The sequence below is a fragment of the Streptomyces sp. NPDC093085 genome, from assembly GCF_040683935.1.
Lineage (GTDB): Bacteria > Actinomycetota > Actinomycetes > Streptomycetales > Streptomycetaceae > Streptomyces.
On sequence record NZ_JBFBFB010000002.1, the window covers coordinates 345376 to 455090 of the forward strand.

The 109715-nt window shown below is 71.5% G+C and carries 120 protein-coding genes, 1 tRNA gene, 3 pseudogenes and 3 riboswitches (2 of these 127 only partly in view); of the genes and pseudogenes, 83 read left to right on the top strand and 41 right to left on the bottom strand.

All coding sequences use genetic code 11. The features are described 5' to 3' along the window. Positions 1–112, top strand: the final stretch of a protein-coding gene (locus AB0O07_RS08145; RefSeq protein WP_365628834.1) for a hypothetical protein. It extends 1301 nt beyond the left edge of the window; only the last 112 of its 1413 coding nucleotides appear in the window; its start codon lies off the left edge, out of view; the stop codon is at positions 110–112. Positions 113–141: 29 nt separating this feature from the next. Further along, positions 142–1071: a cobalamin-binding protein gene (locus tag AB0O07_RS08150; RefSeq protein WP_365628836.1), complete on the top strand. Its 930-nt coding sequence runs from the start codon at positions 142–144 to the stop codon at positions 1069–1071. 9 nt (positions 1072–1080) lie between these two features. Here AB0O07_RS08150 and AB0O07_RS08155 read toward each other — a convergent pair whose 3' ends face one another. The 3 genes from AB0O07_RS08155 to AB0O07_RS08165 all read right to left on the bottom strand — a co-directional run bounded on the left by AB0O07_RS08155 (position 1081) and on the right by AB0O07_RS08165 (position 3010). Beyond that, complete coding sequence (locus tag AB0O07_RS08155) at positions 1081–1599, bottom strand: DUF4430 domain-containing protein (RefSeq protein WP_365628839.1); 519 nt, start codon at positions 1597–1599, stop codon at positions 1081–1083. 138 nt (positions 1600–1737) lie between these two features. After that, positions 1738–1808, bottom strand: a riboswitch (cobalamin riboswitch). Positions 1809–1899: 91 nt separating this feature from the next. Then, positions 1900–2607 (bottom strand): (2Fe-2S)-binding protein, encoded by a 708-nt coding sequence (locus AB0O07_RS08160; protein WP_365628842.1) that lies wholly within the window; start codon positions 2605–2607, stop codon positions 1900–1902. 25 nt (positions 2608–2632) lie between these two features. After that, positions 2633–3010 (bottom strand): (2Fe-2S) ferredoxin domain-containing protein, encoded by a 378-nt coding sequence (locus AB0O07_RS08165; protein ID WP_365628845.1) that lies wholly within the window; start codon positions 3008–3010, stop codon positions 2633–2635. A 64-nt stretch (positions 3011–3074) separates the two neighbouring features. After that, a riboswitch (cobalamin riboswitch) is annotated at positions 3075–3199 on the bottom strand. A gap of 86 nt (positions 3200–3285) precedes the next feature. Further along, a riboswitch (cobalamin riboswitch) is annotated at positions 3286–3451 on the top strand. A gap of 29 nt (positions 3452–3480) precedes the next feature. Here AB0O07_RS08165 and AB0O07_RS08170 point away from each other — a divergent pair. From AB0O07_RS08170 to AB0O07_RS08185, 4 genes are all read left to right on the top strand, one after another. Beyond that, positions 3481–4506, top strand: a complete 1026-nt coding sequence (locus AB0O07_RS08170; RefSeq protein ID WP_365628848.1) for an ABC transporter substrate-binding protein — start codon at positions 3481–3483, stop codon at positions 4504–4506. 92 nt (positions 4507–4598) lie between these two features. Next, the gene (locus AB0O07_RS08175; RefSeq protein ID WP_365628850.1) at positions 4599–5624 is read left to right on the top strand and encodes an iron ABC transporter permease; all 1026 of its coding nucleotides are present in this window, start codon (positions 4599–4601) and stop codon (positions 5622–5624) included. Further along, positions 5621–6397, top strand: a complete 777-nt coding sequence (locus AB0O07_RS08180) for an ABC transporter ATP-binding protein (protein ID WP_365628853.1) — start codon at positions 5621–5623, stop codon at positions 6395–6397. Before AB0O07_RS08175 ends, AB0O07_RS08180 begins: the two co-directional genes overlap by 4 nt. A 349-nt stretch (positions 6398–6746) precedes the next feature. Beyond that, on the top strand, positions 6747–7682 hold the full coding sequence (locus AB0O07_RS08185; protein ID WP_365628856.1) for a DUF5655 domain-containing protein: 936 nt from the start codon (positions 6747–6749) through the stop codon (positions 7680–7682). A 97-nt stretch (positions 7683–7779) separates the two neighbouring features. Here AB0O07_RS08185 and AB0O07_RS08190 read toward each other — a convergent pair whose 3' ends face one another. After that, positions 7780–8526, bottom strand: coding sequence for a site-specific DNA-methyltransferase (locus tag AB0O07_RS08190; protein WP_365628859.1), 747 nt, complete (start codon positions 8524–8526; stop codon positions 7780–7782). Positions 8527–9093: 567 nt separating this feature from the next. Between AB0O07_RS08190 and AB0O07_RS08195 the strand changes: the two genes are divergently transcribed. The 28 genes and pseudogenes from AB0O07_RS08195 to AB0O07_RS08330 all read left to right on the top strand — a co-directional run bounded on the left by AB0O07_RS08195 (position 9094) and on the right by AB0O07_RS08330 (position 34586). Continuing rightward, entirely contained in the window at positions 9094–10239 is a 1146-nt protein-coding gene (locus AB0O07_RS08195; RefSeq protein WP_365628862.1) for a C40 family peptidase, read from the top strand. 88 nt (positions 10240–10327) lie between these two features. After that, on the top strand, positions 10328–10636 hold the full coding sequence (locus AB0O07_RS08200; RefSeq protein ID WP_365628865.1) for a DUF6112 family protein: 309 nt from the start codon (positions 10328–10330) through the stop codon (positions 10634–10636). After that, a complete protein-coding gene (locus tag AB0O07_RS08205) occupies positions 10636–11325 on the top strand; it encodes a hypothetical protein (protein WP_365628868.1) in 690 nt (229 codons plus the stop codon). The genes AB0O07_RS08200 and AB0O07_RS08205 overlap by 1 nt, the downstream gene beginning before the upstream one ends. Before the next feature lie 28 nt (positions 11326–11353). After that, positions 11354–12742: an ATP-binding protein gene (locus AB0O07_RS08210; RefSeq protein ID WP_365628871.1), complete on the top strand. Its 1389-nt coding sequence runs from the start codon at positions 11354–11356 to the stop codon at positions 12740–12742. 140 nt (positions 12743–12882) lie between these two features. Continuing rightward, positions 12883–14355, top strand: a complete 1473-nt coding sequence (locus AB0O07_RS08215; RefSeq protein WP_365628874.1) for an SCO6880 family protein — start codon at positions 12883–12885, stop codon at positions 14353–14355. A 34-nt stretch (positions 14356–14389) separates the two neighbouring features. Next, a complete protein-coding gene (locus tag AB0O07_RS08220; protein WP_365628877.1) occupies positions 14390–14842 on the top strand; it encodes a DUF6238 family protein in 453 nt (150 codons plus the stop codon). A gap of 26 nt (positions 14843–14868) precedes the next feature. Next, a complete protein-coding gene (locus tag AB0O07_RS08225) occupies positions 14869–16374 on the top strand; it encodes an ATP-binding protein (RefSeq protein WP_365628880.1) in 1506 nt (501 codons plus the stop codon). A gap of 171 nt (positions 16375–16545) precedes the next feature. Beyond that, positions 16546–16878 (top strand): hypothetical protein, encoded by a 333-nt coding sequence (locus tag AB0O07_RS08230; protein ID WP_365628883.1) that lies wholly within the window; start codon positions 16546–16548, stop codon positions 16876–16878. Between the two features lie 271 nt (positions 16879–17149). Then, complete coding sequence (locus tag AB0O07_RS08235; protein WP_365628886.1) at positions 17150–17728, top strand: hypothetical protein; 579 nt, start codon at positions 17150–17152, stop codon at positions 17726–17728. Positions 17729–17825: 97 nt separating this feature from the next. Next, positions 17826–18596: a hypothetical protein gene (locus AB0O07_RS08240; RefSeq protein ID WP_365628889.1), complete on the top strand. Its 771-nt coding sequence runs from the start codon at positions 17826–17828 to the stop codon at positions 18594–18596. 52 nt (positions 18597–18648) lie between these two features. Further along, complete coding sequence (locus tag AB0O07_RS08245) at positions 18649–18870, top strand: hypothetical protein (protein WP_365630267.1); 222 nt, start codon at positions 18649–18651, stop codon at positions 18868–18870. Between the two features lie 193 nt (positions 18871–19063). After that, entirely contained in the window at positions 19064–20206 is a 1143-nt protein-coding gene (locus AB0O07_RS08250) for an AAA family ATPase (RefSeq protein WP_365630270.1), read from the top strand. After that, positions 20203–21993 (top strand): hypothetical protein, encoded by a 1791-nt coding sequence (locus AB0O07_RS08255; RefSeq protein ID WP_365628892.1) that lies wholly within the window; start codon positions 20203–20205, stop codon positions 21991–21993. The genes AB0O07_RS08250 and AB0O07_RS08255 overlap by 4 nt, the downstream gene beginning before the upstream one ends. Before the next feature lie 129 nt (positions 21994–22122). Then, positions 22123–22401: a hypothetical protein gene (locus AB0O07_RS08260; protein ID WP_365628894.1), complete on the top strand. Its 279-nt coding sequence runs from the start codon at positions 22123–22125 to the stop codon at positions 22399–22401. 117 nt (positions 22402–22518) lie between these two features. Further along, on the top strand, positions 22519–23796 hold the full coding sequence (locus AB0O07_RS08265; RefSeq protein ID WP_365628897.1) for a hypothetical protein: 1278 nt from the start codon (positions 22519–22521) through the stop codon (positions 23794–23796). 108 nt (positions 23797–23904) lie between these two features. Next, positions 23905–25693, top strand: a pseudogene (locus AB0O07_RS08270) (TraM recognition domain-containing protein). After that, a complete protein-coding gene (locus AB0O07_RS08275) occupies positions 25690–26613 on the top strand; it encodes a hypothetical protein (protein WP_365628899.1) in 924 nt (307 codons plus the stop codon). The pseudogene AB0O07_RS08270 and the gene AB0O07_RS08275 overlap by 4 nt, the downstream one beginning before the upstream one ends. A gap of 35 nt (positions 26614–26648) precedes the next feature. Then, positions 26649–26897: a hypothetical protein gene (locus tag AB0O07_RS08280; RefSeq protein WP_365628902.1), complete on the top strand. Its 249-nt coding sequence runs from the start codon at positions 26649–26651 to the stop codon at positions 26895–26897. After that, complete coding sequence (locus AB0O07_RS08285; RefSeq protein WP_365628905.1) at positions 26894–28069, top strand: DnaB-like helicase N-terminal domain-containing protein; 1176 nt, start codon at positions 26894–26896, stop codon at positions 28067–28069. The genes AB0O07_RS08280 and AB0O07_RS08285 overlap by 4 nt, the downstream gene beginning before the upstream one ends. 45 nt (positions 28070–28114) lie before the next feature. Further along, positions 28115–28354: pseudogene (locus AB0O07_RS08290) on the top strand (hypothetical protein); the annotation flags it as partial. Positions 28355–28472: 118 nt separating this feature from the next. Then, positions 28473–29372, top strand: coding sequence for a DNA cytosine methyltransferase (locus tag AB0O07_RS08295; RefSeq protein WP_365630273.1), 900 nt, complete (start codon positions 28473–28475; stop codon positions 29370–29372). A 93-nt stretch (positions 29373–29465) separates the two neighbouring features. After that, on the top strand, positions 29466–30068 hold the full coding sequence (locus AB0O07_RS08300) for a DUF4913 domain-containing protein (protein WP_365628908.1): 603 nt from the start codon (positions 29466–29468) through the stop codon (positions 30066–30068). Further along, on the top strand, positions 30065–30940 hold the full coding sequence (locus AB0O07_RS08305) for a glycosyl hydrolase (protein ID WP_365628911.1): 876 nt from the start codon (positions 30065–30067) through the stop codon (positions 30938–30940). Before AB0O07_RS08300 ends, AB0O07_RS08305 begins: the two co-directional genes overlap by 4 nt. Then, positions 30937–31413 carry a hypothetical protein gene (locus tag AB0O07_RS08310; RefSeq protein WP_365628914.1) on the top strand — a complete coding sequence of 159 codons (477 nt, stop codon included), beginning with the start codon at positions 30937–30939 and terminating at the stop codon, positions 31411–31413. Before AB0O07_RS08305 ends, AB0O07_RS08310 begins: the two co-directional genes overlap by 4 nt. After that, positions 31410–32078: a hypothetical protein gene (locus tag AB0O07_RS08315; RefSeq protein WP_365628916.1), complete on the top strand. Its 669-nt coding sequence runs from the start codon at positions 31410–31412 to the stop codon at positions 32076–32078. Before AB0O07_RS08310 ends, AB0O07_RS08315 begins: the two co-directional genes overlap by 4 nt. A gap of 106 nt (positions 32079–32184) precedes the next feature. Then, positions 32185–32727, top strand: a complete 543-nt coding sequence (locus AB0O07_RS08320) for a hypothetical protein (RefSeq protein WP_365628919.1) — start codon at positions 32185–32187, stop codon at positions 32725–32727. A 56-nt stretch (positions 32728–32783) separates the two neighbouring features. Further along, complete coding sequence (locus AB0O07_RS08325; protein ID WP_365628923.1) at positions 32784–33626, top strand: winged helix-turn-helix transcriptional regulator; 843 nt, start codon at positions 32784–32786, stop codon at positions 33624–33626. Between the two features lie 471 nt (positions 33627–34097). Further along, a complete protein-coding gene (locus AB0O07_RS08330; RefSeq protein WP_365628926.1) occupies positions 34098–34586 on the top strand; it encodes a hypothetical protein in 489 nt (162 codons plus the stop codon). 3 nt (positions 34587–34589) lie between these two features. Here AB0O07_RS08330 and AB0O07_RS08335 read toward each other — a convergent pair whose 3' ends face one another. After that, positions 34590–34856, bottom strand: a complete 267-nt coding sequence (locus AB0O07_RS08335; RefSeq protein WP_365628929.1) for a hypothetical protein — start codon at positions 34854–34856, stop codon at positions 34590–34592. Between the two features lie 221 nt (positions 34857–35077). Between AB0O07_RS08335 and AB0O07_RS08340 the strand changes: the two genes are divergently transcribed. The 7 genes from AB0O07_RS08340 to AB0O07_RS08370 all read left to right on the top strand — a co-directional run bounded on the left by AB0O07_RS08340 (position 35078) and on the right by AB0O07_RS08370 (position 37340). Beyond that, positions 35078–35425, top strand: coding sequence for a DUF317 domain-containing protein (locus AB0O07_RS08340; RefSeq protein WP_365628932.1), 348 nt, complete (start codon positions 35078–35080; stop codon positions 35423–35425). Between the two features lie 31 nt (positions 35426–35456). Beyond that, the gene (locus AB0O07_RS08345; RefSeq protein WP_365628935.1) at positions 35457–35717 is read left to right on the top strand and encodes a hypothetical protein; all 261 of its coding nucleotides are present in this window, start codon (positions 35457–35459) and stop codon (positions 35715–35717) included. Between the two features lie 53 nt (positions 35718–35770). Next, positions 35771–35983 carry a hypothetical protein gene (locus tag AB0O07_RS08350; protein WP_365628938.1) on the top strand — a complete coding sequence of 71 codons (213 nt, stop codon included), beginning with the start codon at positions 35771–35773 and terminating at the stop codon, positions 35981–35983. A gap of 91 nt (positions 35984–36074) precedes the next feature. Further along, the gene (locus tag AB0O07_RS08355) at positions 36075–36404 is read left to right on the top strand and encodes an esterase (RefSeq protein WP_365628941.1); all 330 of its coding nucleotides are present in this window, start codon (positions 36075–36077) and stop codon (positions 36402–36404) included. 103 nt (positions 36405–36507) lie between these two features. Beyond that, the gene (locus tag AB0O07_RS08360; RefSeq protein ID WP_365628944.1) at positions 36508–36750 is read left to right on the top strand and encodes a MarR family transcriptional regulator; all 243 of its coding nucleotides are present in this window, start codon (positions 36508–36510) and stop codon (positions 36748–36750) included. 8 nt (positions 36751–36758) lie between these two features. After that, positions 36759–37088, top strand: coding sequence for a hypothetical protein (locus tag AB0O07_RS08365; RefSeq protein WP_365628947.1), 330 nt, complete (start codon positions 36759–36761; stop codon positions 37086–37088). A 21-nt stretch (positions 37089–37109) separates the two neighbouring features. Further along, positions 37110–37340 carry a hypothetical protein gene (locus tag AB0O07_RS08370; RefSeq protein WP_365628950.1) on the top strand — a complete coding sequence of 77 codons (231 nt, stop codon included), beginning with the start codon at positions 37110–37112 and terminating at the stop codon, positions 37338–37340. Positions 37341–37401: 61 nt separating this feature from the next. Here AB0O07_RS08370 and AB0O07_RS08375 read toward each other — a convergent pair whose 3' ends face one another. From AB0O07_RS08375 to AB0O07_RS08420, 10 genes are all read right to left on the bottom strand, one after another. Continuing rightward, complete coding sequence (locus tag AB0O07_RS08375; protein WP_365628953.1) at positions 37402–38580, bottom strand: DUF6236 family protein; 1179 nt, start codon at positions 38578–38580, stop codon at positions 37402–37404. A gap of 214 nt (positions 38581–38794) precedes the next feature. Beyond that, the gene (locus tag AB0O07_RS08380; RefSeq protein ID WP_365628956.1) at positions 38795–39199 is read right to left on the bottom strand and encodes a hypothetical protein; all 405 of its coding nucleotides are present in this window, start codon (positions 39197–39199) and stop codon (positions 38795–38797) included. Between the two features lie 110 nt (positions 39200–39309). Continuing rightward, the gene (locus tag AB0O07_RS08385) at positions 39310–41079 is read right to left on the bottom strand and encodes a relaxase/mobilization nuclease domain-containing protein (RefSeq protein WP_365628959.1); all 1770 of its coding nucleotides are present in this window, start codon (positions 41077–41079) and stop codon (positions 39310–39312) included. Beyond that, the gene (mobC, locus tag AB0O07_RS08390; RefSeq protein ID WP_365628962.1) at positions 41079–41675 is read right to left on the bottom strand and encodes a plasmid mobilization relaxosome protein MobC; all 597 of its coding nucleotides are present in this window, start codon (positions 41673–41675) and stop codon (positions 41079–41081) included. Before mobC ends, AB0O07_RS08385 begins: the two co-directional genes overlap by 1 nt. 70 nt (positions 41676–41745) lie before the next feature. Next, a complete protein-coding gene (locus AB0O07_RS08395) occupies positions 41746–41970 on the bottom strand; it encodes a hypothetical protein (RefSeq protein ID WP_365628965.1) in 225 nt (74 codons plus the stop codon). A gap of 102 nt (positions 41971–42072) precedes the next feature. Next, complete coding sequence (locus AB0O07_RS08400; RefSeq protein ID WP_365628968.1) at positions 42073–43110, bottom strand: DUF2637 domain-containing protein; 1038 nt, start codon at positions 43108–43110, stop codon at positions 42073–42075. Next, positions 43107–43673 (bottom strand): WhiB family transcriptional regulator, encoded by a 567-nt coding sequence (locus AB0O07_RS08405; protein WP_365628971.1) that lies wholly within the window; start codon positions 43671–43673, stop codon positions 43107–43109. The genes AB0O07_RS08400 and AB0O07_RS08405 overlap by 4 nt, the downstream gene beginning before the upstream one ends. A gap of 119 nt (positions 43674–43792) precedes the next feature. Then, a complete protein-coding gene (locus AB0O07_RS08410) occupies positions 43793–44497 on the bottom strand; it encodes an ATP-binding protein (RefSeq protein WP_365628974.1) in 705 nt (234 codons plus the stop codon). Then, positions 44497–45504, bottom strand: a complete 1008-nt coding sequence (locus AB0O07_RS08415; RefSeq protein ID WP_365628977.1) for a hypothetical protein — start codon at positions 45502–45504, stop codon at positions 44497–44499. Before AB0O07_RS08415 ends, AB0O07_RS08410 begins: the two co-directional genes overlap by 1 nt. A 1-nt stretch (position 45505) precedes the next feature. Then, a complete protein-coding gene (locus AB0O07_RS08420; RefSeq protein ID WP_365628980.1) occupies positions 45506–45832 on the bottom strand; it encodes a transcriptional regulator in 327 nt (108 codons plus the stop codon). 516 nt (positions 45833–46348) lie between these two features. Here AB0O07_RS08420 and AB0O07_RS08425 point away from each other — a divergent pair. From AB0O07_RS08425 to AB0O07_RS08440, 4 genes are all read left to right on the top strand, one after another. Further along, positions 46349–46837 (top strand): helix-turn-helix domain-containing protein, encoded by a 489-nt coding sequence (locus AB0O07_RS08425; protein WP_365628983.1) that lies wholly within the window; start codon positions 46349–46351, stop codon positions 46835–46837. Positions 46838–46910: 73 nt separating this feature from the next. Further along, the gene (locus tag AB0O07_RS08430) at positions 46911–47426 is read left to right on the top strand and encodes a hypothetical protein (RefSeq protein WP_365628986.1); all 516 of its coding nucleotides are present in this window, start codon (positions 46911–46913) and stop codon (positions 47424–47426) included. Beyond that, positions 47423–48544 carry an MAB_1171c family putative transporter gene (locus AB0O07_RS08435; protein ID WP_365628988.1) on the top strand — a complete coding sequence of 374 codons (1122 nt, stop codon included), beginning with the start codon at positions 47423–47425 and terminating at the stop codon, positions 48542–48544. Before AB0O07_RS08430 ends, AB0O07_RS08435 begins: the two co-directional genes overlap by 4 nt. Positions 48545–48554: 10 nt before the next feature. Next, positions 48555–49745, top strand: coding sequence for an amidohydrolase family protein (locus AB0O07_RS08440; protein ID WP_365628991.1), 1191 nt, complete (start codon positions 48555–48557; stop codon positions 49743–49745). 119 nt (positions 49746–49864) lie between these two features. Here AB0O07_RS08440 and AB0O07_RS08445 read toward each other — a convergent pair whose 3' ends face one another. Both AB0O07_RS08445 and AB0O07_RS08450 read right to left on the bottom strand, forming a co-directional pair. Next, the gene (locus AB0O07_RS08445; protein WP_365628994.1) at positions 49865–50110 is read right to left on the bottom strand and encodes a DUF397 domain-containing protein; all 246 of its coding nucleotides are present in this window, start codon (positions 50108–50110) and stop codon (positions 49865–49867) included. Continuing rightward, complete coding sequence (locus AB0O07_RS08450; protein WP_365628997.1) at positions 50107–50931, bottom strand: helix-turn-helix transcriptional regulator; 825 nt, start codon at positions 50929–50931, stop codon at positions 50107–50109. The genes AB0O07_RS08445 and AB0O07_RS08450 overlap by 4 nt, the downstream gene beginning before the upstream one ends. A gap of 368 nt (positions 50932–51299) precedes the next feature. On the opposite strand from AB0O07_RS08450, the gene AB0O07_RS08455 reads away from it, so the two are divergent. The 4 genes from AB0O07_RS08455 to AB0O07_RS08470 all read left to right on the top strand — a co-directional run bounded on the left by AB0O07_RS08455 (position 51300) and on the right by AB0O07_RS08470 (position 53304). Then, on the top strand, positions 51300–51749 hold the full coding sequence (locus AB0O07_RS08455) for an ATP-binding protein (RefSeq protein WP_365629000.1): 450 nt from the start codon (positions 51300–51302) through the stop codon (positions 51747–51749). Then, positions 51746–52264, top strand: coding sequence for a DUF6415 family natural product biosynthesis protein (locus AB0O07_RS08460; RefSeq protein ID WP_365629003.1), 519 nt, complete (start codon positions 51746–51748; stop codon positions 52262–52264). Before AB0O07_RS08455 ends, AB0O07_RS08460 begins: the two co-directional genes overlap by 4 nt. After that, a complete protein-coding gene (locus tag AB0O07_RS08465) occupies positions 52261–52680 on the top strand; it encodes a hypothetical protein (RefSeq protein ID WP_365629006.1) in 420 nt (139 codons plus the stop codon). The genes AB0O07_RS08460 and AB0O07_RS08465 overlap by 4 nt, the downstream gene beginning before the upstream one ends. Positions 52681–52767: 87 nt before the next feature. Further along, positions 52768–53304: a hypothetical protein gene (locus AB0O07_RS08470; protein ID WP_365629009.1), complete on the top strand. Its 537-nt coding sequence runs from the start codon at positions 52768–52770 to the stop codon at positions 53302–53304. A 158-nt stretch (positions 53305–53462) separates the two neighbouring features. Here AB0O07_RS08470 and AB0O07_RS08475 read toward each other — a convergent pair whose 3' ends face one another. Then, on the bottom strand, positions 53463–54812 hold the full coding sequence (locus AB0O07_RS08475; RefSeq protein WP_365629012.1) for a tetratricopeptide repeat protein: 1350 nt from the start codon (positions 54810–54812) through the stop codon (positions 53463–53465). Positions 54813–55257: 445 nt separating this feature from the next. On the opposite strand from AB0O07_RS08475, the gene AB0O07_RS08480 reads away from it, so the two are divergent. The 11 genes from AB0O07_RS08480 to AB0O07_RS08530 all read left to right on the top strand — a co-directional run bounded on the left by AB0O07_RS08480 (position 55258) and on the right by AB0O07_RS08530 (position 64570). Further along, entirely contained in the window at positions 55258–55899 is a 642-nt protein-coding gene (locus AB0O07_RS08480) for an rRNA adenine N-6-methyltransferase family protein (protein WP_365629015.1), read from the top strand. Next, positions 55899–57086, top strand: coding sequence for a metallophosphoesterase (locus AB0O07_RS08485; protein ID WP_365629018.1), 1188 nt, complete (start codon positions 55899–55901; stop codon positions 57084–57086). Before AB0O07_RS08480 ends, AB0O07_RS08485 begins: the two co-directional genes overlap by 1 nt. Then, entirely contained in the window at positions 57086–57907 is an 822-nt protein-coding gene (locus AB0O07_RS08490; protein WP_365629021.1) for a TauD/TfdA family dioxygenase, read from the top strand. The genes AB0O07_RS08485 and AB0O07_RS08490 overlap by 1 nt, the downstream gene beginning before the upstream one ends. Beyond that, the gene (locus AB0O07_RS08495; protein WP_365629024.1) at positions 57904–58449 is read left to right on the top strand and encodes a deoxycytidine deaminase; all 546 of its coding nucleotides are present in this window, start codon (positions 57904–57906) and stop codon (positions 58447–58449) included. The genes AB0O07_RS08490 and AB0O07_RS08495 overlap by 4 nt, the downstream gene beginning before the upstream one ends. Then, on the top strand, positions 58446–58970 hold the full coding sequence (locus tag AB0O07_RS08500) for a dCTP deaminase (protein ID WP_365629027.1): 525 nt from the start codon (positions 58446–58448) through the stop codon (positions 58968–58970). The genes AB0O07_RS08495 and AB0O07_RS08500 overlap by 4 nt, the downstream gene beginning before the upstream one ends. Positions 58971–58974: 4 nt before the next feature. Beyond that, the gene (locus tag AB0O07_RS08505; protein ID WP_365629030.1) at positions 58975–59688 is read left to right on the top strand and encodes a PIG-L deacetylase family protein; all 714 of its coding nucleotides are present in this window, start codon (positions 58975–58977) and stop codon (positions 59686–59688) included. 3 nt (positions 59689–59691) lie between these two features. Then, positions 59692–60426: a WbqC family protein gene (locus AB0O07_RS08510; RefSeq protein ID WP_365629033.1), complete on the top strand. Its 735-nt coding sequence runs from the start codon at positions 59692–59694 to the stop codon at positions 60424–60426. Next, entirely contained in the window at positions 60423–61532 is a 1110-nt protein-coding gene (locus tag AB0O07_RS08515; protein ID WP_365629036.1) for a glycosyltransferase family 4 protein, read from the top strand. The genes AB0O07_RS08510 and AB0O07_RS08515 overlap by 4 nt, the downstream gene beginning before the upstream one ends. Continuing rightward, entirely contained in the window at positions 61525–63180 is a 1656-nt protein-coding gene (locus AB0O07_RS08520; protein WP_365629039.1) for an aminoacyl--tRNA ligase-related protein, read from the top strand. The genes AB0O07_RS08515 and AB0O07_RS08520 overlap by 8 nt, the downstream gene beginning before the upstream one ends. Before the next feature lie 172 nt (positions 63181–63352). Next, a tRNA-Thr gene (locus AB0O07_RS08525) sits at positions 63353–63427 on the top strand. Positions 63428–63460: 33 nt separating this feature from the next. Then, positions 63461–64570, top strand: coding sequence for a UDP-N-acetylglucosamine--N-acetylmuramyl-(pentapeptide) pyrophosphoryl-undecaprenol N-acetylglucosamine transferase (locus AB0O07_RS08530; RefSeq protein ID WP_365629042.1), 1110 nt, complete (start codon positions 63461–63463; stop codon positions 64568–64570). A 4-nt stretch (positions 64571–64574) separates the two neighbouring features. On the opposite strand, the gene AB0O07_RS08535 is transcribed toward AB0O07_RS08530, so the two are convergent. Continuing rightward, positions 64575–64961, bottom strand: a complete 387-nt coding sequence (locus tag AB0O07_RS08535) for an HIT domain-containing protein (RefSeq protein WP_365629045.1) — start codon at positions 64959–64961, stop codon at positions 64575–64577. A 561-nt stretch (positions 64962–65522) separates the two neighbouring features. Between AB0O07_RS08535 and dhaK the strand changes: the two genes are divergently transcribed. The 4 genes from dhaK to AB0O07_RS08555 all read left to right on the top strand — a co-directional run bounded on the left by dhaK (position 65523) and on the right by AB0O07_RS08555 (position 69407). Continuing rightward, positions 65523–66515 (top strand): dihydroxyacetone kinase subunit DhaK, encoded by a 993-nt coding sequence (dhaK, locus tag AB0O07_RS08540; protein WP_365629048.1) that lies wholly within the window; start codon positions 65523–65525, stop codon positions 66513–66515. A 97-nt stretch (positions 66516–66612) separates the two neighbouring features. Further along, positions 66613–67293, top strand: coding sequence for a dihydroxyacetone kinase subunit DhaL (gene dhaL, locus AB0O07_RS08545; RefSeq protein WP_365629051.1), 681 nt, complete (start codon positions 66613–66615; stop codon positions 67291–67293). Positions 67294–67304: 11 nt separating this feature from the next. Then, entirely contained in the window at positions 67305–67712 is a 408-nt protein-coding gene (locus tag AB0O07_RS08550; protein ID WP_365630276.1) for a PTS fructose transporter subunit IIA, read from the top strand. A gap of 201 nt (positions 67713–67913) precedes the next feature. After that, the gene (locus tag AB0O07_RS08555) at positions 67914–69407 is read left to right on the top strand and encodes an FAD-dependent monooxygenase (protein ID WP_365629054.1); all 1494 of its coding nucleotides are present in this window, start codon (positions 67914–67916) and stop codon (positions 69405–69407) included. Positions 69408–69451: 44 nt separating this feature from the next. Here the strand turns inward: AB0O07_RS08555 and AB0O07_RS08560 are convergent, their stop codons facing one another. The 5 genes from AB0O07_RS08560 to AB0O07_RS08580 all read right to left on the bottom strand — a co-directional run bounded on the left by AB0O07_RS08560 (position 69452) and on the right by AB0O07_RS08580 (position 73644). Beyond that, positions 69452–70420, bottom strand: a complete 969-nt coding sequence (locus AB0O07_RS08560) for a M56 family metallopeptidase (RefSeq protein WP_365629057.1) — start codon at positions 70418–70420, stop codon at positions 69452–69454. A 6-nt stretch (positions 70421–70426) separates the two neighbouring features. Continuing rightward, positions 70427–70825 (bottom strand): BlaI/MecI/CopY family transcriptional regulator, encoded by a 399-nt coding sequence (locus AB0O07_RS08565; protein ID WP_365629060.1) that lies wholly within the window; start codon positions 70823–70825, stop codon positions 70427–70429. A gap of 330 nt (positions 70826–71155) precedes the next feature. Next, positions 71156–72469: a cation:proton antiporter gene (locus tag AB0O07_RS08570; protein WP_365629063.1), complete on the bottom strand. Its 1314-nt coding sequence runs from the start codon at positions 72467–72469 to the stop codon at positions 71156–71158. A 7-nt stretch (positions 72470–72476) separates the two neighbouring features. Next, a complete protein-coding gene (locus AB0O07_RS08575; protein WP_365629066.1) occupies positions 72477–72962 on the bottom strand; it encodes a TrkA C-terminal domain-containing protein in 486 nt (161 codons plus the stop codon). Between the two features lie 385 nt (positions 72963–73347). Continuing rightward, a complete protein-coding gene (locus AB0O07_RS08580; protein ID WP_365629069.1) occupies positions 73348–73644 on the bottom strand; it encodes a DUF3040 domain-containing protein in 297 nt (98 codons plus the stop codon). Positions 73645–73842: 198 nt separating this feature from the next. Between AB0O07_RS08580 and AB0O07_RS08585 the strand changes: the two genes are divergently transcribed. From AB0O07_RS08585 to AB0O07_RS08605, 5 genes are all read left to right on the top strand, one after another. Further along, positions 73843–74865: a sensor histidine kinase gene (locus AB0O07_RS08585; protein ID WP_365629072.1), complete on the top strand. Its 1023-nt coding sequence runs from the start codon at positions 73843–73845 to the stop codon at positions 74863–74865. A 2-nt stretch (positions 74866–74867) separates the two neighbouring features. Next, a complete protein-coding gene (locus tag AB0O07_RS08590) occupies positions 74868–75527 on the top strand; it encodes a response regulator transcription factor (RefSeq protein ID WP_365629075.1) in 660 nt (219 codons plus the stop codon). Between the two features lie 208 nt (positions 75528–75735). Next, on the top strand, positions 75736–76623 hold the full coding sequence (locus AB0O07_RS08595) for an ABC transporter substrate-binding protein (RefSeq protein WP_365629078.1): 888 nt from the start codon (positions 75736–75738) through the stop codon (positions 76621–76623). Positions 76624–77239: 616 nt separating this feature from the next. Continuing rightward, positions 77240–77734 (top strand): NUDIX domain-containing protein, encoded by a 495-nt coding sequence (locus AB0O07_RS08600; protein ID WP_365629081.1) that lies wholly within the window; start codon positions 77240–77242, stop codon positions 77732–77734. Between the two features lie 172 nt (positions 77735–77906). Then, positions 77907–78752: a glycoside hydrolase family 75 protein gene (locus tag AB0O07_RS08605; RefSeq protein ID WP_365629084.1), complete on the top strand. Its 846-nt coding sequence runs from the start codon at positions 77907–77909 to the stop codon at positions 78750–78752. A 104-nt stretch (positions 78753–78856) separates the two neighbouring features. On the opposite strand, the gene AB0O07_RS08610 is transcribed toward AB0O07_RS08605, so the two are convergent. Further along, the gene (locus AB0O07_RS08610) at positions 78857–80383 is read right to left on the bottom strand and encodes an amino acid permease (protein WP_365629086.1); all 1527 of its coding nucleotides are present in this window, start codon (positions 80381–80383) and stop codon (positions 78857–78859) included. A 93-nt stretch (positions 80384–80476) separates the two neighbouring features. Further along, the gene (locus AB0O07_RS08615) at positions 80477–81484 is read right to left on the bottom strand and encodes a hypothetical protein (protein ID WP_365629088.1); all 1008 of its coding nucleotides are present in this window, start codon (positions 81482–81484) and stop codon (positions 80477–80479) included. Between the two features lie 1399 nt (positions 81485–82883). On the opposite strand from AB0O07_RS08615, the gene AB0O07_RS08620 reads away from it, so the two are divergent. Next, entirely contained in the window at positions 82884–84635 is a 1752-nt protein-coding gene (locus tag AB0O07_RS08620) for a TIGR03767 family metallophosphoesterase (RefSeq protein ID WP_365629091.1), read from the top strand. A gap of 42 nt (positions 84636–84677) precedes the next feature. Here AB0O07_RS08620 and AB0O07_RS08625 read toward each other — a convergent pair whose 3' ends face one another. The 5 genes from AB0O07_RS08625 to AB0O07_RS08645 all read right to left on the bottom strand — a co-directional run bounded on the left by AB0O07_RS08625 (position 84678) and on the right by AB0O07_RS08645 (position 89529). Continuing rightward, positions 84678–85256, bottom strand: a complete 579-nt coding sequence (locus AB0O07_RS08625; protein WP_365629094.1) for a TetR family transcriptional regulator — start codon at positions 85254–85256, stop codon at positions 84678–84680. Further along, positions 85253–86770: an MFS transporter gene (locus AB0O07_RS08630; protein ID WP_365629097.1), complete on the bottom strand. Its 1518-nt coding sequence runs from the start codon at positions 86768–86770 to the stop codon at positions 85253–85255. Before AB0O07_RS08630 ends, AB0O07_RS08625 begins: the two co-directional genes overlap by 4 nt. Positions 86771–86905: 135 nt before the next feature. Next, positions 86906–87931: an NAD(P)/FAD-dependent oxidoreductase gene (locus AB0O07_RS08635; RefSeq protein ID WP_365629100.1), complete on the bottom strand. Its 1026-nt coding sequence runs from the start codon at positions 87929–87931 to the stop codon at positions 86906–86908. Then, positions 87928–88452 (bottom strand): isoprenylcysteine carboxyl methyltransferase family protein, encoded by a 525-nt coding sequence (locus tag AB0O07_RS08640; protein WP_365629103.1) that lies wholly within the window; start codon positions 88450–88452, stop codon positions 87928–87930. Before AB0O07_RS08640 ends, AB0O07_RS08635 begins: the two co-directional genes overlap by 4 nt. Positions 88453–88476: 24 nt before the next feature. Then, complete coding sequence (locus AB0O07_RS08645; RefSeq protein WP_365629105.1) at positions 88477–89529, bottom strand: 3-oxoacyl-[acyl-carrier-protein] synthase III C-terminal domain-containing protein; 1053 nt, start codon at positions 89527–89529, stop codon at positions 88477–88479. A gap of 148 nt (positions 89530–89677) precedes the next feature. Here AB0O07_RS08645 and AB0O07_RS08650 point away from each other — a divergent pair, with 148 nt between their 5' ends. Next, a complete protein-coding gene (locus AB0O07_RS08650; protein WP_365629108.1) occupies positions 89678–90601 on the top strand; it encodes a UbiA family prenyltransferase in 924 nt (307 codons plus the stop codon). Between the two features lie 58 nt (positions 90602–90659). Here AB0O07_RS08650 and AB0O07_RS08655 read toward each other — a convergent pair whose 3' ends face one another. Next, complete coding sequence (locus tag AB0O07_RS08655; RefSeq protein WP_365629111.1) at positions 90660–91424, bottom strand: dienelactone hydrolase family protein; 765 nt, start codon at positions 91422–91424, stop codon at positions 90660–90662. 160 nt (positions 91425–91584) lie between these two features. Here AB0O07_RS08655 and AB0O07_RS08660 point away from each other — a divergent pair, with 160 nt between their 5' ends. Continuing rightward, on the top strand, positions 91585–92040 hold the full coding sequence (locus AB0O07_RS08660) for a TerB family tellurite resistance protein (RefSeq protein WP_365629114.1): 456 nt from the start codon (positions 91585–91587) through the stop codon (positions 92038–92040). Between the two features lie 77 nt (positions 92041–92117). On the opposite strand, the gene AB0O07_RS08665 is transcribed toward AB0O07_RS08660, so the two are convergent. From AB0O07_RS08665 to AB0O07_RS08675, 3 genes are all read right to left on the bottom strand, one after another. Beyond that, positions 92118–93242: an acyltransferase family protein gene (locus AB0O07_RS08665; RefSeq protein WP_365629117.1), complete on the bottom strand. Its 1125-nt coding sequence runs from the start codon at positions 93240–93242 to the stop codon at positions 92118–92120. Between the two features lie 163 nt (positions 93243–93405). Continuing rightward, positions 93406–94266, bottom strand: coding sequence for an SRPBCC family protein (locus tag AB0O07_RS08670; RefSeq protein WP_365629120.1), 861 nt, complete (start codon positions 94264–94266; stop codon positions 93406–93408). After that, complete coding sequence (locus tag AB0O07_RS08675) at positions 94263–94580, bottom strand: metalloregulator ArsR/SmtB family transcription factor (RefSeq protein ID WP_365629123.1); 318 nt, start codon at positions 94578–94580, stop codon at positions 94263–94265. Before AB0O07_RS08675 ends, AB0O07_RS08670 begins: the two co-directional genes overlap by 4 nt. Positions 94581–94906: 326 nt before the next feature. Here AB0O07_RS08675 and AB0O07_RS08680 point away from each other — a divergent pair. Beyond that, positions 94907–95296 (top strand): annotated as a pseudogene (locus AB0O07_RS08680) (hypothetical protein); the annotation flags it as partial. Positions 95297–95634: 338 nt separating this feature from the next. On the opposite strand, the gene AB0O07_RS08685 reads toward AB0O07_RS08680, so the two are convergent. After that, positions 95635–96582, bottom strand: a complete 948-nt coding sequence (locus tag AB0O07_RS08685) for a M56 family metallopeptidase (protein WP_365629126.1) — start codon at positions 96580–96582, stop codon at positions 95635–95637. Further along, entirely contained in the window at positions 96579–97013 is a 435-nt protein-coding gene (locus tag AB0O07_RS08690) for a BlaI/MecI/CopY family transcriptional regulator (protein WP_365629129.1), read from the bottom strand. Before AB0O07_RS08690 ends, AB0O07_RS08685 begins: the two co-directional genes overlap by 4 nt. A gap of 111 nt (positions 97014–97124) precedes the next feature. On the opposite strand from AB0O07_RS08690, the gene AB0O07_RS08695 reads away from it, so the two are divergent. Beyond that, positions 97125–97802 (top strand): phosphatase PAP2 family protein, encoded by a 678-nt coding sequence (locus tag AB0O07_RS08695; protein WP_365629132.1) that lies wholly within the window; start codon positions 97125–97127, stop codon positions 97800–97802. On the opposite strand, the gene AB0O07_RS08700 is transcribed toward AB0O07_RS08695, so the two are convergent. Further along, positions 97700–98188 (bottom strand): GNAT family N-acetyltransferase, encoded by a 489-nt coding sequence (locus tag AB0O07_RS08700; RefSeq protein ID WP_365629135.1) that lies wholly within the window; start codon positions 98186–98188, stop codon positions 97700–97702. The two genes, AB0O07_RS08695 and AB0O07_RS08700, sit on opposite strands and share 103 nt — an antisense overlap. 290 nt (positions 98189–98478) lie before the next feature. Between AB0O07_RS08700 and AB0O07_RS08705 the strand changes: the two genes are divergently transcribed. Beyond that, a complete protein-coding gene (locus AB0O07_RS08705) occupies positions 98479–99285 on the top strand; it encodes a YhjD/YihY/BrkB family envelope integrity protein (RefSeq protein ID WP_365630279.1) in 807 nt (268 codons plus the stop codon). 79 nt (positions 99286–99364) lie between these two features. Here AB0O07_RS08705 and AB0O07_RS08710 read toward each other — a convergent pair whose 3' ends face one another. The 3 genes from AB0O07_RS08710 to AB0O07_RS08720 all read right to left on the bottom strand — a co-directional run bounded on the left by AB0O07_RS08710 (position 99365) and on the right by AB0O07_RS08720 (position 101114). Beyond that, positions 99365–99820, bottom strand: coding sequence for a TerB family tellurite resistance protein (locus AB0O07_RS08710; RefSeq protein ID WP_365629138.1), 456 nt, complete (start codon positions 99818–99820; stop codon positions 99365–99367). A gap of 112 nt (positions 99821–99932) precedes the next feature. Beyond that, positions 99933–100511 carry a TerD family protein gene (locus AB0O07_RS08715; protein ID WP_365629140.1) on the bottom strand — a complete coding sequence of 193 codons (579 nt, stop codon included), beginning with the start codon at positions 100509–100511 and terminating at the stop codon, positions 99933–99935. Between the two features lie 27 nt (positions 100512–100538). Continuing rightward, the gene (locus AB0O07_RS08720; RefSeq protein WP_365629143.1) at positions 100539–101114 is read right to left on the bottom strand and encodes a TerD family protein; all 576 of its coding nucleotides are present in this window, start codon (positions 101112–101114) and stop codon (positions 100539–100541) included. Between the two features lie 181 nt (positions 101115–101295). On the opposite strand from AB0O07_RS08720, the gene AB0O07_RS08725 reads away from it, so the two are divergent. The 8 genes from AB0O07_RS08725 to AB0O07_RS08760 all read left to right on the top strand — a co-directional run. Then, positions 101296–101790 carry a BlaI/MecI/CopY family transcriptional regulator gene (locus AB0O07_RS08725; protein ID WP_365630282.1) on the top strand — a complete coding sequence of 165 codons (495 nt, stop codon included), beginning with the start codon at positions 101296–101298 and terminating at the stop codon, positions 101788–101790. A gap of 3 nt (positions 101791–101793) precedes the next feature. Next, complete coding sequence (locus AB0O07_RS08730; RefSeq protein WP_365629146.1) at positions 101794–102756, top strand: M56 family metallopeptidase; 963 nt, start codon at positions 101794–101796, stop codon at positions 102754–102756. Between the two features lie 297 nt (positions 102757–103053). Beyond that, positions 103054–104391: an LCP family protein gene (locus tag AB0O07_RS08735; RefSeq protein ID WP_365629149.1), complete on the top strand. Its 1338-nt coding sequence runs from the start codon at positions 103054–103056 to the stop codon at positions 104389–104391. Between the two features lie 201 nt (positions 104392–104592). Beyond that, positions 104593–105927 carry a hemolysin family protein gene (locus tag AB0O07_RS08740; RefSeq protein ID WP_365629152.1) on the top strand — a complete coding sequence of 445 codons (1335 nt, stop codon included), beginning with the start codon at positions 104593–104595 and terminating at the stop codon, positions 105925–105927. Continuing rightward, the gene (locus AB0O07_RS08745; protein ID WP_365629155.1) at positions 105924–106955 is read left to right on the top strand and encodes a hemolysin family protein; all 1032 of its coding nucleotides are present in this window, start codon (positions 105924–105926) and stop codon (positions 106953–106955) included. Before AB0O07_RS08740 ends, AB0O07_RS08745 begins: the two co-directional genes overlap by 4 nt. 164 nt (positions 106956–107119) lie before the next feature. Then, on the top strand, positions 107120–108034 hold the full coding sequence (locus AB0O07_RS08750) for an ion transporter (protein ID WP_365629158.1): 915 nt from the start codon (positions 107120–107122) through the stop codon (positions 108032–108034). Positions 108035–108123: 89 nt separating this feature from the next. Then, complete coding sequence (locus AB0O07_RS08755) at positions 108124–108624, top strand: PH domain-containing protein (RefSeq protein WP_365629161.1); 501 nt, start codon at positions 108124–108126, stop codon at positions 108622–108624. 28 nt (positions 108625–108652) lie between these two features. Further along, positions 108653–109715: the 5' portion of an MFS transporter gene (locus AB0O07_RS08760; RefSeq protein ID WP_365629164.1), read on the top strand. It continues 149 nt past the right edge of the window; 1063 of the gene's 1212 nt are visible here — the first part of the coding sequence; it begins with the start codon at positions 108653–108655; the stop codon falls past the right edge of the window.

Sequence of the window (109715 nt, forward strand, 5' to 3'; positions counted from 1 at the left end):
CAGCGGTTCCAGCACCTGGAAGGTCAGCGTCGACGGCTCGGCTTTCACCTCCGCCGCACGCGGCACGGCGGTGGGCGTGGGTGACACGATCGCGGTGCGCTGGGGCGCCTGATGCCACAGTTCCGGCCATAGGGTCGCGGCATGCGCATCGTCTCCCTACTGCCCGCGGCCACCGACATCGTCGCCGAACTCGGACTCATCGAGCAGCTGGTCGGCCGCACCCACGAGTGCGACTGGCCGCCGCGGGAGGTGACGCCGGTAGCCGTGGTGACCGGCGCCGACCTCGACCAGGACCGGCTCAGCAGCCGGGAGATCTCAGAAGCGGTCGGCGGCTCGGCGCACTCGGGGTCGTCTCTCTACACCCTCGACACCGAGTCGCTGGCCGCCCTGCGACCCGATGTGATCCTCACCCAGGACCTGTGCGACGTGTGCGCGGTGTCGTACGAAAGAGTCAGCGCCACCGTACGGCTCCTCGACGCGGACACGCGGGTCCTCAGTCTGGAGCCCCGCACGCTCGACGACGTAGTGGACTGCCTGCTCACCGTCGGTGAATTGCTCGGCGTGCGCGAGCGCGCCGAGCGGCGACGGGCCGAACTGCTGGACCGGCTCGCGAAAGTCCGCGAGACGGTCGCGGGGCGGCCCCGTCCGCGCGTCGTGGCAATCGAGTGGCTCGACCCGCTGTGGCCCGCCGGGCACTGGGTCCCCGAGCAGATCGCGGCGGCCGGCGGCGAGCCGCTGCTGGCCGCACCCGGTGAGCACACGAAGCCGATGAACTGGGAGGCGGTACGTGCCGCACGGCCGGACGTGGTGCTGATCCTGCCGTGCGGCTTTCCGCCCGAGCGCACCCTGCGGGAGGCGCACCTGCTCACCCGCCTGCCCGGCTGGGCCGACCTGCCGGCCGTAGGGGCCGGTCGGGTCCTGGTACTGGACGGCCCCGCGTACTTCAACCGCCCCGGTCCGCGCGTGGTGCGCGGTGCGGAGGTACTGGCGCATGTGCTGCACGGAGTACGGAGCGGAGCGGCCGTCACCGAGGACGAGGTACGGCCGTTTCCAGCCGGTGCGCCCCGGTGAGCGGCGGGATCAGAAAGCCGTCCAGGTGAACGCCACCTTGTCGCCGGCGTTCAGCTCGAACTGGCAGCCGCCCACGGGGGTCGGCGTGCCGTTGACGGAGATGTTCCAGTAGGCGACGCCGCCGCCACTGACGTCTTTGACGGTGTCGACGGAGAAGTCGTCGAAGGACGCGTACCAGGTGCCGTCCCAGGTGAAGCCCTGCGTGCGGGCGGCGTCGTCGAGCGCGGCGGTCGGTGTCGGCACGGCGGTGGGGTGGGCGCCGCCGTTGGTGCCGTCGCATCTGTGCGTCCCGCCGGTGGCAGTGGTGACCTCGTGCCCGCGCGTCCTGATCTTCCCCGTGAAGAGAACCCCGTCAGGGCCCCGCACGATCAGAGAGACCTTGACGGGCGCGTTCGTGCCGGAAACGCCCGTTGCCCCGGCGGTGGTGTCGGCGTGCGCGACGGCCGGGGCGGAGGCAAGAGCCAGCCCGAGGGCCGTGGCGGCGATCAGATGGCATGGCGTGCGGGGTATGCGTGTGGTGCGTGGCATGGCGAAGCCTTCCTGTGCGGATCGGCCCACGGCACAGGTCCGAGACCGGACCCGCACACCCATGCAGGCGGCGAGGAACGGACTTCTCGGCTTCGCGCTGCGGACCATGACAGTGGGAAGCGGTGACGAGCACGTGCCGGGCTCTCCGACTCACGGCCCGAGGGCCACTCACGGTTGCAGGTCAGTGCCGGACTTCCACCGGCTTCCCCCGGTCACGCGCCTATGCGGTTGTCGTGCCGTACGCGGTGACGCCCTTCCGTGTCCGCAGGCCCATGGGACTCTGCGGGCGCGGAAGTCGTCTCATCCTAGGGCTCGTTGGGACGTATGGTCGGCAAGTCCGCAGTCTCCGCACTTCGAACCGTTCGGCGCGCGGTAGTAGAGGCAGCAGCTTCGGCGGCGGAACGCGAGGTCGGGGCCGGTGATCGTTCCTGTGCCGGCCAGGCGTCCGGTGCCCAGCAGTGTGGTCGTGAGATCGGTGAGCGGCCCTCGTACGGCGGGACGGGCCGCCAGCAGAGCGTGTGCAGCCCCGGCGAGCGCGGAGGCGGAGTTGCCGTCCAGCAGACGCGGGGCGATCTTGACGCGCAGTCCACCGGCCAGTGCCTGGAGGTGACGTGTCACCTGTGTGTACAGGGCGCCTACGGGATCGTCCAGCTGGTCGACGTGCCAGCCGGCCGGGCGGGGCACACGGAGGGCCGGTCCGTCGTCGGCCCGCTGCAGTCCCTCCAGGTCGGGGACGATCCCGTGCAGTACGACGCAGGCCAGGGCCGGGGACCAGAGACGGGCGGCGTGACCGAGCTGGGCGATGGAGACGTCGATGCGTGCTTCGGGGGTGTGGTGGCGGCGGGCGACGGCCTCGGCGAGATCGGCACAGCCCACCGCGTAGGAACGGGCCAGCGGATGCCAGCCGTCGTCCCGTCCGCCGATGTACAGGGCGAAAAAGCCGCCGAGGGCCGCCACATCGTGCAGAGCGGCGGCGACGGACGCGGCGGGGGCACGAACGTCGTCCATGGTTCCTGCCTCTCCGTTCGTATGGTCAGGAGGCGGTACGCCGTCGCGGTGGGGTGATGGTGTAGAGGTCGAGTATGTCCGGCTGGGGTGCGACGCCCGGTCCGCCCGCACGTACCCAGTCGGCGATGTCCTCGGTGGCGTCCGGATCGTTGACCAGTCCCAGCCAGACGGGCCGGGCCCCGGCGGCGCGCCCCTCGGCGGAGGGCTGGACGACGATGACGTTGGCCTGTTCGCAGACGTCCAGGCAGGCGGAGACCCGCACCGGCACCTGGGCGCGCAGACGTGCTGTCTGGGCGGCATGGTCGACGCCGGGTACCTTCGGGGTGCCGCAGCAGCAGTCACGGCACACGACGACCCGGCAGGAAACCGGTTCGCCGCTGGGCGGGACAGTGTCGGCGGACATGCCGCATCGTTCCTCTCTTCCGGGGAGATCCGCCCCGGTTGGTCCGTCGAGGAGGCGACCGCGTGAGTCTCCTGGCTCTCGGGTCAAGGCTCGCGCCGCGCCTTCCCACCCTGTGCGGGCAGTGGTCGTGTGCGGGCTCGCTCGCCGATCACAGTGGCGGGACCGCGCCGGATTTCCACCGGCTTCCTCGGACCGCCGTCGCCTTGTTACTCCGGCCATCTTTCCACCCCGTTCTCCCTGCTGTCAGCAAGGGGGCCCTTTTCCCGCAAGCCTGAAGGAACGTAATATCGCCAGGTCATCGCCGCGACGGGAGACAGGAAGCCGGTGTGATTCCGGCACGGTCCCGCCACTGTGACCGGCGGTTCGTTTACATCCGTACGCCAAGTACGGAGAGAAGAATCGCCGGAAGTCAGGAGACTGGCCGGTCGCGGGCCCGTTCCGAGGAGCGCGGACTCCCCAGGAGGCTCTACGTGTCGCCCGTGCTCTCCCCTGCCCGGCGCCACCGGGCCGTGCGCGGCACCACCGCGGCCCTCGCCCTGTCCGTGGCCCTGCTGACCGCCGGGTGCGGCTGGTCCGGCGACACCGGTGCGCAACACACGGCGACGGCGTCCTCACCGGAAGGCTTTCCGGTCACCGTCGACAACTGCGGTGTGAGGACGACCTACGACAGGCCACCGTCGCGGGTGGTCACCATCCACCAGCACCCCGCCGAACTGATGCTCGCCCTCGGCCTGAAGGACCGCATGGTGGGGACCGCCTTCCCCGACTCGGCCGTTCTGCCGGAGCTGAAGAAGGACTACGAGGCCATACCCGAACTCGCCGAACGCGAGCCGTCCTTCGAGAGGATCCTCGACGCCGAGCCCGACCTCGTCTACGGCGGCTACGGCAGCGCCTTCGCCGAGAAGGAGGGCCGCTCCCGCAAGGCATTCGCCAATGCCGGCATCGACACCCACCTCAACCGCGAGTACTGCGGCGAGAAGCGGGTGACGATGGAGGACACCTACGCCGAGGCCCGCACCATCGGCAAGATCTTCGGTGTCCGCGACCGCGCCGAGAAGCTGGTCGCCGACCTGAAGCTCCGCGTCAGCGAGACGGCGTCCGCCGTCGAGGACAAGGCCGACGTGCCGGTCTTCGTCTACGACAGCGGCGACAAGAGCGCCTTCACAGCGGGCGGCAAGGGCCTGGGCACCGACCTGATCCGGCTGGCCGGCGGCAAGAACGTCTTCGCCGACCTGGACGACGTCTTCGGCGACGTCTCCTGGGAGCAGGTCGTCGAGCGTCGCCCCGAGGTCATCGCCATCTACGACTACGCCGGCTCGGGGAGCGTCGAGCGGAAGAAGAAATTCCTGCTCTCCCAGTCCGCTCTCGCCGACGTCCCCGCAGTGAAGAACAAACGGTTCGTCGTCCTGCCACTGACGGCCACCCTGGTCGGCATCCGGTCCGCGTACGCGGTCGACGGCTTGGCCCGGGGCCTGCACCCCGAGAGCTTCCGGTGATACCAACCCCCATCAGGGCACCCTCCGATCCGGTCACACCGGACGGGAAGAGACCGGGGCTCGATGCGCGAGGCCGTCGTACGCCCTTCGCGTTGGGACTGGTCGTACTGACCGTGCTTCTCCTGGCGTCCGCGACCGCGGGCCTGGCCATCGGCTCGGTCCACGTACCGCCCGGCCAGGTCTGGGGCATCGTGACGCACACGCTGGGCGCCGACTGGACGCAGGCCGACTGGACACGGGCGCGGGAGACCATCGTGCTGGACGTCCGGGCACCCCGTGTCCTGCTCGGGGCGGTGACCGGCGCCGGCCTCTCAGTGGTGGGCACCGCCCTGCAGGCACTGATCCGCAATCCGCTCGCCGAGCCCTATCTCCTCGGAGTCTCCTCGGGCGCGTCCCTCGGCGCGGTCGCGGTCATCGTCTTCGGCGTCGGCTTCCTGGGGCCGCTCTCCCTCTCCGGTGCCGCGTTCGCCGGCGCCCTCGGCGCGCTGATCCTCGTCTACGCCACCGCCCGCACCGGAGGACGCATCACCTCCACGCGCCTGGTGCTGTCCGGCGTGGCGATCGCGGCGGTACTCACGGCCGTCCTCGACCTGCTGCTGCTCACCACAGACCGCGGCAACGAGGCACGGACCGTGCTCGCCTGGACCCTCGGCGGCCTCGGCGGCGTCAACTGGGGCACGCTCTGGCTCCCGGCTCTGGCGGTACTGCTCGGCATCGGCGTCCTCCTGGTCCAGTCACGCAACCTCAACCTGCTGCTGGCCGGCGAGGAGGCCGCGACGACCATGGGCCTGGACGTGGCCCGCTTCCGGGCCCGGATGTTCGTCCTGCTCTCCCTGGTCACCGGAGTGCTGGTCGCGGCGGCCGGCCCGATCGGCTTCGTCGGCCTGATGATGCCGCACATGGTGCGCCTGTTCACCGGCGGCGACCACCGCCGCGTACTGCCCACCGCCGCCCTGGCCGGAGCCGTTTTCCTGATCTGGGCCGACATCGCCGCCCGCACGATTGCCGCGCCTCTGGAGATACCGGTCGGCGTGCTCACCGCGCTGTGCGGTGGACCGTTCTTCCTGTGGCTGATGCGCCGGAACGCCCGGCACGATACCGACCGAGGAGCCGCATGAATCCCCCCGCCGACCTGTCCGTCGAGGGCGTGACCCTCACCGCCGGAGCCCGCCATCTGGTGCGCGACATCTCCCTGACCGCCTCTGACGGCCAGGTGATCGGCCTGATCGGTCCCAACGGCAGCGGCAAATCCAGCCTTCTGCGGGCCGTCTACCGGGTCCTGCGTCCCGACACAGGGACAGTCCGCATCGACGGTACCGACGCCTGGACGATCCCGACGCGCCAACTGGCCCGCACCATGGCGGCCGTCGTGCAGGAACCGGCGGCCGACTTCGACCTCGCCGTCCGCGAGGTCGTCGCCATGGGCCGCACCCCGCACAAACGGCTGCTCGACGGCGACACACCGAAGGACACCAGCATTGTCGACAATGCCCTCACCACCGTGGACGCCACCCACCTCGCCGGCCACCCCTTCGACCAGCTCTCCGGCGGCGAACGCCAACGCGTCCTCATCGCCCGTGCCCTCACCCAGCAACCCAGCCTCCTCGTCCTCGACGAACCCACCAACCACCTCGACATCCGGCACCAGTTGGACGTCCTCGGCCTACTCCGCCACCTGCCCGCGACCGTCCTCCTCGCCCTGCACGACCTGAACCTCGCCGCGTACTACTGCGACCACCTCCACGTCCTTCACGAAGGCGAGATAGTGGCCAGCGGCCCACCCGCAGAAGTCCTCACACCCCGACTGCTGGCAGACATTTACCAGGTCACCGGCGAGGTCACCATCCATCCGCGCACGGGGACACCCCAGGTGACCTTCCTGCCCGAGTGACAACCAATCCAGACGGCGGCACGTCCACTCCGGCGGGTGACCGGTACAGCCAAGACAGTCCACACAGGCATGGCGGATCCGCGTCATAGGCCGTCACAGCAAGCCCTCCCCCCGTCATCGGTACTGTGCCCGGCACGACGGGCACGCTCGTCATCGTCCTGCTCATGCCCTTGTGTGGCTGCCTTCCAATACGCCAGCCGCTGGTGCTGTGCCAGAACGTCAGTCACCATGAGTGACGATCCGCCGGTGTGGTGGCACCGTCCCGAAGGCAGGCGGTGCCGTCTGTCTGGAATACCGCTCTGGCCGTTTCGATTGCTCCTGTTGTACCGATCACAGGAGGGGGACGGTGATGGCCGAGCTGATGATGTTCCGGCGTGACGCGGGCGGGCGGGACGTCGAGCTGCGCGGTTCGACGGTGGCGCTGGAGGTCGAACTGCAGCGGCGGGTCGAGGCCGGCCTGGAGGCGATGCTGGGCATCCGGTTCCTGGCGTCGGAGTACGCGACCGGTCCGTGGCACCGGGGCAGGATCGACACCCTCGGACTGGACGAGAACGGCAGCCCGGTGGTGATCGAGTTCAAGAAGGGCTCCGACAGCGGGGTGCTGTGGCAGGCCGTTTCCTACCTCTCCTGGCTGGATTCGGCGCACCACGAGTTCGAGGCGCTCGTGCGGGGAGTGCTGGGCGCGGAGGCCGCCGAGTCGGTCGACTGGCGTCGTCCGCGGATGGTCTGCATCGCGGCCAGCTTCTCCCACCACGACCGCGTGGCGGTCCAGCGGTTGCCCGAGCGGATCGACCTGGTGCGCTACCGCGTCTTCGAGGGCGATCTGCTGGGCCTGTTGCTCGTGGACTCCTCACCCGGCTCGGCGAACGCCGCTTCGTCTCGGCGAAACCGGGAGCGGGAGACGGCGGCCATCAGCGTGCCGCCGGTCCCGGTGCCTTCCGCAGCGTCAGGCGCCGGTCTCGTCCCGGCGTGCCTGCAGGACCTGTACTCGGAGTTGGACGACGCACTCACGGCGTGGGGCGAGGTAGAGGTGGCGCCGCTCAGGCACTACATCGCCTACCGGCGGTTGGTGAACGTCGCCTCCGTGATCTTCCGTCCGAAGCACGAGGCGATCCTCGTCTACCTCAGACTCGACCCGGGCACCGTCGCACTGGAGGAAGGCTTCACCCGCGACATGCGCGGCATCGGACACCTCGGGACCGGAGACCTGGAGGTCCGCCTCGCCTCGGCGGCCGACCTGGAGAAGGCGGCCCCTCTCATCAGGCGGGCGTTCGAGGCGGCCTAACGCAGACAGAAGGGCGGCTGGTGCATCCGTTACTCGATGCGCCAGCCGCCCCTTTGGCGTCTGCGGGCCGCCAGGCCCGGCCTCTCCGCTCTCATGATCACTCCTCCGGTCCGGCCAGGACGAAGTCGTCCTGCGTCAGCTCCGCAAGGAGCCGCTGCTCCGCCACGTCGGCGTAGTGCGAGGACAGCTCGACGCCCACGAACCGGCGTCCCTCGCGGAGGGCCGCGATCCCCGTGGAACCGCTGCCGGTGAACGGGTCGAGGACTGTGCCGCCCTCGGGGCAGATCTGCACGAGCTGCTGCATGATCTCGACCGGCTTCTGTGTGATGTGCACCCGATCCTTGCGCGGCTGCGATGCGATGAAGTGGCCCGGCAGGTACAGGTCCCGGTCCTTGGCCAGGCTTCCCTTGACGCCCCAGGTGATGAACTCGGCCGACTGCTTGAATCCTCCCTTGCGGGGCCGGCTGGCGGGCTTGATCCACGGGATCGTGCCGCTCCAGGTCCAGCCCGCCATCTGCAGGGCGTCGGACGTCGTCGGCTCCTGGCGCCAGTCCGAGAAGACGATGGCGACCGAGTGCTCGGTGGAAGCCCGATACGCCTCCGTGAGCAGCGCGGTCAGCCAGCTCCGATAGCTCCTCTGGTCGCGGTTCTCCCCGGGGAAGTTCTGCAGGTCGTGTGCCGAGTTGCTGGTGACGTACTTGGCTCGTGCAGTACGACCGGTGCGGTCTGAGCTGGTACGTCCGCCGGAGTTGTACGGCGGGTCGGTGATCACGGCGTTGACGCTCTCGTCCGGCAGGGTCTTCAGCACGGTGAGGGCATCGCCTCGGTGCAGCGTGTAGTTCATGTGCGGGGCCTCTTTCAGGGCACGGCGGGGACTGGACCCGCTCCGGATGTCACTCAACAGCGGTCGCGTCGAGCGGGGTTGCGCCGGAGGTTAGCCGCGAAATCCGGCCGCGCCTAACAACCGTGTCGCTGGCCGAGGCCGCGTTTGGTGCGGCCGGATTCCCGGTCTACTGTCTCGCCATGTCACCGGGGCAAAGCAGCGCTCCACCCCTGCTGACCTGTGCTTATCCGTGCTGCTTCGTCCAAATGAGCAGCGCGATAGGCACATTGGCGCCCCGCTCGAACACCCGTGAGGAGACCCGGTGTACCGCATGAGATTAGGAGCGCGGCTGGCTGCCGCGCTTGACCCAAGACCGGTGTCCGGGAGCTACCAACTCCTCTGAACCGGGCTCGCCCTGAGAGGCGGATTCACCTCGGCGCGGTGCCGACGGCTTTGCACGAGAAGTCGGCACCGCGCCTCCTACGAACCACGAGGAGCCGCTGCGATGCAGCATGCCCTGACACCCCCGCGCCCCGACCCAACACCGCTGTCCGGCGGGCACCGCCGTACCGGTGAACGGCAGCGGCGATGAAGAAGACCACCGGAGCCGTCGTCGGTCTCTTCGCATCCGGCCCGCTCCTGCTGGCCGTGCCCATCCTCGCCGTCGGTGTCGGGACGGCTTCAGCCTCATGCTCAACCGACGGTACACAGTCTGTGGATACCGCAGCCGTTGCCTCTCAGGTGAAGGCCATCCTGGACGGCGGCGAGAAGGGCTCGGTCTCCGTGCCGGGCCTGGACGACCCGGCCGACCAGGTGCCCAACGCCAAGACGATCCAGGCCACCGGGGTCGCGATGAACATTCCGGCGCGCGGGCAGGTCGTCGCCCTGGCGACCGCCCTGCAGGAGAGCGGCCTGCGGAACCTGACCTACGGTGACCGCGACAGCTTGGGCTTGTTCCAACAGCGTCCCTCGCAGGGGTGGGGCACGGCGGACGAGGTTCTCGATCCGGTCCACGCCTCGACCAAGTTCTACGAGGGGCTGCGGAAGGTCTCGGGCTGGGAGTCCCTGTCCATCACCCAGGCCGCTCAGGCCGTACAGAGGTCCGGGTTCCCGGAGGCGTACGCCAAGTGGGAGCCGCTGGCCACCGCCTTGCAGAAGGCCATCGCGCCCCTGCTGCCGAAGTCCGGCGAAGCGGCGCCGAGCCCGTCTCCGTCTGGCTCTGCTGACACCGAATCCACCCCATCGGATGCCGCGGGCGGTTGTATGGCCGGCGGGGACGGACCCGACTTCGGAACCATCCCTGCTGGCGCGGTACCGGACGGGTACAAGATCCCGGCCGATGCGCCGGCGAAGGTCCAGACGGCGATTCGCTGGGCGCTCGGCCAGCTCAAGACGCCGTACCAGTGGGGCGGGAGTTGCACCGACTCCCACGGACCCGACCCCATGGGCCGGTGCGACTGCTCCTCCCTGATGCAGCAGGCGTACAAGGCCGCCGGGGTCCCCCTGTCGCGCACGACGTACACGCAGGTCAAGGAGGGCAAGGCGGCTTCGGCCGATGCCCTCCAGCCAGGTGATCTCGTCTTCACCGAAGGAACGGCCGACGTCCCTGGGCACGTCGGCATGTTCATCGGCCGGGGCCTGATCGTCCACGCCCCGCGCACCGGTGACGTGGTCCGTATCGCGACCCTCGCGTCGTGGAAGTCGCAGATTCTCGCGGTCCGCCGAGTCGTCTGACCGGCGCTTCTCCTTTCCCCCTTCTTCTCGCACCGCCCGCTCCGCCCTCTCGGGCTTCAGCGTGCATTAAATCGAACCGGAGTTCGTAATGTTTCTCGCCGACAAGGTCACCCAGCTCGCCTACGATCCCGGGATCAAGCCGAACGAGGGCGGCCTGCCGGGCCTCGCGGTCCTCAAGCAGGTGATCGGCTCCGTCAACCTCTTCGGCATCATCGCCGTGGTGGGCGCGCTAGCCGTCAGCGCGGGCGTGTGGGCGTGGGGCCACCACTCCGGTGGCCACCAGGCCGAGGCCAACGGCAAGAAGGGTGTACTGGTCAGCGCTGGTGCGGCCCTCCTGCTGGGCGCCGCGAACGGCGTGGTCGCGTTCTTCAGCACGCTCGGGACGCAGGTCCACTGATGCCCTCCCACTCCTCGAACCCCGGCGGCGCATCTCGCGTGCGCCGCCGGGCGCTGCTCGGCACCGCCGTACTGGTGGTGCTCGTCGCCCTCGCCGGCCTGGCTGCCTACCTCACCCGCGATGGCAGGGGCTCCTCGGAAGCCGATCCTCCACCCGCGAGTTCGCCCTCGGCTTCCTCGCCGAGCGCCTCCCCGTCCGGGTCTCCCCCGCCGAGGTCACACCCTCGGTCTCTCCCGGCTCCGCCGGACACCCACGATCCGATCGCGTTCGGGAAGGCAGCCGCCGACGCCCTGTGGTCCTACGACACCCGCGCGTACTCCCAGGCAGAGCTGCGGACCGCTCTGCACGGGTGGCTGACCGCCGAGGTCAAGTACGCCGATCCTGACTCGGTCGACGCGGTCGTTCCTTCCGCCGCTCTGTGGAAGGAAATGGCCGCCAACGATCAGTTCGCCACGGCCAAGGTCAACGAGGGCCACTTCCCCGGCTCGTTCACCCAGGCCCTCCAGGCGAATCCCGGAACGATCACGCAGGCGTACGTCTACGCCGTGACCGTCTCTGGGAAACAGTCGATCGCCTGGAAGGGCTCGCCTGCCGGTGGTGCGGAGAGCCGCGTCACCACCCTCGCGGTTCAGTGCCGTCCCTCCCGCTCCTGCGCCCTGGCCGGTGTCATGCCGTCCGTCGCGCCCTGACCGTTCCATCCAGAAAGGAGGTATCGCCATGGCTGTCTGCGACCTACCGCTGATGGACCAGGTGTGCGGTGCTGTCGATTTCGCCACCAACCCCGGCGGGGCCGTCACCGATGGCATCGGAGCATGGATCGCGAAGTCCGCAGGCGAACTGGCCGCCACCGCTGCGGATCTCGCCGCGAGGGCCGTCAACGAGACCACTGCCATCGATCTCAACGCCGGGTGGTTCCGGGACAACTACGAACTGCTGCTGCCCATCGGGCTCGCACTGACCGTCGGCACGTTCTGCATTCAGTTGATGTTCGCGGCCTGGCGGCGGGACGAACGCGCCCTGGCCCAGGCCGCGATCGGCACCATGACCGGCGTCCTGTTCAGCTTCTGCGCCATCGCCTTCACTTCCGTCGCCATCACCGTGGTCGACGCCTTGTCCGACGGGCTGTTCCAGGCGGCCAACAGTTCGGTGGAGGACGCGATCCGCCGCGTCATCAAGGTCACCGAACTGGGGGCGATGTACGGCCTGGGCTGGGGCGTCCCAGCCTTGGTCGCCCTAGGATGCGCGATCGGCGCGTTCCTGTACTGGGGCGTCATGGTCGCCCGCAAGGTCGGCGTCCTGATCATGGTCTCCCTCGCCGTCTTCGCCGGAGCCGGCGGCGGCTGGGAAGTCGCCAAGCGCTGGCGCAGGGGCTGGATCGAGGCCACCGCCACGCTGGTCGTCTCGAAACTCCTGATGACCATCGTCTTCCTCATCGGCGTTTCGGCGATGGGCAAGTCCGATGCCACCGACGGAATGTCGGCGCTGTCCGACGCGATGGCGGGCATCGTCGTGATGATCCTGGTCCTGCTCTGCCCGTACGCGACGTACAAGTTCGTCCACTGGGCGAGCGACGGAGGCGGGCACGACGACGTGCACCGTACCGGCGTCGCCGGCATGGCGGTCGCCGCAGGTGCCGCGAAGACCGCGGGCAGTCTGGCGATGCAGGCCAGTACCGGTACCCCTGCACCGCAGGGGCCGAGCCAGGTCCCCGGCGCGGGCAGCGACGGTGTCGCCTCCGGCATCAACCCCACCGGCGGCAACCTCAGCAAGGAAGGCATCGACGCCGGACCGCCCAAGCAGCAGACCAGCTTCCGGTACGGCGAGGACCCGAACGCCTCCGGCGACAAGGGCCGGGCCCTGATCCAGCGCCCCGGCATCCCGCCGCTCATCACCCGACCCGGTGAGGGCGAATCGGGGGGCGTCGAAGGAGAAGCGGGCGGCCAGTTCGTTGCCGCTCCGGCTGGGGGCAGCAGCATGAACCGCGCTGGCGCCGCGCCGCCGGCGGCCCCCGCCGCAGCGCCGCCGTCCTCCACGGGGCCTTCGGCAACCGGTTCCCCGACGCCGACGAACTGGGTGCATCCCAGCCAGCCGCCTTCGGGTTCCTGACCCATCACCTCCGGGGGCGGGCTGCGGGTGCAGCCCGCCCCCGACGCCCCGCACCACCGATCACCAGAAACGGAGCCCCATGACCTCCAGAAGAACGCCGCGCGCCCCGCCCCCGCCCGCTCCCACCGTCTGGAACCACCATGTCCAACAAGCACCAGGCCGAAGCCACCACGGCCACCGTGAAGTTCCCGCACCGCTCGCGGCGCGGCATCCTGCTCGGCCTGACCGCCTCGCAGCTGATCGTCGTGTCCCTGACCGGTCTTCTCCTGCTCGCCGTGATCCTCGCCCGCGGCGTGGTCGGCGCCCTCGAACTCATCCCGGTCTGGGCCGCCATCGCCCTCCTCGTCTTCGTCCGCTACCGAGGCCGCGCCCTGGCCGACTGGGCTCCGATCGTCACTCGGTACACCCTGCGCCGAATGCGGGGCCAGTTGGTCTGGCTCACCCGGCCTTCCCGCCGTCCGATCCGCGAGGGTCTGCTCCACCTGCCCGGCACGGCGGCAAGCCTGCGCGTGGTCACCGCGCCCGACCGCCGGTACGGAGCGGTCCACAACCCCCACACCGGCACGCTGACTGCCGTCGTCAAGGTCTCCTCCCGCGCCTACGCGCTGCTCGACCCGGGCACCCAGAACGCCAACGTGAACGGATGGGGTCGCGCGCTGGCCGCGCTCGCCCGCACGGGCCAGGTCGCCCGTATCCAGGTGATCGAGCGCACCGTCCCGGACTCGGGTGACGCGCTGCGCCGCTACTGGGAAGAGCACGGCCAGCCCCATGCCCCCATGGCGGGCGCGATCTACAGCGAGCTGATCCAGAGCGCCGGCCCGACCGCAGCGCCGCACGAGGCGTACGTCGCCATCTCGCTGGACTCCAAGGCCGCCAGGCGGCTGATCAACCAGGCCGGTGGCGGCCTCACCGGGTCCTTCAGCGTCCTGGCACAGCTGACCTCGACCTTCGATCAGGCCGCGCGAACCGCCGGGCTCAACCCCACCGGCTGGCTCACCGCCCGCGAGATCGCGGCCGTCGTGCGAACCGCGTACGACCCCAAGGCCCTTGCGACGCTTGACCGCTGGTCCACGGCAGGGCATCCCGAGGCCGAGCCCGCCGCTGCCGGTCCGGTCGTGGTCGTCGAGAAGGCCGACCACATCGCGACCGACTCGGCCGTCCACGCCACGTACTGGGTGGAAAACTGGCCCCGCACCGAAACCTCGGCCGGCTTCTTGCACCAGCTCCTGTTCACCGCCGGGGTCCGGCGCACCCTCTCGCTCTCTTACGAGCCGAAGGGACTGGACGCGGCCCTGCGCGACGTCCAGCGGAAGAAGTCCAGCGTGATTGCCGATGCCGCCGAGCGAGCCCGGCGGGGCCAGGTCGACTCCGAGGCGGACTCGATCGAGTACCAGGACATCAAGTCCCGGGAGCGTCAGCTCATCGCGGGCCACGCGGATGTCGCGCTGACCGGACTGCTGACGGTTTCGGCCGACTCGGAGGACGAACTCCGCTCCGCCTGCGCCGTCGTGGAGACCGCGGCCGTCGGCGCCCAGCTCGACCTCCGGCCGCTCACCTGGCAGCAGGCCGAAGCGTTCACCGTCGCCGCCATGCCACTCGCCCTCGCCGCCTGATGCCGGCCCTCCCTCCCTCCGAAAGAGCACCCCCATGTCCCGCACCGCCAGCCCGACCGCGCAGGACTTCGTGCCCTTCGCCACCGCGGCGCTCGACTTCCACCGCTCGCTCAACATTCCAGGCGGCCCCCTCGTCACCACCCGAGCCGAACTGGACACCCTGCACGCCCACCTCGTCTCGCTGCACGGCCTGCTCGACGCCCACGCCTCCCGCACCGGCCAGCTCGTGCCGGTCGAAGGCGACCAGCTTCGCGCCACCCGCACCCGGATCTGGCAGGCCGCCGATCACATCCACGCCGCGTACCACGCAGCACCCCGGCCGGACTCCGGCGAGGTGCCCGAACGCGAGGGATGCCAGGCGGGCCTGCCCGAGGGGGCAACAGAGCTGACCATCTGCCAGCGCCACCAGCGCACTGCGCACCTGGTGCGCCGCCGCACCACCCCGGCCGACCTGCACTCGCCCTTCACGGGCCTCGTCCGCCGCTGACACGCCTTCCGTCTGGAGAAACGTTCATGCCCCGCACCCGCGCCAGCGCCTCCCACCTGTTCGTCCCCCGCAAGGCATCACGCGCCGAGCAGCGTGCCGCCCGCGAAGGCTTCGCCGAGGCCCGCCGCCAGGCCCGCCGCGCCGGAGCCCCGCCGAAGCACCGCGCCGAGGAGCACCTCGACCCGGAACTGCGGCCGATCTACCCGCCCTCCGGACGCCCCGGTCCCTCCTCGGCTCGGGGCGGCAAGCTCAGCCTCCCCGCCCACCGCATGACCACCGCCACTGTCAGCGGCGCCTATCCGTTTCTCGCCGAGGGCGGCCTGGGCGCCGAGGGGATCTTCATCGGACGGGACGTACACGCGGAGGCCGCGTTCTGCTACGACCCGTTCTCGCTGTACAGCAGCGGGCGGATCGAGGGCTTCACGAATCCGAACGCCGTCCTGGCCGGGATCATCGGCATGGGCAAGTCCGCGCTGGCCAAGTCGATAGCCACCCGGGCGATTGCCCACGGCTACCGCGTCTACGTGCCCTGCGATCCCAAGGGAGAGTGGACGGCCGTCGCGCAGGCCCTCGGCGGCTACAGCATCGCGCTCGGGCCGGGGCTTCCGGGTCGGCTGAACCCTTTGGATGCTCCGGCCCGGCCCGCTTCGGTGAGCGAGGGCGACTGGTCGACCGAGGTCCGCAAGCGCCGCCTCCTTCTCCTGGCGGCCCTGGCGCGCACCGTGCTGAAGCGCGATCTCCTGCCGATGGAACACACCGCCCTGGACCTCGCTCTCGACCTGGTGGTCGCCGAGGCCGACGCCGGGGGCACGGTGCCGCTGCTCGGCGAGATCGCGCACGCCCTCGGCTCGCCCGAGCGCCTCGACCGGGCCCTCGGCGACCAGGCCGGACGTATGGGACCCGCCGCACAGGACCTCGCGCACGCCCTTCGCCGACTGGTTCACGGCGATCTGAGCGGCATGTTCGACGCCCCCTCGACGGTGGCCTTCGACCCGACCACCCCGATGCTGTCCATCGACCTCTCCCGCCTCGGCGGCTCCGGCGACGACACCGCCTTGGTCCTGGCGATGACCTGCGCCTCGGCCTGGATGGAGTCCGCCCTCGCCGACCCGGACGGAGGCAGGCGCTGGGTGATCTACGACGAGGCATGGCGGGTAATGCGGCACGTCGGCCTGCTGGAGCGCATGCAGTCGCAGTGGAAGCTGTCACGCGGCCTCGGCATCGCAAACCTCATGGTCATCCACCGCCTCAGCGACCTGCTCAGCGCAGGCGATGCCGGCTCGCGAGGGCGGGTACTCGCCGAGGGCCTGCTGGCCGACTGCTCGACCCGCATCATCTACCGGCAGGAACCCGACCAGCTCACTGCTGCCGCTTCCCTGCTCGGCCTAACCGGCGTCGAGACCCAGGCCGTGTCCGCCCTGACCAAGGGCCGGGGCCTGTGGAAGGTCGCGGGCAGGAGCTTCATCACCCAGCACATCCTGCACCCCGCCGAGCGAGAGCTGTTCGACACCGATGCCCGGATGTCTGTCTAGCTCAACTAGTCATTAAATAAACGGCGTTGAGACATTTCGTCGACTGTACCGCGACGGGGCGACCGAGTCCACGTAGAGGGCGCTGACTCGGGCCCGAGTCCGCGCAGCACGGCACCGGCCGACGGCTGGGCCGACCGCCTTGCCGCCGCCCGACCTGATGAGTTCGCCTCGGTGTTCCACCGGGCCCTCACGGACGACTTCGGCGCGGTGGCCCGGCTGCACCAGATGCTCGAAGCGGCGTCGGAGTGGTGTCGCACGCACGGGGTCCGGGACAGCGCCTCCGAGTTGGACACCCTGACCGACCGCCTGACCGATCTCGGCGAAGAGCTGCACCTCGTGGGGGAGAGCCTCGACCACGAGATCCACTCCCGCTCCCGTCGAACGGCAGCAGCAGCTCGCGTCTCCCCAGCCGTGACAGTCAGCGGCCACCCCATGGGTCGGCAAGCCCCGGCCCCCGACCTCATCTCGCCCTCTACCGTCCGCTCACAACCGCGCTCGCGGTGAGCAAAGGCGCAGGAAGAAGGATCTACCGTGCCCGAAATCTCCGCACCCAACGAAGACCAGGCAACCGCGGCACTCCCGCCGCTTCGCTTCCTGCACCGCCTGCGTCCAATCAGTCACCCCCGCGTCGCTCCCGCTGACGCTGGTAACACAGAGTTCCGGCACCACAAAACCGGCCGATCTCCAGATCCTCGTGGAACGCCAACACCTTCACCGTCCCTCGGCCGTCGGTTCGCGCCGTCGACCGCTGGGGCACCCGGTCAAGGAGAGGTCCATGCAATCCGACCAGCCTTTGGTCTCCCTCGATACCGAGGGCACTCACGTCACCGCGCACGTCAGCGATCCTCCCCTGCGCTTCGCAGCGGCATCCGTGGAACGGGAGCACGGGTACGGACACGTAACCGCCCCCCTTCGGCAGCGCGGCCTGGAGTGCACCGCCGAATACGGCCTCAGCGACTACATCGTCCACGTCGGACTGCCCGACGGCAGCGCGCTGATCATCTCGCCACCCCAGGAGCCGTCCACCGAGCACCCACCCGGCCATCCGGAGAGCTGGTTGGTGACCCGTGGGCACCCCGACGACTCCGCAGTCCACGAAGTGATCTACGACTCGGAGCCGGACGGCCCCCACGCCCGGCACGGCGGCAGTGTTCCGAGTCTGCTCGCCGCGATCGACTCGCGCCTTGATCAACTCGGCGTGACTCCCCGGGCGGACACTGCCTCGCCACGGGCGAACGCCGCTCGCGCGCTCTCGCCGACCGCCCAGCGCACGATACCGGCACCACAGCCAGCCGCGTCGGCCATGCGCCCGGCGCTGCCGCCCGACCGTCCCTCGTCCGCCTCCGGTCGCTGACCGCTTCCCGCCTCGGAGTCCACCATGGCCCGCCCCACCAGAACCATCCCGACCCTCGACCGCCCCGGCCACCGAGCTTCCACCGGATGGATCTGCCATGCCCAGCCACTACGACGTGTTGCCCGACCTGGCCTTCGGCCGCCACCCCGTCTACGGCATCGTCGCCGCGAACCCGAAGAACCTCGCAGCCAGCACATGGATGCTGAAGGGCTTCGACTTCCAGCCCGTCCCAGACCAGCCGACGCTGTACGCGCTGGCCAATCAGAACCGTGACGGTGAAGGTCGTACGACCCGAGCAGTCGAGCTGCTACGCAGGGCCGGCTACCGAGTCGACGTGGACGCCGCGCTCGACCCCTCTCTGGTGCACGATGCAGCACCGGTCCCCAGCCGGGGCCCCAATGGTGAACCTGATGTCGCCATCGCCGAGCTCCCGCAACTCGGCATCGTCGCCGCTACCAGCGACCACTCCTCCTCACTGAGCGGTCGACTTGTCCTGGAGGAACACGGCTGGCGGCTGAACCCGGATCTGGACATCTACACGCTGCCCGCCACCGTCGACCGCAGCGAGGCCCTGGAGAAGGTCGCCAACGCCACGGTGTCGATGCACCGATCCGACCTTCAGGTCGCGGTGCAGCCGCGCCTCGCCCAGGACGTTGCGGCCCGCCGCCCTCCGGCACCCGCGCCAGCCACACGCCACGAGCGCGGTCAGGGTCTGGCCACCCACAAGTTCCCCGTCAGCGCCGCCGCGCTCGCCGCCAGCCCTACCCGCGCCGGCGTCCCGGGCAGGGCTCCGGTACCCGCTCCCGCCGCGTCTGCCCCCGCGGCCCAGCCGGTCGACCCGCGCATCGCGTTCTCCCGCAACCGCTGAACCAACTTCCATGAGGAGATCCGCCGTGCCCGAAGCTCCAGCGGAGCCGTTCATGACGATCCGGCACGCCATCACCGGGGAGATCACGACCACCGGCTACAACGCCGCCGCCCGGCGGATCCTGCTCCAGGCCGGCTTCGAAGAGGCGCCCGTCTGCGCCTGCCGGGCGACGGAACCCGGTACAGAGCGGACGCACCGGCCTGCTCGGCAGCCGGCGAGCTGCTCGTCGTCGGCTATCCCCTGCACCTGGACCGAGCCGGGGGTCGGCCGGTGAGCGCCGACGGTACTCACCGGTTGGCCCGGTCGCCGATGTCGGCACAGTCCGTGATCCGCTCCGAGACCGGCCAGCCCTTCCAGCCCACGCCAACCCCTCCCGTCCCCCTATCTGTTGAAGGACCCTCGTTGTGACCGCACCCGGAACGCCTGCCAGTCCAGCGCGCACCAAGGGCGGTGAACTACGGGCCAAGGTGGCCCGACTGCTGGCCGACCGGCCGGCGGACACGCTCGCCATCGGGGACATGGCCAGGCAGCTGGGCCACTCCCACGGCGCCGTCCGCAATGCCGCTCTCACCCTGGTGCGTCGCGGTGAGGCCGATCAAGGCGGAAGCGGACAGCCGGAGTTCCGCGCGAACGCGAAAACCGCCGCAGCGGCGCAGACCGCTGTGATCAGCCCTCCGGGCACCCACTCTCCCCGCGCCCAGGCGGCCACGGCCCGCACGACCATTACCGCCGCAGCCACGCCGAGGCAGACCGGTCCGATCCGCCGCGCGGGGGGCCAGCTCTACCACCCCCGGGAGCTGGCCGATCTGCCCGACGTCGAGGCGTTGAATCGCCTGCGCGACGTCGACGTGCCGGTGCTGCTCTACGGCCCTCCGGGCACCGGCAAGACGAGTCTGGTCGAGGCGGCGTTCCCGGACCTGCTCACCGTCGCCGGTGACGGCGACACCACGGTCGGCGACTTGATCGGCGAGTACACGCAGGCCGACGGCGGAGGTTACGTCTTCCAGTACGGTCCGCTGGTCACCGCGATGACCGAGGGCCGCGCCCTGCTGATCGACGATGCCACCTTGATCTCACCGAAGGTCCTGGCGGCGCTGTATCCCGCGATGGACGGGCGCAGGCAGATCCAGGTCAAGGCCCACAAGGGCGAGACCATCAAGGCCGAGCCGGGCTTCTACGTGGTGGCGGGCCACAATCCCGGCGTCCACGGGGCGGTGTTGACGGAGGCGCTGTCGTCCCGGTTCAGCGTGCAGATCCAGATCGGCACGGACTATGACCTCGCCCTGGCCTTGAGGATCGATGCCCGGGTGGTCCGGGTCGCCCGACACCTCGCCCACCAGGTCGAACTCGGCGCGCTAGGCTGGGCCCCCCAACTGCGGGAACTGCTCAGCTACCAGAAGACCGAGGCCGTCCTCGGCACCAGGGCCGCGCTCGCGAACCTCGTCGGCATCGCGCCTGTGGAGGATCGCGACGCCGTCGCCGCCGCCGTCATCAAGGCTGCCGGCGTCAAGAAGATCGCGCCCCTCACCCTCGGCAAGCAGCTCCCCGCCTCAGCCGTCCGGCAGCCCCCGGGCAGCACCGGCTCCGCGCACCGGGGCCGCTCGCGATGAGCGCCCACCACCACGTCCAGTCCACGCCGGACGACGACGCCGACCTCGCGCGCTGGGACGACGACGGCGCCCCGCCCGCGCAACCCCGTTCCTCCCCGGACGCGTGGCTGCGTGTGGGAGCCGAACTCGGCGACCGGCTGGTCGCCCTCTCCGGCCGCCAGGACCTCCTCGTCACCTGCCGTCCCGGCACGCGCAGCGGCGCACCGGCCGCGTTCTTCCCCACTCTGGGCGAGGTCGAGTTCGACGCCCGCCTGTTCGCCCCCTTCCAGCCCCACGAGATCCATCCGCGGATCGTGGGCGACGAGGACCGGTATCCCGCCGCCTGGGGAGTGTTCGTCCACGAGGCCGCGCACGCGGCCCACTCCGTCTGGACACAGCCTGCCGGAGCGGACCCCCGTGTCGTCGAGGCCGCGCTCCTGCTGGAGGAGAGCCGTGTCGAAGGCGCACACCTGATCAGGCGGCCCACGGATCGCACGTACCTGCGCACCAGTGCCCGAACCCTGGTCATGCCCGACATCGCCCACCCCACCCTCCAGGGCATCGAGCACGCCGCCGGCGTGGCGGCCCTGATCCTCGGCCGCCGTGACGTGGGCATCCTGGATGCCGGCGAGACCCGGGCAGTCGCCGATCTGTGCGAAAAGGTGCTGGGCGCAGACCTGCTGGCCACCCTCACCCGCATCTGGACCGCAGCCCACCAGTGCGCCGACCACGACGCCACGACCATGCTCGCGCACGCACAGAAATGGTGCGACGCTCTGGACGCCGCTGCCCCCGCCCTGCCCGTGCCGGAGAACCTCACCGATCTGTTGTCCGGCGCCGTGAATGTCGTCATGGACAGCACGGCCGCCACCGACGCCGCCGACCTCGCGGCACAGGCCGCAGCGACCAACGCCATGGCCGCGCAGTCCAAGGCGCAGGCACAGGACCGCGCCCAGCGGGCCGGCCAGCGACGCAAAGCCGCCGCCACCGCCAAGTCGGTCTTCAACAAGCGTGGCACCACCGTCACCCCCGACGGCACACCTGCGCCCTACGGCAACCCGGTCACCGGCACCCGCAGGCCCACCGCCGCCGAGCAGAGCGCCGCCGCGCGCCTGAGCCGCGCCCTGCGCGCCGCCGCCTACCGCGAGCGGACCGAGGAGCGGACCACCAGCCCGACCCCGCCCGGCCGCCTCAACATGCGCGCGGCCCTCGCCCGCGACGCTCAGCGCGCGGCCGGGTCGGTCCCCACCGCGGAACCGTTCACCCACACCCGCCGCCGGAATACCCCCACCCCACCGCTGCGTGTGGGTATCGCCGTCGACGTCTCCGGCTCCATGCGTGCCGCGTGTGCGCCCGTCGCGTCCGCTGCCTGGATCGTGGCACGCGCAGCAGCCCTGACCGACCCCGACTCCCTCACCGCCACCATCGCCTACGACAGGCACCTGACCGCATTGACCCGACCTACCCACCGGGCACCGGAGCGCGTGACAACGTTCGGCGCCAACGGCAGCAGTCACAACCTCGCCGATGCCCTGGACGCGCTCGACCACGGCCTCGAACTCAGCCGCCCCGGCGCCGGCCGCCTACTCGTGATCGTCACCGACGCCGTCTACACCCCGGACGAAACCGCTCAAGCCGTCACCCGCGTCAAGCAGCTCACGACCGCCGGCTGCGCCGTTCTCCAGGTCACCCTCACCGCGGGGTCCCGCCACTTGCCGGGGACCACCTTGCTGCACCTGCCCCAGCCCTCCAGCGCTCCCGCCGCCATCGCCACGGCGGCGACAAACGCCATTCGCAGGACACGCTGAGACAAGGCAGAAGGCGGAAGCGTCCCCGAGACCACCGCCAAGCACTCCAGACCACATCCGTCCGCCGCATGAATCGTGCATCTGATGAAGGACCTTGATAGCCCATGCCCGAGTACCCCCTGCGCTGCGATGTCCGGCGCCATTCGCAACACCACCGACGTGGAACTCGATGACGGCGACTGGTTCGAGCTGACGCGTGAGGTTCTCGACGCCACCGGGATAGAGCCGGACGCCGATCCGGCGGCCTGCCGGTGGGTGGCCATGCGCAACCAGGCCAGCGGGCTCGACATCGTGGCGACCGTCATCCGTCAGGACGGCCGCTGGGCCCGGTTGCACAACGACGCCTACTTCGCCCGTGCCGCGTGCGCGAACTTCACCTACGACCACGGCCTCGACACCTGGCAATAAGCGGCGGCGTCTACCAGGGATCTCCGGCCGTGCCAAATCGCGGATTGTGCGGATCCTCTCCCCTGACAGCCCGCCGACCGGGCTGCCGTTCGCCCACTCCCCATCGAGGTAGCCGCCGTGATCGCCCACCTGCAGCGCGCCAGCAACACCGCCGGCCTGCTCTCGTACCTGTACGGGCCAGGCGAACGCGGCAGCCACACCAGTCCCCGCCTGATCGCAGGCGAGGGCCACGGAGCCCCGATCGAGCTGCTCGCCGAGTCCGGCTCGCTGCCCTACCTGGCCCGCGCCCTCGACGCTCCCCTTGAACGTCTCGGGGTTCGCGCACCGGAACGGCCGGTATGGACCTGCTCGGTCCGCTCCGACCCGTGCCGGCCGGACCTCACCGATTCGCAGTGGGCCACGGTCGCCCGACGCCTCGTGGCCGTCACCGGCATCGCTCCAGAAGGCGATCCGGACGCCTGCCGGTGGATCGCCCTGCGCAACCAGCCCCGGCAGGTGCATGTCATGGCCACCCTCGCTCGTGAGGACGGCAGCCTCCACAACGCCTACCGAGACGCCTTCCGCCTCCAAACGGAGTGCCGCCGAATCGCCACCGAACTGGGTCACCTGCCCACCCCGCCAGAACCGATATCCCAAGCCCTGGAGACCCACGTGCCCGCCCCCTCCATCACCATCACCGCCGAACCCAGCGGCAGCGTCTCGGCGAAGGGCGCCAGCGACGACCTCTCCGCCACGCTCCTCAAACACGCCGGCTTCCAGCAGATCCAGGACTGGTACGGCCGCCGCCACCGCCTGCCCACCACGACCCCCGCCGTCGACCGCGCGGCCATCGCCACCCACGCAGCCGAGATGCTCCGCGCCGCCCGCTATGGGGTCGACCTCGACGCTTCTCTCGATGCCGCCCGGACAGCCACCCCGGCGAACCCACTCGGGCCCTACACCGCCGGAGCGGAACTCCTCCGACTCACCGACCAGATCAGGTCAGCCGAGAACGGTGACGACCTTCGGCGGGCGGTCGACCACCTTCTTCACCCCGAACACGGCGCACTGGAGCGTGTGCGGGAAGCGCTGGAGGCGGCAGGCGAACAGATCACCGACCTCGACGACGAGGCGTATCAACTCGCCGACCGGTTTGGGTTCGCTGCGGAATTCGTCGGCTCGGCCCAGTCGGAACTCCAAGATTCACACGTCGAGTTGCTCGGTATCGGCGGCACGCAGCAGCCCCAGGCCGAGGCACGGAATCAGCCTCCGGGGCTCCCCGGCCCCCAAACCGCCGCTCTCGCCACTTCGCCCGCAGCGGCCAAGGCCAAGGTCTCCTCGACCCTCGGTGGTGAGGCACCAGAGGCCGGCGCGGTCACACGTCCCTCACAAGCCCCCGGCCCTCGAACCCGATAGCCCCGACCACCGACTCCCTTCCTGAACAGGAGCTTCCTCGATGACCAGCAGAAGAGCACCGCGCGCCCCGCCACCGTTACTCGCCTGCGCTCACTTCCAGGACTCATCATGCCCGCACCGCGCACCAGCGCGCCCTCGACCACCACCGGGTCGGACGCGCTCTTCTACCTCCTCTTCGGCATACTCGGCATCACGCTCGCCTTCGGTTCGCTGGCCTGGCTGAGCGGCAATCTCACCAACTCCTTTTTCGGAAGCGGGCCTTGTTCTCCGTACAGGGCCACTGACACACTTCTTCATCCCGAAGCGCTGTGGCCGAACCTGAGCCCCACCGCCCTGCTGGTCGGCGCGCGGATCATCCCCGGCCTGCTGTCCGTCTGCCTCACTGTCCTCGGCCTGGTGCTGTGGATGCGCCTGCGCGGCGGCCCGAAGAACGGCCTTGCCCGGAAGGCCGACCTCGCCCCGCTGCTGGACAAGGAGAGCACCGCCAAGGCCAGGAGCCTGCGGCCGTCCCTGAGCGGCCGGGAGTGTAAAAGAGGTCGCCCCTGCCGACCGCGGCATCCTTCTCGGCGCCCTTTCCCCGGGCGGGGCCCATGTCCGCGCGTCCTGGGAGGACGTGATCGTCGCGATCATGGCTCCGCGTTCCGGAAAGACCTCCGGGCTCGCGATCCCCGCGATTCTCGCGGCGCCCGGCCCGGTCCTGCTCACCAGTAACAAAGCCGCGAACGACGCCTTCACCGCGACGGTGGACGCTCGGGGCGAGGTCGGTGCGATCTGGACGCTCGACCCGCAGCAGATCGCCCACCACCCGCGCGAGATGTGGTGGGACATCCTGGCCGACGCCCGCGACCTGACCGGGGCGAAGCGTCTGGCCGGGCACTTCGTCGCCGCCAGCGTGGACGATTCGAACGGCTCCGACTTCTGGTCCACCGCGGCGAGCAACACCCTCGGCGCGCTGTTCCTCGCTGCCGCCAGCCACCGCCGCCCGATCACCGACGTCCTGGCCTGGCTCGCCTCCCCCGCCGACCGGACCCCGGTCGACCTGCTCACCGACGCCGGCCACGACGCCGTCGCGGCCCAGCTCCAGGGGACCGTCTCCGGCGCGACGGAAACCCGCGACGGAATCTTCGAGACGGCGCGGCAGTACGCGAGCTGCCTGCTCGACCCGGACGTCGCAGCGTGGGTCACCCCCGCCAAGGATCTCCCCGAGTTCAAGCCCTTCGCGTTCGCCACGTCCCGCGACACCCTGTACCTGTTGAGCAAGGACGGCGGCGGCAGCGCGAGCGCGATCATCGCCGCAGCGGCTGACGCCGTGATGCGCGCGGCCGTGGTCGTCGCCGAGCGCTCCGGCGGACGGCTGGACCCGCCCGCGCTGTGCGTCCTCGACGAGGCCGCGAACGTGTGCAAGATCAGCGATCTCCCCGACTTGTACAGCCACTTGGGCAGCCGGGGTGTCATCCCGATGACGATCCTGCAGTCCTACCGGCAGGGCCAGCGCTGCTGGGGCGAGGCCGGCATGGACGCCCTCTGGTCCGCCGCCACCGTCAAGATCATCGGAAGTGGCATTGACGACGCGGACTTCGCCGACCGGCTCAGCAGGCAGGTCGGTGACCACGACGTGCAGACCACCTCGGTATCGACCAGCGACGGCGGCAAGTCCACCTCGGTGAGCATGCGCACCGAGCGGATCCTGCCGCCCGACGCGATCCGCGCTCTGCCCAAGGGCAAGGCGCTGCTCCTGGCCACAGGCATCCGGGTCGCCATGCTCGACCTCCGGCCCTGGTACAGGGAGCCGTCCGCCAAGGTGGTCGGCCCTGCTTCGGCCCGTGCGACGAAGGCGATCACCGAACGGGCCCTCGCGAAGGCCAACGTCCGTGACGACTTCGGGCTGTCGGCATGAGCGCCCCAGCCCTGCAGGTGCTGTCGCTCGGCGCCGGCGTGCAGTCGACGTGCCTGCTGCTGATGGCTGCCGAAGGGCACCTGCCCGGACTGGACGTGGCCGTCTTCGCCGACACCGGCTGGGAGCCGCGCGCGGTCTACGAGCACCTCGACAGGATCGACCGGGAGATCGCCGCGCCGGCCGGGATACCGATCCTGCGGGTGTCTTCGGGCAACATCCGCTCCGACGCCCTGGACCCGGCCAAGCGGTTCGCTTCCATGCCGCTGCACATCCTCAACCCAGCAGGAACTGAGGGGATGTCGCGTAGGCAGTGCACGGGTCAGTACAAACTCCGGCCCATCAAGGAGAAGGTGCGCGAGCTGCTCGGCTACCCGCATCCGCGGCGGATCCCCGCCGGGATCCTTGTCGAGCAGTGGATCGGCATCTCGGTAGACGAATTCCACCGGGCGAAGGACGCCGACGTAGCCTACATGAAGAACCGGTTCCCCCTGATCGAGCAGAACTTCTCCCGAGCGGACTGTCTACGGCTGCTGCGCTCGCGCGGCCTCGCATCGACTCCCCGGAGCGCATGTCTGGGGTGCCCGTATCACGGCAACGCCCAGTGGAGGGCGCTGCGGGACGACTCCCCCGACGAATGGGAAGACGTCGTCGCCTTCGACGCCGCGATCCGCTCGGGCAACGCCAGGGCGACCGCCGAAGGCAACCCGCTGCTCGGTCAGGCGTACCTGCACCGCTCCCGCCAGCCACTCGGCCAGGCGCCCATCGACCGCGTCACCGCGCACGAGTGGTCCCGCCGCCAGGGCGACCTCTTCGACGCCATCGCGGACACGGAACTGGAGAACGGCGACGTCGAAGGCTGCTCACCCTGGACCTGCCGCTCCGGCACCCCGGTCAGGGACGACCTCGACCTCGCGAACTGAAACCTTTCCGCCCCCATCACCGATCAGGACCACCCATGTCTTCCTTCCATCACCCAACACCTCAGCCACCGCACGACGTCCACCTGGCTGGCTCGGCCGCCCTGCGTCGACAGGGCGTCTGGCGCCTGCACAGCGGCATCGGCTCCGTCCCCATCAACGATGAGGAGTTCAGCCGAACGCTGGACGGCCTCGCCACCTTGACGGCCGCCGCCGACCACGCCGTCGCGCGGCTCGACGAGCAACACCTCACGCCGTCCGGTGTCTGGATCGAGGGTGCGCGGTGACGCCGCTGCTCCGTGCGGAACAGGCGGTGCTTGGTTCCGTGCTGCTCGACCCGGATCAGCTCTCGCACCTCGACTGGCTCGCGCCGGACCACTTCTATCGGCCCGTTCACCGGGCGCTGTTCGCCGCGTTGCGCAAGCTCCGGGACGACGGCCACCCCGCCCTGGCTGAAAAGTCCGTACCGCTCTCCTGGGTAACCGATGCAGTCAACGAGGCCGGCCTCCACGTACGGGGGCTGACCGCGGTGTACGCCCACTCCCTGATCTCGGCCTGCCCGCGTCCCGCGCACGCTCCGGTGTACGGCCGCATGGTGCTGGAGGGCGCGATCCATCGCAGCGTCACGGAACACGCGATCCGCCTTCACCAGGCGGCTCGCGCCGACGCCCTGCAGGGCGAAGTCGAGGGAGCCCTGCATTACGCGGACGTCCTTACCGGCGTGCTCAGCGATCTCGCACAGCGCTGGGGCACCGAACCACGCCCGGTCCCACCGACTGCTCCGCCGACCACCGTCCCAGCCGCGCCACCGCCGGTTCGCGCCGACCAGGTCGCCGAGGACGAGAGGTTCCTTCTCGCCGTCCTCGCTGAGCAGCCAAACGCCATGGACGAGGTTGCCGGCTGGCTGCGGCCTGACGACTTCGCCGACCCCGCCCACGGGCAGCTCTACCGCTGCCTCGGCGCACTGCACCACCGAGGTGAGCCCATCGATCGGGTCACCTTGCTCTGGGAAGCCCAGCGGCGCGGGCTTCTGGCCGACGGAACGCTGTCCAGCGATCGGCTCACCGCCATCTGCGACGGCGTGGGCCCAGGCAGCACCGAATGGCTCGGCAAGCTGGTGATGCGCTCGTCGGTCACCCGCACGGCGGCGACCTCCGCACGTGCTATCCGGGCCCTGGCAGAGGACGAAGCTCTGGCCCCCGGGCGGCTCATCAATCACGCATTGCATGCACTCGGCCCCCTCGATGAAGTGCGCTCCCGCTGGCAGGCCGCGAACGGCCACCCCGCACCGACGCCGACGGCCCCGGCCCCGGCCCGCTCACCGACCGAGCCGCCCCCTGCGCAGGTACACGCGGCGCTCGCCCGCAGCACACCGCGCCCAACCTCGCCATCCTCGGCACGGCCGGAGTCTGCCCCCAGCCCGGCCGCCGTGCGACCGCCATCTCGCGGACACGGCTGACCCTCCCCTCCCGTACGTCGCTCGTCCTTCCCCTTGGAATTCACCATGAACAACACCCCGGTCTCCGACGCCCTGGCCCTGACCGAATCGCTCGGGGTAGGTGACACGCAGACCACCGTCGCGGGCCCTCCGCTGATCGGCTCGCTCTGCTCCGGCTACGGAGGGCTGGACCTGGGCGTCCAGTCCGCGCTCGGCGGCACGCTGGCCTGGCACGCGGAGGTCGATCCGAACGCCTCGCGCATCCTGGCCCGCCACTGGCCCGGCGTCCCCAACCTGGGCGACATCACGACCGTCAACTGGTCTGCCGTGCCCCGGGTGTGCGTCCTGACAGCGGGTTTCCCCTGTCAAAGACGTCTCGGTCGCCGGCCGTCGGGCCGGACTCAACGCCCAGACCCGCTCCGGGCTGTGGCTGCACGTCGCCCGTGCGGTCGAAGCCCTCCGACCCTGTTTGGTGGTGATCGAGAATGTGCGCGGCCTCCTCACCTCCCCCGCCGGTTCCCCTGGCAACGTGGAATTCTGCCCGTGGTGTCTGGGAGACACCCCAGGTCAGCCTCCTCTGCGAGCACTCGGTGCCGTACTCGGATCCCTGGCCGACCTCCGGTACGACGCGAAGTGGCTCGTGCTTCGCGCCTCCGATGTCGGAGCCCCGCACCGGCGCGAGCGCACGTTCCTCGTCGCCTGGCCCGCCGAACACGCTGTTCAAGACGCCGACCAGCAACATCGCGAAGAACGGCGGCTCGCAACACCCTTCCAAGAGGAAGAGCGGAGGACACGGCCCGAACCTGGCCGACGAGGTGGAGTGGCTCCTGCCTACTCCGAAGGCATCGGACGGAATCAAGGGCTCGCCCAACCAGCGCCACGGCAATGGGGACATGACCCTGCCGAGCGCGGCGGCGTCACTGCTGTCCACCCCACGGGCCCGCGACACGGCCACGCCGGGACGCCGGCCAGGCAAGGGATGGCGCCCTCCGCTGTCGGCAGTGATTCTGCCGCTCTGGACGGAATCGGCTCCGGAAACCGAGGGGCCGACCAGCGATGGGGGGCGTACGCAGCCGCCATCGCCCGATGGGAGATGCTCACCCGCCCCGCGCCGCCGCCCACCGATGCGGCCGGACGCCTTCGTGCCGACTTCGTGGAGTGGATGCAGGGCCTGGAGCCCGGCTGGGTCACCGCCACCCCTGGGCTCGGACGACCGGCTCAACTCACCGCGCTGGGCAACGGCGTTGTGCCTCAACAGGCCCACCGAGCAGTGCAGTTGCTAGCTGCACCCTTCCCGCGCTGCCCTCGCTGCGCGACGGCGTAGCGCCCCACTACCGGGTTTTCCCGGCCGGGCCAAATCGCGGTTTCTCCGGATCCTCTTCCTCATGTCGCCGTCTCACAGATGGAGCACGCCCCCATGTCCGACACCAGCACGACCGCCCCCGGCCCTGAGCCGTTCCGCGTCCCCGACGGGGACCTCGACGACCTCGCCAGCACCCTCGCCAAGACGATGGCCGAGGTCAGGCAGCACGGCGTCATCCTCGACCGCCTGGGCTCCGAGCCCGCTCCCGCCTCCGCCGAGCTTCCTTCGCCTGTCGGCGTTCCGGCCGCCCGGGCAGACTTCGCGCAGGGCGATGGCCCCGCTTCGGTGTTCGTCCTCGCCCTGGGCGGTGAGGCGTACGCGATCGAGATCGCCGCGCTCAGCGACTGGGTGAACTACCTGTTTCTCCCGGTGTACGGCCGGGAGATCAGCACCAGCCGCCCGTGGTGCGCGCAGTGGCACGAACACCCCGAGGCCGTCGCCCGACTGCACGCCCTCTGGCTCGCGTGGCAGCAGCTCACCGACGCCGAGGCCGGCCTGTCCGGTCCCTCGGTGTGGCACCGCGACCACCTCGACCAGACGCTCGTCCATCTCCGCGCTCCCGACGGCCCCTTCGCCGCCTGCACGACGAGCCCGACCCGGCCCAACCACCGCGTGCTGACCACCCCCGCGCCCGAGCAACTGGGGCTGGCGGCATGAGCAACGAACCCGCCTTCGGCCCCTACGATTCCGCGCTCGGCGACGCGGACTCCGCGAACGCCGAGCTGGGGTGGTTTTGGCCCGCCGACCCAGCGGCCAGCGAACTCGACTTCCGTCTCGACGACTTCGAGCCTGCCGACGCGGCCTCCAAGCTCGCGGCGGAGGCGTTTTGGCCGGACGACCTGACGGTCATGGCCAAACACCACACCGTTCCTCACGGCTCTCACACCTTCGTCGTCGCCCACGACCGATCCATGACCTGGGGTATTCCGGGCGATCCGCAGGTAGTCGCGATCATGGTCGCGCGAGATCTCAGCCTGGACACGTTCACCTTCGAGTCGACCTACCACGCCACCGTGGCCTTCGCCCAGAACTGGCTGATCGAACGCGGATGCCCACCCGGGCCAATCGCTCAGGTCGACGGGAACTTCATGAAGCCCGCCGACGACCTCACCGTCCAGATCGAGCAGCAGATACGGGAGTCGGGCGCCCGGTACGAGGTCCTCGCCAGCGAGACCTCGGACTTCGACCCGTGCGAGACCTGGACCCTGACCCGGGACTCCAGCACCGACCAGGCACCGATTCGAGTCTTCCTCGAAGAGGGCGACGCGGACGCCCACACGTACACGATGCGCGAGGGCGCCTTCGCCGATGAGGGTGCCGCCCGCTCCTGGCTGGACGACCGCAGCGGTCCGCTCCCGGAGCCGCCGGAGTACAGCGATCACAACGGCGCCGTCGTCCGGGCCCGTGTCGCCCGCATCGCCCTGGCCCGGTCGACAGGTGCCTCCGCGACGCGGGGGGCGGGACTCGACACCTCCCGTACGCCACCGCCGGGGCCAGCACAGCGCCCCGGCCAGGGGCCGCTGCTGTGAGCCGCGCCCGTTTCGCCTTCGCCGCACATCCCGATGCCATCGCGGACCTCCGGGAACTTCCCGACGACATGCGCGACTTGGCTCTGCTGGAGCTGCAGAACCTGGTTCACGGCAGCGACGACTGCCTGCCATTGAAGGGTCGCCTCGCGGGCTTCCACAAGGTGTACGTCGATCCGTCCGTCTCCTACCGGATGGTCATCCAGTTCCGCCCGGCTCCGCCGACCTCGCACCACAAGCGCGAGATCTATCTCGTCGCTGCCGGCAGCAGGAAGGACTACGCGGTCTACCGCGCGGCGCACCTGCGTACCGGCCCCCACCAGGACGCCGAGGCAGCCTCCGCCTCCGAAGCGCGTGTGCAGGCCGCCCGATCCCGCTCGCCCCGCGCGGTCGACCAGCCGACTGCGGTCCCGGCAACTCCTGCCGCAGCAGTCCAACCCGCTGCTGCCGCTCCTCGAAGGGCTCCCCAGCTATGACCGCCGACCGCACCCCCCTGGCCCGTACCGAACTGGCCGACCTCCTCACCGAGGTTGCGCACAGCGTCTCGGGCATCCTCACTGCCGAGTATCCGACGGCCGCCAGTCGTTCCTACCTGCACCCTGTGCTCGGTGCACTGTCCGCCGGGCCCCGGGTCGTCTGCGAGCTGAGCGACCGCTTCGAAGGCTTCGTGGCCGACGATCCCCTTCCCACCACGCCAGCGGGTCTGTTCACCCTGGCCTCCTACGCATCGGCGCTGGGATGGCTCACCGAGTCCCTCGCGGAGCTGACCGCCTCGGTCGACCGCATCTGCACGCGCGTCGGTATCCCCACGCAGCCGCCGGAGCCGGCCTTCGCCGCACGGGCCAGCGTTGAGCAGAACGCCGAGTTCGACTTCACCTTCAGCGCCCTGGAGTTGGCGGCGATCCGCACTGCGGCCGAGGCCGCCGGCCTCGCGCCGGTCGACTACGTCGAGGTGCTCTCCGAGTCCCTGCTCTCAGCCTCCCGGATCACCGACGCCTGCATGGAGATATCCAGCGGCCTGCTGGAAGACGCCGCATACGTCCTCGGCGAGGCGACCGATCAGGTCTCGATCGGCGACGGACCCGAGAGCCTGCCCACCCTGGTCCGCTCCCTGCTCGCGCGGATGGAGGCGACGCAGTGAACGCGCAGAACGCCATTGCGCAGCCCGGTGCGCCGCCCGCACCTGCGACAAGCCCGACCGCCAGGCCGCTCCGTTCCCGCTAGATACCCGTTGAAAGGGCGCCCCCATGTCCACCGTGATCTACACACGCCGTCTGGTCGAACACCGCTACGGCCACCCGCTGGAGAAGCTGCACCGCGGCCTCGCTTCCGGCCGGTCCGACGACCCCGTCCTGCCCATCCTGCTGCGACGGCTCGACGGACTCGCTCAGACCGGCGCCGATGCCCAGTCAGCCCGCCGCAACCTCGAAGCAGCCTGGAGGGGCCACCGCTCCGGCGAACCCTCCTTCAAGGATCTCGTTCTCCTGTACGCGACCGAAGTCGTCGACCTCGAACGCCATGAACAGAGCGAGGCGGAAGCGGTCTGGGACCTGTTGGATGTCCGCCTCCTCCTGGACCGGAGTTCCGCTCGGCGGTCGTCGGCCCATCGAGTCGCCCCTGCTCCTGAGGATCGGGAGCTGCTGGACATCGCCCGCGAGGTCGCCGCCGACCTGACTCACCTCAACCGCGAGGCCCTGCGGCGTGGCCTGCGCAAGCGCGGTGTCCGCGTCAGCAACCGCCGCCTCGGCGTCGTGCTCCAGAGGCTTCGAGCCGAGAGCGCCTTCCGGTGACCGCCCGGTCGAGTCACAGATCCAACAATTCCCTCTGCCTCAATGGAGTTCATCCCATGTCCGCCACCTCTTCGTCCTCCACCGCGATCGGCTCGGTCGATGCCCAGCGTGTCGAGGACGCGCTTTCCCTGATAGCACCGAAGTGGACCACCTGGTCGGCGCAGACCCTGGCGCAGCAGGGCAGCCCCATGCGTGTGCGCGACGTCGCCGCCAGGCTTCCTTTCGTCAGCGAGCAGCTCGTCGGCAAGCGGCTGGCCCAGATGCACGCTGATGGGCTGGTCACCCGAGTCGGCGACCGCCACGGGGCTCCGTATCAGCTCACCGCTTTCGGCGAATCGCTGTCTCGGGTGCACGACACCCTTTCCGACTGGTCCCAGGCCAACCTCTCGCTCGGCGGCCGGGTAGCCGGTGCCGAACGCGTTGAGGACGCCGTGCGGCGTCTGCACCTGCGGGATTCGACCGCCGTGATCCAGGTTCTCCACACGGGCGGCCCCATGCGGTTCGTCCACATCGCCGAGGAGGCCGACCTGGACAACGGCTGGACCAGGCAGCGACTCAACCGGCTTCAGGCCGACGGCCTGGTCGCCCGTACCGGGCCCCGCCACGGCGACCCGTACGTCCTGACCGACGCCGGGCGGGCGCTCGGCCCCGTCTACGCAGCCGTCGAGCACTGGAGTGGCCCCGTCACCACGCGGCACCGCTCGGCACCGCCGGCCCCTGTCGCGGCGGCCACCCGGACCCACACCGGAGTCCCGCTGGCGTCGGACAACACTCGAACCGCAGCCGCCCTGCGCCGGAGCGCCGCCGCGCCGAGCGCCCTGTTCAGCCACGCTCCGCAGCCGCAACCGCGGGTGCCCGCAGCCGTCACCGCCCAGTCGACGCCCTCACGGGGCCGGTGATCCGGGTGGCGCTGAGAGCCGAACACGCCTCCTCTTTGCCACGGCGCCCGCGTGTAGTCGAGCAGCCCTTCCCGCTGTGCACGCGGGCGCGTTCCCCCACGCCCGGAGCCTGGCCCATGAACCCCCAGCCATGATCCATCGCGAGGTCGCGCACGCGGTCTCGCTCACCCCGGTCAGCCCGCCCGTCCCCCAGGTTCCTCGGGCTCCCACCCCTCTTGACGTGCGCCGTACCGCGGTCACGCAGGCCGTCCACCGGGCCGCACGTTTTCCTCGGACAGCCGCCGACCTGCGGGTCATGGCCGCGCGCAGTCGTACAGGGGCCTCGGCGCAGAACCGTCGAGCAGCCCTGCGCCCGCTGCCGGTTTCAGGCCGTCGGCCACACCGGCGCCCTCACGCCGGAGCCGCTGACCGCTTCGGCCCTTTGCGACACCCCCTCCGCCCGAAGCGCCCTTCGAATGCCGGGAGTTCACCATGCCTGACGCCACCACGCTTGATCAGGCCACGGCCATGATCGAGAAAGCCTGGGGCCGCCCGATTGAGGCCCTGGAGTCCATCGCGGTCCGTAGCCCCAGCGAGGACCCCCTCTTGCGCTCGGTGATGCACATCCGCTCGTCCTTGGTCGTCACCGACACCGCCGTGGCTGTTCACCAGGACCGTCTGCACGCCCTCTCGCGGCCCGGCCGTGTGCCGGCCTTCTACGACCTGGAACGGATCACCGGCTCAGCGGCGGACCTTCGCGTCGCTCAAGCCGAGAGCCGGACTTCTCTTCAGGCCATCAGCCATGTGATCGAAGCGCGTGAATCCGCCGCGACCGCGGACCGGGCCCCGGCAGCCCGGCTGGCCCAGGCCGCTGTCGCCCGCTCGGGGCACGCTTCGCGCGCCCTGGGCCAGTCACCCGATCAGCCCGCTCCTTCGGCCGCTTCCGGCCCGTCGGTGGCGGCGCTGGGGCCGCACCGCTGATGGTCAGCTGAGGTCCTCGTCACGGTGGGCGTCCCAGATACGGGAGCCCACGGCGCGGGCCAGGTCGTCCAACGTCAACTCGACGCGACGTCCATCCACGCTCCGCCCCTCCCCCACGGCGTCCTCGTCTCGCCGTCCGTCGGACTGGACACCGACAGCCCACTGGCCGTCAGCGACCATCGCGACGTCGCCCACCGTCCAGGGTCGCCCGGCGGCGCGGATCTTGCGTTCCAGCCCTGCCCCGTCCCCGTGTCTGCTCGGCTCCGTCATCCCTGCTCCCCCCTTCGATCCTGTGCGGCCCATCGCCGCAACCCAACTAGGACAACCGCGTTGACCGATCCATTCCCGGCGCCAGCGTCCCCCCACGCACGGCCGCCAGTTCGCCCACGGCAGACGCCGCTTCCCGGGAACGGACTACGTACTTCGGGACACCGCATGTCAACGTACGGGTGTTGGGAAAAACCGCAGGTCAACAAAGGGATCGCCCGACCATGAACACCTCCCCCACCCTCCTGCCCGCCGTAGTCCGCCCGGCCGTCGAAGACCGTCGCTGGCTCTCCTCCGACCACTGCGCAGGCCCGGTGCTCGACCTCCTCGACGCCCTCGGCTGGGCGATCGTGAACACCCCGGAGGCCAACGTCCACGCGACGAGCCCGGACGGCCACGTCTACGTCGGCTGGCTCCCCGAGGACACCACCGCGTGGCAGCGCGGCATCGTCTGGCAGGTCCGAGTGCAGCCCGCCGAAGGCGACCCGTGGGTCCAGGAGTTCGGCCTCTACACCCCCTCCGAGGCCGTTGCCGGATTCCTCGCCGCGCTCATAGCCACCCCCGCCCGCTGATCGCGCTTTCGACCCGACTCGGAGGAGCCCCGTGGCACACCGCGCCCCGCTCACCAACCACCACGCCGACGGCACTCTGTGCCCGGCGGACCACAAGCACACCAGCTCCGGCAAGCCGCTCCACCCCGACTGCTCCGGCCGCGCGTACACGCAAGCCATCTGCTCCTGCGGCGGCTGGGACATGAAGCAGTCCGGCAAGGGCTACGTCAACGAGAGCCGGAAGCGGCACCTCGCCAGCCACGCCCAGGGGCCGAAGGTCCCCCGCAACCTGGCGCGTCTCGACGTGTCCTGACGCTCACACATCAACCTCGCACCGGCATTTCCACACCGCTCCCGGAGGCCCCTGTGCCCCACTATCTGACCGTCGGCCACCTGCTCCGCCAGCTCCAGGACCTCGACCCCAGCCTGCCGATCCGCCTTGCCATCAACCCGGACTTCCCCTTCACCCACTACCTCGGGGCGGAGGTCATCGTCCGGGACGGCAAGGCGTTCATCGCTGACGACGGCCAGGAGGACTACCTCCCGACGGCGGTCAGCGACGCCCTCACCTGGTCCTGACCCGCTCCACCGAAAGGCCCCGGAGGCTCTTATCTCGTCGCGACCCCGCCCTTCTCACGTCCTTCCCCTGCACGGCCTGGCCGTACGTCCCATGCCGACCGCCATGCGCGGCGCGCTGGTCCAGAGCGTCTCCGCACAGCCCGACGGGCCGCTCGACGTCACCTGGCTCACCCTCGAAACCCCAAAGCTCCCCCTCGGCCGCATCAGCCTTCACTGGGAGCCCGCCCCCCTCGCAGGCTGGAACGTCACCGCCCACCTGGGCCTGGCCACCACCGAGGTACACCTCGCCTCGTGGCCCGCCGCCCCGGACGACTGGCCGCGCCTGGTCCGCCCAACCCTCCACGAGGTACTTGGCCTCTGCGCCGCCCTCGCGGTCGCGACCGCCGCCCTCGACCTCTCGAACCGCCTCGCCCAGGTCTGACCGAACCGCAGAAGGCCGCCCCCGCCGATCAGGCAGGGGCGGCCTTGCCATACACCCAGCCGCATGTTGCGTACGCTCATCACCGACGAACGAGGAGGACACGATGACCGACGACCAGCAACTCTGGGGGTACCCCGAGGTCGCCGCTCACCTGGGCATCAGCGTCGGGGCTGCCCGTAATCGCAAGAGCCGGGGAAGCCTGCCCTCTCCTGACAACACCATCGTGCCGGACCGCCCGCGCTGGCGGCCCGCCACGATGCAGAGCTGGACGCCGGTCGGCCGGGGGTTTCGAAGCGACCTCCATCGCGAGTCTGTTTCTGCTGCCGCTCCGGCCTCCTCCGGATGAGGAGCATCATGAACGGCCTCGTCGTCAGGTCCTGCCTGATCGGCGCCGCTGGAGCGGTCGCCGCCATCGCCGCCGTTGTGCAGCACAACTACGGTGTCAGCAGCATTGCCTTGTTCGCCGTGGCGGCCGGTGCCTGCGGCGCTCACCTACTCCGCCGATCTCAGGACGCCGCGAACGACCGCGCGGTCCTCCACTGCTACGAGAACGGCCCAGGCATCCCGTCGACGCCTTGGCGAACGAACTTGGGCTTCGCCGCGCCACAGTCCAGCTCAGCATCCACCGTCTGGCTCGTTCCGGCGAGCACCCTCCGACCGCCGATTCCGCTGAATGACGGATAGGTTCGCCCCTAGTCTCAAGGCATGACCGACTCGCCTATGCCCTCCCCACCGTTCCCTTCGCCTGACAATGCCGCGCTCCGGGTGGTCGTCGGCAATGCCCTCGCATCAGTCCGCAACGGCGAAGCCTCCGTGGAGGAGGCGATCCTTCACGCCGCCGTCCACGGCTGGTACGAGGGCCATATCCAGGGCGAAGATGAGTGCCCCGGCTGCGACTTCCGAGGCGGACTGCCGAAGAACGCGAACCGCGGCTGACCATCGCGCCACGCGAAGGAGCGCCACCGACCTATCGGTGGCGCTCCGCGGCGTTCGGTATTCAGATCCCCACGCCTGCGGTACGCGCCATCACCCGGCCTGCACGCCTGAGCATCGTTGCCGGCTTCAACTCCTTCTCTACACGTAGCAGATAACCCGCGGGTGAGGAGGCCACCAGGGTGTCGCGCTCGCGGGCGGCGGCCTGGCGGGTCGCGAGGGCGGCGAACGCGATGCCGGTGCCGACTGCCGTGGCAGTTCCTCCCAGCAGCCAGGCCAGTCCGGCCCCGGGCACGGTCACCTCCGGCTTGATGGTGAGCGTGGTGAAGACGGTGTTCAGTTTCAGGCCGTTCATCGCCTGGCGGAGCGATTCGAGCGGCTGGGCCAGGTGAGAGTCGAAAGCCCCCTGAAGGTGCAGCTCGAAGGCGGCGCGGTCGGTAACCTCCTGCGTGGCGCCGACCACGTCGGCCGTCGCTGCCTCGACCGCTGCGGCGAATGCGGCGAACTCGTCGGCGTACTGCGTCCTCAGTCGGACGATCTTGTCCGCCGGGACGTGGCGCAGGTCTGCCGGTAGTACGCACTGCACGGCCATCATGGCCATCCTGGCCTGTGCAGTTTCCCGTCCGACCGTCGGCGCGGCGCCACCCAGAAGCGTGTCGGTGATGCGCTCGGCCGTCCACTCGCCTGTCGCGATGTAGGCGTCCAGCTGGTCGGTGACCGGCGCGAACGCCGTCCGACGCGCCAACTCCTCGGTGATCGCGCACTTGTATGTCCAGGCCAGCGCCGGGTCCACGACCACCCACGACACCTGTTGGTGCCCGACCATCTGCCGCCAGTCCCGGTAAGCGAGCCCAGCCTCCTCCAGCGCCGCCTCCAGCTCCGCGGGCACCTCCTCAGGGTAGAGGCCGGTCAGGTCTCGGGGGGTCGGGGCGAGCATCGGGGCCGACTGTCGGCGCGAAGTGAATCGGCGGTCTTCCACAGCGAACCGGGCGCGCAGCGCCTCCGCGTTGTCCCGAATCGCTTCGACGAACGCCGGCGCGACCGTCTCGGCAGCCGGTCGTGGATCGGTGTCGATGAGGAATCCCGTGCCCTGGTTGAGCTCCTTGATGACGTCGCGGTCTCGCACAGGAAAACCGGGCGGCACCACACGGGCCAGGTTTCGCCAGTACAGCGCCGCCGCCTTCGCCCAGGACTCGTCTCGCAGGTGTACGTACGGGTAGTAGAGCCCGGTCTGCAGCGCCATCGATCGCCTTTCTCCCCCTGCCCCGACCAATCGTGATCAAGGGCCCACAGAATGTTAAGCGTCAGGCGCCCCGCGTCTCCACCGGCACTCCAGGTACGCGGGGCACTTCCGGCCGCCGCCCATAGGGCTGGCACGAAGTCCTGGGATGGGAAGCTGCCGACGCAGTTACGCGGCGTATCCCGCGCCAGGGCGCGGGAAATGTCGACTCCGCTCGTTAATCCAGGTAGGTGCCGGCGAAGGCTCCGTCGAAGCCGAGCGCGGCGAGGCCCTGCTCGACGCTGGGATAGGTCGTTCCGTCCGGGATGGCGATCAGGGCGTCGAAGTCGGCGCGGCTGATCTCGGGTTCGAGCCACTGGTTGCTGCAGCGGCAGCAGACCCAGACGTTTCGGCCGTGGTTGATGAGGAGCCAGTCGCGCCGGGCACGGCAGGCCGTGCACATCACCGGGATGCCACGAAGGGCCAGGGCTCTCGGGTGGCTGAGGCAGCGCGTCGCGCCGGGTCCGCTGGGAGGCTGCGTCTCGTAATCGAGTTGCAGCAAGGGATCGGTGCCGGTGGGAAGGACGGGCAGCACGGGTGTCGGCTCTGCGGGGCGTTCGGTGGTTCTGAGCACGAGCGTCATCTCCCGGTCGGGGTACTTCTGTTTCCATCCGTAACAGCCGATGGAGGTGGTTGTCCAGGGGTTTCTCGATGGCCGGCGGGGGGCCATAAACCCGGCCCGCCGGACCCTCGTCAGCGGCGCGGTGGGCGGTTGCGCGGGTCGGAGACGGTGGGGCGAGCTGCGGCCGTGGGAGCCGTCCGGTTGTTGGTGCGACTGGTCGGGGCCTTCGTCTGGCTGGTGTCGGCCGGCCGACGGCGCGTTGCTTCACCCGGGTGAGCGGGAAGCTGGGCGAGGCGGCGCAGTCGCCAGACGAGCACGTCGTTCACGTCGTCGGCCGTGTCGAGTTCGCGCATGTCGATGGCCTGCTGGAGAAGGGCCTTGGGGTCGTGGCCTGCGTGCTCGGCCTGGGCGAGTGTGGCGGTCAGGGCATCGGTCTTCGTGGACGAGTTGTCTGCTCGCATCACCCCGTTGGGTAGTGCTGCGTGGATGGTGGCCTGGTGGGTGCGGCGTTCGGCTTCCGGTAGAGCGCGGCCTTGGTCGTGCAGCGCCTGTATGGGCGTGGCGGCGGCCTGTCGGTAGGCGGCTCGCAGATGCTCGGCGGTCTGTCGGGAGGCGTGGGCCTGCTGGGCGTGTCCGCGGGCGGAGTGCCAGCGGGCGGCGGCGAGCGTGACCAGGACCAGGGTGGAGAGGAGCATGGCGGTGGTGCCTCCGTCCTCGCCACGGCCGAGGGCGCTGCCGGCCTGGATGATGCCCCGGGCCGCCGAGCGGAGTGCCCGGGTGTCGGCACGCTCCGCGCGGACGTGGCTGCGGGTGGCGCGTTCGAAGGCTCGGGCGGCGGCACCTAGCTCGGCGCGGGTGGCGGCCGGGGAGGTCTGTGTCACGGCGTCCAGGAGTTCGCCGATCCCTACCAGTTGAGCTGCGGCTTCGTCGTCGCTGTCGAGCAGGAGGGCGGCGCGCTCGGCGATGCCGGTGGCGTTGCGCCGTTCCCGGGCGGGCGGGGACCAGTCCGGTCGGCCGCTGGTCGCCGCCGGGTGCGTCATCTGGTCAGCGGTGCCGTCGACGAGGCGGCGGCGGATTTTAGGGAGTGAGAGGTCGGGGGCTAGCTTGGATCCGGGGTACCAGATCGGGTTTCCCTCGCGGTTACGGTCGCCGGTAAGGGCGACGTTGTAGCCGATGGCGTCTCCGGACGGGGCGTTTCGGATCTTCACGCGGAGGCCCGCCTCGTGGAGCCTGGTGAAGAACTCCTCTTCGGTGGCTGCCCCTGCGAGGGCTTGGCGGACGGCTTCTCGAAGCGTCTCGCGTGGAGCCTCGGGACGCCCGGTTCGCTCGGCCTTGAAACGCTCGGCGCTGGTGGGGGACTTGGCTCCGGTGCCGTCACCCGGCTTGAGACGGCGAAGGCCCCACTCCTTCTCTATGCGTCGGCATTCGGCCTGGGCCTTCTTGAAGTCGTAGTTCATCCTGGGGCGGCGCAGGTCGCCTCGGACCATGGTGGCCACGATGTGGATGTGGTCGTCGGCGTGCCGTACGGCGACCCAGCGGCAGCCGTCCGGGTCGCCTTCGGGGGCGAGGTTGACGGCGTGGACCAGGCGGCGGGCGACGGTGTTCCATTCGACGTCGGTCAGGTTTCGGTCGTCGGGGTCGGTGCGGACCGAGCAGTGCCAGACGTGCTGGGCAGGCGCCGTGGTGCCGGCCTGCTTGACCCGCAGGTCCAGGGCGGCGGCGAGGCGGGCGAGGGTGACCTCGGGGTCGGGGTCGGGGCTGGTGTCTCGTCCGGGGTCGGGGGCGAAGCCGTCCCAGCTTCCGACGAGGTGGGCGTCGGTGTGTTCGTCGCGTTTACCGGGGCCGTACAGGTAGACGAGCAAGCCGTGGGTTCGTGAGCCGCGTCGGATCTTGGGGACCATCAGAGCCGCTTCTTCACCAGGGTGTCGGCCGCGTCGTCGATGCGGGCCAGGAGTCGCGGCAGGGTCGTGAGGGCGTGTTCCAGTTCGCCGGGCCGGGGCTGCCCCCCGGCGTTATAGACGTAGGCGATCTGGTTGATGTTGTTGCCGATCCGGGAGAGGGCGGTGCGCAGGGCGGCCAGCTCGTCGATGGCGGCGTCGAGTTGTTCGTTGGTGTGCAGGGTGGTGGAACCACGGGCGGCGGCGAGGCCGACGGCGGCGAGGAAACGAGCGACGGTGACGCTGCGCTGCGCTGCGCTGCGGCGACGGCGATCTCGGCGTGCTCGGTCTCGGAGAGGCGGGTGGTCGTCTTGCGGGTGCGCTCGGTCGGGTTGCGGCTGCGGCGGCGCGGCTTGCGCTCGGGGAAGGGGGACGTGCTCGGGCTCGGCTGCTCGCGGTCGCTGCGGCGGTCTGCTTCTCCCCCCTCGACCGGCACCCCCTGGTGCCGGGAGTCCGGCTGGTCTCCGTGCGCCCTCGCTCGGGGACCAGCCGGGCTTCCCCCGCCCTCCTGGGCGGGGGCAAGTGCGTACGACGGGCCGTAGGACCGTCGTACGCGACAACTTGCTCCGCCAGGAGCCGTCGTGGGGTCACGCTGCTGACCGGTGGTGGTGACCACCGGATCGTTGGCCGTCACCGGCTCGACTCCGGATTTTCCTGCCGCAGTTCGCGGACGAGTTCCTCTATCCAGTCCATGGCCAGGACCGGGTGGTGGAGGGTCCAGGGGCGACTTTCCCGGGTTCGCTGCACGATCCAGGTGTTGTCGGGGCCGGACTGGGCCCGGTGCAGGTGGCCGCGCTGGTGCAGGACGGTCAGCCAGGAGTTGACCTCGGCGGGTGTGGCCGGGCGGGTGCGCATGGGGTTGCTCTCCGCTTCGCTTCGGAAGGATGTGGGGCGCGTGTCCGGGGGCGGGTGACCGGCCGTGGTGTCCGGATCGGTCACCCGCCTCGTGCTGTCCTGTCAGTTCCGGCCGGAGGTGACCGGCTGTCCGTGCTGTTCGCGGAGCTGCGCCATCAGGGCGGTCAGGGTGTCGCTGGACAGGGGTATCTGCTGACCCCGGATCGCCTGGGCGACCACCTTGCGGGTCAGCTTGTCCTCGGCCCTGACCGCTGACCGGGCGATCTTCAACAGTTCCTCGGTGTCCGGGTCAGACCGCCGGGCTGTCCGGGTGTCCCGGTCAGTGACCGGCGGGAGGCTGTCCTGGTCGCCGGTGACCGGCTGTGTGCTGGCCGGTCGGTCAGTGACCGGCGGGGCCGTGTCTGACTGTCCGGGCAGGTCAGCGGTCTCGTGCGGCTGCTCGCGGTCACCGGTGACCGGGCTGCTGCTGTCCGTCGGTGCGCTTTCCCCGGTCAGTGCCGAAGGACTCGGGGTCTGCTTGTCCAGGGACAGTCGCGGCCGGTCGGTCAGGGCAGTGACCGGCTGCCCGGCGCTGACCTGACCGGCCTGCGGCTGCTGCTGACAGACCCGGTCAGTCCGGGTGACCGCGATGGCCTCCGATCGGTCAGCCTCCTGACCGTCGTGACCGGCCTGACCGAGGTCCTCTCGGCCACTGCCCTTGACCGGGCCCCGGGCGAACAGGATGTAGAGGTGTACGGCTCCGGCGAGTGCAAGCGGGGCGATGGTGGACAGCGCTGCGACCACCGTGTCCCCGAGGCGGAGGCCGGTGTCGGCGACCGCTTCCTCGTTGAGTCGCACCGCGTGGAGGGCGTTGGCCCAGATGCTGGCGGCGGTGGCAGTGCCGAAGAGCGTCCAGACGTAGAGCCGGGCACGCAGGGGCGCATCGCGGAGGACCAGGAGGGCCCGTATGCCGTAGGCGATGAACCCGTCGATCACCAGGGGGAAGAGGTAGGTGAGGAGACCGCGGATGTGGATGGCAACGGCCATCTGCTGGAGGGCGTCGTACGACAGGGCGCACCCCGCGCCGCCCAGCGCGATGACCACCGCGCGATCCCAGCCTGTGATGTGCGCCGCCGCCTTCGGCGCGCTCGCGGTGCTCACGCCGCCGTCCCGAAGTCGTCGCGGCCCAGGCGCCCGTCCTCGGTCTCGACAGGCGGGGCGTCCTCCGTGGTCAGGCCCAAGTCCCGGTTGCGCAGGGTGCGGCGGGTCTCGCGGTACAGCTTCTGGGCGTGTTCCTCGGTGACCTTCAGCAGCCAGGCAAGGCGCTGTTCGGTGAGGCCGTGACGGTAGGCGGCGTGGACGACCGCGCGGCGCTCGGCCTTGGTGAGGTGGACGTCGCGTCCGGCGATGGTGGCGTTGACGCGGCTGTAGTCGAGGCGGCGGGCGAGCTTCTCGTGCAGCGGTCCGCGCTCCTCCTCGGTCATCCCGCCCCGGATGCCGTCGGTGTCGCCGCCTTCGAGGGCGGCGTCCAGGCAGGTGCGGCGGACCGGGCACTGGCGGCACAGTGACTTCGCGGCGGTGATCTTGGCGGTCGCGTCGGGCTCGGGGAAGAAGATGTCGGGGTCCACAGGGTTGTACTCGGTGCTCTGGCAGACGGCCTGGTCCTGCCAGGTCTGGTCGCCGAGCGACCGGTGGCGGGCAGGGCTGATCGTCTTACGGGTCATGGGGGTTGCTCCGATCGCTCTCCACTCGCGGGGGTGTCGGCGGAGAGGTGCGCTGGGTCGAGAGGTGCGTGGGGGCGGCGCGCTGAGGACGCGGTCCGACGTGGCGGCCTGTGGCGGAGTCAGGTGGCGGTGCGGTGGCGTCTGCGGTCGACCGGTTCGAACTCGACCCGGGTGGTCATCTGCGCGAGCCGGGAGGCGACTCGATCCCCGATGTGGGCACGCAGGTCGCTGATGCGCAGGTTGGTGGTGATCAGCGTCGGGCGCATGTGGTTGTACCGCCTGTTGATCAGCCGGTACGTCACTTCCTCAACCCACTCGGACGCCTTGGCCGCGCCGAGGTCGTCGATGATCAGCAGCGGGCACCGACTCACGGCCGCCAGCTCCCGCTCGCTGTCGCCCCCGGGCCGGGGACGCAGGTCGGCGTACAGGTCGGCGGCGGTGGTCGCGCGCCAGCGCACGCCGACCCCGCCCTGCACCAGCCGCCGGACCGCGCCGTACGCCTGGTACGTCTTGCCCGCGCCGACGACCCCGGCCATCAGCAGGCTCGGGCCGGTCGTGACCTGCCGCCGGGCCCCCCGACTGGGTGCGACGGCCGCTTCGGCGACTTCTCGGGCCCAGGCCAGGACCCGAGGGTGGTCGGCGACCGCGTCCTGGTAGCGCGGGGGCATCCCGGCGGACAAGGCGTCCAGCGGGGAGAAGGGCTCAGGCTCGTCGACCAGCGCGGCGACGGCGGCCGGGTCGACGTTGCGGGCGGCCAGGATCCGGGCCATCCGGTCCAGGGTGCCCTCGCCGAGGGTCTGCGGTTCGCGGGTACGGGTGCGCATCACAGCTCCTCGGCATAGGCGGCGGCAGCATCGACCGGGTTGGTCCACGCCTGGTGAGCGGGCACGTTAGGCCGGACCCCCGGCCGCGCCAAACCGCCGGGACGCGCGTTCATGGCCTCGTTGACCATGCTGGTCAGCACGCTCGGATGCTTCGGGTTGGCCGCGAAGTTCTGGAGCCCCGCCCGGACGTGCTCCGGGGCGATCCCCTCGCCCAGGAGCGTCTTGGCGATTCGCCCGAGGTGCCCGATCACGTCCTTGGGCGGACGCTCTTCGCAGGCAGCGATGTACTCGCCGACAAGTTGGTTGACCGAGACGGTGACTGCGGGCGCTGTGCGCCCCGTAGGGATAGAAGATCCAGGATCCAAGATCCTAGATCCAGGCGCCGAGCCCTCTCCAAGACTTCGGGGAAGACTCTGGGATTCCTCGGCGAATCCGTTCTGACCCGCTGCTTTCACGCCCACGCGGCTGGGGGTGCGGGCCATGCCGTCGAAGGCGTCCCGCAGGGTTGCGGGAGCCTCGATCGCGTGGCCGCGAGGCGTCGCGGGCGGATCGAGAGCTCGGGGAGCATTCGGCGAAGCCTCGGGGAGCCCTCGGTCAGGGGTGGGTGACTCCTCGCTCCATTTGGTGCAGATGCCCTTGCAGGGGGCGCACCGGTCGGCCCCCTGGTGCTGCGGGCAGGAAGGCAGGCGGGACTGGCTGGGTTTGTCGATCTTCTGGTGGTCGAACCAGGTCACGATATGCAGGTAACGGCGGCCGTCGCAGCCGGTGTACCGGCAGATCAAGCCGGCGTTCGCGAGCTGATGGAGATCGTCCTCGACGTGGACCGAGGTGTGCTCGGCGCGCAGGGGCCAGAGCAGCCCGGCGATGATCGCGGCGTTGTCACGGTGACGGCCGTGGTCGTCGGCCTGGGTGAGCAGCCCGAAGAAGGTTCGCTCGGCCTCGACGCTCACCTCGGCGAGCGACTCGGAGACGAACGCCTCCGGCTTGACGGTTCGGATCCGCGCCATGTCAGCGGCCCCGATCAGCGGTGCTCAGGTCGCTTCGGTTGAGAGTCGCGTCGGCGAGGTCGAGGGTGTGCGGACGGGACCAGTCCACGTCGGGCCAGACCCGCAGGATCCAGCGGGCTGCGATCCGAGTGGTCGTGCGGCCCAACTCCACCGTCTCCCCGGCCTGGTCCTTCACGGTGGCGTGCGGATGGGGCCACACCTCGTTGGGGCCGGTGAGGCTGACGCGGATGGTGGCCGCCCCGGGAATCATGTCGGCGAGCTGGGCGACGAGACGGTGCTGGCGGCCGGTGTCCGGGCAGGCCGGGGTTTCGCTTGGCATGGCGAGCATGCGATACTCCGTTGTTTGCAGGAGCGCGGTGCGGCGGTTCTCGTGCAAAAGCCCCGCCGCCCGCGAGATGTGAATCGGTGCCCTTCGGGGTGCTGGCCCGGCGTCCCGGAGTTGGTAGCTCCAGGGCGCCGGTCTCATTCCCCCGCTGTTCGGCGGTCACGGCGGCTTGTACGTCATGTGCCCCCCTTCGCCAGTCGGCTTCCCGCCCTCTGCGGGAGCAGCACCATATGAGGACGCGGCGGCAACAGTCCAGCAGTGTTTACCCCGCCCCACCAGCCATTTCCTTCCTGGCTGGAGCCTCTCGTCCAACAGTCACCCCCGGCTGCCCGGACCGATTCTCGAACGCCATGGACGTACGAGGCTGAGGTCTCGTCTGCTCCGTACACTCCAACCCTATCCACTGACGTGAAGAAGTGATCGCCATCTACTTCCACTTCAGTGGAAACCGCCCGGGGAGCGTAGCACCACGTCCACTGTGGTGAATGACGCACCTGGCGTTGTTTTCACTCAGGTAAGGTGGCCGAGGCCATCGGCCCGGAAGGAGGACGCTTGAGCGAGCAGGGCCCCCGCAGCCTGGCGGAGAAGATCAACCATCTGTTCGACGCCATCAGGTCGCCCAGCGGGCAGGAATACAGCAACGAGTACGTGGCCGCCTCCATCGGGAAGGGCGGCGTCACCACCATCTCCCAGAGCTACATCTGGCAGCTACGCAAAGGGAAGAAGGACAACCCGACCATCAGCCACCTGCAATCGCTGGCTGACTTCTTCGGCGTTCCCGTTGCTTACTTCGTCGATGACGGGGTGGCCGGCAAAGTCGAGGGGAAGATCGAGGCGCTACGGGCTCAGCAGGAGCGCGTGAGCGAGGCCATCGGCACGGGCGACGTGAAGCTGATGGCGATGCGTGCCGGCGAGCTGTCGCCGGAACGCCGCAGACAGGTGATGGATCTCCTGGACGTGGTCTACAGGCTGGAGCAGGCAGAGCGCGGCCAGACCACGAACGACTGATCAATACCGGAATGGAACTGTTCGCAGGCAGGAAGGGGGAGGTTCGTGCCGAATATGTGCTGGAGAGATCTTCATGAAGGAGCGAGAGCTTCGACGCCGCTGTAAGCGGGAACTGCGGGCCCTGGACATACGGCCGCCACTGCGAGTGGACGTACTCTGCGAGCAGCTCGGCGAGCGTCGTGGGCGCCCCATCCGGCTGGTGGCCCACCCGCTTCCGATGCCTGGGCCCTTCGGGGTATGGATCGCGACGGACGCGGCCGACTACATCCTGTACCAGCAGGAAACCAGCAAGACCCACCAGGACCACATCATCCTGCACGAGGTCGGCCACATCCTGGCCGATCACCAGCGTGTCGACACCGACGACGAGTTCCTGCAGACAGCCATGCCCGAGGTCTCACCGAGCATGGTCACCCGCGCACTGCGGCGCACCTCGTACGACGAGGCGCACGAGCGTCAGGCGGAACTGGTGGCCACGATCATCCTGGAATGGGCCTCCGTGCTGGACCGCGTAACGCCCTGTCGGGCAAGCGATCCGTCGGTGCACCGCGTCCAGACCGCCCTCGGGGACCGACGGGGGTGGCTGTGAACTCCGCCATGTACCTGACCGCCGGGCTGCTCTTCCTCGCCGTACTGTGGAAGGTCTACCAACTCTTCCAAGCACCGAGGGACCGCGCTCTGCGTGCGGTCACCTTCTGCCTCATCTGCACGGCCGGATCGTTCTCCACCGGACTGCCGACTGAGAAACGCGCCCTCAACACCTCGGTGGGCACGGGCGCGGCCAGCCTGGCCGGGAACGTTCTGCTCCTGTGCGCCGTCTACTGGCTGCTCTCCTTCTATCTTCACTCCGCAACCGATCGTCAACAGGCAAGTAGGCGTGCCCGCCTTGAGGTGGTGCCGCTGATGACGACGGTGATCGTCATCACGCTGGCGACCCTGACCACACCGGCTGCCGTGCGCGGGCATCCGTACGGTACCGCCGATCTGCACACGCCGCAGGTCGCGGCGTTCTTCATCGCGGCCCAGCTCTATCTGGTCTACGCGCTGGCCACCACTGCCTGGTGGACCAGCCGCTACGCCCGGGTCTCGCAGAAGCCCGCGACCACGGGCTTGTGGTTGACCGCAAGTTCGCTCGTGTGCATGGCGGCGGCCAACGCTCTGCGCATCGCGATGGACCTAGTCGATTGGCGCGGCGGGGCCGTCCCGGTTTGGCTGGACCGGGGCGTGGCCGTGCTGTTCGCGCTCGCGATACCGGTCTTTGTCGTCGGCCTGAGCTATCCCGGTGTCATGCTGCGTCTGGCGGGTTTCCGGATCTGGCGCCAGCATCGCCGTACGTACCGGCGCCTTCGCCCGCTGTGGCAGCTGCTGCACGAAGCGTTCCCGCAGGACGCTCTGCACCGTAAGCCCTCCGTCATATGGCGCGAGGACCTGACCGTACGCGGAGTACACCGCCACTACTACCGCCGAGTCATCGAATGCCGGGACGGCCTGGTCAGGGCCAGTCCGTACATGGCCCACCAGGCAGTTCAGGACGGCCTCTCCCCCGAGGCACTGGCCAGCCACCTGCGCCCGGCGCTGCGCTCCCAAGCAGCAGGCGAGCCGGCGTCTCCGCACGCCATCGCCGTAGCCCTGCCGGGCGAGGACAGCATCGACGCCGACGCGCGACAGCTGGTGGCCCTCTCCGACGCACTCGCGAAACATGGATAGGAATCACGTCATGGCGGACCTACTGATCACGGCCGGTCGAGTACTCACCGGGCCCGGCGGCGAATGCCTGGAGGACGGCGCCGTACTCATACGCGGGAGTGTCATCACCGCGGTCGGCCCGCCCGAGACGCTCACGGCGCTCGCGCCCGACGGGATCCCGACGAAGTCCTTCCCGGACGCCACGGTGCTGCCGGGCCTCATCGACGCGCACGTCCACCTCGCCTTCGACGCGAGTGCGGACCCGGTCGCCGCCCTCCAGGGCAGCGACGACGAGACGCTCATGGTCGGCATGGCCGACCGGGCACGCCAACTGCTCGCCAGTGGGGTGACCACGGCGCGCGACCTGGGCGACCGGAACGGGCTCGCCGTACGTCTTCGCGACGCAATCGCGGAAGGAGACCTGTCCGGTCCCCGGATCCTGGCTGCGACCACACCACTGACCTCGGCCGGCGGGCACTGCTGGTTCCTCGGCGGCGAGGTCGAGGGCGAGGACGCCATCCGAGCCATGGTGCGGCGCAACGTAGAGGCCGGAGCCGATGTCATCAAGGTGATGGCCACCGGCGGCGGACTTACCCGAGGCGGCCCTGCGGTCTGGCAATCGCAGTTCGGCGAGGACGACCTCCACGTCGTGGTCGAGGAAGCCCGCCACGCCGGCCTGCCCGTCGCGGTGCACGCGCATGGCACCGAAGGCATCGAGGCGGCCGTGGCCGCAGGAGTGAACACGATCGAGCACTGCACGTGGATGGCCGAGGACGGTGGATTCAACCTCCGCGAGGATCTCGCCGCCAAGATCAAGGCCGCCGGAATCCACGTCTGCACGGCCACCAGTCCCAACTGGCGGGCGTTCGCCGAACGGGTCGGCCACGAACGGGCCGAGGAACTCTTCACGTCGATGCGCTGGATGGCCCAGCTGGACGTCCCGATGATCGCCGGTACGGACGCCGGGGTGACGCGGGCGGTCTTCGACAAGATCGTCAACAGCATGGACTTCTACCAGTACCTGGGGATCCCGCTACCGAAAATCATCGACATGGCCACTGTCAACGCCGCCCGCGCTCTGGGCATCGGAGCCGACACCGGACGGCTGGCCGAGGGGTACCGCGCCGACATCCTCGTAGTGAACGGCAACCCCCTCGATGAGCTTGACGCCCTCAGGCGCGTGCGCCTCGTCCTGGCCGCCGGCCGTCCCTTCCCCGGCTAACGGGCAGAGCGAGGCCCTCTGGCGGATGCCAGGACCGTCCGTCAGGGTGGCTGAATGTGAAGGGGCCTCCCCACATGCCCTGGGGAGGCCCTCTCCGTATCTGAGATGCGGTGCGCCGATCAGTGTTCGACAATCCCGGAGTCGGCCTCGCCCGAGTTCACGAGTCCGATGAAGCCCGTCCAGGCTGCGGAGGCGAAAGCAAGGGCCGGCCCGCTCTTGTCCTTGGAGTCGCGTACGCCGACGAGGCCCACGAGCTTGGCCGTCTCCACGCAGTTCTGGTTGTCCTGCGAGCTGTACGACGACTTCGTCCAGTTCTCCTCGGGAGCCAGGTCGGTGGAGACGGGGATACGCTTCTGCTGAGTCATGTCCATAGTTTCTTTTCGAGGGCGTTCAGGATTTGCGGCGTCTGGGACGGTCCTGGCGCCGCCTTGACCATGGCATCGAACTGCCGCTGGTACTGCCCCACATCCGACTCCTTCGACCACATGGTCGTGGCCTTGGCACTGTCGCTCTGAACAACAGGGCCAAGATCGGCGAACGTCAACACCGTGAAGTTGAAGGCCGCTCGGTAGGTGGGCAGGTCTTCGGGGATGATCTGCACCTCGACGTTGTCGAGTTCGTTGAGGCGAATGATCTCCGCGTACTGGGCGCGCATCACGTCAGCCGATCCGACGACCGTACGCAGGGTGCTCTCTGTCAGGATTATGTGGACCTCGGTGCCACCTGACGACAAGAGTTCCTTGCGTTCCATCCGCAGGCGAACACCACGTTCAACGAACTCAGTGGTGCGCTCCTCCACGATTTTCGCCGAGCCGGCGAGTGCCCGAGCGTAGGACTCGTCCTGCAGGAGACCGTGGACGACGTTGTTCTCGTATCCGCGAATCGCGATCGCGTCCCGCTCCAGACCGACGTACATCATCACGCCGGAGGGCAGGACACCCCGGTAGGAGATGAAGGGCTCCTTGCTCAAGGAGTCGCGCTGCATCTTCAGCAGCTCAGCACGGTCGTCCGGATCCTCGACCGCGTAGCGGTCCAGCATCTTTTCCAGGTCGGCGAGCTTGGGCAGCGGGATGTCGCCTGCCTCAACCCGGCTGATCTTGGAGCGGGAGAAGCCGAGCGCCGTTGATACGGACTCTGCGGTCTCGCCGGTGCGTTGGCGCAGCGTCTGGAGTTCTTTGCCGAGCATGACCCGGAGGTATGTCGGTCCTCGTCGTGCGGCCACCTGTCCCCTCACTTCGATGTGCTGTCGGTCAGGCCGATGGCCCAGCCCGGCAGCAAAGAGTATTTGTCCAATGGGACTGGGTTTCAGTCCGGAGTCTGACACGCTCCGCCTCCCGTGCAACACCCCCTGTCGGTTACGGGGCACTTGCCAATGTGGGCTGAGGCGCCCATTCACCCGCACGTTCCCTTGAATGTTAACTATGACGTGCGTGACGCTGATCGGGCCGAACAGCACTGCTTCGGGCCGCTGCCCGTCGCGATCTGCCCACCAGAGCCAGCCGAAAGCTGCTGTACGTCGCAAGTTGCCAACCTGCCGACGAGGAGGACCTGAACGTGAAAACCGAGTCGGTGGAGGCCGTTTCCGTGGCCCGCGAGTGGTCACTGCACTACACGATGGTGCCGGGCTCGGTGCATCTCGCGCGGATACATGTTCGTCGGCACGTGACGGGGATGGGCTGGCGGGGCGATGTGGAGGAGGCAGTACTCATCGCGTCCGAGCTGGTGTCCAATTCCGTCGTCCACGCACGAGTCCCGGGGGAACTGCTCACGCTGAGCGCGGCGGTCCTCAACAACGGTGGCCTTCTCCTCGACGTGTCAGACCCCGTCGGGGCGTTCCACTGCGTCGATGCGGTGGCCGAACAGCGGGTCGATGCCGAGAGCGGCCGGGGACTCGTCATCGTCCGCGGGCTGGGGGCCCACCTCTCGTGGTTCCTGCGTGAGGGCGGCGGCAAAACGGTTCGGGCGTACGTACCCGCCGTCGCGCCCGTGAGGGGATCCTGGTGAGCACCGCCCATTCGATTACTGCCGCGGGGCGCGCCCGCCCCGCCCCGGATCCTCTGATGTGGCCGAGCCGTTGGAGCGAGGACAATGCCACACTTCATCGCATCCTGGCTGGGCTGCGGGAGCCCGAGGTACCGGATGCGGTGGCCGGGTCGGACCACATCTATGACGATCTCGAATCGGTTCTCGGCGTGCAGGCGGAACCTTCGCCGGGGGAAGTCGAAGAGCTGACCCAACGGATGCGGGCGGCCCTGATCACTCTGAGCGACGACCTCCTTCGGAAGTCGCACGAAGGATCGGCATACATGGACGCCGAGTTGGCCGGTCGCATGTCGGCCCTCTGTGCGCAGGCGGCGCCCGTCGAGTTCGTAGCAGCCCGTGGACATCTACGCCGCCTGGCGATGGCCGCGCTCGAAGCGCTGGACCTGCTGGCACAGCCGTTCGGTGACCCGAGACCGGCCGGCGGTCCCGTCGGTGGGCCCTCGCAGATTGTCGGGCAGAGCGGGTGGTCGGCGTGACGACGTTGCCGCGCGCCTTCTGGGGACATGTCGACTTCGTCGGCGACTCGCCGTTGGCGGAACCGCTGAACAACCTCACGACGACGGCGCCGGGTACGGCGGTGAACTGGGTGCGCGAGTCCGTACGCCAGCTGAGTCCCACGTTGGACCGCGAAACCTTCCACTACGTCTGGGGCTGGCTCGGCGATCACCGGGCTGTGAACGCGGCCGTCCTGAGTCTGCGCAGGGGAACACCGTACGGGTTCGCCCTGGAGACATCGATCGGCCTGTGGACGTGGAGCGTCCGTCCCGTCTCCGTGCTCCCCGCCATCGATACCTGCTCCAAACGTCCATGGACGGAAGGCGAGTTGTCCGTCCTGACGTGGTCGAGCCCGGCCGGCTCGGGCCCTCTTCCGCTCACTTTCCCGGAGTGCTGACGGACAACGGCACTCGGCGGCCACCGAGACATTCCCGGAACGGCCGTCCGATCACTGAAACACGGCTCAGCTGAAAGGGAGTTTCATATGCGTGCCAGCCACGCGGAGATCGAACTGGACAATGTCCTGCGGGCTGCCGGCCTGCGCGTGTCCACGAAAGTCCCCTCTGAGGGGTCGCTTCTCATGTTGAGTCCGTTCGACGCCGCGACCGCCATCGAGTTGACCAGGCTGATCCGCCAAGGGATGAAGCGCACCTACAGGATCGTCGAGGCACTCCGTACGTTGCTCGGCGGCCATGGACTGGAGGCGCCCGGCATCTGCGTGGACAGAGGGAAGATCCGGCTCGGCGACGTCTCGGTCCCGACTGCCGACCGCCTCGCGTGCCTCCTTGGCGCGCCGCCCCAGGACATCAGGGTGGATCTCACGGAGTGGCCCGAGGCTCAGCAAGTCATCGACCGGCTCGGTTCCGCTTTCAAAACCGCCACCGGCGGCGGCTTTCTTGATCCTCTGTTCCACCCTGACTGCCTGCGATGCGACGAGATCGCTGCCGTCGAACTCGGCTCCATCGACGTACGGACCGCGCGCCGCCTCGTCGCCGTCCTCCGCTTCGGAGTACGCCCATGAAGCCGTGGCCAGCGGTGGAGCACGGTCGGCCCGCCGGAGGCGGACGTGGATCGGCTGCGGATCGCCAGCTTCGTCCGACCGTACGCTGTGGAGGAGTGATCGCGGTGAATCTGCGGGGAGCGGGCCACCGACGCGCCTCACCGGCGGCTCCAGCCGAGTCAGGCGCTCGCGACTCCGCCGTGGGCGTCGATGGAGGGCGGCAGGGTACGTACTCGCTCTCGCAGGTCCTCGACTCCGGCCGCGTCGGTCCCGGCGAGAGCCGAGTCGAGCTGCGCGAGGCGGGCGCGGGAGGTGGACCGCAACCGCGCGGCAGGCACCCGGGCGAGGACTCCGTTGGCGCGCTGCGCGGCGTCGGAGGGCTGGGCGGTGGCTTCGGCCTGGGCCATGACCAGAGCGGCGGCGGCCCAGCCCGGCGTTCCGGCGGTGGCCGCGCTCAGGGACATCTCGGCGCAGGCCATGGCCCGTGGCGTCCGGCCCAGGATGCGTTGGGCATCAGCCTCGTGGAGGGTGTGCTCGGCGTGGTCGTACCCGAACCGCCCGGCTTCCCACCCCTGTGCGTCCGCTTCCAGCTCTCGAATCGCCTCGGCCAGTGCCTCGTCGGCTTCCCGCTCCCGGCCGAGCGCTGCAAGGGAAGGAAGCCGCGCCCACGCGTGCATCTGGGCGCGTGGAAGTCCGGAAGGCGCGCAGGCCAGGCCACGTTCGGCGTGGGCCAGGGCGACGGTGTGCCGGTCGGCGGCCCGCGCGAGCATCGCCTGCGCGCCCCAGGACCAGGCCGTCAGGCGGGCGTCACCGGTACGTTGGCCGTAGCTGACGGCGGTGGCCAGATGGGCTCGTGCGCCGGTGGGGTCGCCGAGGTGGAAGGCGATGTTGCCCAGGAGGGCGGAGAGTCGGCCGACGCTCCGGCGCAGTTCGGTCTCGACCGACTGCGGCGTGGGGGCGCTGGTGAGGGCCTGCCTCAACAGTGCGCGGGCCCCGTGCACTTCGGCGAAGAGTACGTGGGGCGGGTGCTTGCTGTAACCGAGGGCATAGTGCTCGATCGCGGCGTCGGCCAGGTCCGCCACCGTGGAGCTGCCTGCTGGCTCGGCGAGCAGCGCAAGGTGCAGAGAGTCCCGGACGGCCGGCAGACCGGCAGAGGTCGTCATGGTCACCATGCTTTCCCGTGCGGGAGGGTCGCACGCTTGAAGCCCGGGGGCACTGTATCCAGTGAACTGCCCTCGCCAGGCTCGTTCACCGGCTGTGGCGCGGTCGAGCCCGAGTTGTTCCGGGCGGGCCCGGTAGACCGCGCACAGCGCCTCGGCGTACTCCGCTCCCGGCCGCTCGTAGGACCGGTGCTCCCAGCGGCAGAGCATCGACTCCGACAGGCCCGGCGGCAGCAGCCCCCGGGTCCGGTAGAGCACACCGACCTGTTCGACAGTGCGGGACCGCGGCCAGCCGAGGGCGAGGCGCCATGCCTCCAGGGGCCGCACTTCTGGCAGTTCGGCGCGGATGATGTCGGCCGTCTGCTCCATCCCGTATCCGCCTCGCAGGCACCGTGCTCGGATCTCGACGGCGGTCTTCCTGATAGCGGCGCGACGCGATCGACTGACCGTCATCATTTGCGCACCCCCGGCGATGAGGCTGACTGTGCGTCACGGTATCGGAGGCCCCGCGCTGCGGGGAGGGCGCCTCGCTCCTCCTCTACGGACATTGCGAGTTGCCCGCAATGCCCGCAACCGACAGCGGCAATGACTCTCCCTCTCGGCGGCAGGACGATGTCGGTGCGGCGCCACGTCGGCGCAACGGCCCTTCACCATCGCGCGGCCCGAATCCTTCCCGTCCGACGGCCGCGCAGCCAGTACCGGCGCCGTCCGTCGATGACCCGTACATGCCTCCCCGTTGCGTCATGGCTCTTCGACCGCCCCCCTTGCCCGAATAGGAGCGACATCAGTGACGGCCTTACCCCAGCATCCTGAAGTGACGTCCTTGCGAACGACGCCGCCTCGCGCCCACGAGCGGGCCCGTGTGCCGCTCACCTGTGATGGTCTGGCCACCGCCGACCTCCTCGCGCAGGCCGGCTTCGACACCCGTGCCGATCTCGGCCAGCACTTCCTGCGGTCGAAGGAAGCGGCGCATCGGCTTCTGGAGTGCGCCGAACTGCCCGAGGACGCCAAGGTCCTGGAGGTCGGGGCGGGGCTGGGCACGCTGTCCGCCGCCGTGGCCGGCACCGGCCGACAGATCTGGGCGGTGGAGAAGGATCGGCGACTGGGAGGCATCCTCCTGGACGCCCTGCGGCGCTTCGGCCCACGGGCGCGCGTCAGCATCGCGGATATCCGTGAGGTGGACCTCGACGGAGGTCTCGACCCCGGAAGCGTTCTTCTGGCGATCATGCCGTTCGACTGGGAGCTGTCGGCGGCGCTCACCCGGCACGTATTCGGCTCCACGTCAAAGGTGGTCCGGGGGACCGTCGTGGTGCCGAGCCGGACGCTGGACCAGTACCGGGCGGCCGAGGAGGAGGCCGGAGGACTGCGGGTGAGGGAGGTCGACGGGATCTCCCGTTCCGAGTTCTGGCCGAAGGCGCCGGGCGCGCTGCGCGTCGTATCTGTCGAGAGGCAGTGATGGACACGCCGCCACTGATCGTCACGAACGATTTCCACTCCTGCGTCCCCCAGGGCCGGCGCATGCTCGCCGCCGTACGCGCGTACCGGGCCCGGGGCGCGTGGGTGCTGGACGCCGGCGACTTCTTCGGGGGCAACGCCTTCCACGAATTCTCCGAAGGGAGGGTGGAGGAGCGTCTCCTGGCGGACCTCTACGACGCGCTCGTACCGGGCAACCACGACCTCGCCGATCTGAGGCGGCTGGAGAGCCCGGACCGCTTCCCTCCGGTGGTGTGCGCGAACCTGCGTCCGCCGCCGGGATTCCCGGGGCGCTGGGAAAGCGGCCTCCTGCTTCCGGAACGCGGGCTGAAGGTGGGCGTCGTCGGATACCTGGGCCGGCAGGCGTACGAGGCGGTCCCTGCCGGAGAGCGTGCCGGATTCGGCTTCGTGGATCCGACGGCCGACCTGATCGCGGCCGAGCAGGACCGGCTGCTGTGCTCCGGAGCGGACATCGTGATCGGCGTCAGCCACAGCGGCTTCGCCCTCGATGTCGCCGACCAGGAGAACGGCTGGCCTTTCTCCACCGTCCTATCCGGGCACTGCCACAGCCCCTGGTACCACTGGGCGTCCGCCGATCGGCATGTCGTCAAGGCACCGGAGACCGGCGAAGGACATCTCCGCCTCGACCTCGACCGCCATGGTGGCCACCGGTTCATTGTCGAGACCGTCTCGGCCACATCCGGCACGACGTTCACGGACGGGCTGGGGGATGTGCTGTCCCGGTACGTGTCCTGGGGAGCCGAGCCCATCGGAACCCTGCCCACTCCCCTCCCGGACCGCAGGAATGTAGCGCGGCTGCTGGCCGAGCGGGCTCAGGCCGCCACTGGCGCCGATGCCTTCTTCTTCAATCTGTGGGCGCTACGGGGCGGGCTGCCGCAGATCGTCACCCGCCAGTCCCTCATGGACTGTGCCCCCTTCGACACCGACCTTGTCCTCTTGAACGACGAACACCCCATGGACGCCGTCCAGGACCAGGCATGCCTCCTCAACGAGGAACTCGCCACGAGCCTGGCGAACCCGGCTTCGGCCTCCGCGTACTCGCTGGCGACCACGAGCTACCTCGCCGACCGGCTGGGCCTCGGGGCCCGGCCCGTCGTCCCCCCGCGCACGCTGCGCGGGATCCTCACCGATCTCGTTACGGAGTCCTGATGAGCGACGTGCTGGCCCTGGAGAGCCACGACCTGCTGTACGGCCCCACCGCACCGCGCGAGTTCGCGAGCCGCCTCGCCGTCGAAGGAGCCGGACAGGCCGTGGTCACCTTCCCCGAGAACACGGAGCACCGCCACAACCTCGAACTGAGCATCGGACTGCTCTCGGCACTGGGCCCCGTGCTGAGCGTGTACCCGGCCGACGGTTGCTGGAGCGACCTGGAGGTACGGACCGAGGCCGACCCCGCCCGAACCCACGGAGTCGGCGAGAACCGGCTCCACGTCGATCTCGTGGACCGCGCGCTCTGCCCGCGCTACATCGCCTTGTACTGCGTCCGCGAAGACCTCCAGGGCGGGGGTGCGTCGGCTCTGTCCGATCTGTGGGCCGCCGCCGACGAGCTGACGGTCGCCGAGCGGGACCTGCTCGGCAGGCCGGCGTTCTCGTACTGGGCCGACCAGGACGTGCACGGTGTCGGTGAGAGTCTGCCCCGATTCGCCGTACTGCCGGAGCGGATCGGCTCCGGCGCACCGATCCGCTTCACCAGCAAGATGCTCCCCCACCTCCGGCGAGGCGACCTCGTCGAGGCCGACAGCGGCGCCGTCCCCTCCATCATCGACGCGTTCGACCGGCTGGCCGATGCCGCCTTGAGGCACCGCGTCACCGTTCGGCTGGCCCCGGGGCAGTTGCTCGTCTTCGACCAGTGGCGCTACGCGCACGGTCGGATGCCGCTGGGCCAGGGCCAGGAAGCGATTCCCGCCGGACGACGGCGCCTGCTGAAACAGGGGTACGTGGGACACCTGAGCATCGGCGGTGGCCTGTGATCCTCACCGGCTCAGCCATCCAGCAGGCCGTTGTCCGCGGGGACATCACCATCGAACCCTTCGATGCGTACCTGCTCAACCCCAACAGCTACAACTACCGCCTCGGCGAGGTGCTGAAGGTCGCGGTCGCCGGACCGGCCGATCCCCGCGCGGAGACGGAGCTGGAGACGATCCGGATCCCGGCCTGTGGGTACGAGCTGAATCCGCGCACGGTGTACCTCGGCGCGACGGTCGAGCGGACCGGCAGCTCGCGCTACGTACCGAGCCTCATCGGCCGGTCCTCCCTCGGACGCCTCGGCTGCTTTCTCCAGATCTCCGCCGACCTCGGACAGCTCGGGGCCATCCACCGATGGACGCTGGAGATCGTCGTCGTCCAGCCCCTCACCCTCTACCCGGGGATGCGCGTGGGCCAGGTGTCCTTCTGGGAGAGGGCTGGTGCCGCGATGCCGTACGTCGGGCACTACGGCAGGCTCAGCGAACCGTCCCCCTGCTCCCCACGTGCCTTGGCCGGCGCCCTGGCGCACGAGAGGACCGCGGCGTGATCCTCACCGGACCGGAGATCCACGCCAGGGTCAAAAACGGCGAGATCGAGATCTCTCCGTTCGACCCGGCCCTTCTGAGCCCCAACAGCTACGACTTCCACCTCGGCGACAACGTCGGTTGGTACACGAACCGGCCCCTCGACTGCGCCCGGGAAAACCCGTTCGAGTCGCACACGATCCCGCCCGAGGGCATGCTCCTGGCCCCGGACCGGATCTACCTCGCCGCCACCGCGGAGCGCATCGGCAGCGACCGCTTTGTGCCGATCATCCGTGCCCGTTCCTCCGTGGCCCGGCTCGGACTGTTCATCCACGTCACCGCCGACCTGATCGACATCGGCTCGCACAACCGCCTCACCCTTCAACTCCACGCGGTGCAGCCCGTGAGGATCTACCCGAACCTGCGGATCGGGCAGGTCACGTTCTGGACGGTCGAAGGCGACATCGTCCTGTACGACGGCAAGTACCAGGGCGCCGAGAAAGCGATGCCCTCCCAGATCCACCGCGACTTCGAGGGGCGGTGACCCGGTGCCCCCGACGAAGGACCCGAGGGCCACGGAACGAGTGGTGGCGGTGGTGGCGCACCCCGACGACGCCGAACTGCTGGCCTACGGCACGCTGCGGCGCTACCGCCGGCTCGGCGCCCGTGTCACCGTGCTGATGGCGACCCACGGCGCCAACGGTGTCTCGCTGGCCGACGCCGCAGACGGTATCCGACTCACCGAGGAGGCGCGCGTACGCGAGGTGCGAGCGGCCTGGGACGGCACGGGCGTCCAGGTGACGTGCCTCGGTCTGCCCGACGGAGCACTACGTGCCGACCGAAGCCTGATCTCGGCGGTCGAGGGTGAACTCGTACGCCTGGGCTGCACGACCCTGATCACCCACAGCCCGCACGCGGACAACGACCATCAGGACCACCTCGCCCTCGCCGCGGCGACCGCCAACGCCGTCTCCCGCGTGCCGTTCTGCCGCACCGTTCTGTACGGCGAACCACACGCCCCTCGCAGCGGCTTCGCCCCTACCGTGCTCGTAGACATCACGCCCCTCCTCAGCGCCAAGGTCCGGGCACTGGCCCGACACGAAACGCAAGAAGGCCGTTGGTACCTGAGCGAGAGCTACACGCGCCACCGCGCGGGATCCGCGGGCTGGCGGCTGCGCCCCTCCGAGGCCGCCACGGGCCACGCCTTTGAGGCGTTCGAAACGCCCTTGATCACTCTGCTGCACGAGCCGGGACAGGAGTAGCCCGTGATCTACATCGAGCAGCCGCCGTTCCTGCCGTGGCTGGGCTTCTGCGAAGCGCTGATCGCCTGTACGAGCGTCGCGCTGTACGACAACGTCGCCTTCACCCAAGGCGGATGGCAGAACCGTAACCGCATCAAAACCGCCAACGGCCCCGCATGGCTCACCGTCCCGGTCACCCACTCCCCCGGGCAGCTCATCCGCGAGACAAGAATCGCCGAGGGCTTCGACGCATCGAGCATGGTCAAAACGCTACGCCTGGCCTACGGGCGCGGCCCATACGCCGACGAAGCGCTCCAGGTCATCGTGCCGCCTCTGTCGGCCGGCCATAACTGGCTGGCCGATCTGAACACCGACCTCGTGACACAGATCGCACTCGCACTCGGCTCTCGGGCCTCCCTGTTCCTCACCTCACGGATTCCGCCGGCGGAATCCACCGACAAGACCGGACGCCTGGCCCACATCTGCGCCGCCGCCGGTGAGCCGGAGTTGTGGGCGGGTTCGGGCACGCGGCGGTACCTCGATACCGCGGCGCTCGCCGAGCGCGGGATCAGCGTCCTCTGGAACGAGTTCAACGGCCGCCACCCACGCTACGCGCAGGCGTGGCCGAAGCAGGGCTTCGCGCCGGGCCTGTCGGTCGTCGACGCGGCCTGCGCGATCGGCTGGGCCGGAGTGGCGGCCATGCTCCGCACCGGCCTGCACGCCTACCGCCCCACCGCGTTGATGGGAGAACCCCGATGAGCCGACCGCGGATCATGACCGGCATCGACCTGCCCTTGGAACCTTCCTGCGGCTCCACCATCTGGTGCAGCGACGTCTACCAACGGCTCGCCCCCGATTTCCACACCACGTTCCTCGCCCTGCCCGGCTCCGGCAGGTGGCAGCACCGCTTCGAGGAGACCATCACGCTCGGCGCGGTGAAGCACCCGTACGGCCCGCACTTCGCCCGGTACGCCGACGAGCTGACCGGGGAGGTCGAACGGCTCCTGCGCGACCGCCGTCCCGACATCATCCACGCCCAGCATCTGGGCTTCGGGCTCGCGCTCGCCTTCGCCCGCGCCTCGGGCAGCATCCCGCTGATCTCCGTCGCGCACGGCACTGACGTGATCGCCGCCGCCGAGAGCGACCAGGCCCGCCACGCGCTGATCGAGGTCGTAAAGGCCAGTACGGCCGTCGCCGTGCCGAACAACGCGATGGCCGACCAGGTGAACGCCCTCACTCAGGGGCAGTTCACCGACCGGGTGGTCACCATTCCCTGGGGCATCCCCCTGCCGGACCACCCCAGCGTCCGACCTACCGACGGGCGCGAGCTGCGGCTGCTGCACGCCGGGCGTCTCGACGCGAACAAGTCCACGATCACCGTGATCGAGGCGATGTCCCTCACCACCGAGGGGCATCGCCTCACCGTCATCGGCAGCGGTGGTGAACTACCCGCTCTCACGGCCCGGAGCGCCGGCCTCCGCCTCTCCCATCCGGTCCGGTTCGAACCGTTCATGCCTCGCAGGGAACTGTGGCAGCGCTTCGCCGACTTCGACGCGTTCCTCTTCACCACCAGGCAGTTGGAGGCGTTCGGCCTGGTCGCGGTCGAGGCGCAGGCCCACGGGCTCCCCGTCATCCACAGCAACGTGCCCGGCCTGCGCGAGACCCTCGGCACCGGCGCCCTGGCCTTCCCGCCGGGCAACGCCGTCGCCCTGGCCGCAGCCGTCGACCAGCTCGCCGAGGACCCCGGTCTCCGCCACACCCTGAGCCGCGCCGCAGCGGCCAATGCCCGCCGCCATGACATCGTCACGACCGCCACGAGCCTGCGCGACCTGTCGAAGTCCGTGATCGGTGCGGCCCGTGTCTGACGCCCCGCTGTACGCCAGCCGCCTGTGGCCCCCCGTACGCCGACGCGCTGCCGACGCGACCGCCGCGACCATGGACCTGCTCGAATCCCTCGGTTACGTCGGCAAGACCGATGCCACCGGCGTGTTCACCCTGCTGCCACTCGGGCTGCGCGTCCACGACCGGCTCTCCCGGATCGCCCGTACAACGTTCGAAGAACGTGGCGCGAACACCGTCGCCTTCCCCACTCTTCAAAGCCGCACGCTGTGGGAGCAGTCGGGCCGCTGGGCCACCTACCAGGCCGAGGGCGCGCTGCTGACGGCCACGAGCAGGAGCGGCGAGCAGATGTGTCTGGCCCCGACCTCCGAGGAGATCGCGGCGGCCACCGTACGCGAGCACCTGCGCTCGTACCGCGATCTCCCGGTCCGGCTCTTCCTCAGCACCTCCAAGTACCGCGACGAGATCGCGCCGCGCGGCGGGCTGATGCGGGGGCGCGAGTTCACCATGGCGGACGCCTACACCTTCGACACCACACCCAAGGGGATGCGCGCCTCGGTCGGTTTCCTCAACGACGCGTGCCGCGCCGCCCTCCTGGCCATGGGCCTGACCGGCGTCTTCCAGGCTGCTGCCGACGGGGGCAGCATCTCGGCCGGACCGACCACCGAGCACCTGGTCCTCGGCGACATCGGGCAGAGCACCCTCCTGGTCTGCGACCACTGCGGCCACCGCGGCGACGGCTCCGTCCTGCGCGCCCGTCCGATCCCGCAGAACGACCCGGTCGTCAACGTCATCGCCTTCGCGCTCACCTCTCCCGACGGATCCACCACCCCGGCTGCGGTGGCGATCCGCTCCGACCTCCAGGTCAGCCCCCGCAAAGTCGCCGCCATCACCGGTGCCACCCGCGTCGACCTCCTGGATCCGACCCGCCTGCCCGGGCTGTTCGGTACGAAGGCCGGCACCCTCACCCCCTGGGACTGCGCCGGAACGGCCACCCTCCTCTTCGACACCTCCGTCGCGCACCTGGATGCCTTCGCCATCTCCGACGGCACCGCCGGCCTGCGCCGCAACGTGGCCTGGTCGGGAACAACTGGCTTGGAAGCCCTCGCACCCGTCGCCGACGACCTCCACCGCGCCGCCCAGGGCATGGGCTGCGGCCACTGCGAGGAAGGGCACTATCGCGAGGCCCGAGCCATCGAGGTCGCCCACGTCTTCGAGCTGGGCACCCAGTACGCCGCCCCGATGAACCTGTCCTTCACCGACGAACACGGCGCCGCGCGCACCCCGTACATGGCCTGCTCCGGCATCGGCATCACCCGCTGCCTCCAGACCCTCGCCGACCTCCAACGCGACAAGGACGGCCTCCGCTGGAAGCCCGGAACCGGGCCCGCCGACCTCCACCTCATCGTCCTGCGCCCCGACCTGCCCGCCATGCGCGAACGCACCGACCGCGCCGTACGGCACCTACGAGACCGCGGGGCAGCCCTGTTCATCGACGACCGCCCCGAACCCGCCGGCGAGAAGTTCCGCTATGCCAACCTCCTCGGCCTCCCCCAGGCCCTGGTCCTCTCGCCCCAGCAGAACAATGACGAGGTGGAACTCGTCAACCGATGGACCTCCCGGACTCACCGAACATCAATCAGCCAGCTTCCAAGCACCTGGGGCAAGCGCTGAACCCGCCTCAAATAACCGCTCAACAGTTATCACCCGAAGCCAGAATCAGCATGCCGAAAAACAAGAAACAGCCGACTCTGAAAGCGCGAAGAGAAGTGACCGGAACTCACCACCAAAGCCGATCGCAGCGTTGACCCCGACCCTCGATCATCCCTAGTCTCGGAAGCGTCAACGGGTCGTAGCTCAAGGGCAGGAGCACGGCATAAGTGTTGCCGAGGAGCTGGTTCGAATCCAGCCGACCCGACCAAGAATACAACCATGCGGACCAGGTGCGATGCGGATGAAAATCGGAATTACCGGGGGTGGCAGCGCCGGACACGTCGTCCCCGCCCTTGCCGTAGCTGCCCGATTCCCCGAAAAGGGCGCGACGGAAGTCGTCTTCTTCGGACGCCCCGACAGCATCGAGCACGAATACGCCGAGAAAGCAGGAATCCCGTTCCGCCCTGTCCCCTCCGCGGGCCTGAAGCGCTACGGATCATGGAGTAACCTGCTCATGCCCTTCACCGTACTGCGCGGCATCATCGCCGCGGTACGGGCCATGCGAAGCGAGCGGCCCGACGCCCTGTTCTCGAAGGGCTCGTACGTCTCCGTACCTGTCGGCATCGCCGCCTGGCTCTGCCGCGTCCCGATCGTCGTCCACGAGTCCGACCATTCCCTCGGCCTCGCCAACAAGATCGTGGCCCGCATGGCGACCCGGATCTGCCTGACCGTCGAGTCCCCGGCCGGCACACCGCGTCGACTCGCTCGCAAATCCACCGTCACCGGCCTGCCCCTGCGCCACGACCTCGCCACCGGTGAACCGGAGAAGCTGCGCAAACGGCTCGGCGTTCCGGCGGAGCTGCCGGTCCTCCTGATCTTCTGCGGCAGCAGCGGGTCCCAGCGCATCAACGACGCCGTGCAGAACCAGCTCGACGCCCTGTGCGCGCGCTTCGCGGTCTTACACGTACGGGGGAAAGGCAACCTCGAACCTTCACTCCACGACGTACCGGGGTACTGGCAACTGGAGTACCTGCACGACGACATGGCCGATGCGCTCTGGCTCGCCGACCTGGTGATCGGCCGCGCCGGTGCAACGACGCTCACCGAACTCGAAGCCCTCGGCAAACCCGCCGTACTCATCCCGCTCCCGGCAAACGTGAGCCGTGGCGACCAGCTCGACAACGCCGACGCCTACGCCCGCCGGCACCCCGGACGGTGCATCGTGATCCCCGACGACGAAGAGCTGCGGGGCGGAGCCTCTCTGGCCGAGGCATGTACGGAACTGACCGTCGGCCCCGGCCGGACCACGGGGGAACAACTCGATCCGCAGGACATCCACCGGGCTGCCGACCTGATCGTGCGCGAAACCATCGCCGCCACCAGGTCGAGGCGCACTCGCCGCGCCCGATGAGGTCTCAACCGTCGTGGTGCCCGTACATCGCGAGGATCTGTTCATCGGACTCACCACGGTGACAGACGTGGAAGTGCAGGTGCTGCGACTCCTGGTACAGCCCGACATTCGTGGTGACAGAAGCCGCGCCATGCTCCTCCTTCACCTGCGCGGCCACCTCCCCCACGACCGCCATCACCTTCGCGAGCAGCTCTTCGCCCCCCGCCCCGAGGTCGATCAGCGACGACGTGTGTTTCTTCGGCACCACCACGACGTGCACCGGATGCGAGGGGTTGGTGTGCTCGAACGCGAGCACGTCCTCGGTCTCGACCACTACCTTGATCGGCACAAGCCCCGGGATGGCCTGATGGCAGTAGAAATCCGAAGTCGACGAGGCCGGAACGACGGTCACAGTAAGCAACCTTCCATGTCTGGGAGTAATGACTCCGCCAGCGTATCGTCCCAGCCGTACCCCTCATCAGCGTTCGGGAGCCCGTCGACACCCCACACCCGTAGGCGCCAACGGCAGCTCCCTGGCCAGGCCCCGAGGGTCACCAGCGGGCAGTGTCGCGCTCATCGACCGTTCACCCGCCTCCTCATGGACTGGGCCAATGCACACGACCTCCCGAGCCACCCAATTTGGCTGAAGCCGCTCATGGCCACCCAGGCGACACCCCCTCGCGGGCCCGGAAGCAGATGCGCCGAGATGCGCGTCGCGCAGGCGATCTCGCCGTAGACCGTGCCGCCGGGCCGGGTTCGATCGATACTGGAATCGGACGGCAGCCTGCCGCACCGGACCCCCTCGCAGGGAGCTGACGATGTATCAGAAAAGTCAGCATGAGGTCAGCATCAGTACCGCCGCACCCCGCTTCGAAGCGCCGAAGACCGCCAAGATCACAAAGCACCCACACGCATTTTGACCTGCAAAAACACTGGTCAGGGGCCCATCTGCTAGCCTACTTAGGAGATACCGTTGAAGATGCTCATCAATGTGCCGGAGACCGTGGTCGCGGACGCCCTGCGCGGGATGGCCGCCGCGCATCCACGGCTGACCGTCGATGTCGAGCGGCGGGTGGTGATCCGGGGCGACGCTCCGGTGGCCGGGAAAGTAGGGCTCGTCTCCGGGGGCGGCTCCGGGCACGAACCCCTGCACGGCGGGTTCGTCGGGCCCGGGATGCTGGCCGCCGCCTGCCCCGGCGAGGTGTTCACGTCCCCGGTGCCCGACCAGATGGTCCGGGCCGCCGCGGCGGTGGACAGCGGGGCCGGGGTGCTGTTCGTCGTCAAGAACTACACCGGTGACGTCCTCAACTTCGACATGGCCGCCGAGCTGGCCGAGGACGAGGGCATCCAGATCGGGAAGGTCCTGGTCAATGACGATGTCGCGGTGACCGACAGCCTCTACACGGCCGGCCGGCGCGGCACCGGGGCGACGCTCTTCGTGGAGAAGATCGCCGGCGCCGCCGCCGAGGAGGGGCAGCCGCTGGAGCGGGTCGAGGCGGTCGGGCGGCGGGTGAACGAGGCGTCCCGGAGCTTCGGGGTCGCGCTGAGCGCGGTCACCACACCCGCCAAGGGCTCCCCGACCTTCGACCTCCCCGAGGGCGAACTGGAGCTGGGCATCGGCATCCACGGGGAGCCCGGCCGCGAGCGGCGCGCCATGATGACCTCGCGGGAGATCGCGGACTTCGCCGTCCACGCCGTCCTGGACGACCTGCGCCCCTCGGGCCCGGTGATCGCCCTGGTGAACGGTATGGGCGGCACACCGCTGCTGGAACTGTACGGGTTCAACGCGGAGGTCCAGCGGGTGCTGGGCGAGCGCGGGGTGGCGGTGGCCCGTACCCTCGTCGGCAACTATGTGACCTCGTTGGACATGGCGGGGTGCTCGGTCACCCTCTGCCAGGTCGACGAGGAGCTGCTGCGGCTCTGGGACGCCCCGGTCGAGACCCCCGCTCTGCGGTGGGGCCGCTGAGCGCGCGACGCGTCGGCCGCTTACGACAACAGCAGGACATGGGCAGCGGAGCGCGGGGACCGGAACACCGGGGCGTTCCACGGGGTGAGGAGAGCACGTGACTGACGAAAGCGCGGCACGCACGCTGGACGCCGCCTTCTTCCGCCGCTGGCTGGGGGTGGTGGCGGCGGGCGCCGTGGAGGAGGCCGCGGCGCGCCTCACCGAGCTGGACTCGGCCATCGGGGACGCCGACCACGGCAGCAATCTCCAGCGCGGCTTCCGCGCCGTCGCCGAGGCGCTGGCGGCGGAGGAACCGGGGTCGCCCGGCGCCGTACTGGCGCTGGCGGGGCGGCGGCTGATCTCCACGGTGGGCGGTGCGTCGGGACCGCTGTACGGGACGCTGCTGCGCCGTACGGGCAAGGCGCTCGGCGACAGCCCCGAGGTCACCCCGGCGGCCTTCGCCGAGGCGCTGCGCGCCGGGGTGGCGGCGGTGGCCCAGCTCGGCGGCGCCGCGCCCGGTGACAAGACGATGATCGACGCGCTGGAACCTGCGGTGGCGGCACTGGCGGCCGGGGCCGGGGCGGCGGGGGACGGTACGCCGGCGTTCCGGGCCGCCGCCGACGCCGCCGAGCGGGGCGCGGTGGCGACCGTACCCCTCCAGGCGCGCAAGGGCAGGGCGAGTTATCTGGGCGAACGGAGCATCGGCCACCAGGACCCGGGCGCCACCTCCTCGGCGCTGCTGCTCGCCGCCCTCGCCGACACGGCCGAGGCGGACGGCACGGCGGAGGCGGACCGGTGAGCGGCGGACCGGTGGGCGGCGGGGCGCGGGTCGGGATCGTGCTCGTCTCGCACAGCGCGGCGGTCGCCACCGCCGTCGCGGCGCTCGCCCGGGGGCTCGCGGGCGGCGGCGAGGCCCCCGTCGCCGCGGCCGGCGGCACCGAGGACGGCGGTCTCGGCACCAGCTCCGAGCTGATATCCCGCGCGGCGGCTGAGGTCGACCAGGGCTGCGGGGTCGCCCTTCTGGTCGATCTCGGCAGTGCCGTGCTGACGGTGAAGGCGATGCTGGCCGAGGGCGACGAACTCCCGGAGCGGGCGCGGCTGGTGGACGCGCCGTTCGTGGAGGGCGCGGTGGCCGCGTATGTGACGGCCTCGGCGGGCGGCGATCTGGACGCCGTGGTGGCAGCGGCTGCGGAGGCGTACCAGTACCGCAAGGAGTGACCGCCGGGGAAGGCGGCCCGCCGGGAGAGCGCCCGACGGGGCCGGAAGGGCCGGTTCTGTGCGGTTTCCCCGCCGGCCGGGGCGCCGCGCCCGACCGGGCCGGAAGGGCCGGTTCTGTGCGGTTTCCCCGCCGGCCGGGGCGCGGAACCCCGCATAGTGGGTGCCGACCCGGGCCATCACCAACCCCACGGGAGGCCACCTATGGCGGAGTTGTCGGGCACGGCCGGAGACACGGTCACCAGCGGCGGCGGAGGCGGCGGCAGAGGCGCGCGCCACGCCGTCGTCGTGGGCGGGAGTATCGCGGGGCTGCTGGCGGCCCGGGTGCTCACCAACCACGCCGACCGGGTGACCGTGATCGAGCGGGACCGTTACCCCGAGGGCCCCGAGCCCCGAGCCGGCGTCCCCCAGGGCCGCCATGTCCATGTGCTGCTGGAGAGCGGACAGCGGGCGCTGGAGGAGCTGTTGCCCGGGTTCCTCGCCGAGCTGCGGGACCACGGCGCGCCCCGGATCGGCATGCCCGGGGAGCTGTTGCAGTGGCAGGCCGGGCGGTTCTTCCGGCGTACGCCCTCCTCGGCGTATCTGCTCACCGGTTCCCGCCCGCTGCTGGAGTGGCTGGTACGGCGCCGGGTGCTCGCCGATCCGAGGATCACGGTGGTGCCGGGCACCGAGGTGGTCGGGCTGGCCGGGGATCCCGGCCGGGTCCGGGGTGTCCGGCTGCGCGAGCGCGGGGCCGGGGGCCGTCAGGATGTCCGGACGCTCACCGCCGATCTGGTGGTCGACGCCTCGGGGCGCGCCACCCGCTCCCCGGAGTGGCTGACGGAGCTGGGGGTACGGCCGCCCGGGACCGACACGCTGGACACGGGGCTGGCGTACGCGAGCCGGTACTACCGCGCCCCCGAGCCCCCGCCGGGCCCGGACTGTCTCGGCTACTTCTTCGTCAGCGGGCGGCAGCACGCGGAGGGCGGGGGCATCCTGCCCGCCGAGGGCGGCCGGTATCTGGTCACGCTCAGCGGGCTGCGCGGCACGGAGCCGCCCTCGGACGAGGCCGCGTTCCTCGGCTTCGCCGCCCGGCTCCCGCACCCCTCGCTGCACACGTGGCTGACGGCGGCGGAGCCGGAGACCCCGGTGCACACGTTCCGCTCGGCGGGGAACGTACGGCGGCGGTACGACACGGCAGGGCCGCAGCCCGCCGGTTTCCTCGCCACCGGGGACGCGCTCTGCTTCTTCAACCCGGTGTACGGGCAGGGCATGTCGGTCGCCGCGCTCGACGCGCTCGCCCTGGACCGGGCGCTGGCGGACCCGCGCCGCACCCCGACCACCCGGCGGGTCCAGCTCGCGCTGCTGCGGACCTCCCGGCAGGCGTGGGACATCGCCTCCGGCGCGGACCGGGGCATCGAGGGGGTGCGGGGCAGCGCCGTACGGGTCCACCCCGCCCAGCGCCCCGCCGCCTGGTACCTGGAGCGGGTGCTGGCGCGCGCGCCGGGCGATCCGGTGATCGGGGACGCGTTCCGCTCGGTGACGCATCTGAACGCGCCCCCCGGGGTGCTCTTCACCCCCCGGGTGGCGCGCGCGGTCCTCTTCGACCGGCCGCGACCGGACCTGCCGGGGCCGCAGCAGCGCCAGGAGGCTGCGGGGCCACCGGGCCAGCGGCGCCGGTCGGGGGAGTCCGAGCCCGTACGGTACGCGGCCGACTGAGCCCGGGGCCGACGCGAGCCGGTGGCGTGCCAGGGGCCGCCGGCTCAGAACGGCGTGGCCGTGTGCAGGACGAGGAGCAGCGTGACCGTGGCGTTGGCCGAGGAGAGGGCGGAGCCGGCCGTTCCGGCGGCGGCCGCCCAGACGGCCAGGCCCACCGCGGTCCGTATCGGCGGCCAGCGCGGGAGCGGCGGGGCGGGGGCGAGCAGCGCCGCCACCCGGCGCGGCACGGGGCCCGGTTCCGGGGCGGCGAATCCGGCCAGGGTGGGCGCCGGGGCGGCGCGGGAGACGAGCGCGGCCCTGCCGATGGCCCGGGCCACCACCGCGCGGTCGCCGGTCGCCCGGGCCGCCTCCTCGTCCGCCCACCGTTCGCTGGTGTAGGCGACGGCCGTACGAAGGGGCCGCAGCAGCGGGTTGGCGCGCGCGGCGAGCCGTACGGCCAGCAGGAACCGGTGGTGACGGCCCGCCAGATGGGCGCGTTCGTGGGCGATCAGGGCGGCGCGCTCCTGGCCGGTCAGGGAGGTGAGCATGCCGGTGGAGACCACGATCCGGCCGCCTCCCGAGGGGGCGGTGGCACGGGACGCACGGCCGCTCCCGGGCAGGGCGTAGGCGTACGGGGCCGGGTCGGCCAGGACGGCGAGCTCGCCGTCGGGGACCCCGGTGAGCGCCTGCCGCGCTCCCCGGCGCACCCGCCGGTCGCGGTGGACGGCGCCCGCACACCCCGCCGCGACCGCGAGCAGGGCGCCCATCGCCGCCTTGCCCGCGATCCCGTCGTACGGGACGGCCTGCCGTACCTCGGCGTCCGACCAGGCGTCGGGGAGCGGGTTGCCGGGCAGTTGGGCGGTGCCGACGACCACCAGCAGCCCGAGGCAGAGGGTGCTGCAGACGGCGAGGACGACCGCGAGCGCGGAGAGCAGCCGGGTGGCGCGGCGGGGGTGCAGATGGTGGGCGGCGAGGCGGGCGACGGGCAGCGCGGTCAGCGGCAGTACGAGCGGCAGAAAGACGAACACCCCCATGCCCCCTCAGCCCTCCGCCCCGCCCTCGGGGAGCGTCAGCAGGTCGCGCAGGAGCCGTTCGTCGTCGGGCGAGAGGGCGGTGACGAAGCGGGCGAGGACGGCCTCGCGGTCCGCCTCCCGGTCGAGGACCCGGCGCATCCGGAGCGCGGCGAGCCCGGCCTCGTCCGAGGCCGCCCGCCACTGGAAGGAGCGGCCGGCGCGTTCCCTGGTCACCGCCCGCTTGGCCTGGAGGCGGGTGAGGATGGTCATGACCGTCGTATAGGCGAGCGGGCCGCCCAGCCGTTCCTGCACCCAGGCGGCCGTGACGGGCCCGGGGGCCTGCCGCAGCGCGGCGAGCACCTGGGCCTCCAGCTCGCCCTGGCCGCGCCGGCGGGGGCGTTCGCCGGGAGTGCCGTGCACCGTCACCGTGGTCTCCCTCCGGCCGCGCGGAGGTGTCCGCGGGCCCAACCGGACCATGGTACGGAGCCGCCGCGCCGCCCCGCCCGCCGTGCGCCCGGGGAGCGGGGGCCGGGGAACCGGGCCGGGCCCCCGTGGCACCCGGCGGGAGCGGGCCGGTTCTCGCTCCCCATTCGCTTCTACACTCCTGTAGATTTTACTTCCGCATGACCTGTTCTTGGTCCGGCCGCCCGGGGACGCCCGGAGCGGGCCGCCGGAACAGGAGAGGGGCACAGGGCGCAGGGCGCGCGTCCTGTGCCCCGTTCGTCGTTCCGGAGCCGAGCCCTTCAGGGCCCCCGGTCAGCCGTGGCTGGAGGCGGGGTCGCCGGCCCCGGAGACGGGCGGCTCGGCCCGTACCGGCTCCTCGGCGGTGACGGCGGCCTCGGCCCGGGCGTGTTCCTCGCTCAGCACGGGGCCGTCGGCCGGGACCGGCTCGGTCTTCACCAGCGGGACGGGGGCGGGGGCGTTCCGGGTGAGGCGGCGGGCGAGCGGCTCCGTCCAGCGCGCGGCCAGCGGGCCGAGGATCACCAGGATGAGGACGTACGCGGTGGCCAGCGGCCCGATCCGGGGCTCGACCCCGACGGCGAGCCCGGCGATGACGATGGAGAACTCGCCGCGTGCCACCAGGGTGCCGCCGGTGCGCCAGCGGCCCGCGGTCCTGACCCCGGCGCGGCGCGCCGCGTACCAGCCGGTGGCGATCTTCGTCAGGGCGGTGACGGTCGCCAGGATGAGGGCGGGCACCAGGACCGGCGGGATGGCGGCCGGGTCGGTGTTGAGGCCGAAGAAGACGAAGAAGACGGCGGCGAAGAGGTCGCGGAGCGGGGCGAGCAGGTTGTGGGCGCCCTCGGCGACCTCGCCGGAGAGGGCGATGCCGACGAGGAAGGCGCCGACGGCGGCGGAGACCTGGAGTTCCTGGGCGACCCCGGCGACGAGCACGGTGAGGCCGAGGACGACGAGCAGCAGCATCTCGGGGTTGTCGGAGGAGACCGCGCGGCTGATCAGCCGGCCGTGCCGGAGCGCCAGATAGAGGACGGCGCCGACGGTGCCGAGCGAGATCAGCAGGGTCAGGCTCCCGCCCGCGAGGCTGAGTCCGGCGAGCAGCGCCGTGAGGAGCGGCAGGTAGACGGCCATGGCGAGGTCCTCTATGACGAGGACGCCGAGGATGACGGGGGTCTCCCGGTTGCCGAGCCGGCCGAGGTCGCCGAGGACCTTGGCGATCACTCCGGAGGAGGAGATCCAGGTGACCCCGGCCAGCGCCACGGCGGCGACCGGTCCCCAGCCGAGGATGAGCGCGGCGGCGGCGCCCGGTACGGCGTTGAGGACGAAGTCGACGAGCCCCGAGGGGTACTGCGTCTTGAGGTTGGAGACGAGTTCGGACGCGCTGTACTCCAGTCCCAGCAGGAGGAGCAGCAGGATCACGCCGATCTCGGCGCCGGTGGCGACGAACTCCTCGCTCGCGTTGAGCGGGAGGAGTCCGCCGTGCCCGAAGGCGAGTCCGGCCAGCAGGTAGAGAGGGATGGCGGAGAATCCCACCCGACCGGCGAGCCGGCCGAGTATCCCGAGGCCCAGGATGATGGCCCCGAGTTCGATGAGCAGTTCGGTGGTGTCGTGCACGGGCGCTTTATCCTCCGGTGATCAGTTCGGCGACGGCGTCCACGCCTTCCCGGGTGCCGACCACGACGAGCGTGTCCCCCAGGGCGAAGCGGAAGTCCGGGGTGGGCGAGGGGAAGGCGTCGGTGCGGCGCAGGACGGCGACGATGGAGGCGCCGGTACGGCTGCGCACCTGGGTGTCGCCGAGCGTCCTGCCGACGTAGGGGGAACGCTTGGTGACCGGGATGTGCTCGGTGAGCAGGTCGATCTCGATGTGCTGGTGCAGATGGGCGACCGGGTCCGGGGTCAGCAGCTTGCGGAGCGCGCTCGCCTCGTGCGGCGCGAGGGTCGCGGCGTCCCGGCAGCTGTCGTCGTCCTCGGGGTCGTGGAAGGCGAGGATGCGGCGTCCGTCCTGGTGCGCGACGACCGAAAGGTGCTTCCCCGCCTCCGTGTTGAGGTCATAGCGGGTACCGACCCCGGGCAGGGTGGTCTTGCTGACGTGGGCGGTGTGCTCCATAGGAACGGCTCCATGCGGGCGTGGCGTGAGGGTGTGCGGGCATGCTGAACTCCGGTACGGCGACGGGGTGCGGCCGGGTCGGCCGTCCGTCTCCGGACTGGGAGATTCTGCATCATGCGTCGCGAGGAAGCACCGGTAAGGGGATCCGAAGGCGGGCGCGCTCCATGGAACCGCTCCCTCCGTGCCGGCGCGTTCGACCGACCGCCCTTGCATCTCAGTTAAGGGGCACACCAAAGCTCAAGAGAGTGTTGGTCACCTGAACGCTATTTTAACGTAAAATAATTTGTCAGCATTATCACGTATGCAACGAAAAGAACCGCCGGAGCATTCCGGCGGTTCTTCGTCAGCGTCCGTACAAGGGCCTGTCCCCGCCCCCCGTACGCCGCTACCAGGAGGGCGGCGGGGTGCCCCGTCCGGTCCGCGCCCTGGCCCGGTCGGGGTCGAAGAGATGCCCGGCGATCCCCGCCAGCACCAGTCCGCCCGCGATGAGGAGCCCATGGCCGATGACAATGCCCAGGGCGAGCCCGCCGAGCGCCACGGCGAGCGTCAGCCACGCGGTGCCGTGCCGGTACTCGCGCGGGGGGTACGGGGTGCCCGCCTCCAGCGCGTGGAAGAAGCGGGGGTCGTCGTGGCGGAGCCGCTCCGCCAGGTCCCCGAGGAGCCGGTCCTCGTCCGTCGCCATACTCCGCCTCCCCGCCACCGTGCCGCTCCGCCCTCAGGCCACCTTCGCCCGCCGTGCCGCCCCGGCGCCATCCGCAGCGGCACCCACATCCGGGGGTGGGTGACATGTAGACGCAGGGGGGTGACGGGCCCGGTGGTCGGGGCGGTGCCCCCGTACCGGCGATAGTGGGGGGCGTCACTCGTGAGGAGGCCCCACCCCGTGTCCCTGTTCTGGCGGATCTTCCTGCTCAACGCCGCGGTCATGTTCGCGGCCACCGCCCTGCTGCTGCTCGGCCCGGTCACCGTCTCGGCCCCCGTCCTGCTCACGGAGGCCCTGATCATGGCGCTGGGGCTGGGGGCGATGCTCGTCGCCAACGCCGCGCTGCTCCGGGTGGGACTCTCCCCGCTGCAACGGCTCACCCGGGCGATGACCACCACCGATCTGCTCCGCCCCGGCCGCCGGCCCACCGTCTCCGGGCACGGCGAGATCGCCGAGCTGATCATGACGTTCAACACGATGCTCGACCGTCTTGAGGCCGAGCGCGCGGCCAGCAGCGGGCTCGCGCTCTCCGCCCAGGAGGCCGAACGCCGCCGGATCGCCCAGGAGCTCCACGACGAGATCGGCCAGACCCTCACCGCCGTCCTGCTGGAGCTGAAGCGGGTCGCCGACCGGGCCCCCGCGCCGCTCCGCGCCGATCTCCTCCATGTCCAGGAGACGACGCGCGGCAGCCTCGACGAGATCCGCCGGATCGCCCGCCGGCTCCGCCCCGGGGTGCTGGAGGAGCTGGGGCTGATCAGCGCGCTCAAGGCGCTGACCACCGAGATCACCACCCACACCGGGCTGACGGTGCGCCGGCACTTCGACGGCGATCTGCCGCCGCTGGGCGAGGATGTCGAACTGGTCGTCTACCGGGTGGCGCAGGAAGGGCTCACCAACATCGTCCGCCACGCCGGAGCGCACCGGGTCGACCTCGCGCTCCGGCGCACCTCCACCGGGGTCGAGCTCTGCCTCGCCGACGACGGCCGGGGGGTCGGTACGGCGGCGGAGGGGGCCGGCATCCGGGGGATGCGGGAGCGGGCGCTGCTCGTCGGCGCCGAACTCACCGTGGGCCCCCCGGCCCCCGGGACGCCCGCCCCCCGTACCGCGGCACCCCACGCACACCAGACACCACAGGCACCACAGAGGACACACGGCGGCACCGACGTACGGCTGCGCGTGCCGATCGGGAACGGGAGCGAGTGACCATGGCCGAGGCGACACCGACCCGGATCCTGCTGGCGGACGACCATGCGCTGGTCCGCCGCGGCGTACGGCTGATCCTCGACAACGAACCGGACCTGACCGTCGTCGGCGAGGCCGGGGACGGCGCCGAGGCGATCGAACTGGCCCGCGCCGAACGCCCGGACCTGGTGATCCTCGATATCGCGATGCCCCGTCTCACCGGCCTCCAGGCGGCCCGCGAACTCTCCAGGCTCCAGCCGGAGACGCGCATCCTGATGCTGACCATGTACGACAACGAACAGTATTTCTTCGAGGCGTTGAAGGCCGGGGCGAGCGGCTATGTCCTCAAGTCGGTGGCCGACCGGGATCTGGTGGAGGCGTGCCGGGCGGCCATGCGCGACGAGCCCTTCCTCTACCCGGGCGCGGTGACCGCCCTCATCCGCAACTACCTCGACCGGGTGCGGCAGGGCGACTCCATCCCGGAGAGCGCGATCACCCCCCGGGAGGAGGAGATCCTCAAGCTGGTCGCCGAGGGGCACACCTCCAAGGAGATCGCCGGGCTGCTCCTCATCAGCGCCAAGACGGTGGAGCGCCACCGCGCCAACCTCCTCCAGAAACTGGGGCTGCGCGACCGGCTCGAACTGACCAGATACGCGATCCGGGCCGGTCTCATCGAGCCGTGACCCGTCGGCAGACCGTCGAAGACCCATCGAACCGCAGGCGGAACAGGGCGTCTCGTTTCCGTTCGTCGGTTTCGGTTCCGTGTCACCCGTGCGTGTGGGGAGTCCGGGCGTCCCCTGTTGGGCATGGAGTGGAGGGGGCGCCCGGTACGAACCCGCGTACAGAGGACGCCCAGGACACCGCACCAACAAAAGCGGAACGAGGCGAGGCATGAACCCGGGCACAAGCTGGGAGTTCACGGACGATCGCGGCAGGGTCAGCACGGCGGAGAGCCGCCCGACACGGGTGGTGGCATACATACAGGCGGGCGCCACGCTGTGGGAGCACGGCGTGCGCGCCCTGGGGATCTTCGGCTCCCACCACGACGGCGAGGTCCAGGACCCGGCGAAGGCGGGCGGGCTGCCCCTCGCCGAGGTGCGCTCCTTCGGCGCGGGCAGCGCCTTCGACCCGGCGGCCGTCGAGGCCGCGGACGTGGATCTGGTGGTCGCCGTCGGCTACGGCACCGGACAGGTGTACGGCATCGACCCGGAGGCCGCCAAGCACCTGGAGGAGAAGGTCCCGGTCGTGGTGATCGAGGTGGGCAAGGACCGCTCGCTCGACGCGGTCAGGGAGCGCTTCACGGAGCTGGCGCGGGCGCTGGGCGCCCCGGAGCCGCCCGCGGCGGCCGAGCTGGCGGGCGCACGGGCCCGGCTCGCCGCCCAGGTGGCGGCGCACCCGGGCGCCCGGGTGCTGGCGCTCTCCGCGGCCGGGCCCGACACGGCGTATCTGGCCAGGCCGGACGCGTGGCCGGATCTGCGGGCGCTCGCCGAGGCGGGCGTGGGGCTGGTCGAGCCGGCCGAGGGCGGCGGTGTGGGGTGGCGCACGGCCGGGTGGTCCGAGGCCGCCGCGCTGGCGCCGGACATCGTTCTCGCGGACGTACGGGCCAACGCCGCGCCGCGTGAGGACTTCGCGTCCCACCCCGGCTGGCGCGCGATCGCCGAACGGGCGCGTGTCGTGGAGTGGAACCCGGAGGCCCCGGCGAGCCACCGCGCCCACGCGCGCTTCCTCGACACGGTCACGGAGGCGCTGGGGGCGGCCGGCGTGGCGAACGGCGGATAGCCGGCGGGGCCGAAGGGGCGAAGAGCCCCCCGGGAAAACCCCCCGAAACCCCGGGAAACGGTGGCTTCCACACCGGCGGGGCGAAACGATACAGCGGCGGTACGGCGGCCCGGGGCACCCCCCGTGAGGCCGCCGTACCGGCCGTCTGCGGGCGCGCCGCGCCCACCGATCTGTCCGTACACCGTCACGGCCGTCGCCGTGCAGTAAGAAGGACGCGCCGCACGCCCGGACCCGGCCGGCGCCGGACCACGGATACGCGGCCCGCGCCGCGCGGATGCGCGGATGCGCGGAGCGACAGACCACGGACCACACCGCAGAGCCAGGCACGGAGCACGGAGCACGGAGAGGCTGGAGAGCCACGAGGGACACGGGAGGCGCGTGGGGGGCGACCGGGCGGAGTGGGACGTCCGTACCACTGCCCGGTCCCTCGACCCCGCCGGACACGGCCCTCCCTCCCCCCGTCCGGCCGAACCCTTCATACGATCGGCCCGGAGGCGCCGATCGTGGGACGGGGCGCCCGTCCCCGTACCCGCCAAGCCCTCCCCTCTCCCCGCCGCCGGTCGTCGGCGCGGTGTTCGGATGGCGAGCCGGTTTGCGGCTGCACAGACTTGACGCCATGTCGAACAGGCGGAGCGCCGGCGTGTTGCTGCACCGGGTCACGGACTCCGGTGCGGCCGTGCTGCTCGGGCACATGGGCGGACCGTTCTGGTCCGGCCGCTCCGCCGCCGCCTGGTCGATCCCCAAGGGGGAGTACGAGGCCGACGAGGCCCCCGAGGCCGCGGCGCGCCGGGAGTTCCGGGAGGAGCTGGGGGTGCCGGTGCCCGAGGGCCCCTGGATCCCGCTCGGCTCGGCCCGGCAGCGCGGCGGCAAGACGGTCACCGTCTGGGCCGTGGCGGGGGATCTCGACCCCGCCGATGTGGTGCCCGGCACCTTCACCCTGGAGTGGCCCCGGGGCTCCGGTGTGTTCCGGGACTTCCCCGAGCTGGACCGGGTCGCCTGGTTCCCGCTGGAGCGGGCCGAGGAGCCGCTGGTGGCGGGGCAGCGGGTCTTCCTCGGCCGGCTCCGCGCGTACATAGCCGACGGCCGCCCCGCGCCCCGTACGGACGCCTGAGCCGACCGCTCCCGGCGCGCCGCGCGCACCGCGCTCGCCCGCGCCCGCGCGGGACCCACGCATACGCCCGCGCACGCGCCCGCACCGCGCCGTGGCGCGCTCCTCGCCTCTCCCCCGCCTCTTCCCCCACCCCTGTCGCCCTCCCCGGACATCCAGGAAAGGGAACTTCCCCGTGCACTCACGCACACAGGTCCTCATCACCGCCGGCAGCGCGCTGCTCGCCGCCGCCGTCGTCCCCGTGACCGTGCTGCCCGCCCTCGCCGTCCCCACCGGGCCGCCGCCCGCCGCCGAGGCCACCCCCGGACGCGCGGCCCCCGGGCCCGCCGCCCCCGGCCGTGCGGCGCCCGTACCGTCCGCCGTGCGTCCGCCCGTACGGGAGGACCCGCCCGTTCGGGCAGGCGCGGCCGGGCCGCCGCCCGCCGAGGAGCCGGCCCCGACCGCCGCCGCGCTGCTGGCCCGCGCCGGGGGCGCCGGGTGCAACCAGGTCTCCGACGGGCTGTACCGCACCCGTGACGACACGCCGCCCACCGTCGCGGTCTGCGACGCGAACGGCGCGGTCTTCTTCGACGCCGACATGGACATCGACTGCGACGGAGAGCCCACGGCGCGCTGCAACCGCGCGTCCGACCCGTACTTCCAGGAGCAGACCGCCTTCACCCGGTCCGACGGCCGGTATCTCACCGCGGAGCACCTGCCGTACATCGTCATCCCGATGGCGAGCGGGATCTGGGACCACCGGGCTTCGGGGATCCACGGCGGGTCCGTCGCCGCCGTCATCCACCGGAACACGGTGCAGTACGCGGTCGTCGGGGACATCGGGCCGCCCGGGATCATCGGCGAGGCGTCGCTGGCCACGGCGCGCGGTCTGGGCATCCTGACCGACCCGGCCGGCGGCGGGGTGCCCTCCGGGGTGACGTACATCGTCTTCAAGCACTCCCAGGTCTCCCCGCTGGAGGACCACGAAGCGGCCGTACGACTCGGGACCGAGCTGGCCCGGAAGTTCCTCAGCGAGAACTGACGGGAGAACCCGCGGACCGGAGAGTACGGAGAAGGGGGCGGCGCCCGGGACCAGGTCCTCGGGCGCCGCCCCCTCTCCCCGGTCCGGCCGGGTCCGGTCGCGGGTCAGACGATGCCCTCGGAGATCTCCTCCTGCTCACGGGCGTTCCCGTACGCCTGCGGGGTGCTGTAGCTGCCGCGCGCGATGTACCACCAGACGGTGGCCAGGGCGAGGACCACGGCGAGCGCGATCACCGCGTAGTTCATCGAGTCGACGGTCACCGGGTTGGTCTGCGGCAGGCAGAAGAGCACGGTGACCAGGGCCACCCACACCACGGCGATCCAGCCGACGGGCCTGCTCCAGCGGCCCAGGTTCCAGGGGCCGGGCTCGAAGCGGCCCTTGGCGCGCAGCTTCAGGAAGATCGGGATGGCGTAGGCGGGGGTGATGCCGATCACGTTGATCGCGGTCACCGCGCCGTACGCGGTCTCGGAGTAGAGGGACGGCACGGCGAGCAGGCCGGCGACGAGCACCGAGAGCCAGACCGCGGGCACGGGGGTCTGGGTGCGGCTGCTGACGCGCCGCCAGAGCGCGGAGCCCGGCAGGGCGTTGTCGCGGCTGAAGGCGAAGACCATCCGGCTGGCCGCAGCGACCTCGGCGTTGCCGCAGAAGAGCTGGGCGACGATGACGAGGAGGAGGAGCGCGGTCGCGCCGCTGGTGCCGAGGGCGTCGATGAGGATCTGGGCGGGCGGCACTCCGGTGGGGCTGTTCTGGGCGCCGAGGTAGTCCTGGATGGCGAAGGTGAGGCCGGCCAGCAGCGCGAACCCGGCGATCCAGGAGACCCAGATGGCGCGGACGATGCCGCGCGCGGCCGTGACGGACGCGTTGGAGGTCTCCTCGGAGAGGTGGGCGGAGGCGTCGTAGCCGCAGAACGTGTACTGGGCGAGGAGCAGGCCGATGGCGGCGACGTAGAGCGGGTTCTGCCAGCCGGTGTCGTTGACGAACTCGGTGAAGACGAAGGACGGCGACTGGTGGTGGTCCGGGACGATCGCGAGGGCGCCGACGATGACGGCGACCCCGATCAGGTGCCACCAGACGCTGATGGAGTTGAGGATGCTGACGAGCCGCACGCCGAAGAGGTTGAGGAGGGCGTGGAGCAGGAGGATGCAGAGGAAGATGACGAAGGTCGACCCGGCGGTGGGGGCGAAGCCGAACTGGAGGTGGAGGAAGGCCCCGGTGAAGAGGGCGGCGCCGTAGTCGATGCCGGCGATCGCGCCGAGGAGGCCGAGCAGGTTGAGCCAGCCGGTGTACCAGCCCCACTTGCGTCCGCCGAGCCGGTCGGCCATGTAGTAGAGGGCGCCGGAGGTCGGGTAGGCGCTGGTGACCTCGGCGAGCGCCATGCCGACGCAGAGGACCATGAGCCCGACGCCCGCCCAGCCCCAGAGCATGACGGAGGGGCCGCCGGTGCTCATGCCGAAGCCGTAGAGCGTCATGCAGCCGGAGAGCACGGATATGACGGAGAAGCTGATGGCGAAGTTGCCGAAGCCGCCCATCCGGCGGGCGAGCACGGGCTGGTAGCCCAGCTCGCGCAGCCGCTGTTCTTCGTCCACCGGTGACGGCTCGGTCTTCGACCAGGTCGGTGGGGAAACGGACATGGCACTACCTCCGGGGGAACACACAAAAAAGTGAGGGTGAGGGTGGGGGTGGGGGTGGGGGTGCGGGGAGCGGATGCCGGTACGGAGCCGGGCTCACCCCGGGGGGCCGCCGCGCGCGTCGCCCCGGGCGCCGAGGGAGCGGCCGCGGGCCCGCAGGAAGGTGTCCTCGGCCTCGGCGGCGTCGCCGGGTCTGCGGCTGCGGTAGGACCAGGGCACCGAGACGTAGTACGGGCCGAGCGCCTCGAAGACGCGGGCCGCCTCGCCGAACTGCAGGGCGCCCCAGAGGGCGTGCGCGAGGTGGTTGAGGTCGAGCAGCGAGGCCTCGGCGAGAACGGCGTGGTCGAACCAGAGGTGCAGGGCGCGCAGGGCGTCGCGGGTGGCGTCCTCGGTGACCCAGTGCAGGTCGAGTGCCTTCTCGTGGCCCTTGTCGCGCCGGTAGCGCTCCGCTCTGACGAAGAGCGGCATGGCGTGCAGCGGCGAGCCCTCGGGGGCGGAGGAGGCGGCCCACTGGACGAAGTTGACCGCTTCGGAGAGGGAGCCGTCGGAGCGCCGCGCGTACACGAACTGGAGCATCCGGTGGTACGCCTCGCGGTTGTACGGGTCGCGCTTGTCGGCCTCGGCCAGCAGCGCCCAGGGGCCGGGGAAGAGCATCGGCCCGGGCGGCGGCAGCCGGTGTTCCTCCAGCCGCTGGTCGGTGTCGAGCTGGGCGAGGGCGAGCAGGCAGACCCAGGGCACCGGGTCGGCGGGGGCGAGCCTGGCGGCGTTGCCGCACGCCTCCCACGCCTCCTGCCAGAGTTCCTGGGTGCGCGCGTGTCCTTCGCGGTGCGCCCGGATGGCCCGTTCGACCAGGACCCGGGTGTACATGATGGCCGCGGCCGTGCTGCCGGGCTCCTCGCTCCGCCAGGTCTGTACGGCGTCGGAGCCGGCGGCCACGGCGGCGAGGACCTGGGTGCGCTGGGTCCAGAGCGGCCAGGCACGGGTCCCTTCGAGGAGGTTGCGCATCGCCAGCCAGCGGCCGGTGCGCAGGTCCTGGACGGCGGCGCGGAGCTCGTTGTCGTGGCCCGCGGGGTGGTAGACGGGGCGGAAGTTGTCACTGGCCATCAGAAACGCCCCGTCCGCCGTGCGGGGGTCTCACGGGGGCCTCGGGGGGCTTGCCGAGCCGACGGAAGCACTAGCACCGGCTCTCCGCCCCCGTCCCTGGTGGTCCGGGGAAACGGAAGGGGCGGGCGGCGCCGTGCTGCCAGCCGCCTCTGCTGCGCGGGCGCCCGGACAAGTGGTTGGTCGGCATAGTTCCTCAAGGACGGTGGGGGGTGGTGCGTTACGGCTGGGCATGCGGGGCGATGGGGTGCCATGCCCGCCGGCCGGGCGAGTTGTTCGAACCCTCCTGGCCGCTGCGGCGATCAGTGTAGGGGCCCCGATCCGGCCCTTCGAACACTTTGCTGATCTTTCGCAACTCTCCGTCGATCACCCGCGTTTATGCCCGCCCGCCGGTAACGGGCCCGGCCCGGTGGCGCGGTGGCGTCGCGGCGGGGTCACGTACCGGGAGGAGCCCGGCGGAGCCGGTACGGATCCGTCCGCATCGGGCGGGTCCGGCGCCCCGCTCCCCCGCCCCCCGCTCTGACCTGCACCGCCGTGACCTGCGCCACGTCCGCTCCGGGGTCCGGGCAGGGCCGGGCAGGCGGGTGCCCGGGCGGCGCCCCGCCCGGGCACCCGGCGGGCGGGGCGGGCCCGGTGTCCGCGCGGGGCGAACAGCCCACGCCGCCCCGGCGGAACTGTGACCCAACCGAAACCTGTGGAATACGGAGCGTGTTCGGGCCCGGGGCGCCCGGCGGCCGGCCCCGCTCCGGCGGGTCCGGGGCGGTGCGGTGCCCCCGTACCGGCGCCGACCTGGGCGGACCTGCCGCTCCCCGCGTTGCAGGCGCACACGGTGGCACATGCCAGAGACCCGCGCGCCCCGGGGCGCGGGACGCCGCCGTCCTGACACGCCGTCACGGAACGCCGCGCCGGAGCCGGTGCCGCCACGCGGGCGCGGAGGGCCCGTGCGGACGGGCGGGGAACCGGCGCGGAGAACGGGAAAGCGGGCGCGGACAAGGGGATACGGCGGGGAAGAGGGTGGCCCCACCGGCGAGGGGGTGCGCCGGTGGGGCCCAGAAGGCTCATGCGGCCGAGGGGGAAGGGCCGTGAGCTTGGCTTCGTCAATCCGTGTGCCCGCTCCCGGGCAACGTATGCGTCCCGCGCCGTACAGGTTTTCCCGACCTGCTCCGGCGGGTCACCACGGTACGCCCCTTCCCCGCACGGTGAACGGTGAGTGACCGCTTCCGGTCCGGCGGCCGAGGAGCCGGCGACACCCGGCCGTCACGGTGATCCCTGTGTGGAGATGGGTGTCGGACGTTGGAACGTCGTTCACTCCCAGGCCACGCCCGATGTCAAGCATCACAGTGCGGCCAGGGGCCCGTCCCCGGCGCACACGCCGACGCGCTCGTACTCGGGAGACCGGACCATGACACGCATACGCTCCGCAGTCACCGCCGTCGACCGCCGTTCCTTCCTCGCGGCCACCGGCGCGGCGGGGGTCTCCGCCGGCATCGGGCTGGCCCTCGGCGCGGGCGGCGGCTCCGGCGCGGCAGAGGCCGCGGCCACCTCGGCCGCGGTGCCGGGGCCCCGTACGCCGGGGGTGCCGGCGGACACGGCGGCGCCGGTGCGTGCCCCGGCGGTGCCCGCCCGTACCACGGTGGACACGGTCGCCACCCCGCGCGACACGGCCGTACCGTACCGTCGGCTCGGTGACGGGCCCGGCTGGCGCCGGGTCGTACGGGAACAGCTCGCCGCGCCCCGGGCCGGGCGGGCCGAACGGCGTACCGTTCTCACGTCCTTCGTCCAGCTCACGGACTTGCATCTGGTCGATGTGCAGCACCCGGTGCGCACCGAGTACCTGCGTTCCCAGCAGCTCTCGGGGTGGCGTCCACAGGAGGCTCTGACGGTACCGGGCGCGGTGGCGCTGATCGAGCAGATCAACGCGTTGCGGGGCGGTCCTGTGACCGGGGCGCCGATCTCCTTCGCCGTGACGACCGGCGACAACACGGACAACAACGCGCGGGCGGAGCTGGAGTGGTTCCTCACGGTGATGAACGGGGGCCGGGTCTCCCCCAACACCGGCGACCCGCGCCGCTACGAGGGGGTGCAGAACTCCGGTGAGCGGCTGTTCTGGCACCCGGAGGACGCGCTGCGGGACACCGACAAGCGGCTCGGCTTTCCGCGGGTCGACGGCTTCCTCGCCGCCGCGATCCGCTCCGTCGACAGCCCGGGGCTGCGCATCCCGTGGTACTCGACGGCCGGCAACCACGACGGTCTCGCCTCCGGTGCGATGGCCGACCGGAGCGGCTTCCTGGCGGAGTTCGCGGTCGGCTCGAAGAAGCTGTACGGCATCCCGGAGGCCGAGGCGAAGGAGTTGCTGCGGCTGCTCGGCAAGGGCGGCGACCCGTCCGGTGCCCATCTGATCGACCTGCTGCGCCGTTCGAAGCGGCGGATGCGCACCATCACGCCGGACCCGGCGCGGGCGCCGTTCAGCCCGCGCGACTATCTGAAGGCGCACCTCGATCCGGCGCGCGCCGGGGCGGGCCCGGCGGGGCACGGCTACACGGCGGCCAATCTCGACGGGGACACGCTGTACTACACGTTCCCGATGGGCGGGAACGTCACCGGGATCAGTCTGGACACCACCGACCGGGGCGGGCACTACACGGGCTCCCTCGGCACCGCGCAGTTCGCGTGGCTGAAGCGGCGGCTGAAGGAGCACCGGGACGGGTACGTGGTGGTGTTCAGCCACCACAACAGCTGGACGATGACGAACACCCACCCCGACCCGGCGCACCCGGGCGAGGCGCGGCACAGCGGGGACGAGGTGCTGGCGCTGCTGGCGCGGAGCCCGCAGGTGGTGGCGTGGGTGAACGGGCACAGCCACCGCAACGCGGTCGCGGCGCGCGACGGCTTCTGGGAGATCTCGACGGCCTCGCACATCGACTTCCCGCAGCTCGCCCGGGTGATCGAGATCGCGGACAACAGGGACGGCACGCTCTCGCTCTTCACCACGCTGATCGAGTCGGCGGCGCCGCACCGTACGGACTTCCGGGACCTGTCGCAGACCGGGCTCGCCGCGCTCTACCGGGAGCTCTCGCACAACGCGCCCGGTTCCACGACGGCCCCGGCGGGGAAGTCGACGGACCGCAACACGGAGCTGCTGCTGACCCGCTGAGGCGCGCGCCCCGCCCCGGCCGGGGCGTCGTCCTCCGGGGTGTCAGCCGTCGATCAGGCGCTGGATGGCGGGCCCGTAGAGGTCGCCGAGGGCCTCCGGGGTGGCGCGGGCCACGGCGCCCGTCCGGTTGAGACTCTGGGCGCTGCCCAGGCCCAGGAGCTGGCCGGTGATCAGCTCGGCGCGCAGGTCGCGGTCGCGCCCGGTGAGGAGGGCGGCGAGGCGGCGGGTGATCTGCTGGTCGAAGCGTTCCCGCAGCAGGGTGCGCTCGTCGTCGTCGCCGAGTGAGAAGACCACGCGGAGCAGGAGGTCGCCGCCGTGGTCGCGGCGGTGGCGTACCAGGGTCACCACGAGATGGCGGCCGAGGGCGTCGAGGGGCGCGGCGAAGAGCCGGTCGGCGGCGGGGCCGAAGTCGGCGACCGCGTTGAAGAGCCCTTCCTTGGTGGCGAAGTGCTTGACGATCAGGGAGGCGCTGACCCCCGCGTCGGCGGCGATGGAGCGGAGCGTCACCTCGGCGTACGGCCGGAAGGCGAAGGCCCGGCGGGCGGCGCGCAGGATGGCGTCCCGGCCGGTCACCGGGTCGGTGCCCGCCGGGGCGTCCGCGGGGGCGGCCGGCCCGTTCATGTGCCCTCCGCGAGTTGTCGGGTGCCCTGGGTGCTCGTGCGGTCCCCGCCGAGGTTACCGGGGGCGGTCCCGGCCTGGCGCGGCAGACACAGGGTGACGGCGAGGGCGAGCAGCGCGGCGGTGCCCGCGAGGACGAAGACGAGGAGATAGGCGCCGAGGGTGGGGGCGCGGTGGCCGCCGGCGTCGAAGGTCGTATGGGCGAGTACGGCGGCCACGGCGGCGCTGCAGAAGGCCTGGCCGACCGAGCGCATCAGGGTGTTGAGCCCGTTGGCGGCGGCGGTCTCGCTCACCGGGACGCCCCGCATGACCAGGGCGGGCAGCGCCGAGTAGGCGATGGCGGTGCCGGCGGCGACGACGGTGGCGCCGAGGACGATGGTCCAGAGCGCGTGGCTGGTGAAGAACCGGACGAGGTAGCCGGCGGCGAGGATCGCGGCGGCGAGCGCGAGGGTGGTGCGCGGGCCGTACCTCCGGGAGATCCGCGCGGAGACCGGGGAGAGCGCGACCATGGTGAGGCCGCCGGGGAGCAGGCAGAGGCCGCTGACGACGATGGAGGCGCCGAGGCCGTACCCGGTGGACGTCGGCTCCTGGACCATCTGGGCGGTGGAGAGGGAGTTGGCGTAGAAGGCGAAGCCGATGAGGAGGGCGGCGATGTTGGTGAGCAGCACGGCGGGGCGCGCGGAGACCCGCAGGTCGACCAGGGGCGAGGCGACGCGGAGCTCGTAGCGGCCCCAGAGGAGGGCGATCACCACGGCGAGCGCGAGGAGTCCGAGGGTACGGGCGGAGCCCCACCCCCAGCCGCCGCCCTGGGTGACCGCGAGGAGCAGGCAGACGAGGGCGGCGGAGAGGCCGAGCGCGCCCAGCACGTCGAACCGGCCGTGCGAGCGCCGGGGCGACTCCGGTACGCAGAGCAGGACGAGCACGATGTCGGCCGCCCCGAGCGCGGCGGAGGCCCAGAACATGGTGTGCCAGTCGTAGTGCTCCACGACGAGCGCGGCGACGGGCAGCCCGACGGCGGCGCCGATGCCGAGGGTGGAGCTCATCAGCGCGACGGAGGAGAGCACCCGTTCCGGGGCGAGTTCGTCCCGCATGATGCTGATCCCGAGCGGCAGTACGGCGAGCGCGGCGCCCTGGAGGGCGCGCCCGGCGATCAGCACCCCGATCTGGGAGCTGACGGCGCAGAGCACGGAGCCGGCGGCGAGCACGCCGAGCGAGGCGATCAGGACCCGCCGCTTCCCGTACATGTCCCCGGCCCGCCCGAGTACGGGGGTGCAGATGGCCCCGGTGAGCAGGGTGACGGTGACCAGCCAGCTCGCCGCGGTCGGGGTCGCCCCGGTGAGCGCGGGGACATGCGGCAGCAGCGGCACGACAAGGGTCTGCATGACGGCGACGACGACCCCGCAGAACGCCAGCACGGCGACGAGGAACCGGGGGTGCGGCGCCTCGGCGACGGGTTCTTCGGGGTCGGCAGGGTCGGACGGGGCGGCGGGGCCGGACGGGGGTATCGCTGGGGACATCTCGCTCCGTAGGGGTGGCGGACGGCGGGGGTGCACATGCGTTCACCCCAGGGTAAACGCATGTGCACCCCGCCCGGCGGCCCGGGTGCGGGCAGGGGGTGCCGGACGGTCAGGCCCGCCGGTGTCGCCCGCCGGTCACTGGAGCGCGCGTACCGCCGCCGTGAAGAGCGCCGGGGCGCGGGCCGCCGCCGGGGTCAGAAGGCGGGCGGCGGCCGGGTGGCCGGCGACGGCGAGGAGGCCGGCCGTGAGGAGCCGGTGGCGGCGGGTCAGGGCCCGCCAGCGGCGCTCGTACGTCCCGGGGCGGCCGGAGCGCAGCGCGGTCACCGCCGCCCCGGCCGACAGCAGCGCCAGCGCGATGCCCTCGCCGGTGAGCGCGTCGACATACCCGGCGGCGTCGCCCACCAGGAGGACCCGCCCCGCCGTCCGGCTCCGTACCCGGCGGCGGAGCGGTCCCGCGCCGCGCACCGGTCCGGCGGGGGCGCCGGCGAGCCGGGCGCGCAGGGCGGGGAAGGCGGCGAGATGGTCGTCGTACCCCCGGCGGAGCGTGCTCAGGACGGCGACGCCGACCAGGTCGGGGCCGACCGGCGTGACATACGCCTCGCCGTCCTCGCCCGTCGCCGACCAGTGCACCTCGACGAACTCCGTCCACGGCGCGATCCGGTAGTGGCGGCGCTGCCCGTACCGCCGGGGGCCCCGGCCGGGCAGCTCCAGGCCGAGGCCGCGCCGTACCGGGGAGTGCAGCCCGTCCGCCGCCACCAGCCAGCGTGCCCGGAGCCCCGCGGCCGCCACCCCGTCGGCGCTCTGGCCGACCTCCCCGACCCGGCCCGTGACGGTCCGTACGCCGAGCGCTTCGGCGCGCCGGGCCAGCGCCGTGTGGAGGGCCGTGCGGCGGACGCCGAGGCCGGGGCCCGCGTCGAAGGCGGCCTGCGCGCGGTGCGCGCCGCGCACGTACCGGATGCCGCGCAGGGGGCGGCCCGGCAGGGGGCCGAGGCCGAGCGCGGCCAGCTCCCGTACGCCGGTGGGCAGGACGCCCTCGCCGCACGCCTTGTCGACGGGGGCCGGGCGCGCCTCGACGACCACGGTCTCCAGGCCGGCGAGCGCGGCGCGTACGGCGGTGGCGAGTCCGGCCGGACCGCCGCCGGCCACCAGCAGGTCGATCACGGCGGGGTACCGGGACCGGCGAGACGGAGGGCGCCGTTCTCGCATCGCAGCCGTACGGTCAGCAGCGCCGCGTCGAGCACGGTGAAGGCGAGCGCGGTCACCCAGGCGCCGTGCACCAGGGGCAGCGCGACGCCCTCGGCGGCGACCGCCACGTAGTTGGGGTGGCGCAGCAGCCGGTACGGGCCGCCCGCCACCAGCGGGAGCCCCGGCACGACCAGCACCCGGGTGTTCCAGCGCGGCCCCAGGGTGCGGACGCACCACCAGCGCAGCGCCTGCGCGGCGACCACGACGGCGAGCATCGGCCAGCCGAGCGCGGGCACGAACGGGCGCCCGGCGAGGGTCACTTCGGCGAGGCAGCCGACGAGCAGACCGGTGTGGAGCAGGACCATGGCCGGGTAGTGGCCCCGGCCCCGTTCGACGGCGCCGCGCGCCAGGCTCCAGCGCGTGTTGCGCCGGGCGACGGCGAGTTCGGCGCCGCGCTCGGCGCCGACGGCGAGCACGAGCAGGGTGTACCAGACCATCTCCGGGCCTCCGTTCTCCGGGAACTACCAGCGCAGCAGGACCAGTTCGGAGCAGAACCCGGGCCCCATGGCGAGCAGCAGCCCCGCCGTGCCGGCCGGCGGGGGCCGCAGGGCCAGGGTGTCGCGCAGGACGTGCAGCACGGACGCGGAGGAGAGGTTGCCCACCGCGGCCAGCGAGCGCCAGGTGAGGCCGAGGGCGCCGGGCGGCAGGGCGAGGACCTCCTCGACCGCCTCCAGGACCTTGGGCCCGCCGGGGTGGCAGACCCAGGCGGTGATGTCCTCGCGTACCAGACCGTGGTCGGCGAGGAAGCCGTCCACGTCGTCGGCGAGGTTCTTGCGGACGACCTCGGGGACGCTGGTGTCCAGCACGATCCGGAAGCCGGAGCCGCTGATGTCCCACCCCATCACCCGTTCGGTGTCCGGGTAGAGGTGGCCGCGCGTGGCGACGACGGCGGGTCCGGCGGCCGGGCGGCGCGCGCCGCAGGCGACGACGGCCGCCGCGCCGTCGCCGAAGAGCCCGGAGGCGACCAGATTGGCCGGGGAGGGGTCGTCGCGCTGGAAGGTGAGGGAGCAGAGCTCCACGGAGAGGAGGACGGCGACCTCGTCGGGGTGGCCCAGTAAGTAGTCGTGGAGCCGGGCGATCCCGGCCGCCCCCGCGACACAGCCGAGGCCGAAGACCGGGACCCGCTTGATGTCGGGGCGGAGTCCGAGCCGGCCGACCAGGCGCGCGTCGACGGAGGGCGCGGCGATGCCGGTGACGGAGGTGAACATCAGCAGGTCGACATCGCGCGGCGAGAGCCCCGCGGTGTCCAGGGCGCCCCCGACGGCCTCGGCGCCGAGCGGGACCGCGGCTTCGATGAAGGCGTCGTTGAGCGCGCCGAAGCCGTCGAGGGCCTCGTACTGTTCGAGGGGCAGTGCGGTGTACCGGGTGGTCACCCGGGCGGCGCGGTGCAGCCGGTCGAGGAGCCTGCGGTCTCCCCCGGCGGGCAGACAGCTCCGGGCGACGGCTTCGGTGAGGTCGGCTTGGCGGTGCTGATGCGGAGCCAGAACTCCGTGGACGGCTGCGATCCGAGTCATCTGCGGTCCCGCGAGGTCGGTGGGACGGTGGGGAGGAGCCGGGGGGTGACGTGCCATCCCTGCCCTCGCTCCGCCGCGCCACACGCGAAGTCGCCTGTACGGCCCTCCGCACCGGACGGGGGTGGACGCCGGTGCCTACCATGGCCGGATGACGGAGGAGCCGGCGGACATCGCGCTTCCCGGTCCGCCAGGTCCACCCGGTCCGGCCGGTCCGCTCACCCCGCCCGGCCGGCTCGGCGGGGAGCCGGAACGGCGGTGGGGCGGGCCGGCGGGGGCGCTGCTGAGGGCGTGTCACCCGGGGCCGACGGTGGCGGTGACGCTGCTGGTCGCGGGGCTCGCGATGGCGGCCGGGCAGAACGGGCGGGGTACGGCGCTGGCGACGGCGGCGGTGGTGACGGGGCAGCTCTCGGTCGGCTGGAGCAACGACGCGGTCGACGCGGCGCGGGACGGCGCGGCGGGGCGCGGCGACAAGCCGGTGGCGGGCGGTGCGGTGGGCGCGGGCACCGTACGGGTCGCGGCGCTGGTCGCGCTGGCGCTCTGCGTACCGCTCTCGCTGGGGTACGGGGCGGCGGCGGGGACGGTGCATCTGCTCGGCGTGGCGGCGGGGTGGGCGTACAACCTGGGGCTGAAGGCGACGGTGGTGTCCTGGCTGCCGTACGCGGTCGGGTTCGGCGCGCTGCCCGCCTTTGTGACGCTGGGTCTGCCGGGGCACCCTCCGCCCGTGTGGTGGATGGTGGCCGCCGCGGCGCTGGTGGGGGTCGGGGCGCATCTGGGCGATGTGCTGCCGGACATCGCGGACGACCTGGCGGCGGGGGTGCGCGGCGCGCCCCAGCGGCTGGGCCCGACGGCCGTACGGTGGCTGCTGCCGGCCCCGCTGGTGGCGGCCACGGCCCTGCTCACCCTGGGCCGCCCCGGCCCGGCGGCCGCGCTCGCGCTGACGGCGGCGGTGGGCGCGGCGCTGGCGGGCGCGGTCCTGGGAGCCGCCCGCCCGAAGGCCCCGTTCCTGGCGGCGGTGGCCGTCGCCGCGGTCGACGTGGCCCTCCTGCTGTGGCGGGGCGCGGCACAGGGCTGAGGCGCCGTCACCCCGCCGGGGCGGACCGGGTGGTAGGGGGCGTACGGGGCGGGACGGGTCAGGCGGGGCCGAGGCGGGCGGCGAGGAAGGCCAGGGTGCGGTCCCAGGCGCGGGCGGCCGCCTCGGGGTGGTAGGCGGCGGGGCGACCGTCGTTGAAGAAGGCGTGGCCCGCGCCCTCGTAGACGTGGAAGACCGGGACGATGCCGGACTCCGTCTCGATGGCGGCCCGCAGCGCGTCGAGGCTCGCGACCGGCACGGAGCCGTCCTCCGCGCCGTAGTGGCCGAGGACTTCGGCCCGGAGCCCGGCGAAGTCCGGGAGTCCTTCCCTGATCACCCCGTAGAACGGCACGGCGGCCGAGACCCGGGGGTCCCCGGCGGCGAGGGCGAGCACGAAGCCGCCGCCCATGCAGAAGCCGACGGCGCCGACCGTGGTGCCCTGGGTCTCGGGGCGCTCCAGCAGGTAGCCGACGGCCCCGGAGAGGAGTTCGACACCGCGCGCGGTGGGCACTCCGGTCATCATCCGCAGGGCCTCGTCGGCGTCGTGCGCGACCTCGCCGCCGTAGAGGTCGGGGGCGAGCGCGACATACCCCGCCCGGGCGAGCCGGTCGGCGATGTCCTTGATGTGGGCGGTCAGCCCCCACCACTCCTGGATGACGATGACGCCGGGGCCCTCCCCGGCGGGCGGTACGGCGAGATAGCCGTACGCGGTGGTCCCGGCGCTGGGGAAGGTCACGTTCTGCGGGCCCGTCCCGCTCGCCCCGCTCACCCCGCTCGCTCCGGTCGGCGCTGACGGGGTGGACGGCTCGGTCGGCTCGGTCGTCATGTGCGGTGCTCCCGGTGGGGTGCGCGGTCGGTGGCGGTACGCACCCTACGCCCGACGGGGCGGCGGGAAAGGCGCGGACGCGTCTCCCGGTACGGGCACGCCGGGGGCGTCCCGCGCGTTGTCGGTGTCGTAGGTGTGACATCCGAGGAGAGATGAGCGAATGGCCCTCTGGGACCGGTTCAAGGAATCCGCTGCGACGATGCAGACGCAGCTCAATGCGAAGAAGAATGATCTGAAGAGCGGCGCTTTCCGTGACGCGAGTATGGCCATGTGTGCTCTGGTGGCGGCGGCGGACGGGTCGATCGACGCGTCGGAGCGTCAGCGGGTGGCCTCGCTGATCATGACCAACGACGTGCTCCAGAACTTCCCCGCCGAGGATCTTCAGGCCCGCTTCAACGACTACTGCCAGAAGCTCACCGCCGACTTCGACTTCGGCAAGGTCGCCGTCCTCCAGACCATCGGCAAGGTCGCCAAGAAGCCCACCGAGGCCCGCGCCGTCATCCAGATCGGCATCGTCATCGGCGGCGCCGACGGCGACTTCGACAAGACGGAGCAGGGTGTGGTGCGGGAGGCGTGCTTCGCGCTCGGCCTGCCGCCGCACGAGTTCGACCTCTGATACGGCTCCGATCCGCGTGACGCGGGGTGGTGACCGGGTCCTCCGGTCACCACCCCGCGCCTTTACGCCTTACGCGCTCACGCCCGTGCGCCGGTTCTCCCGGGTGGTGGCCGGTCCTTCGTGAACGCCCAGGCCATCTCCGGCTCCAGGGCGAACCGGAAGAGCCGCTGGACCGGCCGGGTGCAGAGCAGCGTGACGGCGGCCCCGGCGACGAGGGTGACGAGGACCGCGCCCAGGGGGGTGTGCGGCCACCCCGTGTCGTACCACCCCCAGGTGGACGCCGACTGCGCGAGGAAGCCGTGGAGCAGATAGCCGCAGAGCGTGCCCGCGCCCAGCGCCGTGAACCACGTCCGGCGGCCCGGGACCCAGGCGAAGAAGCACGCGGTCAGCGCGAGCGAGCAGCCGAAGAGCACGAAGGTCATCAGCACCCCGCTCCACCAGGGCGCGCCCAGTTCCTCCGCGCTGTCGCGGTGGAAGAACCAGGCCATGTTCATCCGGGTGACGGCCCAGTACGCGAACGCGACGCTCACCGCGGCGACCGGGACGGCCAGCAGCCGGGCCTCGCGGCACCGTACGAGCTGGAAGTGCTCGGGCCTGAGCCGCAGTCCGAGCACGAAGAACGGCAGGAACTGGAGGACCCGCTGGAGGTCGAGGTCGTCACCGATCTCGGGCGAGGTGGTGGCGAGCGCGGCGATGGCGAGCGCGACCGGGAGGGGCCATCGGACGACCCGCCAGATCGGCGCCGTGATCCGCCAGATGAAGAGGGCCAGCAGGAACCAGGTCAGATACCAGGGGTCGAGCAGGCTGACCGGCATGGACGGGTCGTCGTCGGCCCACCGGTGGAAGAGGCTGTAGGCCACTTCGAAGACGATGTACGGGACGGCGACCCCGGTGAGCAGCCGGCGCACCCGGTCGGGGCGGAAGTCGAAACTCCGGGAGAAGTAGCCGGAGATGATGATGAACGCCGGCATGTGGAAGCTGTAGACGACGATGTAGAGCGCGGAGACCGCGCGGCTGCCGTCCCGCAGCGGCTCCCACGCGTGTCCCATGGCGACCAGGACGATGGCGAGGTACTTCGCGTTGTCGAAGAAGGCGTCGCGCTGTGCGGCGGGGGCGGGCGGAGGCGTGGCGGCCGTGGACGCGCCGGTCCCGGCCTCCTCCGCCCGTGTCCCATCAGCGCGTTCTCCGGTGATCTGGGTCATGTCGCCCCCCGGAGGGAACCAGGGGCGTCGCGTGCGGCTCTGAACACGTTCGTGGAGGAATTTCGCGGAGCAAACATTGCAGGCACCCTAGCGAGCCGCCCCGCCCCCGCTCCAATCGGGCGGAGCAAACCGGAATGAACCGCTCCGCAGTGGTCGGCGGCGGTCAGCTCTCCAGGAGCGCGGCGGCGAGCCGTTCGATCCGGTCCCGCCAGGCGGCGAGCGCGGCACCGGTGTCCCATCCGGCGGGTCCGGTCTGGGTGAGGACGAGCCGGGCGCCGTGGCCGGTGCCCCGGCGCAGCTCCCAGGTGACCGAGGAGTCCTCCCCCACGGCGTAGGTCAGCCCGTGCGGCGCCCGCACCTCGGTGACCGGGCCCGCCGGGGCGCACACGGCGGTGAAGCCCTCCGGGACGGGGAGGCCGGCCACCGGTTCGATACCGTCCGAGAGCACCGCCCAGACCGTCTCGGCGGGCCGGACGAGCTGCCGTTCGAAGCGGACCTCCCGCCCCGCCCCGGCGGCGCCCGCCGCCCCCCGGTCGAGGCCGAACCGGGCGATGTACGCCTCGTGGAGGGCTCCCCCGTCGCGTACGGCCACCGGCGGGGCGCCGGAGAGGAGCCGGTCGAGCGCGCCGACGCAGAGCTGCCAGCCGGAGGCGAAGCTCGCGGCGCCGGGCCGGTCGCCGAAGGTGTGCACGAGGGTGAGGAGCGAGCCCTCGCCGTCCGGGGTGACGGTCCAGCTCAGGTGGTCGGTGCCCCACGTGAAGGCGAAGTGGCGGGGCTCGTCGGCGTCGGTGACGGTGCCGGTCATCACGGGGGTGCCGGGCGCGGCACCGGGGAAGCGGAACTCCATCGCCCCGCCGGGGGCGAGGTCGAGGGTGACCTCGGAGGGGAACCACCGGCCGAGGGAGGCGGGGTCGGTGAGGGCCCGCCAGACCCGTTCCGGGGGGTACGGGAGCCGGTGCTCCATCCGCAGGGCGGTGCGGCCGTCGTCGGTGGTCAGGGTGGCGTCGTGCGGGGTGGTGCTCATGAGGGGTCGTCCTTCGTCGCTTCGAGATGCCGTTCGAGCGCGTCGAACGCGCCGGACCAGAGATGCCGGTAGTGGGCGAGCCAGGCGTCCAGCTCGGCGAGCGGCTCGGGCCGCAGCTCGTACCAGCGGCGCTGGGCCTCCCGGCGGACCCGGACGAGCCCGGCCTCCCGGAGCGCCCGCAGGTGTTTCGAGGTGCCGGGCTGGCTGAGGCCGAGGCGCTCGGTGAGCTGGCCGACCGTGTAGGGCCGCTCCAGCAGCAGGTCGAGGATCTTCCGCCGGTTCGGCTCCGCGAGTACGTCGAACGGTATGGACATGGATCCAACATACCTCATCGGGAATATAACCGGCAACGAATACACGCTCGCCCCCCGACAGGCCCGGACGGCGGCTGGAATCTGTCCGGAACGGCCTGGTGACAACCCGTCAACACACCGCGCATAATTGGAAGTTCGGGCCTTCGGAGCGCAGAAGGGGCATCTCCCTCAGCAGGGGTGAACAGCCCCGCGGAGCCGCCCGGCGCACCACCGCGTACGTCCCCCCATAGCACCACCCGCGCACCACCCCGAGCACCGACCGAGCACCTCCCCAGCACTGCGGCCCTGGCCACCCGGCCCCACAGAACGGCGCAAGGAGAGCGGCCGTGCATGACGAATTCCTCTGCCATGTCACCGCGTACGGAACAGCCGGCGGACAGCGGATCGGCGTCCCGCTCGGCACCTACCGCGCCCCCACACTGGCCCTGGCACTGTGGTGGTTACGGGACCGGGCGACCTGGATCGCGGAGCGACTCGACCCCAGCCCCGAGAACCGGCACTTTCCGGCCGAGGCGCTCGCCCCGGTCGCCCGGGGCGTGCCCGACGTCCCGACGACCCTGCGCGCCTGGCGGGACGACCTGGCGCACCAGGACATGATCGCGGAGCATCTGGCCGCCGGGCGGCTGATCCGGGTGGCCACCCGGGACGACACGACGGAGTACGAACTGCTCGCCGAGTCGGTCGACGCGTTGCGGATGGACCGGGCGCTGCCGGCCCCCGGCGCGCGGGATCTCGCCCCGCCCCGGGCGCCCCACCCGCACCCCGTACCCCTGGCGCCGGCGGGGGCGGAGCCGGAGCCGCTGTGGACCCCGGTCCACCCGGCGGGGTATGCCGGGCCGCCGCACGCGGGGCCGTCGTATCCGGCCTACCCGCACCCGGCGGCGCGTCCGGCGGCCCGGTACGAGGCGGCCCCGCACGAGGCGGCCCCGCACGAGGCGGCCCCACACGAATACAGGGCCGCGTACGGGCCCGGGTACGAGACGCACGGGGCCCTGCCGGGCGACACCCAGCCGCTGGGGCGGCTGCTGGGGTGAGCCGTCCGCCGGCGGGCGCGTCAGGGGCCGGAGGTCTCGCCCTGGGCGCTCTCGATATGGGCGTGCACCTCGCCCGCCGCGCCCAGCGCCGTACCGCCGGAGACCGCCAGGCAGAGCAGGAGCGCGCCCGCGACCAGGCGGCCCGCGCGCGGCCGGGTGGCCCTGGAGTCCCCGGCGCCGAGCAGGGCGGCGACCCGCCGGGGCACCGGGCCGGCGACGGCGGCCAGGGCGGCGCGCGGCCGGTGTGCCACGGGGGCGGGGGCGGACCGGGTGGCGAGGGCGGCGCGGCCGATGGCGCGGGCCGCGAGCCGCCGGTCGCCGACGGCGGTCGCCGCGGCCTCGTCGGCGGTGCGCTCCAGGGCGTAACAGAGGGGTTCGCGGAGCGCCCGCAGGGCGGGATGACAGCGCGCGGCCACCTCCATGGCCTGGAGGTGGAGGTGGTGGCGGCCCCGCAGATGGGCGCGTTCGTGGGCGAAGAGCGCTTCGCGCTCGGCGGGTTCCAGGGCGCGGAGCATCCCGGTGGTGACGACGATCCGGCCGGGGCGGCCGGGGAGCGCGTACGCGTCGGGCCGGGCGTCCCGCAGCACCGCCAGCTCGCCGCCGCCGGGGCCGGCGGCGGCCCTGGCCCGGCGCACCTCGGCGCGGTCGCGGAGAAGCCCGGCGCCGGCCGGCAGGACCAGCCGGAGCAGCGCCCCGGCGGCGGCCAGGGCGAGCCCGACGGTGACCACGGGCGGGCCGATGGTGAGCGGCCGGCCCAGCTCTTCGAGGACGGCGACGGCCGGGAGGTACGAGGCGCCCGGGACGACCAGCAGCGCCAGCGCGGCGGTGGCGCTCGCCGCCAGGACGAGCGCGGTGGCGGTGAGCAGCGCGACGGCGGCGCGCGGGGCGAGCACGGCGGCGGCCCGGCGGGCCGCGGGCACCGCCAGGAAGGGCGTCAGCAGGGGGACGCAGACGAGGAGGAGGATCACGCGCCCTCGCCGTCCAGGAGGGCGCGGAGCACCCGTTCGTCCTCGTCGTCGAGCTGGGAGACGAAGCGGGCCAGGACGGCGCGCCGGTCCTCGTCCTTGGCGAGCTCGGTGTGCATCCGGCGGGCGGTGAGCCCGGGGGCGTCCTCGGTCGGGGTGTACGCGTAGCCGCGCCCGGCCCTGACCCGGGTGACGGTGCCCTTCTCGTAGAGCCGGGTGAGGATCGTGGTGACGGTGGTGCGGGCGAGCGAACCGCCCAGCTCCTCCTGGACCCGGCCGGGGGTGAGCGGCCCGTCGGCGGCCCAGAGCGCCGCCAGCACCCCGGACTCCAGCTCGCCCGGCGGGCGCCGTTCGGGGCCAGGCCCGCCGGTGGAGCCGGTACCGCCCGGGTCGCCGCTCCCGCCCGTACCGCTCCTGCCGCCCGCACCGCCCATGGGAACGCTCCTCCCGCATTCTTCGTCTACAGTTGCGTAGACCGTCTACAGAACTGTAGTCATAGTTGTCCCGCAGGACACCCTGCCCCTCATTATGGGAGCCGCCCCGCCATGAGCCCCGCCAGGACCGTATCCGCGCTCCCCGTCGGCGACCGCTGGTTCGACGACGGCCTGTACACCCGGGTCACCGGACTCGCGCACCGCTCCCCCGGGTGGCTCGACACCGCGGTCTCGCTCTGGTCCCTGTACGGTCTCGCCCTCTTCGCCCTGCTGCTGGCGGCGGCCTGGTGGCGGGCGAGGGCGGAGGACCCGGACAGGGCTGCGCACGCGCTCCTCGCACCGGTGGCGGTGGTGGCGGCGTTCGCGGTCTCCTCGGGGCTGAAGGTGCTGCTGCGCGAGGAGCGGCCCTGCCGGAGCCTCCCCGTGGTCACCGTCGACGCCTGCCCCGCGCTGGGCGACTGGTCGCTGCCGAGCAACCACGCCACGGTGGCGGGCGCCGCCGCCGTGGCGCTCCTCCTCATCGACCGGCGGCTCGCCGCGCTCGCCGTCCCGGCCGCACTGGCGATGGCCGCCTCCCGGATCTGGATCGGCGCGCACTACCCCCATGACGTGGTGCTGGGGCTGGCCGTGGGCGCCGCGGTGTCCTGGGCGGTGATGCGGGCCCTAGGCCCTGTCGGCCTGGCCGCTCAGAGCCTGAGGTGCATGATGTGGAGGCCGACAAAGCCCTCGGTGGGGTGGCGGAACCCCTCGGGGAGGGTGCCGAGGATCTCGAAGCCGAGCGACTCGTAGAGCTTGATGGCGTGGACGTTGGTCTCGACGACCGCGTTGAACTGGATCGCCCGGAACCCGGCGGCGCGGGCCCAGTCGATGGAGTACGTACAGAGGGCACGGCCCACGCCGCGCCCCGCGTGCGCCGGGTCGACCATGTAGCTGGCGCCCGCGATGTGGGAGCCGTTGCCCAGGTGGTTGGCGTTCATCTTGGCCGTGCCCACGACCGTGCCCGTGTCGTCCACCGCCACGACGGAGCGGTGGGGCGGCTGCTGGAGCCAGAGGTCACGGCCCTCGCGCTCGCCGAGCGTGACCGGATAGGTGTAGGTGTCCCCGGCGGCGACGATCTCATGGAAGAACGGCCAGATGGCGGGCCAGTCCTCGGTGGTGGTCTCCCTGATCAGCATGGGGACAGCATGCCCGGCGGGGCTCCGCGCCGGCCACTGCGTTTCGCGGGACGCGGATGGGGACGCCGGCCCCGTACCGGCGCGCCGGTATCCCGGTACCGGCGCGCCGCCGGGGAGCCGTACGGGAGCCATCCGGGGGCCGTCGGGGGGAGGCCCGGCGGCCGGCTCCGGTACCGGGGTAGACACCTGGGGTGAGCCGTCAACGTTTCGGGGCGCAGCGGCGCCGGTGCGCGGGCCTGGGCCGCGGGCTGGCGGCGCAGACGGCGCTCGCCTGGAACCGGGGGCGGGAGATGGAGCTGATGCACCGGGCGATGAGCTTCGCGGCGCTGGGCTTTCTGACCCTGGTGCCGCTGCTGATCCTGGTCGCGGCGGCGGATCCGGCGAGCGGGCCCGGGTTCGCGCGCTGGCTGGGGCAGGGGCTCGGGGTCTCCGCGGCCTCCCAGCAGGAGATCCAGCAGCTCTTCGGCCGGCCGGGGCAGGCGCTCCAGCGGACGACGGCGTTCGGGCTCGCCGCGCTCGCCGCGTTCGGGCTGACGTTCGGGGGCGCCGTACAGACGGGGTACGAGCGGGTGTGGGAGCTGCCCACGGCGCGCTGGCACACGATGTGGCGCCATGTGGTGTGGCTGGCGGTGCTCGTGGTCTTCCTGGTGCTCTTCGTCAACACGCCGGTGACATCGGGGTCGGCCTTCGTCCTGACCCTCGCCACGACCGCCGATCTGATCGGGACGCTGCTCTTCTTCTGGTGGTCCCAGCATGTGCTGCTGGCCGGCCGGGTCCGCTGGCGGGCGCTGCTGCCGGGGGCCGCGGCGACCGCTCTGGGCCTGCTCGGGCTGCGGATCTTCTCGCGCCTGGTCTTCTCGCCGCTGATCGCCTCGAACGCGGTCACGTACGGCCCGTTCGGGACGGTGCTGGTGCTCCAGTCCTGGCTGGTCGGGGTCGGGTTCGTGGTGTACGGCGGCGCGCTGGTGGGCCGGCTCTGGCACGAGCACCGTACCCATGTACGGCTGCGGCGGGCGCTCGCGGCCGCGCCGCCACCGGGGACCGGGACGGACACGGACGCGTCCCCCGCGCCGGGCCCCGGCGCGGAGGACGGCTGACGGCGCCGCCCGGCCCCGGGCCCCGGTCGCGACGCCGCCGGTACCCGGAGCCGGGGCAGAGGCCGCGTCAGCGGCTCGGTCAGAGGTCGAACTCGTGGGGCGCGATGCCCACGGCGAAGCAGGCCTCGCGGACGACGGCGCGCTCGCTGTCGTCGAAGTCGCCGTCGGCGCCGCCGATGACGATGCCGATCTGGATGACGGCGCGGGCCTCGGTGGGCTTCTTGGCGACCTTGCCGATGGTCTGGAGGACGGCAACCTTGCCGAAGTCGAAGTCGGCGGTGAGCTTCTGGCAGTAGTCGTTGAAACGGGCCTGAAGATCCTCGGCGGGGAAGTTCTGGAGCACGTCGTTGGTCATGATCAGCGAGGCCACCCGCTGACGCTCCGACGCGTCGATCGACCCGTCCGCCGCCGCCACCAGAGCACACATGGCCATACTCGCGTCACGGAAAGCGCCGCTCTTCAGATCATTCTTCTTCGCATTGAGCTGCGTCTGCATCGAAGACGCGGAATCCTTGATGCGGTCCCACAGGGCCACGTGGCTTCTCCTGGTCGTTCAGTCGGTTGATCGGTCGGGCAGTCGGTTGATCGGTCGGGACGGCGGAGGTCCGGCCGGGCCGGCGAGCCCGGCCCGGCCGGCTCCGCCGGTGTCACAGATGCGGGGCGACGGCCGGCATCAGGTCCTGGAAGGTGCGCCCCTCGGCGGGGGTGCCGATGGCGGCCATCTGCCAGCCGCCGCCGGAGCGGTACACCTTGGCCATGATCTGGGCGGTGTGGCCACCGCCGCCGGTGAGCGTGTAGCGGGCCAGTTCCTGGCCGTTGGTCTCGTCGACCAGCCGGCAGAAGGCGTTCTCGACCTCTTCGAAGGTCTGTCCGGTGAAGGAGTTCACCGTGAAGACGATCTGGTCGACATGGACGGGGACCCGCTGGAGGTCCACGACGATCGACTCGTCGTCGCCGCCCTCGCCCGCGCCGCCGACCCGGTTGTCGCCGGTGTGCTGCACGGAGCCGTCGTCGCTGGTGAGGTGCTGGAAGAAGACGACGTCCACGGCCTCCTTGCCGGCGAAGAGCAGCGCCGAGGCGTCGAGGTCGATCTCCTGGGCGGTGAACCGGGCGAAGAACCCCTTCTTGGCGGCCTGCCAGCCGAGTCCCATCCGGACGACGGTGAGTTCACCCCCGCCGGACTTGGTCAGGCTGATCTGCTGGCCCTTGGCAAGGTTGACACTCATCTTCACTCCTGGTGGTCGGAGGCCTGGTCAGACGTTGACGCCGTAGTCGGAGGCGATCCCGGCGAGGCCGGAGGCGTACCCCTGGCCGATGGCGCGGAACTTCCACTCGCCGCCGTTGCGGTAGAGCTCGCCGAAGACCATCGCGGTCTCGGTCGAGGCGTCCTCGCTCAGGTCGTAGCGGGCGAGTTCGGCGCCGCCCGCCTGGTTGACGACGCGGATGTACGCGTTGCGGACCTGGCCGAAGCTCTGGCCGCGGGCCTCGGCGTCATGGATCGACACCGGGAAGACGATCTTCGCGACCTCGGCGGGCACGGCGGCGAGGTCGACCTTGACGGTCTCGTCGTCGCCGTCGCCCTCACCGGTCAGGTTGTCGCCGGTGTGTTCGACGGAACCATCCGGGCTGCGCAGGTTGTTGTAGAAGACGAAGTGCTGGTCGGAGACGACCTTCCCGGCGGCGTCGCAGAGCAGGGCGCTGGCGTCCAGGTCGTGGTCGGCCCCGGTGGTCGTGCGCACGTCCCAGCCGAGCGCGACCAGAACGGCGGAGAGACCGGGGGCCTCCTTGCTCAGCGAGACGTTGCCGCCCTTGGCGAGGCTCACACCCATGTTGCTTCCTTTCGTCCGTGCGGTACCGGGCTCACAAATCTACAACACTGTAGAAATGAGCCGCTGGTTAGGATGCCCCGGCGCCAGGGCGGCTGGGGCGGCAGTGTGGGAGGAGGCCACGTCCGTGGTCGGGAACGCCGGGAACGCCGGTAACACGAGAGACGCCGGAGACATCAGAGCCATCGGGGAGCCCGGGAGGACCGTTCCCGGCCGGGGCGGCGCCCGTACCCGCAGGCGCGGCCAGGGGCAACTGGAGGCGCAGGTGCTCGCCGTGCTGGGGTCGGCCTCGGGTCCGGTGGCGGCGACCTGGGTCCAGGAGCGGCTCGACGGGGAGCTGGCGTACACCACGGTGATCACGATCCTCACCCGGCTGCTGGGCAAGCAGGCCGTGACCCGTACCCGCTCGGGGCGTTCCTTCCTCTGGACCCCGGTGGCCGACGAGGCGGGGCTGACCGCGCTGCGGATGCGCCGGCTGCTCGACGAGCGCGACGACCGTGACGCGGTGCTCTCCAGCTTCGTCTCGGCCCTCTCGCCGCACGACGAGCGGGTGCTCCGTACGCTGCTGAGCGCCGCCGGCGACGCGGCGGCGCCCGGGGTGTCCGGCATGTCCGGGGCGCCCGGGGTCTCCCCCGTGGCCCGTTCGGTCGGCACGGCCCCGGACGAGGCGGAGAATTGACCGATGGGTGTCTTCGTCTTCCTCCCCCTGGTACTGCCGCTCACCGCGCTGCCGATCGCGCGCCTGGCGGAGCAGCATCTGCATCCGCGCGGCGCGGCCCGGCTGCTCACCTCGGTCGCCGTGGTGCTGGCGGCGTGCAGCACGTTCTGTCTCGGGCTGCTCGTGGTGGTCGGGACGGCCCAACTGCCGGGCAATCCGCTGCCGGACAGCTGGTCGGACCCGGAGGTGCGCGAGGCGGTGCCGTACGACGAGGTGGCCGGCAAGACCTCGATCGTGGCGCTGCTGCTGGTCGTGGTGGCGTCGGCCCAGACGGTCCGGCGCCATCTGCGCTTCCGCTCCCGTGCCCACCGGGCGCTGGCGGGGCTGCCGGAGGCGCCCGGGTACGGGCCGGCGTACGCGGCGGTGCCCGGACTCGCGGTGCTGGACGACGGGTTGCCGTACGCGTACGCGCTGCCCGGCTCGCCCGGCCGGATCGTGGTCTCCACGGGGATGCTGACCTGTCTGGACCCCGGGGAGCGGGCCGCGTTACTCGCCCATGAGCACGCGCATCTCGCCGGGCGCCACCACCGGCTGCTGCTGGCGGTGCGGCTCGCGGGGTGCGCCAATCCGTTCCTCCGCCCGCTGGCCGCGGCGGTGACGTACTCGACCGAGCGCTGGGCGGACGAGGAGGCGGCGCTGGCGACCGGGGACCGGCGGACGACGGCGCGGGCGGTGGGCAAGGCGGCGCTCTTCGCGCGCCAGGTCTCGCCCCCGGGGTTCGCGGCGTTCGCCTCGGCGGGCCCGGTGCCGCGCCGGGTGGCGGCGCTGCTCGGCCCCGTACCGCCCCGGCGGAGCTGGCCGCCGGCGCTGACCCGGGCGGGGATGGCCGCGTATGTCGCCGCCGCGGGGACGGCCGCGTCCACGGTCTCCGCGCTGAACGCGGCGTCCGCGCTCTTCCTGGTTCTCGAAGCGGCCACGCCGTTGTAGCGCGACCCGCCGGTACGGCCCCCGAAAACGGCCGTACGGCTGTGGAGAAGCTGTGAATCCGCCTTCACCGAGGGCGGGAAACCGCTGGTCAGTGGCGGGATCCGGGCAGCGGCCTCTACACCTCTGTAGAAGCAGTAGAGTGCACGCATCGCCCGGCGTGGCGATCCGGCCCGTCCGACGGGTGACCTGGGCCGGGTACGGGGCACGGAGGACCAGAGCGTGGGCAGTCAATCCAGGGGGCGGCGCGGCCGCCCATCGGGCAGCGGCCGGCGCGCGGCCCGGGGTTCGGGCCGCGGGGTGAGCCGGTCCCGGCTGACCCGGCGCGGGCGAATAGCGGTCTGGGGCGGTGGGGCACTGGCCGTGGCGCTGCTCGGGGTGGCCGGGGCAGGGGCCTGGGTGTACCAGAGCCTCGACGGCAATATCCACTCCGCGGACCTGGACGGGAAGATCGGCGGGGACCGTCCGGTCAACTCCAGTCCGGGTTCGAAGAACATCCTGGTGGTGGGGTCGGACTCGCGCGACGGCGACAACGCCAAGTACGGCAAGGGCCTGACCACCATGCAGTCGGACACGCTGATGGTGATGCACCTGGCCGCCAACCGGGAGTGGGCCACCGTGGTCTCGATCCCCCGTGACTCCTGGGTCAACATCCCGGAGTGCGAGCAGGCGAGCGGCACCCCCTCGAAGCCGCACCACTTCAAGATCAACGAGGCGTTCGCGATCGGCGGCTCCACCGGCGAGGTCGCGGACGCCGCCGCCTGCACCATCCGGACCGTGGAGCAGAACACCGGGCTGCGCATCGACAACTTCATGTCGGTCGACTTCCAGGGCTTCAAGGGGATGGTCAACGCGCTGGACGGGATCGAGGTCTGCCCGGAGACGGCGATCCACGACAAGAAGGCCCACCTCGACATGGAGGCGGGGTGCCAGACGGTCAAGGACGAGAAGGCCCTGGGGTACGTACGGACCCGCTACAGCGTCGGGGACGGCTCGGACATCGGGCGCATCGGGCGGCAGCAGGAGTTCATGGAGGCCGTGGCCGCCAAGGCCAAGGAGAAGCTGACCAGCCCCAACGCGATGTACGGCTTCCTGGACTCCGCGACCAAGTCGCTGACCACGGACAAGGAGCTGGCCGGGATCAAGGAGCTGACCGCGCTCGCCAACGAGATCAAGGAGATCCCGGGCGACCGGCTGACCTTCCTCACGGTGCCGAACTATCCGCGCGAGGCGGATGTCCCGACCGACAAGGCCAATGTCGTCTGGCAGTACCCGTACGCCGGGAACCTCTTCACCGCCATGGCGGGCGACAAGGAGACCGACAAGAAGAAGCTGGAGGCCGAGACCAAGGACCCGCTCTACGCGAGCGCCGTACGGGTCCAGGTGCTCAACGGCACGGGGGTGGGCGGCCGGGCCGCCGAGGTGGCCGAGACGGTGCGCACGGCCGGCTTCACCGTTCTGCCGGTGGGGAACGCGGAGGCCGCGAAGAAGACCACCGTCAGCTACCCGCCGGACCAGAAGGCGGGGGCCGAGGTGCTCGCCTCCCGGCTGCCGGGCAGCGTCCTGAAGGAGGACGCGACGGCCACGGCGGGTGCGGTCACGCTGACCGTCGGCAAGGAATTCCAGGGATTGAGATGATCACCACATTGCACTGCTTTGCGATTACTTTACTCTTGGACGACGGGGACACTTTCCGTCCCCGCCACCGGCCGGCCGCCAACGGCCGGACCGCCGAGTCATGACTGAACGATGAAGGAGCCACGTTCCCGCAATGGGTGAGCCTCCCAGTACGAGCCGTGCCATGCCCGTCCCGCCGAGCCCGGGGACGGAGGTGGCACGGTGACCGAAGTACTTCTGCTGCTGCTCGCCCTCGCGCTCACCCTCGCCTGTGCGGTGTTCGTGGCGGCCGAGTTCTCCCTGACCACGATCGAGCGCGGCGAGCTGGAACGGGCCGCCGAGGCCGGTGAGCGGGGCGCCGCCGGGGCGCTGGCCGCCGCCAAGCGGCTCACCTTCCAGCTCTCCGGCGCCCAGCTCGGCATCACCGTCACCTCCCTGGTGATCGGCATGCTCGCCGAGCCGTCGCTCGCCGTGCTGCTGAGCGGCCCGCTGGAGGCCACCGGGCTGCCGTCCGGCGCCGTCTCCACCGCCGCCACCCTGCTCGGTGTGGCGCTCTCCACCGTCGTGCTGATGGTGATCGGCGAGCTGGTCCCGAAGAACTGGGCGATCTCCAGCCCGCTGGCGGTCGCCAAGGTCGTGGCCGGGCCGCAGCGCGGCTTCACCGCCGCCTTCGCCCCGCTGATCCGCCATCTCAACAACACCGCCAACCGGCTGGTCCGGCGGTTCGGCCTGGAGCCCGCCGAGGAGCTGGCGTCCGCCCGTACCCCCGAGGAGCTGGTCGCGCTCGCCCGCCACTCGGCACGGGAGGGCGCCATAGAGCCGGACTCCGCCGAACTCTTCGTGCGCACCCTGCACCTCGCCGAGCTGACCGCGGAGAACGTGATGACCCCGCGGGTCGACGTGCGGGCCCTGGAGGCGCACGCCACCGCCGCCGACGCCGCGGTGCTCACCCTCGCCACCGGCCTCTCCCGCTTCCCCGTCTACCGGGACACCCTCGACGAGGTCATCGGCACCGTCCATATCCGCGATGTGCTCGCCGTGGCCGAGGAGCGGCGCGCCACCACCCCCGTCACCGAGCTGGCGACCAGCCCGCTGCTGGTGCCCGACTCCCTCCCGGTCGACCGGCTGCTGCGGCGGCTCCGCGCCGCGCGGACGATGGCCGTCGTGATCGACGAGTACGGCGGCACCGCCGGCGTCGCCACGGTGGAGGACATCGTGGAGGAGGTCGTCGGAGAGGTGCGCGACGAGCACGACCCGCACGAGACCCCCGACCTGGTCCCTGGCCGGCCGGACGGAGCGGGGCGCCCGGTCTGGGAGGCCGACGGCTCCGTACGCCTCGACCAGCTCGACGCCATCGGCTTCGAGGCGCCGGAAGGGCCGTACGAGACGCTGGCCGGGCTGGTCGCGACGCGGCTGGAGCGGCTGCCCGTACCCGCCGACACCCTGGAGATCGACGGCTGGCGGTTCACCGTGCTGCGCGTCGAGCACCACCGCGCCGACCGGCTGGCGCTCACCGCGCCCGCCCCGGCCGCCCAGCTCACGGAGGAGACCCGATGACCGGCCTCCAGCTCGCCGTCGGCGTGCTCACCCTCTTCACCAACGCGTTCTTCGTCGGCGCCGAGTTCGCCCTGATCTCGGTGCGGCGCAGCCAGATCGAGCCGCTGGCCGCCAAGGGCGGCCGGCGGGCGAAGAGCACCCTGTGGGGCCTGGAGCACCTCTCCGCCGCCATGGCCACCGCCCAGCTCGGGATCACCATCTCCTCGCTGGTGCTGGGCGCCGTCGCGGAACCGGCCATCGCGCATCTGCTGGAGCCGCCGTTCGAGGCGATCGGGGTGCCCGAGACGCTGATCCACCCGATCGCGTTCGTCATCGCGCTGACCCTGGCGACCTATCTGCACATGCTGGTCGGTGAGATGGTGCCGAAGAACATCGCGCTGGCCGCGCCCGCGCCCACCGCGCTGGCGCTCGGCCCCGCCCTGGTCTGGCTGACCCGGGCGCTCCGTCCGGTGATCTTCTCGATCAACGCGTTCGCCAACTCCCTGCTCCGGCTGCTGAAGGTCGAGCCGAAGGACGAGGTCGCCGCCGTCTTCACCGACGACGAACTCGCCCGGCTGGTCACGGACTCCAGCGAGGCGGGGCTGCTCGACCCGGCGGACGGTGAGCGGCTGCGCGACGCGCTGGAGCTGGGCACCCGGCCGGCCGGCGAGGTGATGGTGCCGCTGGGCCGGATGGTCACCGTCGGCCATCTCACCACCCCCCGGGAGCTGGAGCGCGCCGCCGTGGAGTCCGGCTTCTCACGGCTGCCGGTGACCGGGCCCGACGGGACGATCCTCGGCTATCTCCACATCAAGGACGCCCTGGGCGCCACCGAGCGCACCGAGCCCTTCCCGCGCTCCGCGCTGCACACGGTGATCAGGGTGGAGATCGACACCCCGCTCGACGACACGATGACGGCCATGCGCGCCGCCGGTACGCATCTCGCCGCCGTCGCCGGGGACAAGGGGACCGTCATCGGCTTCGTCACCATGGAAGATGTCCTGGAGGAGCTGGTCGGACCCGCCACCGGCCCGCCCGTGACCGCGTAACCACACCCCGCCAGCCCGTCTCCCGCCCCCGTCCTCCACCCCCTACCCCCCACCGTACGGCCGGACAGCATGCCAGCGGCCGGTGCCCCGCCCCGGGCACCGGCCGCTCCCGGCTTTCACGCCGGTGTTTACATCCGGCTTTCACGAAAAGAGTCGCTTTTCCGATGTTCCCGACGCCCCCGATGCCCCACGGGACCGGTCGATTAGGGCCTCGGGCCCTCGCCGTGCACAGCCGCCGCGTCGTCAACTCCCCCGCCTTCACCGGCACGGTGTTCTTCCTGATCGTCGGCAACGCGTGTCTGCTCGGCGTGGAGACGTACACCGGTCTCATGCGGGAGTGGCGTACCGAGGTGAAGCTCGCCGAGCACCTCTTCCTCGCCGCGTTCACTGCGGAGATCCTGCTGCGCGCCGCCGCCTACGCGGACCGTCCCCGGGAGTTCGTCCGCGACCCGTGGAACGTCTTCGACCTGGCGGTCGTCGCGCTGGCGCTCACCCCGTTCGCCCAGGAGAACACCACACTGCTGCGGCTGCTGCGGCTCGCCCGGGTGCTCCGCGCGGCCCGCTTCCTGCCGCAGCTCCGTATCGTGATCGTCGCGGTCGGCAAGAGCCTGCCGGGCACCGTCAGTTTCGTGCTGATCGGCGCGTTGCTGCTGTACGTGTACGCCATGCTCGGCTGGGTCTTCTTCGCCCGTGCCGACCCCGAGCACTACGGCTCGCTCGGCCGCGCGGCGCTCACGCTCTTCCTGCTGATCACGCTGGACGGTCTGGGCGACGCGGTGCGGGGCGGTCTGGAGGTCTCCCGCTGGGCCATCGTCTACTTCGCGTCGTTCGTGCTGCTGGGGTCGTTCCTGCTGGTCAATCTTCTGATCGGGGTGGTCATCAACTCCCTGGACGAGGCCCGGGAGCTGGAGACGCGGGGACCGGTGCACGAGCGGGCGGTGGCGCCGGGCGGCCCGGAGGAGGCGCGGGCGGTGCTGCTCGCGCGGATCACGGCGGCGCGGCAGGCGCTGGACGAGGTGGAGTCCTCGCTGCGGACGGCCCCGGTGCCCGGGCGGGACGGTGAACCCACCAGACGGTGAACGGACGAGCCCGTCGTCGGACAAGACCGTGAACGGACCGATACCCCATCTGAATGGTGTGGTCATCCGACTGTGCCAGGATTTCACGCATGGTGAATGTACGACGGCATCTGGCCGAGGACGAGGAACTGGTGCACGCCACGCGCCAGCACTGGACCGAACTGGTGGGCGAGTTCGTCGTCCTCGTGGTGGTGTGGGCGGTGGCGGGCGCGCTGTTGTGGGTGCTGCCGAACGGGGAGGGCTGGGCGGACATCGCCTCGCTGGTGGTGCTGGCGGCGGCGGTCGTCGGCTCGGTGTGGTTCTGGCTGGTGCCGCTGCTCAAGTGGCGTACCACCGTGTACATCGTCACCACCAAGCGGATCTCGGTGCGCAGCGGGTTCCTGACGAAGACCGGGCACAGCATCCCGCTGGTGCGGGTGAACGATGTGGCGTTCCGGGCCACGTTGTGGGAGCGGGTGCTGCGGGAGGGCACGCTGACCATCCAGTCGGCCTCGGAGCACGGGATGCTCACGCTGCGCCATGTGCCCGACCCCGAGGGGCTCCAGGGCCTGATCTACGAGACCGTGGAGGCGGAGCAGCGCGGCCAGTAGTGAGCCGGGCCCGGCGGGCGGAGGTCGTATGGCGGGCGAGGGACACCGGCGGCCGGGATATCCGGTGGCGGCGGGGGTGTTCGCCGTCGGGATGGCGGGCACCACGCTGCCCACCCCGCTCTACGGCCTCTACCGGGAGCGCCTGGGTTTCTCCGAGCTGATGGTGACGGTGGTCTTCGCCGTCTACGCGCTCGGGGTGATCGCCGTGCTGCTGCTGGCCGGGAACCTCTCCGACCAGGTGGGGCGGCGTCCCGTGGTGCTCGCCGCGCTGGGTTTCTCGGCGGCCGGCGCGCTCTGTTTCCTCTTCGAGGGCGGGCTGCCTGCGCTCTTCGCCGGGCGGCTGCTCTCCGGCTTCGCCGCGGGGCTGCTGAGCGGGGCGGCCACCGCGTATGTGCTGGAGCTGGCGGAGCCGGGACAGGAGGGGCGGGCCGGGCTCGCCGCGACGGCGGCGAACATGGGCGGGCTCGGCTGCGGTCCGCTGCTCGCCGGGGTGCTGGCGCAGTACGCGCCCTGGCCGCTGGCGCTGCCGTTCCTGGCGCATCTGGCGCTGGTGGCGGTGGCCGCCGTGCTGACCTGGCGGCTGCCGGAGACGGTGGACCGGCCCGAGCGGGTCCGGGTGCGGCTGCGGGGGCTCGCGCTGCCGCCCGGGATCCGGGGGGTGTTCGTGCCCGCGGCGCTCGCCGCCTTCGCCGGGTTCGCGCTGCTGGGGCTCTTCACCGCGGTCGCGCCGAGCTTTCTCTCGGAGACCCTGGCGGAGCGGAATCTGGCGGTGACGGGCGCGGTCGTCTTCTCGGTCTTCCTGGCGTCGACGGTGGGTCAGACGCTGACGGGGCGGCTGGGGGTGCGGGCGGCGCTGCCGGGCGGCTGCCTGGTGCTGGTGGCGGGGCTGGCGCTGGTGGCCGCTTCACTGGCGGTGCGGTCGCTGCCCCTGTTGGTGGCGGGCGCGCTCTGCGGCGGTCTGGGGCAGGGGCTGGGGTTCCGGGCGGCGCTGGCGGCGGTGGGCGGGGCGGCGCCGCCGGAACACCGGGGCGCCACGCTCTCCGCCTTCTTCGTCGTCGCGTATCTGGGCATCGCGCTGCCGGTGGTCGGGG

Coding starts and splice junctions, on each gene's coding strand:
- AB0O07_RS08150 (WP_365628836.1), top strand. CDS start 142: ATGCGCATCGTCTCCCTACTGCCCGCGGCCACCGACATCGTCGCCGAA.
- AB0O07_RS08155 (WP_365628839.1), bottom strand. CDS start 1,599: ATGCCACGCACCACACGCATACCCCGCACGCCATGCCATCTGATCGCC.
- AB0O07_RS08160 (WP_365628842.1), bottom strand. CDS start 2,607: ATGGACGACGTTCGTGCCCCCGCCGCGTCCGTCGCCGCCGCTCTGCAC.
- AB0O07_RS08165 (WP_365628845.1), bottom strand. CDS start 3,010: ATGTCCGCCGACACTGTCCCGCCCAGCGGCGAACCGGTTTCCTGCCGG.
- AB0O07_RS08180 (WP_365628853.1), top strand. CDS start 5,621: ATGAATCCCCCCGCCGACCTGTCCGTCGAGGGCGTGACCCTCACCGCC.
- AB0O07_RS08185 (WP_365628856.1), top strand. CDS start 6,747: ATGGCCGAGCTGATGATGTTCCGGCGTGACGCGGGCGGGCGGGACGTC.
- AB0O07_RS08190 (WP_365628859.1), bottom strand. CDS start 8,526: ATGAACTACACGCTGCACCGAGGCGATGCCCTCACCGTGCTGAAGACC.
- AB0O07_RS08195 (WP_365628862.1), top strand. CDS start 9,094: ATGAAGAAGACCACCGGAGCCGTCGTCGGTCTCTTCGCATCCGGCCCG.
- AB0O07_RS08200 (WP_365628865.1), top strand. CDS start 10,328: ATGTTTCTCGCCGACAAGGTCACCCAGCTCGCCTACGATCCCGGGATC.
- AB0O07_RS08205 (WP_365628868.1), top strand. CDS start 10,636: ATGCCCTCCCACTCCTCGAACCCCGGCGGCGCATCTCGCGTGCGCCGC.
- AB0O07_RS08210 (WP_365628871.1), top strand. CDS start 11,354: ATGGCTGTCTGCGACCTACCGCTGATGGACCAGGTGTGCGGTGCTGTC.
- AB0O07_RS08215 (WP_365628874.1), top strand. CDS start 12,883: ATGTCCAACAAGCACCAGGCCGAAGCCACCACGGCCACCGTGAAGTTC.
- AB0O07_RS08220 (WP_365628877.1), top strand. CDS start 14,390: ATGTCCCGCACCGCCAGCCCGACCGCGCAGGACTTCGTGCCCTTCGCC.
- AB0O07_RS08225 (WP_365628880.1), top strand. CDS start 14,869: ATGCCCCGCACCCGCGCCAGCGCCTCCCACCTGTTCGTCCCCCGCAAG.
- AB0O07_RS08235 (WP_365628886.1), top strand. CDS start 17,150: ATGCAATCCGACCAGCCTTTGGTCTCCCTCGATACCGAGGGCACTCAC.
- AB0O07_RS08240 (WP_365628889.1), top strand. CDS start 17,826: ATGCCCAGCCACTACGACGTGTTGCCCGACCTGGCCTTCGGCCGCCAC.
- AB0O07_RS08245 (WP_365630267.1), top strand. CDS start 18,649: ATGACGATCCGGCACGCCATCACCGGGGAGATCACGACCACCGGCTAC.
- AB0O07_RS08255 (WP_365628892.1), top strand. CDS start 20,203: ATGAGCGCCCACCACCACGTCCAGTCCACGCCGGACGACGACGCCGAC.
- AB0O07_RS08260 (WP_365628894.1), top strand. CDS start 22,123: ATGTCCGGCGCCATTCGCAACACCACCGACGTGGAACTCGATGACGGC.
- AB0O07_RS08275 (WP_365628899.1), top strand. CDS start 25,690: ATGAGCGCCCCAGCCCTGCAGGTGCTGTCGCTCGGCGCCGGCGTGCAG.
- AB0O07_RS08280 (WP_365628902.1), top strand. CDS start 26,649: ATGTCTTCCTTCCATCACCCAACACCTCAGCCACCGCACGACGTCCAC.
- AB0O07_RS08300 (WP_365628908.1), top strand. CDS start 29,466: ATGTCCGACACCAGCACGACCGCCCCCGGCCCTGAGCCGTTCCGCGTC.
- AB0O07_RS08305 (WP_365628911.1), top strand. CDS start 30,065: ATGAGCAACGAACCCGCCTTCGGCCCCTACGATTCCGCGCTCGGCGAC.
- AB0O07_RS08315 (WP_365628916.1), top strand. CDS start 31,410: ATGACCGCCGACCGCACCCCCCTGGCCCGTACCGAACTGGCCGACCTC.
- AB0O07_RS08320 (WP_365628919.1), top strand. CDS start 32,185: ATGTCCACCGTGATCTACACACGCCGTCTGGTCGAACACCGCTACGGC.
- AB0O07_RS08325 (WP_365628923.1), top strand. CDS start 32,784: ATGTCCGCCACCTCTTCGTCCTCCACCGCGATCGGCTCGGTCGATGCC.
- AB0O07_RS08330 (WP_365628926.1), top strand. CDS start 34,098: ATGCCTGACGCCACCACGCTTGATCAGGCCACGGCCATGATCGAGAAA.
- AB0O07_RS08335 (WP_365628929.1), bottom strand. CDS start 34,856: ATGACGGAGCCGAGCAGACACGGGGACGGGGCAGGGCTGGAACGCAAG.
- AB0O07_RS08340 (WP_365628932.1), top strand. CDS start 35,078: ATGAACACCTCCCCCACCCTCCTGCCCGCCGTAGTCCGCCCGGCCGTC.
- AB0O07_RS08355 (WP_365628941.1), top strand. CDS start 36,075: ATGCCGACCGCCATGCGCGGCGCGCTGGTCCAGAGCGTCTCCGCACAG.
- AB0O07_RS08360 (WP_365628944.1), top strand. CDS start 36,508: ATGACCGACGACCAGCAACTCTGGGGGTACCCCGAGGTCGCCGCTCAC.
- AB0O07_RS08365 (WP_365628947.1), top strand. CDS start 36,759: ATGAACGGCCTCGTCGTCAGGTCCTGCCTGATCGGCGCCGCTGGAGCG.
- AB0O07_RS08370 (WP_365628950.1), top strand. CDS start 37,110: ATGACCGACTCGCCTATGCCCTCCCCACCGTTCCCTTCGCCTGACAAT.
- AB0O07_RS08375 (WP_365628953.1), bottom strand. CDS start 38,580: ATGGCGCTGCAGACCGGGCTCTACTACCCGTACGTACACCTGCGAGAC.
- AB0O07_RS08380 (WP_365628956.1), bottom strand. CDS start 39,199: ATGACGCTCGTGCTCAGAACCACCGAACGCCCCGCAGAGCCGACACCC.
- AB0O07_RS08385 (WP_365628959.1), bottom strand. CDS start 41,079: ATGGTCCCCAAGATCCGACGCGGCTCACGAACCCACGGCTTGCTCGTC.
- AB0O07_RS08395 (WP_365628965.1), bottom strand. CDS start 41,970: ATGCGCACCCGCCCGGCCACACCCGCCGAGGTCAACTCCTGGCTGACC.
- AB0O07_RS08405 (WP_365628971.1), bottom strand. CDS start 43,673: ATGACCCGTAAGACGATCAGCCCTGCCCGCCACCGGTCGCTCGGCGAC.
- AB0O07_RS08410 (WP_365628974.1), bottom strand. CDS start 44,497: ATGCGCACCCGTACCCGCGAACCGCAGACCCTCGGCGAGGGCACCCTG.
- AB0O07_RS08415 (WP_365628977.1), bottom strand. CDS start 45,504: ATGGCGCGGATCCGAACCGTCAAGCCGGAGGCGTTCGTCTCCGAGTCG.
- AB0O07_RS08420 (WP_365628980.1), bottom strand. CDS start 45,832: ATGCTCGCCATGCCAAGCGAAACCCCGGCCTGCCCGGACACCGGCCGC.
- AB0O07_RS08430 (WP_365628986.1), top strand. CDS start 46,911: ATGAAGGAGCGAGAGCTTCGACGCCGCTGTAAGCGGGAACTGCGGGCC.
- AB0O07_RS08440 (WP_365628991.1), top strand. CDS start 48,555: ATGGCGGACCTACTGATCACGGCCGGTCGAGTACTCACCGGGCCCGGC.
- AB0O07_RS08445 (WP_365628994.1), bottom strand. CDS start 50,110: ATGACTCAGCAGAAGCGTATCCCCGTCTCCACCGACCTGGCTCCCGAG.
- AB0O07_RS08450 (WP_365628997.1), bottom strand. CDS start 50,931: ATGCTCGGCAAAGAACTCCAGACGCTGCGCCAACGCACCGGCGAGACC.
- AB0O07_RS08470 (WP_365629009.1), top strand. CDS start 52,768: ATGCGTGCCAGCCACGCGGAGATCGAACTGGACAATGTCCTGCGGGCT.
- AB0O07_RS08475 (WP_365629012.1), bottom strand. CDS start 54,812: ATGGAGCAGACGGCCGACATCATCCGCGCCGAACTGCCAGAAGTGCGG.
- AB0O07_RS08485 (WP_365629018.1), top strand. CDS start 55,899: ATGGACACGCCGCCACTGATCGTCACGAACGATTTCCACTCCTGCGTC.
- AB0O07_RS08490 (WP_365629021.1), top strand. CDS start 57,086: ATGAGCGACGTGCTGGCCCTGGAGAGCCACGACCTGCTGTACGGCCCC.
- AB0O07_RS08515 (WP_365629036.1), top strand. CDS start 60,423: ATGAGCCGACCGCGGATCATGACCGGCATCGACCTGCCCTTGGAACCT.
- AB0O07_RS08530 (WP_365629042.1), top strand. CDS start 63,461: ATGAAAATCGGAATTACCGGGGGTGGCAGCGCCGGACACGTCGTCCCC.
- AB0O07_RS08555 (WP_365629054.1), top strand. CDS start 67,914: ATGGCGGAGTTGTCGGGCACGGCCGGAGACACGGTCACCAGCGGCGGC.
- AB0O07_RS08560 (WP_365629057.1), bottom strand. CDS start 70,420: ATGGGGGTGTTCGTCTTTCTGCCGCTCGTACTGCCGCTGACCGCGCTG.
- AB0O07_RS08575 (WP_365629066.1), bottom strand. CDS start 72,962: ATGGAGCACACCGCCCACGTCAGCAAGACCACCCTGCCCGGGGTCGGT.
- AB0O07_RS08580 (WP_365629069.1), bottom strand. CDS start 73,644: ATGGCGACGGACGAGGACCGGCTCCTCGGGGACCTGGCGGAGCGGCTC.
- AB0O07_RS08590 (WP_365629075.1), top strand. CDS start 74,868: ATGGCCGAGGCGACACCGACCCGGATCCTGCTGGCGGACGACCATGCG.
- AB0O07_RS08595 (WP_365629078.1), top strand. CDS start 75,736: ATGAACCCGGGCACAAGCTGGGAGTTCACGGACGATCGCGGCAGGGTC.
- AB0O07_RS08600 (WP_365629081.1), top strand. CDS start 77,240: ATGTCGAACAGGCGGAGCGCCGGCGTGTTGCTGCACCGGGTCACGGAC.
- AB0O07_RS08610 (WP_365629086.1), bottom strand. CDS start 80,383: ATGTCCGTTTCCCCACCGACCTGGTCGAAGACCGAGCCGTCACCGGTG.
- AB0O07_RS08615 (WP_365629088.1), bottom strand. CDS start 81,484: ATGGCCAGTGACAACTTCCGCCCCGTCTACCACCCCGCGGGCCACGAC.
- AB0O07_RS08620 (WP_365629091.1), top strand. CDS start 82,884: ATGACACGCATACGCTCCGCAGTCACCGCCGTCGACCGCCGTTCCTTC.
- AB0O07_RS08625 (WP_365629094.1), bottom strand. CDS start 85,256: ATGAACGGGCCGGCCGCCCCCGCGGACGCCCCGGCGGGCACCGACCCG.
- AB0O07_RS08630 (WP_365629097.1), bottom strand. CDS start 86,770: ATGTCCCCAGCGATACCCCCGTCCGGCCCCGCCGCCCCGTCCGACCCT.
- AB0O07_RS08640 (WP_365629103.1), bottom strand. CDS start 88,452: ATGGTCTGGTACACCCTGCTCGTGCTCGCCGTCGGCGCCGAGCGCGGC.
- AB0O07_RS08645 (WP_365629105.1), bottom strand. CDS start 89,529: ATGACTCGGATCGCAGCCGTCCACGGAGTTCTGGCTCCGCATCAGCAC.
- AB0O07_RS08650 (WP_365629108.1), top strand. CDS start 89,678: ATGACGGAGGAGCCGGCGGACATCGCGCTTCCCGGTCCGCCAGGTCCA.
- AB0O07_RS08655 (WP_365629111.1), bottom strand. CDS start 91,424: ATGACGACCGAGCCGACCGAGCCGTCCACCCCGTCAGCGCCGACCGGA.
- AB0O07_RS08660 (WP_365629114.1), top strand. CDS start 91,585: ATGGCCCTCTGGGACCGGTTCAAGGAATCCGCTGCGACGATGCAGACG.
- AB0O07_RS08665 (WP_365629117.1), bottom strand. CDS start 93,242: ATGACCCAGATCACCGGAGAACGCGCTGATGGGACACGGGCGGAGGAG.
- AB0O07_RS08670 (WP_365629120.1), bottom strand. CDS start 94,266: ATGAGCACCACCCCGCACGACGCCACCCTGACCACCGACGACGGCCGC.
- AB0O07_RS08675 (WP_365629123.1), bottom strand. CDS start 94,580: ATGTCCATACCGTTCGACGTACTCGCGGAGCCGAACCGGCGGAAGATC.
- AB0O07_RS08690 (WP_365629129.1), bottom strand. CDS start 97,013: ATGGGCGGTGCGGGCGGCAGGAGCGGTACGGGCGGGAGCGGCGACCCG.
- AB0O07_RS08695 (WP_365629132.1), top strand. CDS start 97,125: ATGAGCCCCGCCAGGACCGTATCCGCGCTCCCCGTCGGCGACCGCTGG.
- AB0O07_RS08700 (WP_365629135.1), bottom strand. CDS start 98,188: ATGCTGATCAGGGAGACCACCACCGAGGACTGGCCCGCCATCTGGCCG.
- AB0O07_RS08705 (WP_365630279.1), top strand. CDS start 98,479: ATGGAGCTGATGCACCGGGCGATGAGCTTCGCGGCGCTGGGCTTTCTG.
- AB0O07_RS08715 (WP_365629140.1), bottom strand. CDS start 100,511: ATGAGTGTCAACCTTGCCAAGGGCCAGCAGATCAGCCTGACCAAGTCC.
- AB0O07_RS08720 (WP_365629143.1), bottom strand. CDS start 101,114: ATGGGTGTGAGCCTCGCCAAGGGCGGCAACGTCTCGCTGAGCAAGGAG.
- AB0O07_RS08730 (WP_365629146.1), top strand. CDS start 101,794: ATGGGTGTCTTCGTCTTCCTCCCCCTGGTACTGCCGCTCACCGCGCTG.
- AB0O07_RS08745 (WP_365629155.1), top strand. CDS start 105,924: ATGACCGGCCTCCAGCTCGCCGTCGGCGTGCTCACCCTCTTCACCAAC.
- AB0O07_RS08750 (WP_365629158.1), top strand. CDS start 107,120: ATGTTCCCGACGCCCCCGATGCCCCACGGGACCGGTCGATTAGGGCCT.
- AB0O07_RS08755 (WP_365629161.1), top strand. CDS start 108,124: ATGGTGAATGTACGACGGCATCTGGCCGAGGACGAGGAACTGGTGCAC.